The following is a 115,343-nucleotide window of genomic DNA, read 5'->3' as shown; positions in this document are numbered from 1 at the left end:
ATGCAAAAAAAGAAACGAATTTTACTAAAAATAGGTTCAAATACGCTTACCAAAGAAACCGATAATATTTCAAGAGGAAAAATAGAAGATCTTGCAAATCAAATTGCAAAATTAAAAGATACTTGCGAATTTGTTATTGTAAGTTCTGGTGCAATTGCGGTTGCAAAACAGTTTGTGAAATTAGAAAGTAAGCATGAAGAAGTATTTGTAAAACAAGCACTTGCTTCTATTGGTCAGCCACATTTAATTAGAATTTATCAAGAAATTTTTAGAGAATATGGTTTGTTAACTTCACAATGTTTGCTCTCTTATTCAGATTTTGAAAGAGATCAAAGTAAAATCAATATTGTGAACACCATAAACGTTTTGGTGCAAAATAATTATATTCCTATTATCAACGAAAATGACACAGTTGCAACTGATGAAATTCAGTTTGGTGATAACGATAAATTAGCTGCTTTAACCGCAACTTTATTAGAGGTTGATTTGTTAATTATTGCAACAAATACTTTTGGAATTTACACAAAAGAATCCATCAAAAATAACGAGCCAAAAACAATTTTAGAGGTTCATAATCTTAATGAATTATTAAACGAGGTTGTAAACTCAAAATCTACACATGGAAGCGGCGGAATGCAATCTAAAATTGAAGCTGCTGCTTTGGCTAAAAAAGCTAATATAGAAACATGGATTGTAAATGGTTTAGAAGATAATTTTATTGCAAATGCATTTAAAAATCAGGTTCCGTTTACAAAAATAAAATAATTTGAAAGTTGATGTTGGATTAATTTTCTGCATCTAAAAACGATTAATATAGTATGAAGAATTACACATCTATAAACGACATAGAACATCTTGATGATTGGATTCAAGAGGCCAAAGAAATTAAAAGAAACCCATTAAGCAATAATCATTTAGGAAAAAATAAAACCTTAGGGATGTTATTTTTTAATTCTAGTTTACGTACTCGTTTAAGCACACAAAAAGCAGCTTTAAACTTAGGCATGAATCCTATTGTTATGAATGTTTCTGGTGATGCTTGGGGAATTGAGTTTGGAGATGGAACGATTATGAATGGTACTACTGCAGAACATATTAAAGAAGCTGCACAAGTGGTTTCTCAATATTGTGATATCATTGCTGTAAGAGCTTTCCCAACCTTAACAGACAAAGAATTAGACGAATCTGAACAAGTTTTAAAATCTTTTGTTCAATTTGCTTCTGTACCAATTGTAAGTATGGAAAGTGCAACTGGACATCCTTTACAAGCTTTAACAGATGCAATTACCATTTCTGAAAATGCAACCAAAAAGAGACCAAAAGTAGTTTTATCTTGGGCGCCACATGTAAAAGCGTTGCCACATGCTGTTGCAAATAGTTTTGTGCAAGCGATGCAAAAAATGGATGTGGAGTTTGTAATTGCAAACCCTGAAGGATATAATTTAAATTCAGAAATAACAAAAAATACACCTATTTATAACAATCAAGAACAAGCTTTTAAAGATGCTGATTTTGTATACACAAAAAACTGGAGTTCTTATAATGAGTATGGAAAAATATTAAACACAGATCCTAATTGGATGATTACGAAAGAGAAAATTGGAGATGCAAAATTTATGCATTGTTTACCAGTTAGAAGAAATGTGGTGGTGGAAGATGCTGTTTTAGATTCTGATAGTTCTTTGGTTATTGAACAAGCTAATAACAGAACTTTTGCAGCACAAATTGTTTTGAAAAAAATATTAGAAAACAACTAACGTCATTGCGAGGCACGAAGCAATCTGCCTATTAAGAAAGAGATTGCTTCGTGCCTCGCAATGACTGATATACGAAAAATGGAAAAATTATCAATCATAAAAATTGGAGGAAATATTATTGAAGATGAAACTTCATTAAATGATTTTCTAAAATTATTTTCTAATTTAGAAGGCCATAAAATTTTAGTTCATGGAGGAGGAAAACGTGCAACTCATATTGCTTCAAAACTCGGAATTGAATCTAAAATGGTAAATGGCAGACGTATAACTGATGCTGAAACTTTAGAAGTAATTACCATGGTTTATGGTGGTTTAGTCAACAAAAATGTGGTGGCTAAATTACAAGCTTTAAACATTGATGCAATTGGTTTAACTGGTGCAGATATCAACAGTATTAAATCAGAAAAAAGACCTGTAAAAGAAGTCGATTTTGGTTTTGTTGGTGATGTTAAAGAAATAGCTCATAATTCTATTGATAAATTAATTAAAGCTGATTTTACACCAGTTTTTTGTGCAATAACACACAATGGAAATGGACAATTATTAAACACAAATGCGGATACAATTGCAAGTACAATTGCAGTTGGCATGAGCGAAATCTATGAAACATCCATTTATTTTTGTTTTGAATTGAATGGTGTTTTAAGAGATTTTAATGATAAAAATTCAGTGGTAAAAGTTATCAATTCTAAAACTTATCAAAAATTATTAGTGGATAAAATTATTACTGATGGAATGATTCCTAAATTAGACAATTGCTTTGATGCTTTAAACAACGGTGTATCAAGAGTAAATATTGGAAATACCTCAATGTTAACAAAAGAAAACGATAATTTTACAACTATTACATTATAAAAATGAATATCGAAAAATTAACAGAAAATGCAATTTCTCTCTTAAAAAATTTGATTGAAACGCAATCATTTTCACAAGAAGAAGAAAACACAGCAAAACTTATTGAAGGTTGGTTTATTGAAAATGAAATCCCTTTTAAAAGAACAAAAAACAATATTTGGGCAACTAATAAATATTTTGATGAAAGCAAACCAACAATGTTGCTAAACTCTCATCACGACACAGTTCACCCAAATACTGCGTATACAAACGATCCGTTAAAAGCAATTGTAGAAGATGGCAAATTATATGGTTTAGGTTCTAATGATGCTGGTGGATGTTTGGTTTCTCTAATAGCAACTTTTACTAATTTTTACGCTCAAGAAAACCTAAAATACAATTTAGTAATTGTGGCTTCTGCAGAAGAAGAAAATAGTGGCCCAAATGGATTAAATAGTATGTTGCCAATTATTCCTCATATTGATGTTGCCATTGTTGGCGAACCAACTTTAATGAATTTAGCGGTTGCAGAAAAAGGTTTGGTAGTTTTTGATGCGGTTATAGAAGGAACTCCAAGTCATGCTGCGCATCCAAATAATAACAATTCAATTTACAATTCAATTGAAGTTTTACAATGGTTTAAAGATTTCAAATTTGAGAAACCTTCTGTTGCCTTAGGTGATGTAAAAATGACAGTAACACAAATTAACGCTGGCAAACAGCACAATGTTGTGCCTGCTCATACAAATTTAGTGGTAGATGTTCGTGTAAATGATGCATATTCTAACCAAGAAATTGCAACTATTTTACAAGAACAATCTCCTTGTACAAAAATTACACCTAGAAGTTTACGATTAAACTCCTCTTCTATTTCTACAGATCACGATTTAGTAAAAGCAGGAATTGCAATGGGAAGAGAAACCTATGGTTCACCAACATTGTCAGATCAATCTGTGTTAAGTTGTCAATCTTTAAAATTAGGACCTGGAGATAGCACACGATCTCATTCTGCCAATGAATTTATTTATCTTGCAGAAATTGAAGAAGGAATTAAAATATACGTTGAATTGTTGAATCGTGTAATTGTTTAAAAAAATAATATAACTAAAAGTCATAACGAGGAAGATATGACGAAGTTATCTCACTTAAAATAAATGAGATTGCTTCATTCTTCGCAATGACAACAAAATATAAAAATTATGAAGTTGTGGGATAAAGGATTTTCAATAGACAAACAAATAGAACTTTTTACAGTTGGTAATGATAGAGAAATTGACATGCATATTGCAAAATATGATGTTCAAGCTTCTTTAGCGCATGCAATTATGCTAGAATCTATTGGTATTATTACTGCTGATGAATTAAAAGATTTAAAAAGTGGCTTAGAAGAATTAGCATCAGATATTGAAAACGGAACTTTCATTATTGAAGCATCTTTTGAAGATGTACATTCTAAAATTGAATGGGAATTAACCAATAAATTAGGAGAAGTTGGTAAGAAAATTCATACTGCTCGTTCCAGAAATGATCAAGTTTTAGTTGCTCTACAATTGTATTATAAAGAGAATTTATCAATTATAAATGATAAAACAAAAACACTTTTTGATACACTTTTAGGTTTAGCTGAAACTCACAAAGAAAGCCTTTTACCTGGTTATACACATTTACAAGTTGCAATGCCTTCATCTTTCGGATTGTGGTTTTCTGCGTATGCAGAACTGTTAATTGACGATGTGTATATGTTAAATGCTGTTGCAAAAGTGGTTGATCAAAATCCTTTAGGTTCTGCTGCGGGTTATGGAAGCTCCTTCCCTATCGACAGAGAATTAACAACCAAAGAATTAAATTTTGCTACTTTAAAATACAATGTGGTTGCTGCACAATTAAGCAGAGGAAAAAGTGAACGTTCAATCGCATCAGCTTTAGGCGGATTGTGTAACACAATGTCTCGTTTTGCAATGGATGTTTGTTTGTATATGAGTCAGAATTTTGGTTTTATTACGTTTCCAGATGAATTAACAACAGGAAGTAGCATTATGCCACACAAGAAAAATCCTGATGTTTTTGAATTAATCCGTGGAAAATGTAATAAAATTCAGGCTTTACACACAGAAATGGTCATGATTACCAATAATTTACCAACAGGTTATCACAGAGATTTTCAATTATTAAAAGAAAATATAATCAATGCTTTTGAAGATGTAAAAGATATTTTAGACATCTTTAATTATTCTATTCAGCAAGTAATTGTAAAAGATATCGATTTGAATGACGAGAAATATCAATATTTATTTACGGTTGACAGCATCAATAATTTAGTTGTTGAAGGTATGAGTTTTAGAGAAGCGTATCAAAAAATTGGTGGACAAGTACAAGCAGGAACTTACAAGCCAGATTTAGGAAAACAACATACGCATGTTGGTAGCATTCACAATCTATCTTTGGATAAAATTGCAGAGAAATATCCGAAGTAAAACGTTACTTTAAGATCAATTTTATATAATATAAATTCATTTAAGTTTGGATTCCTACCTAAACAGAAATCCAAACTTTTTTTATATCTTATTGTTAGTAAATAGAAGTTACCAATAGAAATATCAATATTTATAATCAAAATCAATCCAATTCGTTTTTAATATTTTTTAGATTGCTACAAAATAGTAATTATGATCACAAAAATTGAACACGTAAATATTACAGTTCCTGATATTGATGCAGCTGTTTCTTTCCTTCAAATTATTGCTCCAGATTTTAAAATTAAAAAAGATGAAAAACCTATAAATGATAAAAGATGGATGCATATTGGTAATGATGAATTCTACTTTGCGTTGCAAGAAGCACCTATTGCAACTCATCCAATAAAACCAAATCAAACATATATTAATTACGGATTTAATCATATTGGTTTAGTGGTAAATAATATTGATAAAATTGAAAAAAAGCTAATAAAATCTGGTTATCAAAAAGGAATTGATACTCCAAAAGAAACCTTTAGAAAAAGAATTTACTATTTTGATAACGCAGGTTTTGAGTGGGAATTGGTAGAATATTTATCAGAAAAAAATGAAGATAAGTATTTATATGAATAATTTTTTTAGATAAATTTCGCTAAAAATTGAAGCATAACTTCAAATAAACACTTTCTAATTAGATTTAGAAAATAACAATTTAATATTTGTAGTATTTATAATTTATCTCTGGATAAAATTTCAGAAATGCATTCTAAGTAAACTATTAATTATAAATTTAAAAAGCCCAAATTCATAATGAATTTGGGCTTTTTAAATTATTATGTGCTATTTTAAAAATAAAAATTCACACCAATATCGGCACTAAAAACATCTAGGACACTAACTTCTTTTAACGTAAGTGCATACCATAAATACGTTTCTACAGTTCCGAATTCCAAATAAAAATCAACTCCTTTAAAAAGTTTTGGTTTCTTAAAATCTTTATGAACTAAAGCGCCACCAAAAAGTGTAAAATGAACAGCAGTAGGCACATAATAACCATCTGGATATTTACTTGGCAAAGTTGTAAATGTATTTGTACCAATATCTAAAGTTGTTGCAAAACCAGCAATTGGTGTTATTGTTAAGTTTTTACCTATTTCTTTTCTATAAATAGGAAACGTATTTTTAATTGTAATTAAATGTATATTATCTGCTCTAGATGCAAATTTTGGCACAAATCCATATAATAATTCCGTATACAAAACCCTATTAAACAATTGATAACCAGCACCTACAGATACAAGACCAATATTTCCTGCAAATTGTGCTTTTACATAATCTGGCACATACCAAGATTTTTCTTTAACTGAAACTGCTTCTTGAGCAAAAGAATTGTTAAAAAATAACAATAATATAGGTAGTGTAAATATTTTTCTAATTTTCATCTAATTTATAATTCTATCAATTCAACACTAAAACCTTTATCCTCTACCGAAACAATATTATATGCCTTCGCTTTAACAGCAGGTGCAGTTAAATAACTGACTTCACCTTGTTCGTAATTAAAACTATGTGTATGGCCGTGAATAGACAATGGAACTTTATATTCTGACATTATAGAACGATATTTTTCTCTTAATTCATCATCAAATTGATCTCCATAAGGAGGAATATGAGTAATTACAAATACTTGATTATAACTTTCATTTCCTTTTAATTGCGATGTTAACCAATCAAAATCTAACTCCTTTTCACTTTCCCAAACGATATCATCAAAAAGTACAAACTTGTTGTTATTAAAATCAAAAGAATAATTATAATCCCCAAACATTTTTTTATAAATGATTTCTCCATTATTATTATAATCATGATTTCCAATGACAGTTAAGTAAGGTTTTTTAAGATCTTCCATCATATCATAAAAAATCTCATATTCTCTTAATAATGCTTGATCTGCAATATCACCGCCAAAGATTACAAATTTAATATCATCTCTTTTATTTATATCTTCAATTACAGTTCTTAATTGATCATAAAAAAAATGCACATCAGAAATAAAAGCGAATTTAAATTCTTTAGTATTAATTGTAATATCCTCTAATAATTTTAAGTTTTTTTCGGTAGTATTTCGTTGTCCGCTTTTTACATTTGCTTCATAAACACTAAATTCGAAAGGATGATCGCAAGCCATAAGAACAAGCGTAAAACTCAGTAATAGTATTCTAATATATTTCATTTATTGTATCTATATTTTTATAAGTTAATACAAAATTATACATTGTGTAGACGATAAAAAAACATGAACTTACATTTATACAAAAAAAAATAAATTATATATTAACTTAAATTTCATCAATCAAAAAATAATAATAAACAACTTTCAATAAATAAATGTAACTAACTAATAATCAAAATAAAGTATAAATTATAAACTCTTTTAGCTCAATTAAATACAGAAAGTAGCTGTATTTATAATATATGATTTACTAATATTAAAGAGTTAAAAAATCCAAAGAAATTTATTTTATTACTGATGTATGCCTTTTTAATATTTAAAATTTTATATTTATCTATTAATCTTAAAAAAATATTCCTTCATGTTTTGGTTTCATCCAGATTTAGAGCGATTAGAAAATCAAATTCAAGAATTAGAATATGATCCAAAATTGATTTTTTATGGTAGTTCTACATTTACTTCTTGGAAAGAATTAACGACTATTTTTAGAAAACATAATCCCGTAAACTTAGGTTTTGGAGGTTCTACTTTAGCAGCATGTGCTTGGTTCTTTGATCGTGTTTTTGAAAACATAAAAGAAATTGATGCTATTATAATCTATGCTGGAGACAACGACTTAGCTGATGGAAGACATCCAGAAGAAGTAATCTTATTTTTAGAAAATTTGTTACTAAAAATTAGAACAAAATACGGAAATATAAAATGCACCTTTATCTCTATAAAACCGAGTATTGCACGTAGTTATTTGCTAAAAAGTATTCATTATACAAATCATAAAATAAAACAATTATTATATAATGATGATGATTGTTATTTTGTAAATATTTACGATTTATTATTGGATAAAAAAGGAAATCCTGATGGTAAATATTTTGAAGAAGATGGTTTACATTTTAATTCTTTAGGTTACCAATTATTAACAAAAGCACTTAAAAAACATCCAGAAATATTTCCCAAAAAAATACTACATAAAATGTTTTAAAACAGTACCTTAAAAAAAATTGTTTTTCATGAAAAGAGAATATCATAAATGGTATAGTCAGCATCTTGAAAAAGAAATGGAACTTCTTATATTTGGCTATGCTGGCACTAAAGTATTGTTTTTTCCTCCTAGAATGGGACGCTTTTTCGATTATGAAAATTGGGAAATTATATCTGCACTAAAACAAAAAATTATAAATGGAGAATTACAGGTTTTTTGTGTAGATAGTGTAGATTTAGAATCATTTTATAATAGTTTTAAGGATCCTGGATATCGTATTTATAGACATATTCAATATGAAAATTATGTTATAGAAGAAGTATTACCACTTGCTAATTTAATAAACTCAAACAAAAATGTTGTTTCTGCAGGATGTAGTTTGGGCGCGTATCATGCTGTTAATATTGCTTTTCGTCATCCAGATTTATTTACTAAAGTTGTAGGAATGAGCGGACGTTACGATCTTACAAAATCTAGCGGCGATTTTAAAGATTTGCTAAATGGTTTTCATAATGATTTTGTGTATTTCAACATGCCAAATCAATATTTAAAAAACTTGAAAGATTCAGATTTGATTTCAGAAATAACTAAATTGGATATTATAGCAATCGGAAAAGAAGATTCTTTTTTAGAAAGTAATTTAAAACTATCTGATATTTTAAAAGAAAAAGGAGTTCCTTATAATTTATATATATGGAACGAAGAAGCTCATAGAGCTAGATATTGGAGGAAAATGGTAGAAATTTATTTTTAAGCCTATATTTTATTACTTTTTAATCTAGTTTTTATTTTTACAAATTCATACCAAATAACAGAAACAAAACCTATTCCGATACAAATTACTAACTGAGAAAAATTAAGTTTCTTAAATTCAAAGAAAGTCGTCAAACTAGGTACAAAAAGCAATAATCCTGTAATTATAATTGTAATCGAAATTATAAGTAAAACCAAGTTGTTTTTATATTTTAGGGTAGTGAAGATTGAATAATAAAAAGATCTATTTACCAGTGTTAAAAAAATATTAGCAGTAATTAATACTGTAAATACCATTGTTCTTGTTAGCGCTTCATCATACAACATATAAACTGCATATTGATAAACAAACAAAGTTCCAATTGTAATTACCAAACCTTGAATGATACTTGTAGTAAGCTCATTCCAATTAAAAAAAGTGGTGGTAAATGGTCTTGGTTTCTGAGACATTGTATTTTTTTCCATTGGCTCATTCTCAAATATGATAGAACAGGTTGGTCCCATAATTATTTCTAGAAATATAATGTGAACTGGAGAAAGTATATTTGGATAAATCCATCCTAAAGCAAGCGGAATAAAAACAGTAAGAATAATCGGGATGTGAATAGATATAACGTATTGAATGGCTTTTTTTAAGTTGGTATATATTTTTCTACCCATGGCAATTGCAGTAACCATTTTTGATAAATCATCATCCACTAATATCAAAGAAGCTGCTTGTTTCGCTATTTCAGTTCCTTTTTTTCCCATGGCAATACCAATATGAGCAGCTTTTAAAGCAGGACCATCATTTACGCCATCTCCAGTCATAGCTACAATTTGATTTTTTGCTTTTAATGCATTGATAATTCTCAATTTTGCTTCAGGAAACATTCTAGTAAAAATATTTGTGGTCATCACACTTTCTTCTAGCTCTTTTTCTGATAACTGCATCAATTCATCACCAGTAATACTATGTTCAAAACCTTTAAAAGCAACTTGCTCTGCAATAGCTGTAGTAGTTGCTGCATTATCTCCAGTTATAATTTTGACTGATATTCCTGCTTTGTAAAAGTCTTCAAATACTTTATTGATATTTTTTTTCGGAGGATCATAAAAAGCAACGATTCCTTTAAAGTTAAACTTAAATTCTTGCTGTGTTTTAGGAAAATCAGTTCCTTTAAAATCACTTTGTCCAACTCCTAAAACTCTATATCCTTGAGATGTAATCGTTTGAATTTCATTTTTAATTTTATCCTTTTCAACATTCGTTAAATTAGAAACTGCAATTAATGCTTCTGGAGCACCTTTTGTCGCAATAATTCTTTTACCTGAATTATTTTCAAAAATATGCGTCATCATAGGCGGTTTTCCACCAAGTGGATATTCGTGTATTAGCTTAAAATTAGGACGTTCATCTTGTTCTTGGAAATCTTGGTAAACTTGGTGTAATGATATTTCCATTGCATCAAACGGAATAGGTTCACTAGCCCACATTGCTAGAGTTATTAATATTTTTTCATCCTCATTAGCTTCTTTAGGAGAAACTATTCTATCAGAATTCAGCGAAAACACCTTTGCCAAACTCATTTTATTTTCAGTAATAGTTCCTGTTTTATCTGTACAAATTACAGTAGCACTTCCTAATGTTTCTACTGTTTTCATTTGCTTTACCACTATTCCCATTTTCATCAATCGCCAAGCACCAATTGCCATAAACGTAGTAAATGCTACTGGAATTTCTTCTGGTAAAATACTCATCGCTAAAGTTAAAGCTTTAAGTAGACTATCTAATAAATCGTGAGAATGAAAATAATTGATTGCCCAAACCACCAGAAAGACAATTGTTCCTGCAATAACCATTGTCTTTACAAAGTTAGTTATTTGCAATTCTAGAGGTGTTTTTTCTTCTTTTATACTCCCTAAACTTTTACCTATTTCACCTAATTTAGTTTCGTTACCAATATTAGTTATGGTAGCAATTGCTAAACCACTGGTTACAGTTGTTCCTCTAAAAATTAGATTGTCTTTTTTGTCTTTGTCTTTAAAAACTGACATAGATTCTCCTGTTAGCGTAGATTCATTGACAGAAAAATCATTAGAATGAACAATAATTCCATCTGCAGTAATTGAAGTTCCTTCTTCTACAATTAAACGATCTCCAACAACAAGATCCTCGCTTTTAATCTCTACTATCTTTCCATTTCTAATGACTTTACAATGTGGTTGAGAGAGTTTTTTTAGTTTTTGTAGTGCATTTCTACTTCTTGAATCTTGGAATAATGAAATAATAGAAACAAGAATTATGGCAGAAGCCAAAAAGATTGCATCATCAGTTCTTCCACTGATAAAATAAATAAGAGATGCTGCTAACAAAAGAAGAACCATAGGCTCTTTTGCCAATGTTTTAATAGCATCTAAGAAATTATTTTCTTTCTTATAGTCTAGACTATTTTTACCATATTTTTTTCTGGCAGCAATTACCTGATCATTATTCAATCCTTTTATATTGAAATTATTGACAGACATTATTAAATTATTTTAGACTAATAACCAGTATTTTAGAGTTGTTTTTAACTTTAATAATATGGCATTTTAATTCTGATAAAGCTCAGTAAGTATAACAAAGTTAGCTTATTTTTAATTTAGAAGCAACCTAAACTATTCTCTATTATTGTTGATTATTTCTTAAACTTCTCAATCAACAAAACATTACCGAAAATCATGGTAAAAGCATAACCAATATCTTCTATAGGAATTGTTAACAAACGAATACCAAGGTTTTCTGCGTTGTTATACCAAACAACAGGTTCGTCGATTCCAGTTCCTGTAAGAACTCCGTTGACAATAAAAAAAGGAACTAAAATGATAAGGAAAGAAATATAGAACCTTTGTAAATGTTTTATTCCAAAGAAAAAACCCATCAACAAAACAAAAACGAGAAAACTATAATTTACTAAAGTGTAAGCTTTGTCTGTATTCATAAAAATTACAGGCAATAAAATCAGTATAAAAAAAGCTGTAATCAACTTTGTTATCTTTTCTGAAATTAGCAAATTAGGTTTAAAATATTCTAAAGAATAATGAATAAAGATACTCGCATACGGAATGCAGATAAAGAACATCCACTCATCAATTGGCATTCCAAAAAGCAAGAAATTTAAGTGATAATCTGGATTAAAACCCCAAACTCCATTTGCTGTAAAAATAGCATCCCAAATTAAAAAAAAGATGGAAACGATTATTAATGAAAGAAAAACTGCTTTCCAATGTTTTATAAATCGCATTTTTTTCTCGAAAGAATATAAAAGCGGAATACTAATAGAACCAAGATTTAAAAGCAGATATAGAAACACTATATTTTTGGTTTTTTAAAGTATTTAAAAGGCACAAATAACATTCCAAAACATTCTCCTTCTTCTTTTCCTAAATGCTTATGATGAATTTTGTGTGCTTTTCTCAATCCTTTTAAATAACGATTATTTGTGTGCTTAAACCATTTAAAACGCTGATGAATTAAAACATCATGCACTAAAAAATAAGCAATTCCGTAAAACAGAATTCCGAGTCCAATAAAAAATAAATACGTATGTGATGTATATGTACCAAAGTAAAAAAGTAAAATACTTGGAGTTGCAAAAACGACAAAAAAAGCATCATTTTTTTCAAAAACTCCTTGGTATTTTGGTTGATGATGATCTTCATGCAAATACCAACCAAAACCATGCATTACAAATTTATGTGTACACCAAGTTACGCCTTCCATCAATAAAAAAACACCAAGTGTAATAAATATGTACATCATTAAATAATATTTAATTTATATTTTACGTAGCTTCTTGCTAATAGATTAATTTTCATTGGATCAGAAATTCGAATTCGAGTATCCATAATTTTTTCTGATGGAACTTTATTTAACTTCTTTAATAACCTTCTGTAATATCTGTATGCCATATAAACGCCAAACTTCGCTTCAACAGGCAATTTAAGAATTCCATTTTTATAAGCATAATCAAAATCTGCTTCAATTTCATCAATAATCAATTGCTTTGAAGTAGCATCTAATTTTCCTAAATCTACATTTGGAAAATAAGAACGATTTAACACTTCAAAATCATCTTTTAAATCGCGTAAAAAATTTACTTTTTGAAAAGCAGAACCTAAACGCATTGCAGCATCTTTTAATTCTTCAAACCTTTTATCATCACCATCAACAAAAACTTTTAAACACATTAAACCAACAACATCTGCAGAACCATAAATGTATGCGTCATATTCTTCTTTGGTTTGATATTCTGTTTTAAATAAATCGGCTTTCATGCTTTTTAAAAAAGCTTGCACCATTTCATCCGGAATTTTATATCTATTTACTGTTTGTTGAAAAGAATTTAAAATAGGATTTAAACTTATTCCATGTTCTTTTGAAAGATAATAATCTCTTTCAAAATGTTCCATTAAAAGTTCCTTATTATACTCATGAAAAGTATCTACAATTTCATCAGCAAAACGAACAAAACCATAAATATTATAAATATCCGTTCTAATTTTTGGTGACAACATATTTACCGCCAACGAAAAAGAAGTACTGTATTTTTTAGTAACCAACTTACTGCAATCATTAGAAACACTGTCAAATAATTCTTTCATATTATTGTTGATTTTTAAAAATTAATTCTGATGCAATTTTTCCTGATATCAAAGCTGGCGGAACTCCAGGACCAGGAACTGTTAATTGACCTGTAAAATACAAATTTTTTACTTTACTACTTTTTATTTTTGGTCTTAAAAAAGCAGTTTGTAAAAGTGTATTTGCCATTCCGTATGCATTTCCCTTATAAGAATTGTATTCGCTTTTAAAATCATTTACACAAAATGACTTTTTAAACAACACGTATTTTTTTACTTCTTGATTTGTTAATTTCTCAAAACGATCCATAATTTTATGGAAATATTCTTCTCTAAGTTCTTCTGTATCTTCAATTCCTGGCGCTAAAGGAATCAAGAAAAACCCAGCTTCTTTTCCTTCTGGTGCTGATGTTTTATCGGTAATTGATGTAAAATTTGCATAAAAAAGTGGATCTGTTGGCCATTGCGGATTGTCATAAATTTCTTTTGCATGTGCATCAAAATCTGTGTCAAAGAAAAGTGTGTGATGACTTACATTTTCTATTTTTTTATCAAAACCAACATAAAACAACAATGATGATGGAGCAAACGTTTTTTTATCCCAATATTTTTCTGAATATTGTTTTACATTATCATCTAATAATGTTTCTGTGTGATGATAATCTGCACCACTTAAAACCAAATTTGTTTTAATTTCTTCTCCGTTAACTTTTAAACCGATTACATTATTAGAACTATCAGTAATTATTTTTTCAACATTAGAATTTGTTTTGAACTTTACTCCTAAACTTTCTGATAAAGAAACCATTGCTTCAATAACTTTATACATTCCTCCTCTTGGATGCCAAGTTCCAAGTCCGAAATCTGCATAATTCATAAAATTATAAAAAGCTGGTGTATTATTTGGTTTTGCTCCTAAAAACAAAACAGGAAATTCTAAAATTTTGATTAATCTAGAACTTTCTATATTCTTTCTAACTTGTTTTCTTATCGTTGAAAAGAACTGAGAAACTCTAGCAATCGTTGTTGTGTTTACCAACTCTAATGGTGAAACTCCTGGTTGATACACCAAATCTTTTATGGCAGTATCGTAATTAGATTTTGCTGAATTTAAAAATTCTTTTAAATATTTTGCACTTCCTTTTTCTTCTTTTTCAAATAAATCATAAATTTCTTTTAATTCACTTGAAATTTTTACGGAATCATTTTCTCCAAAATAAACTTCATATCCAGGATTTAACTTATCCAAAATATAATAATCAGAAGGTTTTTTACCAAAATCAGCAAAAAAACGTTCAAAAACATCAGGCATCCAATACCAAGAAGGACCAATATCAAAAGTGAAACCATCTTTTTTATATTGCCTTGCTCTTCCTCCTAAAGTATCATTTTTCTCTAAGACAGTAACATCATAGCCTTCTTTTGCTAAATAGCAAGAAGCTGCTAAAGCAGAAAAACCAGAACCTATAATATGAATATTCTTCTTCATTTTTTATTTTGTTTAACAAAAGTATGAAATATTTAAACAAAAATAATACAATTATATATATAAAATTAAATTTATAAAACTTTTAACAGATCTAAAATAGAATTATATAATTGAATATTAGTATTTAATTTAAGGTGACTAACATTATTAACCTTTCTTCCTGTTGCTATAAATTTATTTTTAGAATTGCTCATTAAGTCATTAATCTCATTGAAATAATCTTCAATTTTATCATCATAAGGTTGAATTGTTAAAGACGTAATAAAGCAAATTTCTTTATTGTTTTTAAAAAAATAATTTAAATTATTTAAAGGTAAACTTTGTCCAAGATACACTGTATGAAAACCTCTAAGAACCAATTCGTAATTTAAGTACAAAAGTCCTAATTCATGAATTTCATTTTCAGGTAAAAACAATACATACATTTTATTTGTATCATTAATATTGTATTGAAGCTTTTCTGTATTTAATTGTATTTTTTGAGAAATTAAATTTGAAATAAAATGCTCATGTGCAGGTAGTAAAGTTTCTGTTTGCCATAATAAACCTATTTGATTTAAAAATGGCAAAAAGACTTCTTTAAAGATTTCTCTAAACGTTTTTTTGTGTAATAAGGTGTTGTAAGAATTATTAAAAAGAATTTTATCAAACTGAAACATTGCTATTTTAAAATTATTTATTGCTTCATCATTAGTTGCCGATTCAAAAGCTAATTCTCTAGATTTTAAAACAATATCTTCATCAGACATTTCTGCAATTTTAGAAATCTTAAAGTTATTGTTGTTTAATAATGCAATATTTAAAAGCTTCGTTAAATCGTCTGAATTGTAAAACCTTATATTTGTTTTTGTTCGTTTTGGTTCTAATAAATTATACCGCTTTTCCCAAATTCGAATTGTATGAGCTTTAATTCCAGAAATATTTTCAAGATCTTTAATAGTAAATTCCTCTTTAATTTTGTTCAATTTTATCCTTTTTGTGTTCAACAAATTTAGTAAAATTATTTTATTACAAATATATTTCAAGAAAAATGTAACATTTTATACTTTTGCGCTACTAATAGTTTAAACTAACCAACCTAATAGTGCAAAAAGATTTAGAGACTAAATTTTTATCAGACTTTGAACAAAATCAAAATATAGCTCATAAAATTTGTAGACTGTATACTACAAATAATGACGCTCATAAAGATTTATTTCAAGAAATAACCATTCAACTTTGGAAAAACTATCCGAAGTTTAGAGGAGATTCAAAATTTAGTACTTGGATGTATAGAGTTGCTTTAAATACTGCAATTTCTTTATATAGAAAATCTACAAGAACTGTAAAAACACAAGATATTAGCGATTTTTCTTATAAGATTAAAGCTACTACTTATGATGATACAGAGGAAAAACAATTAGCGTCTTTGCATAAAGCAATTCATCAATTAAATGATATTGAAAAAGCATTGATCTTTTTGTATTTAGAAGACAAACCTTATAAAGAAATTGCTGTTACTTTAGGTATTTCATCTGTAAATGCCAGAGTAAAAATGAACAGAGCAAAAGAAAAATTAAAGAATATTTTAAACCCATAAATATGGATTTATTAGATAAATATAAAGAAGCATGGACTAATCAACCAGAAGATGCTAATAAATACTCGGCTAAAGAAATTTATAATTTAGCCCACTCAAAATCATCATCTATTGTAAAATGGATTTTTATTATTGGTATTTTAGAGTTTGTACTTTGGTCTGGTTTAAACTTTTTTATGCCAGAAGATTTTTATAAAATATATAAAGATCTAAATTTAATGACTTTTATTAATATTTTTACTGTAATTCATTATTTAATTATTGCTGCTTTTCTTTCTTTATTTTACAGAAATTATAAAAGAATATCTCTTGTAGATGACACTAAAAAATTAATAAAAAGCATTTTAGGAATTAGAAAATCTGTAAAATACTATGTTGTCTATAATTTAGCAATCGTATTTTTAATTAGTATAATTGTAAATATTACAATGTTTTCTGATACCGATACTTTAATGAAAACTATGAATCCAGAAAATTTAACAATGGATATTAACCACGTTCTAACCATAACAATTATTGGTCAAGTAATTGCATTGGTTATTATATTAGTATTTCTGTGGTTGTTTTATAAACTGCTTTATGGAATATTACTTAGTAAATTATATAAAAACTACAAAGAATTAGCTAAATTAGATAATTAAAAGAATTAAAAAATATGAGCTTTTAAAAGCTCATATTTTTTAATTCTTTTAATAAAATTGTATGCATTTTATTGGTATAATCTAAATGAGTAACAATTCTTATTTTTCCTTCTCCCATAGGCGTTAGCAAAATATTTTTAGCTTCCATTTTTTTGATAAATTTTGAATCTCCAATTTTCTTATCAACATAAAAAATAACAATATTTGTTTCAATCGGTTCTACTTTTGTAACATAAGAAACAGCTGCTAATACCTCTCCAATTTCTTTTGCTTTTTTATGATCTTCTGCCAATCTTTCTACATGATTATCTAAAGCATAAATGCCAGCTGCAGCTAAAAAACCAATTTGTCTCATTCCTCCACCTAACAATTTTCTAAGTCTTAAAGCTTGTTTGATATCTTTTTTAGAACCTAATAAAAGAGAACCTATTGGCGCTCCTAACCCTTTAGATAAACAAATAGAGATTGTATCAAATAAAGCTCCATATTGTTTTGGAGTTTCATTTTTTGCAACTAAAGCATTAAATAAACGTGCGCCATCTAAATGAAAACCTAAATTATTTTTTTTAGCTACTTTCTGTATTTTTTTTATTTCTTCATAATCCCAACAAGCACCTCCGCCTTTATTTGTAGTATTTTCTATGCAAATTAATTTTGTATATGGCAAATAAATTTCGGGTTGTACAGCTGCCATTTCTTCAATTTGATTAGCCGTAAACATTCCTCTTTCACCATCTACTAACTTACAAGTAACTCCAGAATTAAAGGCTACTCCACCACTTTCATAATTATAAATATGTGCATATTTATCACAAATTACCAAATCTCCAGGCTGCGTATGCAATTTTATTGCTGTTTGATTTGCCATTGTTCCTGAAGGAAAAAACAATGCGTCTTCCATACCAAACATTGCAGCTGCTTTTTCTTGCAACTTATTTACTGTTGGATCCATTTTAAAAACATCATCGCCAACTTTGGCGTTTATCATTGCGTCCAACATTCCTTTTGTTGGTCTTGTAACTGTATCAGAAATTAGATCTATTATCATTTTTATTATTCTTTTTTGTAAACACTAATTTTACTTATTACAAGTAATTATTTTCGTAAAATTAGAGTAATTCGTATAATTTGCATCTAGTAATCATTACCAATTGGAGAACCATCTGGAATTTTTAGTGCTTCTGTTTTTTTGAAAGATGTAGGATTTTTAATAAAATCTTCAATCTTTTTAAGCATTGTAATATTATATATTTTCTGTGTTCCTTTAGATTTTTTATTTTGAATAATTGATTTTATTTCATCCAATTTAAAAAACACAATTGCATTAACTTGTTTATATTGATTTTGATTACTAGCCAAATCAAATAATTGCTGTAAAACTTGATTATTTATAACATTTTGCAACTCTTGATAATATGAATCTTTATAACTTTTTCTGATGGATTTTAAAATTAATTCATCTATTAATTCTTCTAAACCTAATTGAGTTTTATCTAAACTTTTATGCGCTATTAATCTTGATGCTCTTTGCGAATTTAATAATAAACCTAAAGTCATTTCACTTGCTGTTTCAACGGCAGAAAACGCATCAAACTCTACTCCTAACTCACTTTTAAAAGATTCACGAGTTCTACCATAACCAAAAGCTCTTGGTGGAAAAAGTGCTAATTTTTCTTTCGGAATTGCAATTTCATCAACATTAATTGTTTTTAAAACTGCTTCTAAAGCCTTTCTTTCTATTGCGCCAGAAACTCTTTTTACAACTGTTTGATTTCCGCCTTTTACAGCATAACTATATTCTAAACCGCCAATAATTTTCACAGCAGCTTCTGTTTGAAAACGATGTAAAAAGTACAACGGAACAAATACATCTTCCAACACAGAATAAGGTTCATTTGATTTGATATTATCCGTAGAAAAGTTATCAATTGCTATTTTTCTGATTTTTAATAGATTGTTTAATTCATCATAAATATTGTTTCCATTATCCCATAAATGAGCAGAAATACTTGCACTTCCTTGAGATCTTGCATCAGCATCTGACAAATATTTTAAGCCACTTTCATAGGCATTTATCAAAATTTTATTCAATTGTTCATCCTCATTTTCAGCATCTTTAAATTCCTGATAAGAATAGGCAACAATCACTTTATCCCAAGCTCCAATTTTTGTGTCATACGCATCAGAAAAATCAATTTTATCATCTTTTAAGGTAAACTTTGGATGTGGATAATCCATCACAGAACTTCTATTTACAGTACTTGCAGCAAAATTATGCGCAAATCCTAAAGTGTGTCCAATTTCGTGCGCCGATAATTGTCTAATTCTTGCCAAAGCCATTTGTAAAGCAAAATCATCATCCGTAGCATTATTTTTATAAGGTGCTTGCAAAGCTTGAGCAATTAAGAAATCTTGACGAATTCTTAAACTTCCTAAACTAACATGACCTTTTATAATTTCGCCAGTTCTTGGATCAGAAATACTTCCGCCATAACTCCAACCTCTTGTAGATCTATGTACCCATTGTACCATATTATAACGAATATCTAACGGATCTGCACCTTCTGGCAATAACTTCATTTGAAAAGCGTCTTTGTAACCAATTGCTTCAAAAGCTTGATTCCACCAACGACCACCATCTAATAATGCAGAGCGAATTGGTTCTGGAGTTCCTCTATCTAAATAATAAATAATTGGTTCTTTTGCTTCAGAAATTGCTTCATTTGGATTTTTCTTTTCCAAGCGATGTCTGTAAATAAAGCGTTTTGTAATTGACTCGTTTACAGGCGTTGCATAATCTAAATAAGACATTCCGTAACTTCCAGAACGCGTATCAAATTTTCTGGGTTTGTATTTATTATCTGGCAATTCTACAAATGAATGATGCTGATGAACTGTAACCAAACTAGCATTTGGAGTTACACTTCTTATATTATATCCTTTTGGCGAACCTTTAAAAGTTAGCATAATATCAAACTCAACATTTTTAGGAAACGCTTTTGTTCTTTCAATATTAAAGGCAGATTTGCTTTTATCTAAGCTATAATTTCCTTGATTATTTCTTGCTAATTTTGATGCAACTCCATGCGCATCTCTCATAAAAAAATCGGTTGCATCTACTAAATACATTCCTTTTTTTTCTTGCTTGATAACAAAACCGTGTAAAACCGATTTAGCAAATGCTTCTTTTACAGATTTTATTTCTTCACTATTTTTGGTAATTGCTCTATAATCTTGATTTGGCTGAATTAATAAAATCTTATTCCCCGCCTTTTTAAAATGAACTACTACTCCGTCTCCTAATTGACCTCGATCTAAACCAATATCGTTAGATCCAATTCCTTCGGATAATGAATTTACATATAGAAAATCCGCATCTAAATTTTCAATTTGAAGAAATATTTTATCAGAAATATCATCATAATAAAAAGTAAAATACCCTTCATATTTTGAAATTCCTTTTTGTAAATTTTTTCCTGTTTTTTCAGTAAAAAATTGAGAAAATCCGTTAAAAGAAATCGTAATAAATAGTAAAAAAAGTAGCTTATTTTTCATGTTTACATATTTTTTATAAAACTATAAAATAACTATCAGCTTTAAAAACTTGAAATCCTAAAAATTCATTTATTTTTGTACAACTTATGATTACACAAGACCAACTTAAAGATATTGCTACAAGAATTGAGAAACTAAAATCTTATTTAGAGATTGATAAAAAACTCATAGAAATTGCTAATGACGAAGAAAAAACGGTGAATCCTGATTTTTGGAACGACCCAAAAGCTGCAGAAGTTTTAATGAAGGAACTCCGTTTTAAGAAAAAATGGGTAGAAGATTATAGAAAAGCAATTACATTAAATGAAGATGTAAATGTTTTGTATGAATTCTACAAAGAAGGTGAAGTTGATGAAGCAGAAATTGAAGAACAATTTGAAAAAGTAAGTACTTTTTTAGAAGATATAGAATTTAAAAACATGTTGTCTGATGAAGGTGATTCTTTATCTGCAACCATTCAAATTACTGCTGGCGCAGGAGGAACAGAAAGTTGCGATTGGGTAGAAATGTTGTTTAGAATGTACACAATGTGGGCAGAAAAACAAGGTTTTAAATTAAAAACGCTCAATTATCAAGCAGGAGATACAGTTGGAATTAAAACAGTTACTGTAGAAATTGAAGGCGATTATGCTTTTGGATGGTTAAAAGGAGAAAATGGCGTTCATAGATTGGTAAGAATTTCGCCTTTTGATTCTAATGCAAAACGTCATACAACATTTGGTTCTGTGTATGTTTTTCCTGTTGCAGATGATTCTATAGAGATTGATGTAAATCCTGCAGATATAGAAATTGTTACTGCGCGTTCTAGTGGTGCTGGAGGTCAGAATGTGAATAAAGTTGAAACAAAAGTTCAATTAACGCACAAACCAACAGGAATTCAAATTCAATGTTCAAATTCACGTTCTCAACACGATAATAGAGCAACTGCAATGAAAATGTTAAAGTCTCAATTGTATGAAATTGAGTTACAAAAACAACAAGCTGCAAGAGATGATATTGAGGCAAATAAGTTAAAAAACGAATGGGGAAGTCAAATAAGAAATTATGTAATGCATCCTTATAAATTGGTAAAAGATGTAAGAACTGCACACGAAACAGGAAATGTAGATGCTGTTATGGATGGAAATATAAATCCGTTTTTAAAAGCATATTTAATGCTAAATGGGCAGAAGAAAAGCCCATCTTAATCTTCCCAAAGGAAAGAAACACTCTCATAGACAAAGCATTATGAATAACATATATTAACTAGGGTAAAATTAAAAAAAATAAAATGGACAAAACAGAAAAGTTCTCCCCTTTGGGGGAAAGGGGGCTTCAAATATACCACAATCCACGTTGTTCTAAATCTAGACAAGGTGTTGAAGTTTTAGAAAATTCTGGAAAAGAATTTAAAATTATTAAATATTTAGATGCAATTCCGTCAGAAAAAGAATTGACAGAAATTATTAAATTATTAAACATCTCTCCTATTGATTTAGTTAGAAAAAACGAAAAAATCTGGAAAGAGAATTATAAAGGAAAAGAGTTATCAGACAAAGAAATTATTTTGGCTATGATTCAAAACCCAAAGTTAATTGAGCGCCCAATTATCATCAATAATAACAAAGCAGTTATTGGTAGACCATCAGAAAATATCTTAACGATTATTTAAGTTTATTTTATCATATTTCTTTAACTTTTCTTTAACTAAGTTAGATTAAACTTAGAGGGAAATTTGTTGTCTTAAATTTAAATAAAACCAACTCGTTTTGATAAAAAAAATTACGCTTCTTTTTTGTTGCTTATTTTCGGCAACTTTGTTGTTTTCACAAAAACCAATAAAACCTAATACAGTTACTTTAAAAGGTACAGTTATAGATGCAAAAACAAATCAACCTTTAGAATACGCAACCATCGTTTTAAAAAACTTACAAACAGAAAAAGTTACAGGTGGAATTACAGATGAAAAAGGAAGTTTTTCTGTACAAACCCCAAAAGGAACTTATGATATTAGTATTGAATATATATCCTTTAAAACAAAAAGAAATCTAGCACAAGAAATTACCGAAAATAAAAACTACGGAATTATAAAATTAGAAGAAGACGAAAGCAGTTTAGATGAAATTGTAGTTATTGCAGAAAAATCTTCTGTAGATATTCGTTTAGACAAAAAAATATATAATGTTGGTAAAGACATGACCGTAAAAGGTGGTAATGCTGCTGATGTTTTAAATAATGTGCCTTCTGTTGATGTGGATGCCGAAGGAGCAATAAGCTTACGTGGAAGCGAAAATGTTCGTATTTTAATTGATGGTAAACCCTCTGCTTTAGTTGGTTTAAGTGGCGCAGATGCTTTAAAACAGTTGCCTTCTGATGCTATTGAAAGAATTGAAGTTATTACTTCGCCATCTGCAAGATATGATTCTGAAGGAACTGCAGGAATCTTAAATATTATTTTAAGAAAAGGAAATGCAACTGGCTTTAATGGTTCTGTAAGTGCTACTGTTGGTGACCCAAAAAACTACCAAACTTCTGTAAATTTAAATTTAAGATCAGAAAAAATAAATTTGTTTTCAAATTTTGGTTATAGCGATAATACAAGTCCAGGAGTTTACAACTCTAATATTACTTATTTAAAAGATGCCGTTATCGATAGTACAAGAATAGAAAATAGAGATAATAACAACAATAGAAAAAGCTTTAACGCAAACATTGGTTTAGAGTATTTTTTAAACAAAAAAAGTTCTGTTACAGGTACTATTTTTGTAAGAGATTCTGATGGTAGAGATATATCTACAAATAACATTAGTTCTTTTGATGTTTTAGGAAATAATTTAAACAACTCTACTCGTATTCAAAATGAATCAGAAATAGATAAAACACTTCAATTTTCTTTAAATTATACAAATAACTTTAATGATAAAGGCCATAAATTAACAGTTGATTTACAACACAGTACAAATAAAGAAAATCAATCTGCAATAATAACAGATGTTTATCCAGAAACAAATACTACAGACGAACTTTCTCTAGACAACTTATTACAAGCAGATTATGTTTTACCAATTGGAGAAAATTCGCAATTTGAACTTGGTTATCGAGGAAGTTTTGAAGACTTAACATCAGATTATTTAGTAAATGCACCAAATTTAGATCCAAGATATGATCCTTCTAATAATTTAGAATTCAAACAAAATGTAAACGCTTTTTATACACAATTTGGAAGTAAAATAAATAAATTTTCATATTTATTAGGTGTAAGAGCAGAAATGACAAACATTGATATCAATTTGGTGAATACAAGTGAAAGCTACACTAAAAATTATACAAACTTTTTTCCAACGGTAAACTTCGGTTATGAAATGACAGAAGATCAAAGTTTTACTTTAGGTTATAGCAGAAGGTTAAGAAGACCAAGATCTTATTATTTAAATCCTTTTGAAAGCAGAGAAAGTGAAACTGTTATTTTTAAAGGAAATGTAGATTTAGATCCAACTTATACAAACTCTTTCGATTTAGGATATTTAAATAGATGGGGTAAATTAACCTTAAATTCTTCTATTTATTATCAACATTCTACAAACGATATAGAACGAGTAAATAGCCAAGAAATTAGAATTATTAACGGTAAGGAAACAAACGTTTTAGTAAGACAACCAATTAATTTAGCATCAGAAGACAGAGCTGGTTTTGAGTTTACAGCCAACTATAATGCTAGTAATAAAGTAAAACTATCTGGTAGTTTTAACTTTTTTCAATTTGAAACAAACGGAGATTATACTTATAATGTAACAGATCCAATTACAAATGATGTAACAAATATTATTCAAAATTTTGATGCTAAAAACAATTCTTGGTTTACACGTTTTGATGCAAAAATTACACTTCCTTGGGATATTCAATCGCAAACAGGAATCTTTTACAGAGGCGCTAGAAATGAAGCACAAAGCGATGTAGATGGCATTCTTTCTGTAAATTTAGCTTTTAGTAAAGAAATATTAAATGACAAAGGAACCTTAGTTTTAAATGTTAGCGACCTTTTTAACTCAAGAAAATATAATGTTACTGGGTATGCGCCAAGTAGAGAAAATCCTACAAATATTACAGATCAAACTTTTCAAAGAAGAGTACGTCAAGTATCTTTAAACTTTTCTTACAGGTTTAATCAAAAGAAAGCTCCAGAAAAAAGAGGTTCTGGCGAAAGAGAAGAAGGTGGCGGAGATGAATTCTAGGAATAATTTGGGCGTTTTAACGGGCTTTACGCTGCAATCTTTTGTTATCACAAAAGGATTTCCACTGCAATCCCTAACGCACTCATTCAATTCCAAAAAAAATGCTCGCAAATTGCGAGCATTTTTTTATATATTTTGTTTAAAAACTACTTTCCTTCAGCAGCTTTTCTAGCTTCTTTTTTTAGTTTCATATTTTCCCAAATTGTACCACCTATCCAATAAGGAACCACAAATGTTAATAAGAAAATTAACAACCAAAAACCAGCTGTAAAAATAAACATGAATAAAACTAATCCTGAAAATTCTGAAAAATCTAACATTTGTAAGTATTTGTAAATAATTATAATCGCAAAAATAATATTTATTTTTAAATTTTACTATCAAATTTATTTATTTTTCATTTACCCTACTCAAATTATAGAAATATTAACATTTTTTGCACTTTTAAAACATAAAAAAAGTTATAATTTATAGTGCAAATATCACTTTAGTTATTTATATGTTCGCCTTTATTTTCGTAAATTTGTTTGTATAAAATTACAATCAAAATGACAAAATACAGAATTGAAAAAGACACAATGGGGCAAGTAAACGTACCTGCTGACAAATACTGGGGCGCACAAACAGAACGCTCAAGAAACAACTTTAAAATAGGTCCTGAATCTTCTATGCCAATAGAAATAATTTACGGTTTTGCGTACCTTAAAAAAGCTGCAGCATATACAAATTGCGAATTGGGTGTTTTAACATCAGAAAAAAGAGATTTAATTGCACAAGTTTGTGATGAAATTTTAGAAGGTAAATTAGATGATCAATTTCCTTTAGTAATTTGGCAAACGGGTTCTGGTACGCAATCTAACATGAATGCAAACGAAGTAATTGCAAACAGAGCACAAGAACTTGCTGGTAAAATTATTGGTGAAGGCGAAAAAGTAATTCAACCAAATGATGATGTAAATAAATCGCAATCATCTAATGATACATTTCCTACAGGAATGCACATTGCTGCTTACAAAAAAATTGTAGAAACTACAATTCCTGGTATTACACAATTAAGAGATACATTAAAAGCAAAATCAGAAGCATTTAAAGATGTTGTAAAAATTGGTAGAACGCATTTAATGGATGCTACGCCACTTACACTTGGTCAAGAATTTTCTGGTTATGTTGCACAATTAAACTTCGGTTTAAAAGCATTAAACAACACTTTAGAGCACTTATCTCAATTAGCTTTGGGTGGAACCGCAGTTGGTACTGGTATGAATACACCAGCAGGTTATGATGTTTTAGTTGCTAAATATATTGCACAATTTACAGGTTTACCTTTTGTTACTGCAGAAAATAAATTTGAAGCTTTAGCTGCACACGATGCATTAGTAGAAACGCATGGCGCTTTAAAACAAATTGCAGTTTCTTTAAATAAAATTGCAAACGATATTAGAATGATGGCTTCTGGACCAAGATCTGGAATTGGAGAAATCATAATTCCTGCAAACGAGCCAGGTTCTTCTATTATGCCAGGTAAAGTAAATCCTACACAATGTGAAGCAATGACAATGGTTGCTGCACAAGTTATTGGTAATGATGTTGCTGTTACTATTGGTGGTGCTCAAGGTCATTACGAATTAAATGTTTTTAAACCAGTAATGGCTTCAAACGTTTTACAATCTGCGCAATTAATTGGCGATGTTTGTAAATCTTTTGATGTAAATTGTGCTGCAGGTATAGAACCTAATCATGCAAGAATTACAGAATTAGTAAACAATTCTTTAATGTTAGTTACTGCATTAAATACTAAAATAGGATATTATAAAGCTGCAGAAATTGCAAATACTGCACACGCAAACGGAACAACTTTAAAAGAAGAAGCGGTACGTTTAGGCTATGTAACGCCAGAACAATATGACGAATGGGTAAAACCAGAAGAAATGATTGGAGCGTTAAAATAAAAAACATTATTTTTACAGAATCTAAAAAGCTGCATACATTATGCAGCTTTTTTTAGCTAAAAGAAGTAATCACCCTAATAGAAAATGAAGATGAATAATCACGAAGAATTTATGAGTGAGGCTGTAAAAGCAGCTTTAAAAGGAATGAGTAATAATGAAGGCGGACCTTTTGGTTGTATTGTTGTAAAAGACGGAAAAATTATTGGTAGCGGAAATAACAAAGTTACTTCTACAAACGACCCAACTGCACACGCAGAAGTTACTGCAATTAGAGATGCTTGTAAAAATTTAGAATCTTTTCAGTTAGATGGTTGTATCATTTACACTTCTTGCGAGCCTTGCCCAATGTGTTTAGGCGCAATTTACTGGGCAAGACCAGACAAAGTGTATTATGGAAGCAATCAAAAAGATGCTGCTGATATTGGTTTTGACGACGAATTTATTTATAACGAAATTCCGTTGCCTTACGAAAAAAGAAGTATTCCTTTCGAACAAATTGGTAGAGAAATTGCTTTAGAACCTTTTATAAAATGGTCTGAAAAACAAGACAAAATTGAATACTAAATTAATTGAAACCTCACAAAAGTGAGGTTTTTTTTTGCTTAAAAAAAAGGGTTTTTAATGTTTGCTTTTTTTAATAGAAATATTTATTGAAAAATGCTAACTTGGCTAACTTGTGATGTAATTCATTAAAACGACATCATTTCAGTATAACGTTGCCAAAAACTGTACTCCATCAAACTCTGAAAAATAAAATTTGAAAAAATAGTGAGATATTACGATTATTTTATAGACGGTTTAAATTTATTATTAGATTATATTATCACAAATTATCTGGTTATAATAGGTTTTATTTTGTTTGTATTAGGAATTAAACTTTTCTTAAAAATTACTGAAAGAAAAAAATTAGATTCTAATTCTGAAAATGTAATAAATGAAATAAGGACTCTTGATAATTATTGGATGTACTGTTTATTTTCAATAATCTTGGGAGCATATCTAATCATTAAAAATGTTTAGACTTTTTAAAATCTACTCAAACTTCGAAAAATAAAATTATGGAATTCTTACTCAAAATCTGAATTGAGCAAGTTTGCGGAATTGAGTAAAGTGCGAAAAATCTAAATCGCGGAATTTACACAAACTCTGAATTAAAAACTTGGTGGAAAAATCACTCAAAAGTTGAATTTTGAAAAACTGGAAAAATTAAAAATACAAAATTATGAATATAAAAAAACAGCTATTTGAGGCAACACCATTTATAAAAAATCGCTAAATTAGTACTTAAATAAAGATGGTTGCTTTTTTGTTACGTCTGATTTTCCTACGGAAAATCCTCGCACACAAAACCGCAACTTTCCATAAACAAACACGCTAGCAAACATTAAACCCAAAACTATGAAAAAAATTTACTTTTTAACAACATTATTTTTATTGACCAACATTAATCTCATTGCACAAACTATCGATGTAATAACACAATTATCAAGCCCTAATGCTATAGAAATAGACGGAGACAACCTATATATTGCTGAATTTGACGGAAATAAAATTTCTAAAATTAATATTACAAATAGTTCGCCAGTTGCCGTCGACGTAGTGACAAACTTAAATGGACCATCGGGAATAATTCTTATTGGAAATTACCTATATATTGCAGAACTTAATGGAAATAAAATTTCTAAAATTGACATTACCAATAATTCATCTACAGCTATAGATGTTGTAACTGAATTAAACCGACCTGTACAAATATTACTAAATGGAAATGATTTATATATTGCAGAACTTGGTGGAGGTAAAATTTCTAAAATTGATATTACTGACAGCTCTCCAACAGCCATTGATATTATAACAGATTTAAATAGACCACAAGGAATGATACTTAATGGAAATGACTTATATATTGCTAATTCTGGAGATCACAAAATTTCTAAAATTAACATTACAGATAGTTCTCCAACAGCTATTGATGTTATAACAGAATTGAGTTCACCAACAGGATTAGCACTCAACGAAAATGACTTATATATTGCAGAATTTAATGGAAATAAGATTTCTAGAATTAGCATTACAGAAAGCAATCCAACAATAAAAGAAATTGTAAATGAATTAATTGGACCTACTGGTTTAATAATTAATGGAAATGAAATGTATATTAATGAATTTACTGGTAATAAAATATCGAAAATTGATTTAGCCACACTCTCCATAGATAATTTTTCTTTATTTAATAATCTAAAAGCATCGCCTAACCCAACAAATAATTTTCTTCAAATTTCAGGGTTAACTAAAATAGAAAATTACAAAATTTATAATATTTTAGGAGCAGAAATAAAAAAAGGAAGTATTTATGAAAACCAAAAAATTGATGTTAAAAATCTAATAGGTGGAATTTATTTCTTGAAACTTGAAAATGGAAGTTCAATTAGATTTATAAAAGAATAAAAAACGTTTGCTAACGTGTAAACTTTATTGCTAGTTATAGCTCACTTTGGAAATTCCTTCGGAATTTCAGCATTCGTGTTTTATTTAGTAAATTCACTGTTTAATCAACGCAGCAAAGCTTATAGAACAAAGTTAGCTAATGATGTTTTAGTTTTCTAGCTATCTTGTGAAAATCAATAAAAAAACCTACTATTAAATCAACAAAATACTGACCTAAAAAGTCAGTTTTTTTTATAAAAAATCTAAAAACTGTGATATTTATACAAACAGGTTTAATTCTCATAAAAACCAGTACTTGCTCCTACCCAAGTTTTGTCTTTATTGTATTTAACACCAACCATTTCTCCTTTGGTTAATCGTATTAAATTATTTACGATTTCTGTTTTGTTAGTTTTAGAATTATGCAACATCATCATTCTAATTTCACATTTTGCAGGTTCATCCATGGTTTTTATAATTGGAGCGTACACAACTTTTTCTTGCAATAAATAGTTTGATGTATTTGTAATTTCATCAATCATTTTACGAGTTACATGAATCTGAACTCCTGCGCCTGCAAAAGAATACAATGGTTTTAAAACATAGTTTTCTAGATCTTCAGGTATTGTTTTTAAAGCATTTAAATAATACGATTTTGGCACAAATTCTCCTTTTAATAAAGGCATTGTGTATTTGCTAATTCTGTAAAACCAATTCGGATGACCAATCCATTCGATATCAACTTCATCTAAAAAATTAAACTCTCTTTTTAAATCATCTCTTTGAAATAATTCATCAAAAATAATTCTATTGTAAATTTTTAAAATTTTAATTTCTTTGCCTTCATCATCCAAATAAAAAAGTGCTTTTCCTTTTTTAATCAGCTTAGAAATACATAAAACTTTAATGTCTAATTTTGCTGCAGTTGCATAAAAATCAATTGCTGTAGCTTGTTTTTCAGGTTCAATTTCTAATAAAATTACTTGCTTTGCATTTGTATCTCCAACAATTTCTTGTCGTAGTAATTCTAGATTTTCTTGGTTTGTGATTCCGTTTACAAACTGAGAATAATTTTCTGGAATTGCATTTTTAAAATGTTTACGATACTTTCTACCTAACAATTCTTGAAAAAAATAAATAGAAGGAAAACCCTGTAATTCAATTAACTTAGGCACTAAATTCCCGTTTTCATCTTTACAAATTCCGAAATCTAATTGTAAAAATTTTGCATTGTCATCCTCATTTGGCACAATAGTATTCTTGTCAAAAAAAGCACCATTTGTTAATTCTTTAAAATTAGGTTGATTGATTACAGCCATAATTTCTGTGCAAGCATCAATTAATTTAACCTTTAAATCTTTAGGAATAAAAACAGGCGTTTCTGATACTCTAAATTTAGGAACACATTTAAATTCGTTAGTTATTTCTTGAAGAAAATTTTGATATTTTTCTTCGGTAAACTGTTCATTATAAAGACTTCTATTTTTATCGATCATCTAAAATCAAGAATGTATGGGTTGTTTAATATTACGAATTGCTGTAGTTATAAATTTTGGTAAAACAGTATTATAGGTCATAATTATTTTATCAGGATCATCAATTGTATCCATTAATTGATTATATTTTGTTTCACCAAAATTTTTAATTATTTTCTGTTTTGTTTCTTCTAAAGAAAAATAAACTTTCATACTTATTGGATCTGCTTCTGGATGAAATTGTGTACCAATAAATTCATCAGAAAAACGAACAGCCATAATTGCGCGCTCTAATTTTATATGAGTTCTTATTTTTTCTAAACTCAAAATTGATGCTCCTCGTTCTTTAAAAACTTTTAAATTTGGTTGAATCAATTGCCAATCTCTAGAATCTACAGCATAAAACGGATCGTTTAATCCGTCTAAAATTGGGTCTTTCAATCCTTTTTTAGTTTTATGAATTGGTAAAGCTCCAAATGAAGTACTTTTTCTCAATTTTATTTCTCCCAATCCAAAATAATTACACATCACTTGAAAAGAATAGCAAATAAAAAATACATGTTTTTTAGAACCCAAACTTTTAATATTATGATCCCAAAGTTGCTGCATTAAATATAAATATGGTTTTCTCCAATTTTCTTCTTCTAAAGGACTTCCTGGACCACCACTTGAAATATAAATATCAAAAGAAATATCTGGGATTTCTTGCTTCGCTCTAACATTAAAAACTGTAATATCTACTTCGCTACTAAAAAAATCAGCAATTTCTTTAATGCAACGCAAACCTTGATTTGGCTCGTCGTTATTCATATCTAAAATGGCTAATTTTAATTTTTCTCTTTTCATTTAATCAAAAAATTATAAACCTAAAATAGTTCGTTCTGTAATAAAATCTACTACTTTTTTTAAGTCTTTCGTTTCTTCAAAAACTTTAAGTTGCCTGTCTGCTCCTGTTCCGTTTTTTAATATTTCAAAAACGTATTCTACTTCTTTTCTTGAACCTAATTCATCTAAAACATCATCAACAAATTCTACAACTTCTCGCATTAAAAATTTTGTCTCCATTTCTTTTTCTAAACCAAAATCTATCATTTTTCCGTCAATCCCATAACGTCCTGCTCGCCATTTATTTTCATTAATAAGCGCTCTATGATAAATCATAAAGTTTAAATTTTGAGTTCTTAATTTATATAATTTAGCCGCTAAAGCTTGTATTAATGCAGCAATACAAACAGTTTCATCGATAGTCAATGGCACATCACAAATTCTAACTTCAATTGTTGGAAAAACAGGATGTATTCGAATATCCCACCATATTTTTTTAGGATTATCTATACATTTTGTCTTCATCAAAAGATTTACATAGTTTTCATATTGGGTGTAATTATCAAAAACACCCGGAATTCCTGTTCGTGGAAACTTATCAAAAACTTTAGATCTATACGATTTAAAACCTGTATTTCTACCTTCCCAAAAAGGTGAATTTGTAGACAACGCATATAAATGTGGTAAAAAATAACGCATGGCATTTACAATATGCATTGCCATATTTTTATCTTCAATTCCCACATGAACATGCAAACCAAAAATTAAATTAGATCTGGCTGCATCTTGTAATTCGGTTATAATTTCATCATAACGTGGATTTGGCGTAATTAACTGTGTTTCCCATTTAGAAAAAGGATGCGTACCTGCGGCTCCTATTTTAAAACCTAAATCATTAGCAAACGTAGAAATCGATTTACGTAAATGCGTAATTTGCTCACGAGCATCCTTAATATCATAACAAATATTTGTACCAACTTCCACAACAGCTTCGTGCATCTCTGCCTTAACTTGGTCATTTAAAACCTGAGATGCATTAATTACAATTTGCTGATCATGAGAAATTAATTCTCTAGTAACTGGGTCTATTACTTGATATTCTTCTTCTATACCTAATGTAAATTTCATACGTAATTGTTCATGAAAAAAGTAGTTTTTAAAAAAACTTACAAATAACGCTCTTTTATAATATTTAAGTGATGAATTTGATGCCCAGAATATAAATATCCTAAGGCTCTAACAGACATTTTGTTTCCAGAACCAACACCAATTCTTAAAAAAACTTCATCAGAAAAACTTTTAAAAAGCAAAATAGTACTTTTTCTTAAAACGGACATTTCATCTAATAAATCCTCGTAATCTCTTGTGTTAGCATTGCAATTATTTGCAAATAAATCTTGATCAAAACCTGGCAAAGAAGTTTGGTCGTTTCTAGCAAAACACAACGCTCGGTAATTAAAAACACGCTCAGTATCAATAATATGTTGTATCAATTCTTTTAATGTCCATTTACCTTCTGCGTATGCAAAATTTTGTTTTTTTGATGGAACATTTCTTAACACAGCATCAAATTCTTTTTGAGAATCAATTAAGTTTTCAATAATAGATTTATTATTATTTTCAATAAGTTGAATGTATTGTTTGTAATAAGATGCGTACTCGTTTTCTGGAATCATTTCAATAGATTTATGTATGTTTGTTACCATTAATTTAATCATTTTTTATGACAAAATTATTCACTAATATAAAAGAATTAATTCAAGTTAGAGAAGCTTCTGTACAAAAAGTTTCAGGTACAAAAATGAACATTTTACCTACTTTAAAAAATGCTTTTTTATTGATAGAAAACAATATAATTAAAGATTTTGGTTTGATGGATGAAATTCCCAATTTTTCTGCGGATGAAATCATCGATTGTGCTGGTAAAATGATTTTACCAACTTGGTGTGATTCACATACACATATTGTTTTTGCTGGCAACAGAGAACAAGAATTTGTAGACAGAATTAAAGGTTTATCTTATGAAGAAATTGCGAATAAAGGCGGTGGAATTTTAAATTCAGCTAAAAAATTACAAGCAACTTCAGAAGAAGAGTTATACCAACAATCTGCAAAAAGATTAAACGAAGTAATTGCTTTAGGAACTGGTGCTATTGAGATAAAATCTGGTTACGGATTAACTTTGGATTCAGAACTTAAAATGTTACGCGTAATTAAAAAACTCAAAGAAAATTACAACATTCCTATCAAAGCAACTTTTTTAGGAGCTCACGCAATTCCAACTGAATTTAAACATAATAAAGAAGGATATATCAATTTAATTATTGATGAAATGTTGCCAAAAATTTCATCAGAAAATTTAGCCGATTTTGTAGATGTTTTTTGTGAAGTTGGTTATTTTTCTGTGGATGATACAGATCGAATTTTATCAGCGGCAAAAAAATATAATTTAATTTCTAAAGTGCATGTAAATCAATTTAATAGTATTGGCGGAATTGCAATTTCCACAAAACACAACGCTTTATCTGTAGATCATTTAGAGGTTTTATCTGATGATGATTTAGCGCAATTAAAAGCATCAGAAACAATGCCTGTTGCCCTTCCCTCCTGTTCTTTTTTCTTGGGAATTCCGTTTACGCCAGCAAGAAAAATTATAGATGCAAATTTACCTTTGGCTTTGGCAACTGATTACAATCCTGGTTCAACGCCATCTGGAAACATGAATTTTGTTGTTGCAACTGCTTGTATAAAAATGAAAATGACACCAGAAGAAGCAATTAATGCTGCAACAATAAACAGCGCTTTTGCCATGAATCTATCCAACAAAGTTGGAAGTATTACAAAAGGAAAATTAGCAAACTTTTTCATCACCAAAGAAATACCTTCCTACGGATTTATTCCTTACAGTTTTGGGTCAAATTTAATTGATGAAGTATATATTAACGGAAACAAATTTTAATGTTTTATAAAACTATTTCACGCCTTAAATTTCTTTTAAGAGCTACAAATCAGCATGGAGTTCACTCTCCTTTTGTGTATGATTTTGTTACCAAAGGATTGTATAAAAAAGAAAATAAAGTACTTGATTTTAAAGAATATTCAGCACTTAAAAAGCTTTCTAAAAAAGAAAAAAAAGTATTCTCAAAAATTGTTTCCTATTTTAAAATTGATGAAATTTATTCTGATTTTAAAACTTTTAGTTCTAATTCTGATAATAACTTTAAAATACTATTTATCAATTTAATAGGTAAAATAAAAATATCAGAATTAAATACTTTAAACTCAAAACATATTATTGTTGTTCACGGAATTTATCAGCAAAAAGAAACAACTCTAAAATGGCGAAAAATCATCAAAAATAAAAAAGCAACAGTAAGCATTGATTTATATTATTTTGGATTAATTTTCTTTAGAAAAGAACAAGTTAAAGAACATTTTAATATAAGAGTTTAAAACTTTGTAACTTTGCTTATTCACGAACTTTGAAACTCATTTAAATGAAAATATATACAAAAACCGGCGATGCAGGAACTACAGCATTATTTGGTGGCACAAGAGTAAAAAAATATAATTTACGCATAGAAAGTTATGGTACTGTAGATGAATTAAATTCTTATGTTGGCTTAATAAAAGACCAAGAAATTAACAGTGCTATTAAAGAAACTTTGTTGATAATTCAGAATGAATTATTCACATTAGGAAGTATGTTGGCAACTCCGCCAGAAAAAGAAACATTAAAAAACGGAAAAGAGAGATTAAATATTCCTAAAGTTGATGAAAATTCTATTCTTTTTTTGGAAAATGAAATTGATAAAATGGAAACAGAACTTCCTCAAATGACTCATTTTATTTTACCTGGAGGACATCAAGCTGTGTCATTTTGTCACATTGCAAGATGTGTTTGTAGACGCGCAGAACGTTTATCTGTAGAGCTAAATGACCAAGAAACTTTAAATATTGACATTTTAAAATATTTAAACAGACTTTCTGACTTTCTTTTTGTGTTGGCACGAAAGTTGTCTAAAGACCTACTAGTAGAGGAAATTAAGTGGATTCCCGAAAAAAAATAGTGAAGTTCTTTTTTTATTATGTTATATTTCTTAAAAAAGACTTGCGTAATTGAGTAAAAAAATTATTTTTGCACAAAATTAAACAATTAAGAAATGTATTGGACATTAGAATTAGCATCTTATTTAGCAGATGCACCTTGGCCAGCAACCAAAGACGAGTTAATAGATTACGCAATTAGAACTGGATCGCCGTTAGAAGTAGTAGAAAACCTACAAGATATGGAAGATGAAGGTGATGCATACGATTCAATTGTTGAAATTTGGCCAGATTATCCTACAGAAGATGATTATCTTTGGAACGAGGATGAATACTAAATAAAATAATAAAAATATAAAAAGTCTCTAAAGAGGCTTTTTTTTTGTTTTCTTTTTGACTAGAATAAAATATTTTTTTTCGAGTTTTTAAAAACTTGATATACAGTAAAATAATAAAGCTATATTTTAGCTTATAAACCAAATAATACAATGAGCATTTTAGATTCAGTTATAAAACTTTTTGTGGGTGACAAACAACAAAAAGATTTAAAAATTTTACAACCAATAGTTGAAGCAGTAAGAAAGTTTGAAACAGAAATTTCTAAACTTTCTCACGACGAATTAAGGGCAAAAACGCAAGAATTTAAAGATAAAATTAAAGCTGCAACTAAAGAATTTGATTCTAAAATAACCACTTTAGAAGATGAAGCTAAAAATGCTGATATTGACAGACAAGAAGATATTTATTCTGAAATTGATACGTTAAAAGACGAAGCTTATAAAGTTTCTGAAGAAACCTTATTACAAATTATGCCAGAAGCATTTGCTGTAATTAAGGAAACTGAAAAACGTTTTAAAGAAAATGAAGAAATTGAAGTTACTGCAACTCCTTTTGATAGAGAATTATCTGCAGAAAGAGATAATGTTACTTTAGAAGGCGACAAAGCTTTTTGGGCAAATTCTTGGGATGCAGCAGGTAAACCTGTTACTTGGGACATGGTTCCTTATGATGTGCAATTAATTGGTGGTTCTGTTTTACACCAAGGTAAAATTGCAGAAATGATGACTGGTGAAGGAAAAACATTGGTTTCTACTTTACCCGTTTATTTAAATGCTTTAACAGGAAATGGAGTTCACCTTGTTACTGTAAATGATTATTTAGCAAAACGTGATAAAGCTTGGATGGGACCAATTTTTGAGTTTCACGGCCTTTCTACAGATTGTATTGATTATCATCAACCAAATTCTGATGCTCGTAGAAAAGCATACAATGCAGACATTACTTACGGAACAAATAACGAATTCGGTTTTGATTATTTACGTGATAATATGGCAAGTTCTAAAGACGATTTAGTACAAAGACCGCCAAACTATGCAATTATTGATGAAGTAGATTCTGTTTTAATTGATGATGCTAGAACTCCGTTAATTATTTCTGGTCCTGTTCCGCAAGGAGACAGACATGAATTTAACGATTTAAAACCTTTAGTTGCAGATTTAGTTGCCTTACAAAGCAAACACTTAATTGGTGTTTTAGCAGAAGCTAAAAAATTAATTGCAGACGGAAATACAAAAGATGGAGGTTTTCTATTGTTAAGAGTTTACAGAGGTTTACCTAAAAATAAAGCCTTAATTAAATTTTTATCACAAGAAGGTAACAAACAAATTTTACAAAAAACAGAAAATTATTACATGGCAGACAACAATAAGTTGATGCCAGAAATTGATGAAGATTTGTTATTTGTTGTTGAAGAAAAAAATAATCAAATTGATTTAACTGATAAAGGAATTGCTCTTCTATCAGAAAAAACAGAAAATGATAACTTCTTTGTTTTACCAGATATTGGTGTAAAAATTGGTCAAATTGATACTGCTGATACAACATCAGAAGAAAAAGCAGCTCAAAAAGAAGAATTATACAAAGATTTTAGCATCAAAAGTGAGCGTATTCATACAATGAATCAACTTTTAAAAGCATATACTGTTTTTGAAAAAGATGTTGAGTATGTTGTAATGGATAATAAAGTAATGATTGTTGATGAACAAACGGGACGTATCATGGATGGTCGTCGTTATTCTGATGGATTACACCAAGCAATTGAAGCGAAAGAAAATGTAAAAATTGAAGACGCAACTCAAACTTTTGCAACGGTAACTTTACAGAATTACTTTAGAATGTACAGAAAACTTTCTGGAATGACAGGAACTGCTGTTACAGAAGCTGGTGAATTATGGGAAATTTACAAATTAGATGTTGTAGAAATTCCTACAAATAAACCAATTCAAAGAGATGATAAAGAAGATTTAGTTTACAAAACTGCACGTGAAAAATACAACGCAGTTATTGAAGATATTGTAAAATTAGTTGAGCAAAACAGACCCGTTTTGGTTGGTACAACTTCTGTAGAAATATCAGAATTATTGGGTAGAATGTTACAAATGCGTAAAATTCCACATAATATTTTAAATGCAAAATTACATAAACGTGAAGCAGATGTTGTTGCAGAAGCTGGTAAACCTGGTATTGTAACGATTGCAACAAACATGGCTGGTCGTGGAACAGATATTAAGCTTACAGATGAAGTTAAAAAAGCTGGTGGTTTAGCAATTATTGGTACAGAAAGACATGATTCTAGACGTGTAGATAGACAGTTAAGAGGACGTGCAGGAAGACAAGGTGATGTTGGTTCTACTCAGTTTTATGTAGCTTTAGATGATAATTTAATGCGTTTATTTGGTTCTGACAGAATTGCCAAAATGATGGATAGAATGGGCTTAAAAGAAGGTGAAGTAATTCAGCATTCTATGATTACCAAATCTATTGAAAGAGCACAAAAGAAAGTTGAAGAAAACAACTTTGGTATTCGTAAACGTTTGTTAGAATATGATGATATCATGAACGCACAACGTTCTTTTGTTTACAAAAGAAGACGTAATGCTTTAGACGGAAAACGTTTACAAGTAGATATTGCAAACATGATTTATGATACCTGCGAATCTATCATCAACAGTAATAAACCTGTAAAAGATTTTCAAAATTTTGAATTTGAATTGATTCGTTTTTCTTCTACAACTTCTCCTTTTACAAAAGAAGAATTTGAGAAATTATCAGAAAAAGAATTAACTGATAAATTATATGATGTTGTAAGTGCACATTACAAGAGTAAAATTGAAAGAAATGCAGTTTTAGCTTTCCCTGTAATTAAAGATGTTTTTGAAAATGAAGGCGATAGATATGAAAGAATTGTAGTTCCTTTTACAGACGGAACGAAATCTTTACAAGTAGTCACCAACTTAAAAGAGGCTTATGAAAGTGAAGGAAAAAGCTTAGTTACAGATTTTGAAAAGAACATTACTTTAGCAATTATTGATGAAAACTGGAAAGATCATTTACGTCAAATGGATGAATTAAAACATTCTGTACAAAATGCATCTTATGAGCAAAAAGATCCTTTATTGGTTTACAAATTTGAAGCTTTTGAATTGTTTAAGAAAACAGTTGATGAAATTAATAAAGAGGTTTTATCATTCTTGTTTAAAGGTGAATTACCAGAACAAAATAGAGATCAAATTTCTGAAGCTAGAAGTCAAAAAAGAGAGCGTTTAAATACCAGCAAAGCTGATGTTCAAAACTCTACAGAACAAGCTATTCAAAACTCTAAAAAGCAACCACAAGAACCTGTTGAAACAATTGTAAGAGATCAACCAAAAATTGGTAGAAATGAAAAAGTTACCATTAAAAATGTAATGAGTGGCGAGCAAAAAGAGGTTAAATTTAAACAAGCTATTCCTTTAATTGAAAAAGGAGAATGGGTTTTGGTGAATAACTAAAAAGCATCCACTTTTAATAAGAAAAAAGTAAAAAAAATCTGTTTAGACATTTTCTAAACAGATTTTTGTATTTTAGTAGCATCTTTAAATTTCCTGCTATGAAAAAATTTTCCCTAATTATCTGTTTATTATTGATTTCTTCTTTTGGTTATTCTCAATCAAAAAAAATGTTGAAATTTAAAAAAGAGTATACTACTTTAGAATATTTAGTTAAAACAAAAACAGATAGTTTAAACTATCTTACCACACAGAAAATAAACAAACTATCATATAAAGCTAAAACAGAATTAAGCGAATTAGAAGAAAAATATGGTTCTAGTAATTTGAAAATTATGTTATACCATAATAAATACAATAAAGAAGTCTCTAAGGTTAATAGTAAATACGAAATAGAAATTGCAGAAACACAAGGAGAACATCAATTAGCAATGTCTAAAATTCAATTTAAATTTGAAACTGAAGTTGCTAAATTACAACTGAAATATGAAATCTATTAAACAAAAAAAATCCGTTTAGAAATTCTAAACGGATTTTTTTATTCCTAAAATTATTTTTTAATTTTTAATAAACTTTTTAGTGATTGCTGTTTTATCAGTATAAATTTTAACTAGATACAATCCTTTAGATAAATCTTCTACTTGAATGCTGTTAAAATTATTTGTAGCTTTTTTAACCATACTTCCTAACGTTGAGTAAATTTCAATTTTTGAAATATCAACAGAGTTTGATTTTATAAAAAGTGTATTCTTAACAGGATTTGGATACACAATTATTTCATCATTTAAATTAACATCAGTAGTATTTAAAGAACCACAACTATCACCAACTTTATAATTGATATATTTTGTAACTGCTAAACCACCTGCAAAAGCAAATTTACATCCATAAGAAATAGTTTCTCCTTGAGTTAAACCACCAATGGTTTTTGTAAATTTTAATCCAGAAACACTTTCCATTTGCGTTTCACCAAAAGGAGATTCTTTCCATAAATAAGCAACAACTCCTACTCTATCTGTATCTAACAACTCAAAAGTTATTTTTACGCTTGTTCCTATCGTTTCAAAAGTAGCAGTATAACCTGTAGAAAAAGAACCTTGTTGTGCATCATTTGATGTTTCTGTACATTCTTTTACTTCATTAACAGTAATATTTATACTTAGAGAAGTAGTTTGTGCAGCTTCATTATCTATAGCAATTGCTTTTATTTCATGAGCGCCAACGGTAGCATTTGTCCAATTAAAAGAAAAAGGTGCCGTGGTATCTTCACCAATTTTTGTGTTACCATCGTAAAACTCAACTTTTGTAATTGTTCCATCTAAATCTGCAGCAGAAGTTGTAATATTTATTGCTGTTCCTACAGAAAAAGAATTATTGTTTGATGGTGATGTAATTGAAATTGTAGGACTTGCATTCGCATTATCTTGAACAATAACCAACACAAAACTATTTGCAGAATAAGTGCCATCACTAACCGTTAGCTTACATTTGTAAATACCTTTTTCTAAGTTTGATATTGATGGAGATTCTAAAGTAGTATCATTAAAATTAATTATTGATGGACCATAAATTTGTTCCCATAAAAACGTAATTGTTTCATCTTCTGGATCATTACTTAAAGAACCGTCTAAAGTTGCAGTTGTTTCTGGAGAAATAACAACAACATTATTTCCTGCATTTGCAACTGGAGGCATATAATCTAAAGGAGCTGCGTATGTAAAATCCATTTTTGCTAAATTAAATTCTCCATTTACAAAAACTGCTCTTAAAATGTGTTTTCCTTTTGTAAACTCAATGTCATTTACGGTTTTAGTTTGCCAACTAGACCAATCACTTGTATAAGTCAAATTAATATCTGAGCTAATTTTTTTACCATCAATCTCAAAATAAAAAGGACCTCCTCCATTAGAATTACCAGAAGCAAAACGTACATCTACATTGTATTTACCAGAAGTTTGCACATCAATTGAATACTCTAACCATTCGCCAGCAGAAATCCAACCCACTGTATTTCCTTCTGTATTATCCATTGCAGCATCTACATATTCATCTGTTCTAAAATCACCTTCATTATTTTGAGAAACATCAACATAAGAAATATTTTGCCCAACTCCGCCTTCAAATTTATCATAATTTCCTGCTTCAATACTTCCTGGAATTGTAAAAGCTGTGTCTAAAAAAGGTACTTGTTCACCAACCTGAATTTGTACAATATTGGTTACATTAAAATTCGTATTTTCATAAACTTTTGCATACATACCATGTACACCAAGTACTAAATTTTCTGCTTTAAAATTATATGGAGCATCCGTTTTTGTACCAATTAAAGTTGTTCCATCATAAAATTCAACTTTTGTAATTCCACTTCCTGTTGTTGCTACTGATAAATTTACACTTCCATTTGCATACGCTTGATTAAAATCTGAGCTTATAACTCCATAAATTAAAACATCTTTATTCGTAATCATTTGACGCGCAGGAACTGTTAATTGAAATCCATCAGAAAAAGAAACAATAATTTCTGAATTGGTATAATTATGAGCAACATACGTAGTTTCTCCATTTTGTTTAAAAACCATTGCAATTGGATAATCTGCAGTAATCGTTGCATCTACAACTCCCAAAGCATTTGCGCTGTGCAACCAATGATATGTTTGAGCATCAGAAATACCAAACTTTAAATTTCTATCAGGATACGCATTGTAAAGATTTACAGCTTCTTGTGGATTTATCATTGATAAATATTTCCAATAGGTATCATGCCATAAATTATCATTATTTTCTTGATTTAAAACCCCTGTATTTTGAGAAATTTCATCCCATAATTTTTGTGCGTACGTTTGATTATGACCTAAATAAAAAGATCCTGCATGAATTGGGTACATTTCTATACCATAAGAAGCAGCAATATCTGAAGTCCAAAAAGTACCATTATCATAAGAATTTCCCCAAATTCTAGACACTAAACTATATTGTTGCGAACTAGAAAAATTGCGTTCATAAACATCAAACCAATATTCCTCAATGGCAGTTTGCTCTGTTGTGTAAATATAAATTCCTAAATCTCTAATTTCTTTGTTGTTTGAAATCGTTCCCCAATGAATTAAAGAAGATGCAAATTGCATACTTTCTGATGTTGATTCTTGATCATTTCCTTGTGGAAAAGAGGCAAATCCATTTGCCCAACTATGACCTGCATACGGACTAAAATTTCTTAAAAAAGGAAACGTGTCATCATTTCTGTCTGATGAAGCTGCATCTCTCACTAAAAGATTTATCATTTCTCCCCATTGATTCATCCAACCTGGTTGAAATTGCTCCATAAAAGCTGCGGCATGAATAAAATATCCCCAATGAAAATGATGATCATTTATATTAGAATCTTGTCCATGACCTGCAGGATAACCTATTAAAGTAGAATACTCAGTATTGTAATAAAAAAGAAATGCTTTTTCTCCAGATTCAAAAGACAACCAGTCTTCTAAACGTTCTTTTACAGTTGCAATCATTTTATCTCTTGCAGCAATATTGCCTGTTTGATCTGCAATTCTTGCCGTTTGAATTAAACGATTCATAACTTGCCCTTCGTTATAGGAATCTGTCCAAGTTGCTAAACCATCATTTTCAATTTGAGCAATTTTACTATCTAAAGCAGCAGCACTAAAACCTTCACTATAATTTGCTAAATATGGTAACGTTGGCAAAATACCTTTAAATGTATTTTCTACTGAAAAAGTATTTCCTTTTAACATTTTTAAAGCACCTCTTACTGAGCTATAAGTTGCCTCATTTGGCGTTGCAGAAATTGCTGATAAATTATTCCATTGATGAGGCAATAAACCCAATAACATGTCTGTTTCTGTACCTTCTTTTACATCAGTAGTAACATTAAACGTTGTTGTTACTTTAGATGATGTTTCATTATAAACCCAAGAAGTTTCTGAATTTGTAGGAAAAACATAGGCATATTTTTTAAATTCTTGTGCTGAAGTAGTTACATTTGATGTATTTTGAGGCAACATTATCATAGACCAATAATCTTTTCCGTTTAATGTTGATGTAAAAGTACTGCCAGAATTTACCCAAGAACTGCCTGAAGGCGCATAAAAAACAAAATCTGCTCCACTTGTAGCATTTTCTATAATTAGCATTTCGTTATTAATGGTTGCTGTACCAGAATTTACTTTAATTTCTACAATATCATCAGCATCCTTTTCAAAATATAAAAAAGGCATTCCAATTCCTGCTGTTGTTTTTAATTCATGATTAGCATCTTTCCAATTCATGGTTACTGTCCAATCAGAATAATCAGAAACGGTGGTTTTTGTTGTGGATAAACCAGACAGTTTTACTTCAATTGGTGCAGAATCGCCAATAACTCCAGATGGAATATAGGTTACAATTAAACCATTATTTGTGGTTTTTAAAGTCATAGGATAATTAAATAAATTATCTGCATGATCTTCTTTTAGTAATTTAGACCACCAATCATTTGTTGGTACAGGTTTTCCTGCTGCATTGCCAGTTAATTGTGGCGCACCTGATGGATACCCATTTCTACCAGCAACATCTGTTCCTGGAAAAGTTTTAGTATAACTTCCATTTCCTGCTTGAACGGTTTGTGCAAAATTGGAAAATGAAAATGTTATGAATACTAAAAAAAGTAGTTTAGTTAATTTTGTTTTATACATAAAATTTAGTTTTCTCAAATATAGAACTCATTTCATTTTCAACACGTTAAACCACTAATACATAAACCATACAAAAAAGCACTTTGTTGTTTTAATATTAAAATAATCCATACAAAAACCATACAAAGTATATTTTACATAAAATTTTGCATAAAAAAATCCGTTTAGAGATTCTAAACGGATTTTTTAATATTTTAAGTTTATCAACTTATAAAAACGAAATCTACTCGAATTTTGTATTCATTTTAAGATACTCTAAAAATTCTCTTTTCGTTTCCTTTTCTTTAAATTTACCTCCAAATTCTGCTGTTACTGTAGAACTTTCTATGTCTTTAATTCCTCTAGAATTTACACATAAATGTTTCGCATCTATAACACAAGCAACATCTTGTGTACCCAAAGCTTCTTGCATTGCTTGTACAACTTGCATGGTTAAACGCTCTTGCACTTGTGGTCTTTTAGAAAAATACTCTACAATTCTGTTCATTTTTGATAAACCAATTACTTTTCCATCAGAAATATAAGCAACATGTGCTCTACCAATAATTGGTAATAAATGATGTTCGCATGTAGAATACACAACAATGTTTTTTTCTACCAACATTTCACCATAATTGTAGTTGTTTTCAAAAGTAGAAGCTTTTGGCATGTTTTTAGGATTTAAGCCCATAAACAACTCATTAACAAATGCTTTAGCAACTCTTTTTGGAGTTCCTTGTAAACTATCATCTGTTAAATCCATTCCTAAAGTGTTTAAAATATCTTTCACACTTTCTTGGATTCTTTCTATTTTTTCTTCATCAGAAATATCAAAAGCATCTGCTCTTAAAGGAGTTTTGGCTGATGTACCAATATGGTTTTCTCCTATTTCTTCAATTCTTTCGTCATTCATTTTGCTGTTCAATTCAAACATTTCAATCAATATTAATGTGCAAATTTACGTGTTTACAACGTATTATCTTAGTTTTTATTAAAATGTTCTCGATACAAAATTTCCGAAAAAGAAATTTCACTAGAACTGACACTATCTTATTTTTAATTATAATAGTTACATGCTGTCACATCGAGTAATTTTACTTTTCGCAAAATTGTATCGAGATGTTTATTAATTTAAAAAACTAGTTCAATTTTTCTACCAATTCTGATAAACTACAATTTGTTTGCTCACCAGAAATCATATTTTTTAAAGTAAAAACATCATTTTCTACTTCAGAAACCACAAATTCTATTTCTCTATTTGTAACGTATTTCCATTGTCGTTTTTGAGCCTTATTACTTTCACCTAAATCAGGATAAAATTCTGATTTGATATTATTTTCTCGTAAACTTTTTAATGCTTTCATTTTAAGAACATCTGTAGAAGCATCAAAATTTAAGAAAATAACTTTTGGTTTTGGCAAATCAACAGATTTAAACAAACCTAGCTCTTCTAAAACTAAATAAATTCTGTCTAATCCAAAAGATATTCCAACTCCAGAAACATCTTTTAAGCCAAAGATTCCTGTTAAATCATCATATCTTCCACCTCCACCAATAGAACCCATTTTTACACCTTTTGGTGCAGAAACTTCAAAAATTGCGCCTGTATAATAATTTAAACCTCTTGCTAAAGTTACATCAACTTCTAAATTTGCAGAGGCTAAACCTAATTCTTCAATGGCATTTATTACAAAACGTAACTCTTCAACTCCATTTTTTCCTTCTTCGGATGTTTGTAACATCGATTCTAAAGAAGCTAATTTCTCTAAATTAGAACCCGTAAAATTAAATAAAGGTTGCACTTTTTCTATCGCATCTTCTGTAATTCCTTTTGATAACATTTCTTTTACAACGCCATCTTTACCAATTTTATCTAACTTATCTAAAGCAACTGTAAAATCGATTAATTTATCTTGAGCACCAATAACTTCTGCAATTCCTGATAAAATTTTTCTATTATTGATTTTAATCGTTGTTTCTGATAAACCTAATTTACCAAAAACGGAATCATATAATTGTACAAATTCTACTTCTTGCCATAAAGATTTACTACCAACAACATCTGCATCACATTGAAAAAATTCTCTAAAACGCCCTTTTTGTGGTCTATCTGCTCTCCAAACAGGTTGCACTTGATACCTTTTAAAAGGAAATGTAATTTCGTTTTGATGTTGTACAACGTATCTTGCAAAAGGTACTGTAAGGTCGTAACGAAGTGCTTTTTCGGAGATATTTTTTGCTTTTTGAATGAGTTCTTCATAAAAAGTTTTTAGAATAACATCTTTAATATAATCTTTATTTTTTTCTAAATCTTCATCATCAAAACTTAATATTAAATCAGAATTTTTGTCAAGTGATGATAATAAAATAATTAAAAGCTCATCATTTGGAAGTTGCAATGAATTATCTTTATTTGTAGATTTTAACTGTTTTTTTAAATTATTAATTTGTAGATATTCAATACTTCCACTTTTTATAGATTCTATATAATGATATAAAATAGAAGGAAAAAGAGAATTAACTTTAAAATCAATACTTGAAAAATAATCTCCAGAATTCAAAATTTTAAAAATCAAACGATCTCCTTCTTCACCATATTTTCCCATTAAAGTTGATGAGTTTTCAAAACTAGGAGTTTCAATTGGTTGAAATCCGAAAGTTTCAAAACTAGTTTTAATCGTATTCATTATATACGTACGATTTGCTACTTCTGTTGGCGAAAAATCTCTTGTTCCTTTTGGTATGCTTGGTTTCATTTTTTAATTATGAATTGAAAATTATTAATTACGAAATAAATCAATTTAACACCAATTCGTAATTCAAAATTTGTAATTGTTAATTGAGTCGGCAAATATCGTAAAAATGGCGTAAAATTACTGAGTAGAATCGGTTTTATTTATTTGCTTTAACATAAACAAAGAAGCATTTAACTCAAAACCTAATAACAAGATAATTGCATTTAACCAAACAAATAACATTAAGATCAATAAAGTACCAATTGAACCATATAATTGATTGTATTGTGCAAATTTAACAACGTAAATTCCGAATAAATAAAAGGTACATAATGATAAAATAGTGGTTAAAATTGCACCAGCAGAAAAGAATTTTATTTGCTTTACTTGTTTTGTTCCAAATCTAAATAACAAAGAAACGGTTGTAAAAATCATTATTAAAAACAATAAGTATTTACCTAAGTTAAATAGATATAAATCTTCTGTATTTAACCAACCTTTATCATTCATTTTTGTTAATGCTACTTGATATAAAATTACTAAAGTTATAGTAATAATTAAAAATAATGAGATTACTAACGAAACTGCTAAAGAAATAAAATAAGCTTTAAAAATATTACGATTATCGTTTACATGATACGAATATTCGAAACCACCAAAAATTGCATTAATTCCGTTGGTCATTAAAAAAATTGAACCTAAAAATCCAAAAGATAATAAACCTCCATATTGATTCTTTGTAATATCAATTAAAACAGAATCTACAGCTTCGAAAGTTTGAGGCGGTAAAACATCTTTAATAAAAGAGAATAAACCTTCTTGAAAACCATCAATTGGTATATACGGAATTAACGTTAAAATAAATAGCATAAACGGGAAGATTGCCATAAAAAAGCTAAAAGCAATTCCGCCAGCACGCGATGTTAAAGCGCCTCTAATAATACCAATACTGTACATTTCTAGAACATCGTACAAAGACATTCCTTCTAAACCTGGTACTTTTATTTGCTTCCCAAATTTTACCAATAAATTTACAACTGGTATTTTAGATAAGTTTTTTTCTATTTCTTTTGTCATTTTTAAAGTTGCAAACTTAAGAGTAGTTGCAAAGTTTAAAAGTTAAATTAGTTTTTTTTGATTTTATACTTCTTATAAAACTTTATAATATTCTTTTAATTTCTCTTGCTAATTTATTAAATTTAAAACTTCGTTATTCAATAACAATTCTATATGCTGATAAAAGACCTGCAATATTTTCTTTACTAAACTTAGCACCTTTTAATTTATTTTTCTCTGGATTGATATTAAAATTAAATGCGGTTCTAAAATCTGATTTTTCTAAATTCGTATTCTCAAAAATAGCTTCTCTTACATCGCAATCATCAAGAGTAGAACTTGTTAAAATAGTTTCTGTAAAATCTACTTCTTGTAAATTACATTTACTAAATTTTGTGTTCGGAATTTTTAATTGATAAAATGACGAAAAATTTAATTGACAATCTTTAAACGAAAACTGTAATAAAAAAGGATCACATTCATTAAATTTTACGCCCAATAATTTACAATTAATAAAATTTACATCTTTAAAAGCTGTATTATTTATAATCGTATTGCTAAAATTACAATCTAAAAACTCACATTCTACAAACTGAATGTTTGATGCGTGAATTCCTTCAAAATTGCAATTTATAAAAGTACAATTATCATATTCTCCTTTATTGATTTTCGTTTTTGTGAAATCAATTTTTATAAATTCTTCATTATCAAAATAATCATCCATCTTTTAGATTAGTTTATAAAATTAGAAAGTTCGTTTACTTTCAAACTATAAAATTTCAAACCTTATAAATTACAGCGCTTTTAAACTTAAATCCATATTATAAACAGAATGTGTTAACGCGCCAGATGAAATAAAATCTACATCACATTCTGCATATTTTCTAATTGTATCTTCGTTAATTCCGCCAGAAGATTCTGTTAAACAAGTATCGCCAATTAATGCAACCGCTTTTTTGGTATCTTCATAATTAAAGTTGTCAATTAAAATTCTGTAAACACCTTTATTAGATAAAATTTCTTTAATTTCTTCTAAACTTCTAGCTTCTACAATAATTTTAATATCGATATTATTATCAGCTAAATATTTCTTAGTTTTTGTAATTGCAGCAGTAATTCCGCCAGCAAAATCTATATGATTATCTTTAATCATTACCATATCATACAACGCAAAACGGTGATTTTCTCCGCCACCAATTTTTACAGCCCATTTTTCTAAAGCTCTAATTCCTGGTGTAGTTTTTCTGGTATCTAAAACTTTTGTTTTTGTTCCTTTTAACAAATCAGCAAAAAAAGCAGTTTTCGTAGCAATTGCACTCATTCTTTGCATTGCATTTAAAACCAATCGTTCTGCCATTAAAATAGATTGCGATTTACCTGAAACATGAAAAACAATATCTCCATATTTAACTTTTTGGCCATCATTTATAAATGTTTCTACTTGTAAATCTTTATCTACGTAAGAAAAAACTTGTTTTGCAAATTCTACTCCAGCTATAATTCCATCATCTTTTACCAATAATTTTGCTTTTCCTTTTGCATCCGAAGGAATACAAGAAAGTGAAGTGTGATCGCCATCACCAATATCTTCTCTAATTGCGTTTTTTATAATAAGGTCTAATTCGTTGTTAAATTGTTCTTCTGATATCATATTTTTTAATTCTGATGTAAAAATAAGAATGATTTTCAACTTTCTATAACTTCTGATGCTTTTATGTTTTAAAACTGATAAATTTGTCATAAAAACAGACACTAATTTCACCAAAACTTCTCTATACAATTCTACTAAAAAAAAAAAAGAATGACATGAAGTGACATTTTAGTTTTACTCTAACATTTTATTACTCACGAAATGTTTTATCGAGTGAAATTCTTTATTTAAGAATTTTGTATCGAGATGTTTTTTAATTCATAATTTGTAATTTTGAAAAATGAAAATTAAACTATTAGCAATAGGAAAAACGGATAACAAACAATTAATAAAATTAATTGAAGAATATCAAAATCGTTTAAAACATTATATTAAGTTTGAGTTAGAAATAATACCCGATATTAAAAATGTTAAGAATTTAAGCGAAGTTCAGCAAAAAGAAAAAGAAGGCGAACTTATTTTATCTAAACTACAAAATACCGACGAATTAATTTTGTTAGATGATAAAGGAAAACACTATACTTCTATTGAGTTTTCTAAATATTTACAGAAAAAAATGAATTCTGGACTTAAACAATTGGTTTTAGTAATTGGGGGTCCTTATGGTTTTTCTGATGCTGTTTACAATAAATCTACCGGAAAAATATCATTATCTAAAATGACTTTTTCTCATCAAATGATTCGCCTTTTTATTGTAGAACAACTCTACAGAGGTTTTACAATTTTAAAGAATGAACCTTATCATCATGAATAAAAAGATATATAATTACGTTGTGTTTTTATGCTTTAAATAATCTTGAGGAGAAAATGTTGTTATTTTTTTAAAAGCAATAAAAAACGGATTATACGATGAAAAACCAGTTTTATAAGCTAAAGATTCAAAAGTCTCAGTATTTAAAAACCCTTTTTCAATAAGAGAAATAGCATCTTGTATTCTACTATTCATTCTGTATTCTGAAAAAGAAATTTTAGAATGATATTTAAATAAATACACAATATGACTTGTTGGAACGCCTAATTTTTCGGCAATATCACTTTGAGAAGTTTTTTGATTTCGAAAAACTAATTTTTCTGTACTTAATTTATCAACTTCTATAATATAACTTTCTATATCTGTACTAATATTTTCTTGCAATTTCTGGTCTTGAGTACTTTTTATAGTGCTTGTTTCTAAAACCCAATTATTACCAGTTATCGAAATAATTTCTTTCTTTTCTGATAATAAGTCTGAAAACTTTAATAAAGTTTTATTCAATATTGGTAATCCATATAATATTTCTGGAGAAATTAAAATTTTAAAAAAAATAAATAACCAAAAGATTAATGAAAAAATAGCCATTGATTTTCCAGAAACGGCAAGTCCTTTATGAAATTCTGTATATAAAGAAATTAATACCATTAAACTATTAAGTACATTAATCACAAAAAAAATTATAGTCCAATTTTTAATTAATTTAAAATGCTCTTTGTTTAAATCATGGTTTTTTCTAAACCAAATTTTCTTACTTAATAAGTTAAAAATCAATAATAAATAAAACAGTATAAATATTGCAATAAAAAAGAAATTAGTAATAGGTCCAAAATAAAATATAAAACTATTATCTAAAGCTTCTATAGAATTAATAAAATACAGAAAAACAATAAAAATAATATGTTTTAAATCTTTTAGTTTATATCCTTTTTCTTGTAGAGTTAGATGATTATAATATAAATAAGAAGCAGGAACAATAGTTAAATATAATAATGAATATAAACCACTATCTGGCTGTAAAAATGTTTGTAAACCTAAATAATAACTACCATGTATTAAATATCGTATGGAAACAATACTAAAAATTAAAACTAAAAAAAAATTACAAAAGGGATTGGATTTATAATGCCTTAACATTAAGGCAAGTGTAATAAAACCGATTATACCAGTAAACAAGAATAAAAATGATTCTAACAAGCTCTTTTTTAATTCAAATATAATAAAATAGCTTATTTCTTTAAAATATAATTTACTGATTCTTTAAAACTCTTACTGATTTACTTAAAAATGCAACAATAAGTAAATAATAATATAATTTCATATTGATTTTTAATCTAAATTCGATTTTATAAAAGTTGCAGCTATGAATTGCAATTACTTTTAAAACTATGCATACCTGTTAATATTAAATGTTTTTTAAATAATAGTAAGAATTAATTATTTAGCTTTGGGGGAAGATAAAAATAATACTACTATATTTTAATAAAACAATATTGGCAGGTTTTTTTATGTCTTTCCAAAAAAATCTTCTACACTGATATTTCTTACTAAAAATTTCTTAACAAATAGTACTTAATATTTGCTCTATCTTTAGAATTATAATAATATAAAGTTATGCTACTGATCTAACAAAGGTTCAAAACATCAATAAATTTTTAGATTAATAGAAATATAGACAACTTAAAATTAATATTGACTAAATACTAAAAGGGTTTAGTAATGTTGGTAAACACATTACTAAACCCTTTTTTAAAACTGAAATTATTACTATATAAATTAAAAATTTTTAAATAAATAAATTCAAATTTGATTGTTCTGCTTCTTCAAGATAATTAGCAACTCCGCCAATATGAACACCTTCTAACAACTCTTCTTTATCAACTCCCATAATATCCATACTCATTTGGCAAGCAATCATATTAATACCACTTTCTTGAGCAACTTGAATCATCGTTTCTAAAGCATCTACATGCTTATCTTTCATTCGCCATTTCATCATTAAACGTCCCATTCCACCCATATTCATATTAGAAAGACTCAATTCACCTGCATGACCCGGCATCATTTTACTAAACATATTACCCATTGTATCTTTTTTTACTTTAGGTTTATTTGCATTTTTAATTACATTTAAACCCCAAAAAGTAAAAAACATTGTTACTCTTTTTCCCATACTTGCTGCTCCATTAGCAATTACAAAAGAAGCAAGTGCTTTATCTAAATCATCACTAAAAACAACAATAGTTTTATGATCTAGAGGAGCTTGTAATCCTTGAAACACTTCTTTTTTTTGCTTCTCAATTACAGCTTTAATTTCACCAGCATTATTTTCTCTAGTAACCAATTTATTACCAGTAACCTTACACCAAGATTCAACATCTCCAAAAAAACCAGGATCTGTAGCAATTACTTCCATTTGATCTCCATCAGATAGATTATCTATATTTTCTTTTAATTTTAAAATTGGACCAGGACATTGCAATCCACAAGCATCTACCTCAATCTTTTTTACAGTAATTGGAATAATTGTTTCTTCGACATTTTTAATTTTTACCTCATTTTTAAAAAAAATTGGATTAGATTGTTCTGCCATTGCTTGTTTGTACACTTTTAAACCACCAGAAAGATTGTAAACATCGTCGTAACCATGTTGACGAAGAATACGAGCAGCTACATAACCACGTAAACCTGCAGCACAGTAAATCATTACTTTTTTATCTTTAGGAATTTTATTTAAATGATTACGAATATCATCAACATTAAGATGCAACGCTCCATCAATAGAATTTAAAGCATATTCCTCTGCTGTTCTAACATCAAGAACAAAAGAATCTTTTATACTTCGTTTTTTAAATTGAAAAGGAGATAATGGTTTAAACAAACCTCTTATAATATTTTCTGCATTAAAACCTGCCTGATTTACAGGATCTTTTGCAGAACTAAATGGTGGCGCATATGCATGTTCAATTTCTTGTAAATCGTAAATTGTTCCTCCATTTTTAATTGTGGTAGCTAACAAATCTAATCGTTTATCAATACCTTTATACCCTACAATTTGACCTCCTAATAGCTTCCCATTAACAGGATCAAAACTAATTTTCATAATCATTTGCATAGCTCCTGGATAATAACCTGCATGCGAACCAGCGTTTACAATTGTACTTTCATGCTTTATTCCTAAAGCTTTTAATCCTCTGTGTGTTAAACCTGTAATACCAGCAGTTAAATCAAACACTTTTGCAATTGCAGTACCTATTGAACCTGTATATTTTCGTTTATGACCATACACCATATTATCGGCCAAAATACGACCTTGTTTATTTGCAGGGCCTGCTAAAAATGCTAAACTTGGTTTTCCTGTAATTGGATGAGGAAATTCTATAGCATCACCAACAGCATAAATATCCTTTTTTGATGTTTGTAAATATTCATCAACCCAAATTCCTCCTGCATCACCAATTTTAATTCCGGCAGTTTTGGCTAAAAAAGTATCTGGTTTTACTCCTATTGAAAGTATCACAAAATCAGCTGAGATAACTCTTTCACTAGAAAGGTGTACATCTATAAGGTCTCCATTAGGAACAAATTCTTTTACAGCATCTTCTAAAAACAAACCAACATTTTTTTCTTTAAAATGCTGATGTAATGGAGCTGCAATTTCACTATCCATCATATTCATAACCTGGCTTGCAGCTTCAACAACAGTTACTTTAACACCAATAAGATGTAAGTTTTCTGCCATTTCTAAACCAATAAATCCTGCACCAACAACAACTGCTGTTCTTGGATGCTCATCATCTACAAATGCTTTTATTTTATCTGTATCTTGCACATTACGTAGCGTAAAAATATTAGGAGAATTAATACCTGGAATTGGTGGTTTAATTGGAGAAGCTCCTGGCGATAAAATTAATTTATCATACGTTTCTGTATACGTTTCATCTGTTTCTATTTTTTTAACTGAAACACTTTTTTCATCAGAATTAATCGAAATAACCTCAGAATAAATACGAATATCTATATTAAAACGAGCATTAAAACTCTCGGGAGTTTGTACTAAAAGTTTATTTCTATCTTTAATAACACCACCAATATAATATGGTAAACCACAATTTGCATAAGAAATATGTGGCCCTTTTTCTAACATGATAATTTCTGCATTTTCATCAATTCTTCTCAAACGAGCTGCTGTAGTTGCACCACCTGCAACTCCTCCTATTATAATATACTTCATATATTTAATTTTATCATTGAGTTTTACTCAAAATTTTATACGCTATTTACGTTTGCAAATTAACAAGTTATTACAATTTATATGTGTAACTTTTATCACATATAGCTCATAAAACAAAGGTTTTGGCACCAAAAATACTTGCTACTATTAAACAATGATTTTTATCATATTTCTACTTTTTATTTGCTGATTATTAAATAGTGGATTGCATTATAAAAACAAAAAACTTATACTTTTGAAACTATACTAATTTGTGCCTTTTAACCTTTAAAAACTTTGTAACTTTGTTTTTTAAATACAATTCAAGAAAAAAACATGAAACTGGTATTTGCCACCAACAACCTAAATAAACTTGCTGAAGTTCAAAAAATGTTACCTGCTTCTATAGAATTATTGAGTTTAAAAGACATTAATTGTTTTGATGAAGTTGATGAAACTGAGCTAACTTTAGAAGGAAATGCAAAATTAAAAGCGAATTATATTACAGAAAAATTTGGTTTTAATTGTTTTGCTGATGATACAGGTCTTGAAGTAGAAAGTTTAGATGGTAAACCTGGTGTTTTTTCTGCACGTTTTGCTGGTGAACCTAGCAATTCTGAAAAAAATATGAAAAAATTATTATCAGAATTAGAACATAAAACCAATAGAAAAGCACAATTTAGAACGGCTATTTGTCTTAATATTGATAAAAATCAATTTATATTTGAAGGTATTTGTAATGGTGAAATTCTAGAAAAAAAACATGGCGAAAAAGGTTTTGGTTATGATCCTATTTTTAAACCAGAAGGATATAGCGTTTCTTTTGCAGAAATGTCATCCGAAGAAAAAAATAAAATTTCTCATAGAGGAATTGCAATACAAAAATTAGTCGCTTTTTTAAAAAAGTATAACAAATAATGTCTGTCTTGAACTCAGTCGAAACCTAAAAACATCTCGACTGCGCTCGATAAGACAAATTAAATCAATGGAAAACAAATCGTACACAAAACACTTTATTTACTTATCTGTTTTACTGGTAGTTTTGTTTTTTGTAAACGTTAGCTTAGGATCAGTTTCAATTCAGTTTAAAGATATTTTTAAAATTTTACTTGGCGGAATTCCAGAGAAAGAAAGTTGGCAAATAATCCTTTTAAACTTTAGATTACCAAAAGCAATAACAGCAGTTTTAGTAGGCTCTGGATTATCTATTTGTGGTTTGTTAATGCAAACACTTTTTAGAAACCCGTTAGCTGGTCCGTTTGTTTTAGGTATTTCTTCTGGCGCAAGTTTGGGAGTTGCTTTATTAATTTTAGGTTCATCGGTTTTTGGAGGTTTTTTATTAAACGCTTCCATTTCTAATTGGTCTTTGCCAATTGCTTCGAGTTTAGGCGCTTTTTTAGTTTTATCAGCAGTAATTATTGCTGCCAATAAAGTTAAAAATACCATGTCTATTTTAATTATCGGTTTAATGTTTGGTAGTTTAACATCTGCAATTATAAGTGTTTTAGCTTATTTTTCTGAAGCTGCTCAAATTCAGCAATATTTATTTTGGAGTTTTGGAAGTTTAGGCAATTTGAGTTGGAATGAAATTAGCATTTTTGCTATTATTTATTTGATAGGAATTACAGGAACAATATTTGTTATTAAGCCTTTAAATAGTTTTTTATTAGGCGAGAATTATGCAAAAAGTTTAGGAATTAATATTAAGAGAAGTAGAAATATTATTTTATTAATTACAAGTATATTAACTGGTGTAATTACTGCTTTTTCTGGACCAATTGCTTTTGTTGGCTTAGCTGTACCACATATTTCCAGAATGCTTTTTACAACTTCTAATCATAAAATATTAATTCCGTCTTCAGCAATTATTGGCGCAATTGTATTGTTAATTTGCGATTCTATTGCGCAATTACCAACAAGCGAATTTACACTTCCAATAAATGCAATTACATCACTTTTTGGTGCTCCAATCGTTATTTGGTTGTTAATGCGGAAAAAAAGGATATTTGTGTAAAGAAGTTTGAAAGTTTGAAAGTTTGAAAGTAAAAAAATTACATCAGTATTAACAGTTACACAATTAAACAATTACAAAATTAAACAGCAAATTAAAAATATCGTTCTAAAAACCGAAAATTTATCTATAGGTTATCAAACAAAAAAAGAGCAAACTATTATTGCTTCTAAGATTGATTTATCTATTGAAAAAGGGAAATTAGTTACCGTTTTAGGTAAAAACGGAATTGGAAAATCGACTCTGTTAAGAACAATTACCAAAGTTCAAGAACCTTTAAATGGCTCAATTTTTATCAATAATAAAAGTTTAAAAACATACAAAAATCAAGAATTAGCAACTTGTTTAAGCATGGTTTTAACAGAAAGATTGCCAGAAAGTCAATTAACAGTTTTCGAACTTGTTACTTTTGGTAGACAACCTTATACAAATTGGATTGATAAATTATCCAAAGCTGATTTAAAAAAAATAAATTGGGCAATTGATGAAACAGAAATCAATCATTTAAAAAATAAACGCTTTTACGAACTTAGTGATGGTCAATTACAAAGAGTTTTAATTGCAAGAGCTTTGGCGCAAGACACAGAAATTATCATTTTAGATGAACCAACTGCGCATTTAGATTTACATCACACAATTAAAATTTTTTCTTTGCTAAAAAATTTGGTTGAAAAAACTTCTAAAACAATTATTATGTCTTCTCACGAAGTAAATTTTTCTATCAAATTTGCAGACGAAATTATCTTATTTTCCGATGATAAAATAATGTATGGAAGTCCATCAGAATTAATAGAAAAAAATTCTTTCGATAATTTATTCCCTAAAGAAATTGTTAATTTTAACAGAAATTTACAACAATTTATCATAAACAAAAAGTAATTTTGAACAAACAGTAACTTTTTGTTACTTTTGAGTTGTAAACAAATTAAATACTTTTTAATAGATGAAAAAAATACTTTATGTTGCTAGTGCATTGGCTTTTATTGCGTGCGGTTCTAGTAAAAATGCACCAAAAGAAGATGCAAATGTAGATCAAGCTGCAAAATACGCTGCAACAATTACTGCAAAAGATTTAGGAACTCACTTATTTATTTATGCTTCTGATGAATTTGAAGGTAGAAATACTGGTGAACCTGGTCAAAAAAAGGCAGTTGAATATTTAAAAAACTATTATGTAAGTAAAGAAATCCCCGCTGCTGAAGGAAGTGATGATTATTTTCAAAAAGTACCATCAGAATGGTTAAACAAAAACTCTCGTCGTGGTAAATTTAATGATTCAGAAAATGTTGTTGCTTTTATTAAAGGAACAGAAAAACCAGATGAAATTGTAGTAATTTCTGCACATTTAGACCATGAAGGTATTAAAAATGGTAAAATTTACAACGGTGCAGATGATGATGGTTCTGGAACTGTAGCTCTTTTAGAAATTGCAGAAGCTTTTAAAATGGCTGCTGATGCTGGTAAAGGACCAAAACGTTCTATATTATTTTTACATGTTACTGGGGAAGAAAAAGGTTTATTAGGATCTAAATATTATACAGAAAACCCTTTATTTCCTATCGCAAATACAGTTTGTGATTTAAATATTGATATGGTTGGTAGAATTGACGATAGACATAAAGAAGATCCAAATTATGTATATTTAATTGGTTCTGATAAATTAAGTACAGAATTACACAACATATCTGAAGAAGTAAATAAAAAATACACAAACATTAATTTAGATTATAAATATAATGATGAAAATGATCCAAATCGTTACTATTACAGATCTGATCATTATAACTTTGCGCAATATAATGTGCCAATTATTTTCTACTTTAATGGTACACATGCAGATTATCACAAACATACAGATACACCAGACAAAATTAATTACGAATTGTTAGAAAACAGAACACGTTTGGTTTTTTATACAGCTTGGGAAGTTGCTAACAGAGAAACAAGAATTATTGCTGATAAAGCAGAAATTAAAAAGGAAGAAAAAGATAAATAATTTTTTTCATGCTTCATAACATTAAAAATCTCACCTACGTGAGGTTTTTTTTTTGCTCAAATCGATCAATTTGTTTTAAAAAAATTTTAAAACTAATATTTATTGTCAAAAAAAAACACCACAAACCACTATAAAACAACACATTACTAACAACACAAATAGCAGATAAAATTTTGTTTTGAAATGAATGAAATTGATAAATTTAAACATTGATAATAGTCATTAATCTTAAAAAAATAGAAGAATACATTTGTCTTATTAAAAACAAATAAAAAAATTAAGAATGTTACAAAACAGAAGAATTTATTTACCGCCATTAAGCTTAATAGGACCTGGAGCATTAAATGATCTTGGAGAAGAACTAAAAAGCCTTCCATACAAAAAAGCTCTTTTTGTTACTGACCAAATTTTAGTTAAAATTGGAGTAGCTCAAAAAGTAATAGAAGTAATGAAAGCTTCAAACATTGAAATTGTATTGTATGATGATGTGCAACCAAACCCAACAACTAAAAATGTAAATAAAGGTTTAAAGCTATTGCAAGAAAACAATTGTGATTTTATCTTAACATTAGGTGGTGGATCTCCACAAGATTGTGGAAAAGCAATTGGAATTTTAGCAACAAATGGAGGTAAAATAGGTGATTATGAAGGAATTAATTTATCAAAACATAAATCATTACCTATCGTAGCAATTAACACTACAGCAGGTACAGCAAGTGAAGTAACTATTAATTATGTAATTACTGATGAAAAACGCCATATTAAAATGGTTATGGTTGATAAAAATTGTTTAGTGTCAATTGCAGTAAACGATCCTAAATTAATGCTAGGAAAACCAGCTGCTTTAACTGCGGCTACAGGTATGGATGCATTAACACACGCTATAGAAACCTATGTAACAAAAGGGGCTTTTGGTTGGTCTGATGCTTTAGCTTTAGAAGCAATTAAACTAATTTCACAAAGTTTAGAAATAGCAGTTGTTGATGGTCAAAATCTTGAAGCTAGAAGTAAAATGGCTTGGGGACAATTTATTGCTGGTCAAGCATTTTCTAATGCAGGGCTTGGTTATGTGCATTCTATGGCGCATCAATTAGGTGGTATGTATGATATGCCTCATGGAGTTGCAAATGCAATTTTATTACCTCATGTAGAGCAATTTAATATTCCTGCTTGTGCTCATAAACTTAAAAAAGTTGCTAGAGCTATGGGGGTTGGTGTTTTAGAAATGAGTGATACACAAGGAGCTAATGCTGCTATTTCAGCAATTAAAGCACTTTCAAAATCGGTTGGTATTCCTTCTGGTTTAAAAGAGTTAGGCGTAAAAGAAGAAGATTTTGAAGAAATGGCTAAAAATGCGCTGGCAGATGTTTGTACTGGAGGAAATCCTAGAGAGGTAACTTTAGAAGATACAATTGCAATTTATAAAGCAGCAATGTAAATAAAAATTAAGTACTTAAAACCTCACAAAAGTGAGGTTTTTTTTGTTATAATAATAAATGAGTAAAATCAAAGTTGTAGTTTTTAATAAAAAATGATAAATTTGCTAATCAACCTATCACATATATTAGATACTTGTGCTTAAGGTAATTCAATATTAAAGTTCCCTAAAACTTAAGATAAATTATTAAACAATATTAAATTCAACAATATTTAATGGAAAAAGAAACATTAGAGCGAGAAGGGCTTCAAAAAATAAGGACAGATTTTAATTATCTGATTTCTATATTTAGAGAAATGCTTCAATCACTAGGTGAAGATAAAATGGCGGCAATGCTTCCATTTGAAAACAATCAACCTTTATTAAGTAATGAAAAGGTTTCTGATGAAAAAGTAGCACAAGCAATAGGTATTTGCTTTGAGCTTCTTAATTCGGTAGAAGAAAATGCAGCAACTCAATTTCGTAGAAAAACTGAAACTCAATTTGGTTTAGAAAATATTCGCGGATCTTGGGGAGAAACTTTAAACTTATGGAAAACATCTGGAATTGAAGAACAAGAAATAATAGCTTTATTACCTAAAATTAAGGTAATGCCTGTATTTACGGCACATCCATCAGAAGCAAAAAGATTAACAGTATTAGATATTCATAGAGAACTTTACATACTTTTAGTTAAAAATGAAAATCCTCTTTGGTCTATTTCAGAGCGCAATGTAATTAGACAAGAAATTAAAAGTTTATTAGAGCGTTGGTGGCGTACAGGAGAAATTTATTTACAAAAACCAAGATTAGACGACGAACGTAGTAATGTAATGCATTACTTTGAAAACGTACTACCGCAAGCTTTACGTTTAACAGATCAACGTTTACTTGATGCTTGGAAATATATGGGCTTTTCTCCTGAAAACCTAGAACGCCCAGAACAGTTTCCTAAAATAGAATTTGGAAGTTGGGTTGGTGGAGATAGAGACGGACATCCATACGTAACTCCAGAATTTTCTGCTTCTACGCTTAAATTACATAGAGAAGCTGCTTTAAAAATAATGAAAAAAGAATTGCTTCTTTTAGCTAAAGAACTCAGTTTTTCAGAATATTTAAATGCAATTCCTTCTGATTTTTTAACAAGTTTAAAAACAAGTGCAGAAAAATTAGGCAAAGCTGGGCAAAAAGCTTTAGATAGAAATCCATCAGAGCCTTTACGTCAATTTATTAATTTATTAATTGTACGTTTAGAAAACACGCTAAATGAATCTTTTAACCTTGATAAAGATTGTTATTTTTATAGACCAGAAAGTTTAGCGATAGAATTACAAAAACTAAGAAATCTTTTAATTAAATTAGGCGCAAATCAAATAAATTTAAAATGTTTATTTCCTGTTGAAAGATCTTTAGAATGTTTTGGTTTCCACCTTGCAAAATTAGATATTAGACAAAATAGTGAATATCATGAAAAAGCTATTACGCAAATACTTACAGCTTCTGGTTTTGCAGATGCTGATTATGCAAGTTGGACAGAAGAAAAAAGATTAGATTTTATAAATCAAGAATTATTAAGTAACAGACCCTTTTTAGTTTCTGGAACCAAATGTGGCACTGAAGCAGATAATGTTTTAGGTTATTTTAAAGAAATAAAAACATTTGTAGACTTACATGGATCTGATGGTATTGGATCTCTAATTGTAAGTATGACACGTAGTTTAAGTGATTTACTTCTGGTTTATTTATTCTTAAGAGAAGTAGGTTTAAAAGATGCTAATTTACCTGTTGTTCCGTTATTAGAAACTATTGATGATTTAATTGCCGGACCAGATATTTTAGAATCATTTTTAACGCATCCAACGGTTCAAGAAATAAGAAAAAACAAAGAAGACTTAGTACAAGAAGTAATGCTAGGTTATAGTGATAGTAACAAAGATGGTGGAATTTTAACTAGCAGATGGACAATTTATAAAGCCGAAGAAAACCTTACAGAAGTTGGTGATAAACTAGGTATTAAACTTTGCTTTTTTCACGGACGTGGAGGAACAATAAGCCGTGGAGGTGGAAAAGTTCATAGATTTTTAGAAAGTATGCCAAACGGATCTGTAAGTGGCCATATTAAAATGACAGTGCAAGGTGAAACCATTGCAGATCAATTTGCAAATCGCCTAAATGCTTGTTATAATTTAGAAATGATGATTTCTGGTACAGCTCGTCAAGCAATGATATCTAGCAACAAGGTTAAAAACCAAAAATTGTATGATATTATGGATCGTCTTGTAGAAATGTCTAGAAAAAATTACAGAAGCTTATTAGATCATCCTAATTTTATAAAATTCTATAGCGAAGCTACACCAATTGACGTATTAGAACAAAGTAAAATTGGCTCTAGACCAGCACGTAGAACAGGGCAGAGATCATTAAACGATCTTCGATCTATACCTTGGGTTTTTAGCTGGAATCAATCCAGATTTAACCTTACAGGATGGTTTGGAACTGGAGCTGCTCTTGCTGAATTTGAAGAACAATTTCCAGAAGATTTTGAGTATTTAAAAACGGTTGCAAAAGAATGGCTTTTTCTTAAATATGACCTAATTGAAATTGAAACAAATCTTTTAAATTCTGATACAGATATTATGAAATCTTTTGCTGATTTGGTGCATGATTCTGATGTTAAAACAGAACTTATGAATCTTATTTTATCTGATTATGAAAGATGTTTAAAACAGATTGAAAGTTTATTGAGTGCTTCTGCAGAAAAACGAAGAATCTCTAAATTAGAAAATAATAAACTTAGAAAAGAAGCATTAGATATTTTACACTTTATTCAAATAGAATCTCTTACAAAATGGAGACAAAATAAAGAAGGTGATCCAAAAGAAGACAGTCAATTATTATTAATGCTATTATTATTAGTAAATGCGTTATCTGGTGGTTTAAAAGGAACTGGTTAGAAGATTGATTCTTCATCGAAAAAGAATATACTTTTTCGTTAACCTTTAAAATTAGAAAACCATATCAAATTTAAAATTGATATGGTTTTTTTTTATAACTTTTATAACTACAGAAGAATCTTCTTTAGTTTTAGAAATATTATAAAACCTTACTTCCATAAATTATTTAGTCTTCAAAAATAACTAAGTAAAATACAGTTGTATTTATAACTAAAAAAATCAACTTCGCTAACGACTGAAATAAGTCATTAAAACGGACATCATATCAGCATTAAGTTAGCGAATATTACTCATCATACTCTTTCATTTCTTCATCATAAAAAGCACCAGCTTTATCCATTAAATCGGCTAATTCTGTAGCAATATCTTCTTCATTTTCTCCCGTTAAATCTTCAAACCATTCTATTTCATCATCTTTTAAATTGATAATAAAACGAGGAAATTCTGTGTGTAACACAAAAATATCATCAGGAAAATTGCTGTTATCGGCTAATAAAAATTTAGGTAAGTTCATTTTGTTTTATTTATTTTTTTGATAAAAAGTTTACATTTCGTTTGTAATTTCTTTCTCTTTAATCAACTTTAAAGTTAATGAATTAAATCTGATAAATAATAAAATAGAAGCTGTTGTTAATCCTGCTAATAAGCCTAACCAAATACCAAAACTTCCATACATTTCTTCACTTCCTAAAAAATAAGAAACAGGAAAACCAACCACCCAATAAGAAATAAAAGTTAGTATTGTAGGGACTTTAACATCTTGTAAACCACGTAAAGCACCTAAAAAAACAACTTGTATACTATCTGATATTTGAAAAAATGCAGCTGCAATCAATAAATTAGCCGCAATTGAAACGACTTCCATGTTGTCCATATAATTTGTAACATCCTTTAAATCTACATACATATGAGGCAAATTTTTATGAAATATAAAGAACAATAATGCAAAAAACATTGCTAACAATACTCCTAATAAAAAGATAGAAAATGCTATTCTACGTAGCTCTTTATAACTCTGTAATCCTTTCTGGTTTCCTACTCTAACCATAGCAGCAACACTTAATCCGGTTGCCACCATAAATGTCATAGAAGATAAGTTTAATGCTATTTGATTTGCTGCCTGTGGGTTTTTCCCCAACGTACCACTTAGCCATACTGCTGCAGTAAAAATAGCAACTTCAAAAAGCATTTGCATAGCACTTAAAGAACCTAGATTTACAATTTTTTTAATCGTTAAAATATCTAAAACAAAGAATTTTATATTTTTTACAATTTGCGCAGACCTTTTTTTATATCGTAATAATAACCATAAGTAAATAACCATTACCAATCTAGAAACTAAGGTACCATAAGCTGCACCCACAATCCCCATTTCTGGAAACCCGAATTTACCAAAAATCAGTAAATAGTTTAGCACCACATTAATAACGTTAGACAATAAAGTTGCATACATAGGATATCTTGTCATAGACATTCCATCGCTAAACTGCTTAATTGCCTGAAAAATAACTAAAGGAATTAATGAAAATGCTACCAAATCTAAATACGGAATTGCCAATTCCACAACTTCTTTTGGTTGTTTCATTAAATACATTAAAGGTTTAGAAAAGAAAACACCCAAAAAAAGTACAATACCCAAGGTTGTACATAAAAATAAACCACTTTTATAGGTAGCTCTTGCTTGTTGTAAATTATCTGATGAATCTGCTTCTGCTATTAATGGAGTTATTGCCGTAGAAAAACCAATACCAATAGACATGGCAATAAACATAAAACTATTTCCTAAAGAAACAGCAGCCAATTCTGCGGTTCCCAATTGACCAACCATAATATTATCTATAAAACTAACAAATGTATGCCCCAACATCCCTAACATTACAGGAGCAGCAAGTTTTAGATTGTATTTAAATTCTGATGTATATTGTACTATTTTCACTTTTTATAATTATTACAGTTTGCAAAAGTACAAATTTGAAATGCTAAAAGACGTCATAGACAATGTATTTTATAATCTAATAAAGAAAAATGAATTTTTATTTATTAAATTAAAGAAGATTTATTAACTTAAAAATTATATTATATTAAAATAAAAACAGCAATTAATACAAAAACAATAATTTGAATCCATTTTAGATATAATCCAATATTTTTATTTTCTTTAATTTTTTCTGATATCACTCCTGCTAAAATTGCGATTGTAGAAAATATAACTAATGAAACTAACATAAATAAAAGTCCTAATACATAAAACTGAATTACAGTGGAAATACTATCAGAAAATAAAAACCCTGGAAAAAAAGCTAAAAAGAAAATAGAAACTTTCGGATTTAAAACATTCATAATAAACCCTTGTTTAAACAGCTGTAAAGTAGTTTTCTTTTCTACATTTTCTTCTGATAAAAGAATAGAAGCATCAGATTTATAGACTTTAAAAGCTAAATATAATAAGTAAATTGCACCAAATAATTTAATCGAAAAAAATAAATTTTCTGATTCTTTTATAATTGCAGAAACTCCAAAAGCCAACAAAGTTGTGTGTACTAAACAACCAGAAATTAGACCAAACACAGTTGCCAATCCAAACTTTTTACCATTTACAATACTTTGTGTTAAAACAAAAATATTATCTGGACCTGGAGAAATTGCTAAAATAGCTGTTGCAATTGCAAAAGATAAAAGGGTTTCTGTCATATTTTAATGAGATTCTAAAACAGTTCAGAAAAACAAATTAACCATTTGTTAAAATTGCTTTGTTAATTCTTTTTACTAAACCTGGTCCTTCATAAATAAAACCTGTATAAATTTGAACTAAATCTGCACCTACTTCAATTTTTTCTAAAGCATCTTTTTCAGAATGAATACCTCCTACTCCAATTATTGGAAAAGATTTATTAGAATTATCTGCCAAATATTTAATCACTTTCGTGCTCTGATCTTTAATTGGTTGTCCACTTACGCCTCCATTACCAATTGCAGCTAAACGTTCTTTAGAAACTTTTAAATTATCTCTATTTGTTGATGTATTTGAAGCTATTACTCCGTCTATTTTAGTTTCTGCAACCAATTCTATAATTTCATCTAATTGCTGATTATTTAAATCCGGAGCAATTTTAAGCAAAATTGGTTTTAATTTTGATTGACTAGTTTTAGAAAGTTCACTATTTAATTTCTGACAAGCGGAAATCAACTCTACTAAATAGTCTTTATCATTTAATTTTGCATGACTTCCCACATTTGGGCAACTTACATTTAGCACAAAATAATCTACATAAGGATGCAAACCTTTTAAGCATTCAAGATAATCTGCTGTATAATTTTCTGGTAAAGTTTGTGTGTTTTTACCAATATTTCCACCAATAATAACCTTGCCTTTATTCTTTTTTAATTGTTGAATTGCAGTTTGTAAACCTTCGTTATTAAACCCCATTCTATTTATAATTCCTTGATCATCTTTTAAACGAAATAATCTTTTCTTCGGATTTCCTACTTGTCCTTTAGGTGTTACTGTTCCTATTTCTATAAAACCAAAACCAAAGTTTGCAAGCTCATTATATAAAACTGCATTTTTGTCAAAACCAGCAGCTAAACCAACAGGGTTCTTAAAACTTAATCCAAATAAAGTACGTTCTAATTTTTTATCATTTATTTGATATAAACTTCTAAAAATATTAGAAACAAAAGGAATCTTACATAAAAATTTTATCAAATAAAAAGTAAAATAATGTATTTTCTCTGGATCAAAAAGAAAAAAAATGGGTCTAATAATAAGTTTGTACATATTTCTTAAATATAAAAAAAGCTCCTAAAAAGGAGCTTATTAATTTATCTTAAAACAGCTTCTAAGTTCTTCTCGAAAGTTTGCTGTAATTTTTGCATTATTTTATCAATTTGCTTGTCTTCTAAAGTCTTTTTTTCATCTTGTAAAACAAAACTAACTGCATACGATTTTTTACCATCTGGCAATTTATCGCCTTCATAAACATCAAATAAATCTACTTCTTTTAATAAACTTTTTTCTGATTGAAATGCTAAATTGTAAACTTGTTTAAATTCAGTTTTACTATCAATCAATAAGGCTAAATCTCTTTTTACTGATGGAAATTTAGATAACTCTATAACTTTAGTATTTCTCTTTGTTGATAATTTTAAAACGTTTTCCCAATTAAAATCAGCAAATAAAACTTCTTGCTTAATTCCGAATTCTTTTAAAAGAGAACGTTTTACAACTCCAAAATCTACTAATTTAATTTTCCCTAAACTTAAAGTGATTCCTTCTGAAAATATATCGCTTTTAGTAGGTGTAGTTTTTAAATTATTAATACCTAATCTATTTAAAACAGCTGTAATAATTCCTTTTACATAAAAGAAATCAGAAGTTGTAGTAGTTGTTTTCCAAGATTCTTTTGTTCTGTTACCAGTTATAAAAAGAGTTAAATGCTTATCTTCTTGATATTTATCGTTATATTTATGATACGTTTTACCGAATTCATAAAATTTTAAAGAATTGTTTTTTCTGTTTAAGTTATAAGAAACAGACTCTAAACCACTAAATAATAATGATTGACGCATTACGCCTAAATCTGTACTCAAAGGATTTAACATTACAACATTAGCTTCATCATTTAAATTGTCTGATAAATCTGTATAAGATGCTTTTGTTAAAGAATTTGCCATTGTTTCATTAAATCCTAAAGAACTTAATTGATTTGCAACCACATTTTCAATCTTCGTAACTTTGTTAGAATCGAAAGAAATTGACGTGTTTAATTTATGAGAAAACTCAATATTATTATAGCCATACACACGTAAAATTTCTTCAATAATATCTGCTTCTCGCTGAACATCTGTTCTATAAGAAGGAATTGTTAATCCTAAGCCGCTTTCGGTTTCACTATTTATTTTAATTTCTAAAGAAGCTAAAATGTTTTTTATAGTATCTTTTGGTATTTCTTGACCAATTAATCTGTACGCATTTTCGTAAGAGAAAAACACTTGAAAATCTTCAACTTTTACTGGATAAAAATCAGAAACATCAGAAGCTAATTTTCCTCCTGCATATTTTTCAATTAATAACGCTGCTCTTTTTAAAGCATATTCTGTACTGCTGATGTCAATTCCGCGTTCAAAACGAAAAGAAGCATCAGTATTTAAAGCGTGTCTTTTAGCAGTTTTTCTAATCGAAACCGGATTAAAATAAGCACTTTCTAAAAATATTGATGTTGTATTTTCTGTAACACCAGAATTTAATCCGCCGAAAACACCACCAATGCAAAGAGGATTAGAATCTCCATCACAAATCATAATATCATCAGCAGAAAGTGTTCTTTCTACAGCATCTAACGTTGTAAATTTAGTTCCTTCTTCTAAGGTTTTTACAATAATTTTATTTCCTTTAACTTTCTGAGCATCAAAAGCGTGTAAAGGTTGCCCTAACTCATGCAACACATAATTTGTAATATCTACAATATTATTTTTTGGCGTAATACCAATTGCTTTAAGTCTATTTTGCATCCATTTTGGAGAATCTTTTACAGTAATATCTGTAATCGCAATTCCGCAATAACGAGGAATTAATTCTTTATCCTCAACTTCTATATCAAAACGTAACGTTCTTTCATCTACATGAAAATCACTTACAGAAGGAGAAATTAATTCTAATTTATTTCCTTTTTGAATTAAACCAGCTCTTAAATCTCTAGCAACACCAAAATGGCTCATTGCATCAGATCTATTTGGCGTTAAACCAATTTCGAAAACATAATCTGTTTCTATTTTAAAAACTTCTGCAGCAGTTGTTCCTTCTTTTATATTTTCATCTAAAACTAGAATTCCGTCATGTCCTTTTCCTAGACCCAATTCGTCTTCGGCACAAATCATTCCATGGCTTTCTTCTCCTCTAATTTTACCTTTTTTAATTTTAAAACCTTCGCCTTTTTCATCATATAAAGTTGTACCAATTGTAGCGACAGGTACTTTTTGACCAGCAGCAACATTTGGAGCTCCACAAACAATTTGTAAAGGATTACCGTCTCCTAAATCTACAGTAGTTATTTTTAATCTGTCTGCATTTGGATGCTGAATACAAGTTAAAACTTTACCTACAACAATACCTTTTAAACTTCCTTTTATAGATTCTTTAGTTTCGATTCCTTCAACTTCTAAACCTAAATCGGTTAATAACTCTCCTGTTATAGTAGGTTCCCAGTTAATTTGTAAAAATTGTTGTAACCAATTGTATGATATTTTCATCTGCTTTTTTTGAAAATTTTAATCCTGCAAATTTAAAGTTTTTTATCAACTTAATTAACACAAAACCCCATTAAAATGAATATATTCTACAGTAATTTTTAACGAATTAAAAAAAGGAACAACATTATTTTATTTATCTAAAAATCAATTATTTAAAACTAAAATTATGCAAATAAAAATGAAATTATTAAAATTACAACTAAGAATTTATAGTTATAATTTAAAATACAAGACGTAATCAGAATTAAGTATAAAGTAAAAATTAATTAGTAGCTTATACTTTTATATCCTGATAAAACTATTATTTGCTGATGAAATTATGTTTTAAATTAGACACTCTAAGTCTAAGTAAATAGTTTTTTATCAATCTTCTTAAAAAGAAAATAATATCCATTTGCCAGTAAAATACCAGTTAAAATTCCTAGAGAAATATCTAACGGATAATGTACACCTAGGTACAATCTACTATACGCAAAAAATAATGGAAAAAATAAAATAAGGTAAATGTATTTATAATTTTCTCTTAGCAAAAGAATCATAAATACCGAGAAAAATGTTGATGTTGTTGCGTGACCAGAAATAAAACTAAAACTTTGTGGATTTTTTAAATGCCTCAATAAATGATTAATTTCAGGATCATTATTTGGTCTTAATCTTTCTACAGAGTTTTTAATTAAGTTTACAAACTGATCTGAAAAAGCGACTAAAACAATAAGAGATACTATTACAAAACCTCCTTTTTTCCATCCAAAGGTTTTAAATATTAAATAGAACATAAAAAGGAACAACGGAGTCCAAGAAAATTGGTTGGTAATAATCAACCAAAATGAATCCCATTGTTCACTTCCTAAATTATTTAAGAAAATAAGTAATTCTTTGTCTTTCTGTATAAGTGAGTCTAACAAATTATTTACCAATTTCTAAGATTTCTACTTCAAAAACCAAATCGGATTTTGCTGGAAAAGGTCCATATTTCGCTTCACCAAAACCAATATAATAAGGAATAAAAAGCCTAGCTTTTTCACCTGCTCTTAAGGTAGCAACTCCTTCTTCAAAACCAGTTATCATTGGTTTATCTGCATCATTTAACTGAAACACAAATGGCTCTCCAGTTTCTTCTGTAGATTGAATTTTTGTGCCATCAGCAATATATAATGTAAAATTAGTTTTAATTGGTTTGTGATCTACAACTTTTTCTCCTTTCGGATTTTTCTTTAGCATTAAAATACGCAAACCAGATTCTGTTTTTACAGCTTTAGATTCACCCATTTCTGCTAAAAAAACTGCTTTATCTTCTAAATATCTAGAATATCTAGCTATATCTGCATCAATTTCGTTTTGTTCTCTTTCTTTTTTACTTTCTGCATATTTAATTAGCTCATCATCAAAAACTTTAGCAGCATCAAAAGATGTTGCTTTTTCTCCTAATCTAATTATTTTTACAGTAAGCATTGTGTCTGCTTGTTGTATATTATTCACAACAACCATACGTAAAGAATCGATAGCTTTTTTAAGTTTTACAGAATCTTTTATTTGCTTTTTTAAGGTATTTAATTGTAGATTATCAATAGTTGTTTTACCAAAAACAGTGTGTTTTCCGTCTAAGTGAGGTATCGCTTTATGTGTAATAAAAAACTGACTACCATTACTTTCTGGCCCACCATTTGCCATAGATAAAATTCCTGCATCATCATGAGCATGCAATAATCTACCGTCTTTATCTTTGGTAAATTCATCTCCAAATCTATAACCAGCAGTTCCAGTTCCTGTTGCTGTTGGATCTCCTCCTTGAATAATAAAGTTTTCTACAACTCTATGAAAAGTTAATCCATCAAAATATTTTTTCCCTTTAAAAGAATCAGACACTCTATTATTAGTTCCTTCTGCTAAAGAGACAAAATTAGCAACTGTCATTGGTGCATCATCTGCATATAGCTCTAGAAAAATATCGCCCTTATTAGTTTGTATTTCTGCATACAAACCATCGTTTAAGTTCTTATACTTTTCTGAGGTACAACTAGATAATAAAACAAAAGCTAAGAAAATGTAAATACCGTTTTTCATTTATTTTTTAATAATTTCTAACAATTCTATTTCAAAAATTAAAGCAGAAAAAGGCTTAATTAATTCTCCTCTTTGTTGCACTCCATAAGCTAATTCTTGTGGAATAAATACTCTATATTTTGCGCCAGTATTCATTAAAGCTAAAGCTTCGTTAAAACCAGGTATAAATTGATTTGCATTAGATTCGTAAGGTTGTTTTCTATCAACAGAGCTATCAAATACTTGATCATCTATTGTTGTTCCATGATAATGAATTTTAATTTTTGAAGTTGGTAAAACTAAATCACCTTTTCCTTCTTTTAAAACGATATATTGTAATCCACTATCAGTAGTAATTACTCCTTCTTTAGTTTTATTTACTGCTAAAAAATCTTCACCTGCTTTTTTAACATCAGCAAACTTTACCTCTGCCTCTTTAGCCGCTTTTTCTTGCATTTCTTTTTGTTTAGCAACCTGTTGTTTTTGAAAGAAATCTCTTAAAAAATTATTTAAATCTTTATCAGCAATTAATAGGTTTGTAGAATCCATTCCGTTTCTATATCCTTGCAAAAATAAATCTGTATTAGCTTCACTAAAGTTTGCTTTTACTTTTAACGCCATGTCCATACCTAAGGCATAACTTGCAGAATCAATTTCTGTTTCTAAAGATTTTACATCAGCTTTTTGACCTGTACATGAAGTCAAAGATGCTATTGCTACTACAACTACTAAACTTTTTAGTATTCTCATTTTTCTATTTATTTAATGTTTGTTAATGTTACTGTACTAATTATCGATTGATTAATTCCTATTTTATTTCCATCTCCAGTAATGCCAAAGGCGCTGTATGAAGGAAGCACAAATGTAATGGTTTCTCCTATTTTCATCAACTTTATTCCTTTTTGTAATCCAGAAATAAAATCCTCTTTATCAACTACATAACTTTTAATCCCTAAATCTTTTTTACTGTAGATTAAAGAATCACTTAAATTTCTGATCTCATATTCAAAAATTACTTCGTCTCCATTTTTAGGTGTTGGCAAATTTTCTTCTATTTTATGAATATATGTATACCAAAATCCTTGTGAAGATTGCAAATATACTTTAGTAGAATCATTTTTTATCAATTGAAGAATTTTATCATCTTCAATTTTATTTAAAGAAATTGCCTCTTTAATCGTTTCATTATATAATGTTGTTGAAGGTTTTGAATTGATAGGTTTTCTTGGTTCAATTTTAGAACAAGAAAAACAAAACATTATTAAGAAAAAAAAATAACTATTCTTCATAAGAAGTTTCTAATTCTGATTTATATTTAGGCAATAAACTTGTAAATTTTATAATGGTATTTTCCATTGAATCATTAGATTTTCCACCTGCAGCATTATCGTGTCCGCCACCATGAAAATAATTTCTTGCAAATTGATTTACAGAAAATTCACCTTTAGATCTAAAAGAAATTTTAATTATTCCTTGTTCCTCATCTTCAATAAAAATAGCAGCAAAAACTATTCCTTTTAAAGACAATGCATAATTTACAACACCTTCTGTATCTCCTTTTTGAAAATCGAAACGTTTTTTTTCTTCTGAAGTTAAAGTTATATACGCAGTATTATATGTAGGTAAAATTTGTAAATTACTTAAAGCTTTACCTAATAACAACAATCTATTATATGAATTTGCATCGTATACATTGTTATGAATTCTATCATTTTTAGCTCCCTTATCAATTAAATTGGCAATAATTCTATGCGTAGTACTCGTTGTAGATCTAAATCTAAAAGAGCCAGTATCTGTCATTATACCTGTATAAATACAAGTTGCGATATCAGCATCAATTAAAGCTAAATCTGCATTCATTTCTATAAATTGATACACCATTTGGCATGTAGAACAAATTTCAACATCAGAATACATATATTTTACATCATCTGGCTGTTGATGATGATCTATCATAGCAAAATCATTTGGATATTTTTCTAATGTTTTTTGCATATCAGAACCTACTCTATGTAACGCATTAAAATCTAACAGAAAAATAATATCAGAATTATTAATTGCTCTTTGAGACTGGGTATTTTGCCAATCAAAGCGATAAGTTGTATCTGAACTAGGTAACCAGTGTAAAAAATCTGGATATTCATTTGGCACAACAACTGTACAACTATGACCTTTTTTATCTAAATATAGTTTTAAAGCCAAAGTAGACCCCATAGCATCTCCATCAGGATTTCTATGCCCAACAATAACTATATTTTTAGGTTTTTCTAAAAACGTTTTTAATTCTTCGAATCCTTTTAAAATCATAAGGCACAAATATACAATTTAATTAAAATTTTTATGTAATTTCGCGCCGAATTTGTGAAACACCTTCACAATCATCTATTTAAAAAATAAAAGTAAAAGAATGGCAACAAATAGAACATTTACAATGCTTAAACCAGATGCTGTAGAAAACGGGCATACAGGTGCAATACTAGAAAAAATGAATGCTGCAGGATTTAGAATTGTAGCTTTAAAGAAAACTCAAATGACAAAAGCTGATGCTGAAACTTTTTATGCTGTGCATAATGAGCGTCCGTTTTTTGGAGAATTAGTTGAGTTTATGACTCGTGGACCAATCGTAGCTGCAATCTTAGAAAAAGAAAATGCTGTAGAAGATTTTAGAACTTTAATTGGTGCTACAAATCCTGCGGATGCTGCTGAAGGAACAATTAGAAAATTATACGCAACTTCTATGGGAGAAAATGCTGTACATGGTTCTGATTCTGATGAAAATGCTGCTATTGAAGGAAACTTTCACTTTTCTGGAAGAGACCAATTTTAAGGATTTTTAATTCTTAGTTTAAAATATATTTAAACTCGTAACTTAATAGTTGCGAGTTTTTTTGTGTTTAAATTGTATAAATAATAACTAATTTAACTTGCTTCTGAAAGAAAAAAGTGAAACACTTAACTTACATAGATTATTCACTTAACTTACATAGATTATTAGCCACTAAAATGAAATCATAAACGTCTTATGTTAGAAAAACTTTAGAAATTTAAACCAACATCAGTTTAGTAATTACTTCATCACCTAATTCTTCATTCATCATTTTAATAATTTTATCTTTTCCGTAACTTAATTCTTCTCTTAAAACCGATGAATTTAACTGAATAATTAATGTCTTATTCTGTAATTTTACAGAAGTTGTGTGCGTTTCAACTCCTGGCCCCATCATTTTACACCAAGTTTCTTCTACTTTAATTTTTTGCATTCCTTTACTCAAGTTATTTTCCTTGATAAAACTTTGCATTAAATCCTGAATTGAAAATGAATCGTTTTCTCTTTTTGCCATTGTTTTTGATTTGTCATTGCGAATCTAGTTTTTTCGCTAGATGTGGCAATCTTATTATATTAAACAGATTACATCGTCATTTTTCCTCGTAATGACGATTATAATTTAAAAATCTTGTAAGGTTTGTTACTCTGTTTTACAATATTTTCTGTTCTTTCTTGATGTGTATCTGTAATAAATATCTGACCAAATTCATCATTATTTACCAAATCTATCAATTGTGAAACTCTATTTTCATCCAACTTATCAAAAATATCATCAAACAATAAAATAGGAATTATTTTTGATTGTTGCTTAATAAACTCAAATTGCGCCAATTTTAAAGCAATTAAATACGATTTTTGTTGCCCTTGAGAACCAAACTTTTTTATAGGATACTCTTCAATTTCAAAGCTTAAATCGTCTCTATGAATCCCAGAAGAGGTGTATTGTAAAACCTTATCTTTTTCTAATGATTTTTGTAAATTTTCTAACATTGTAAAATCTTCTAACTGACTTTTATACTTCAAATTTACACTTTCTTTATCCCCAGAAATTACTTGATATTTTTCATTAAAAATAGGAATAAATTTTTCTAAAAATTCTTTTCTAATTTCATGAATTTTAGTTCCAAAATTAGCTAACTGCTCATTGTAAACACTTAAATTTAAAGCATCAAAAGTTCTGTTTGCAGCAAAATACTTTAACAAAGCATTTCTTTGACTAAGTACCTTATTATAAGCAATTAAATCTTGTAAATAAGTTTTATTTTGTTGAGAAATTACACCATCAATAAATTTTCTTCTTGTGTCACTTCCTTCCGTAACCAAATCTCTATCCGCAGGCGAAATAATTACTAACGGAATTTGACCAATGTGTTCAGAAAACTTATCATAATTCTTACCATTTCTTTTCAATACTTTTTTTTGTCCACGTTTTAAACTACATACAATTTTCTCTGTTCTGTCGTTTAAAATGTATTCACCTTCAATCATAAAAAAAGGTTCATTGTGTTTTATATTCTGAATTGCGACAGAATTAAAATAACTTTTTGCAAAAGACAAGTAATAAATAGCATCTAAAACATTGGTTTTACCAACACCATTATCGCCTACAAAGCAATTTATTTTCTGCTGAAAATCAAAAGATTGCGATTCGATATTCTTAAAATTGACTAAAGAAATTTTCTGTAAATACATGAATAAAAAACAAGTTTGAAAATGAATTGCAAATTATTGAAAATTTAGCGAAATAACCTCTTTTAAAATCCAATTAAAAAAACTATTTTTGTCGCCACTAATTTTTAAGTAAATATGGCAACATACAAGAAAAAAGGATTTAAAGCAAAAGATAAAAAAGAGCAAAATCAAATAGACGATGCTAAGTTCGAAACTGCTGAAGTATTTCATAGTTTAGAAGAAACTGCTACAAAATCTGAACAATGGATAGAAAAAAATAGTCAACCTTTATTTTATACTTTAATAGGTATCGTGGTTCTTTTCTTAGCTTTTTTAGGTTATAATAAATATATTATTGAGCCTAATGAATTAGAAGCTTCTAACGAATTAGCTTTTCCAAGAAAACATTTTGATGAAGCTGCAACTGCAGGTTCTGGTATAGATTCTTTACTAAATTTAGGTTTAGAAGGTGCAGATGGTAAATATGGTTTTATAGATATTGCTGATTCTTATAGCGGAACTGATGCTGGAAATTTAGCTAATTATTATGCGGGTGTTTCTTATTTACAAATGAAACAATATGATAAAGGAATTGAATATTTAAGTAAATTTAATTCTGATGATGAAATGTTAGGCCCTGTTTCTTTAGGTGCAATTGGTGACGCTTTTTCTGATATTAATCAGCCAGAAGATGCTTTAGATTATTATGAAAAAGCAGCAAATAAAAAAGCAAATGATTTTACAACTCCTCTATTTTTATACAAAGCAGCACAAACAGCAATGTCTTTAAAAGAATACAGCAAAGCTGTAGATTTGTTTACGCAGATAAAAGAAGACTACGCTAAGTCAGACCAAGGTAAAGATATTGACAAATACATAAACGCTGCTAAATACGCGGAATAGTTTTAGTAATTAGGTCGCAGTTAGCAGTTAATTGCAACTAAAAACTAGAGGCTAACAACTTAAAACTAAAAAATGGCAACAACAAATTTATCCGTTTACGATAAAGCTACAATCCCAAATGCGAATAATTTTCGATTTGGGATTGTTGTTTCTGAATGGAATCCAGAGATTACACAAAACTTAAAAAAAGGCGCAATTGAAACTCTCTTAGATTGTGGAGCAACAAACGAAAACATTATTTCTTGGGATGTTCCTGGAAGTTTTGAATTAGTGTATGGTTGTAAAAAAATGATTCAATCTCAAAAAGTAGATGCAATTATTGCTATTGGAAATGTAATTCAAGGTGAAACAAAACATTTCGATTTTGTTTGCGAAGGTGTTACACAAGGTATTGTAGATTTAAACATAAAACACGATGTTCCTGTAATTTTCTGTGTTTTAACAGACAATACAAAACAACAATCTTTAGATAGATCTGGTGGTAAATTAGGAAATAAAGGTACAGAATGTGCTGTTGCAGCTATTAAAATGGCAGCTCTTAAAAACCTAGGTAAAAAAGCAGATAGTATTGGTTTTTAAGAAAAAAATCATACTATTTTGTCAGCATTAAAAAATTTATAGAAAAGTTAAAATTACATCACCACCATTCTTGATATAATTTTTTAACTTTGAATTATAAATTTACTTAATTGCTATGAATAAAAAACTGATTTGTCTTTCTTTATTATTTCTTTTACAATTTTTAGCAACGTCTTGTGATCCTTGTAGTTGTGGACCAATTAAAACTTACGAAAGGATAAACAAAAAATTAAATATAAAATCTTGGGATACTTCTGGCTTTCAAAATAGAGAAACAACAGAACCTGTTTCTAAAAACTCTTTTGGAATATCAATTTTTATTGAATCTGAATTGAAACAAATTGCCTTTACAAAATCAAAAATAAACATAAGTTCTTTGGGCTTTTCTTCTGCTTACGCCTGTAGTTGTCCACCAGATAAATATATTAATAATACCCCTGTTATTTCTATCCAAATTTTAGCAACCAACTCTCTAAATAGTGAAGTTATTGATGTAACCGATAACTTTTCTACTTATGATAATTTTGGTAAACAAATAGCAATAAAAGAATATCTAGAAAATAAAGAAATAAGCAATAATTATGAATATTATTCTGATGATTATTTTCAACTTGATATGACAAAATCTGATAATATTCCTGATACAACGATATTTACAATTAAGATTTTTCTTCAATCAGGAGAAGAATTAATTGAGAAAACTCAAGAAATAAATTTTAAATAAAAGACATTTAGTTAAGGTTTTCAAAACCATCTAAAAACATTTAAGAATACTTTTAACATCATTCTTTGACGCATTCCTTTTAATTCTTTAAATTTGGAAGCTTAAAATTGGTATAATAATTGATTATTTTAACATCAATATTCACCAATTTATTATTTTAATTATGGGATTTTTAAAAAGAACAAACAAAAAATTTGATTATCAGCCTCGCTATTATAAAGGAGAAGGAAGCCCTTATAAAATAGAGCACAAACTTGATCAATTTAGAACTACAACCGGAAAAAACAAAGGCTTAAAATCTAAATTTTCTACAGCTTTAAACGAACTTAAAAATGCCGAAAAAGGTTCTAACAATACTGTAATTTATATTGTTTTAGTTTTAGTAATGATTTTTTTATATATCATAGATTTTGATATATCAATATTCTATTCAAAATAATGTCAGATATCATTCAACTTTTACCAGATCATGTAGCAAATCAAATCGCTGCAGGAGAAGTAGTTCAAAGACCCGCTTCTGTGGTAAAAGAATTATTAGAAAATGCTATTGATGCTGGTGCATCGAGCATTACACTTTTATTAAAAGATGCAGGAAAAACACTAATTCAAGTTATCGATAATGGTAAAGGAATGAGTGCCACAGATGCTAGAATGTGTTTTGAAAGACACGCTACATCCAAAATTCAAAAAGCAGAAGATTTATTTAATCTCTGTACAAAAGGTTTTAGAGGCGAAGCTTTAGCATCTATTGCCGCAATTGCACATGTAGAATTAAAAACAAAACAAGAAAATGAAGAACTAGGTACTTCCATCAAAATTGAAGGAAGTAAAATCGTTTCTCAAGATTTTGTTTCTACTTCAAAAGGAACAAGTATTGCTGTTAAAAATTTGTTTTACAATATTCCAGCAAGAAGAAATTTTTTAAAATCTGATACTGTAGAAACCAGACATATTATTGATGAATTTCAAAGAGTTGCTTTAGCACATCCAACAATTTCATTTTTAATGCATCATAATAACAATGAAGTTTATCATTTAAAAGGTGGCAATTTAAGAAAACGGATTGTGGCTGTTTTTGGTGCTAAAATGAATGAAAAATTAGTGCCAATTAACGAACAAACAGATATTCTTACTATTGAAGGCTTTGTAGCAAAACCAGAATTTTCTAAAAGAAAACGTGGTGAACAATTCTTTTTTGTAAATGATCGTTTTATAAAAAGTTCGTACTTAAATCATGCAGTTGTAAATGCTTTTGATGGTTTGTTAGAATATGGAGCACATCCGTCATATTTTTTATATTTAACAGTACCAGCTAGTACAATTGATATAAACATTCATCCAACAAAAACAGAAATAAAGTTTGATAATGAAAAGGCTTTATATGCAATGCTAAGAGCAACTGTAAAACACAGTTTAGGTCAATATAATGTAGCACCTGTTTTAGATTTTAACAGAGATTCTAACTTAGACACATCTTATGATTTAAATAAAAATGCTGTAAAAACTTCTGTGCCAAAAATTACTGTTGATCCAGATTTTAATCCTTTTAAAGAAACCAAAACTACTCAAAAGGAAAATCAGACTCCTTACAAAAGAGAACAAAAAACACAAAGTTGGGAGTCATTATATACTTCTACTGCTTTTTCTGATGAAGGAAATCAATCAGAATTATTTGAACATCAGCAAGAATCAAAAACACAAAAAACATTTCAAATTCAGCGAAAATATGTAATGAGTTTGATAAAATCTGGTGTAGTTTTAATTCATCAATCATTGGCTCATCAAAGAATTTTGTACGAAGAATTTTTAGAAAGTATTACTGTTAAAGAAGCCAATAGTCAGCAATTATTGTTTCCCGTAAAAATTTCATTTTCATCTGCAGAAATAGAAATGATTTATACCATTAAAAACGAATTAGAAAACGCTGGTTTTTCGTTTGATGAATTTACAAAAGACAGTGTAACTATTAAAGGAATTCCAGTTTCTGTTACAGAAAGTAAAATTACCATTATTTTAGAAGAACTTTTAAATGATATAGATTTAGAAGTGCCAGATGCTAGTTTTAGTCATTTTGATGTAATGGCAAAATCATTTGCAAAAACATTATGTATAAAAACTGGAGCACAACTTTCTGAAAAAGAACAAGAAAGCTTAGTAAATAATTTATTTTCTTGCAAAGAACCTACTGTTTCTCCTTTTGGTAAAGCAACATTTAAAACACTAACTTTAAACGAAATAGATAATCTATTTAATAGTTAAAAATGAACAATATTACAGACGCCATAAAACACCTAATAATTATAAATGTAATTGTATTTGTTGCACCACAATTGCTACAATTAGATTTTACAAATATATTGGCTTTGCATTTTCCAATGAACGAACATTTTGGGATTTGGCAATATGTAACGCACATGTTTATGCACGGAAGTTTCGCGCACATTTTATTTAATATGTATGGTTTATGGGCTTTTGGAACGCCTTTAGAAAAAATGTGGGGAAAAAAGAAATTTATTTTCTTCTATTTTTCTGCTGGTTTGGGCGCAGGAATTATTTATACTTTGGTAAACTATTATCAATTTAATAACTTGTATGAACTTTTTATAAACGCTGGCTTAAATCATTCAGAAATTTTATCCATCTTAAAAAGTGGAACCACAAATGATACTCGTGTTATAACTGCTATAACGCAAGAACAATTTAACGAAATAACCTCTTTATTCAACACACCTGCAGTTGGAGCTTCTGGCGCAATTTACGGAGTTTTAGTTGCATTTGGTTTGTACTTTAAAGACGCAAAATTAGCCTTGATATTTTTCCCTGTTCCTATTGCAGCAAAATACTTTATTCCGGTTATGATTTTAGGAGATTTATTTTTTGGAATGACAAAGTATTCTGTTGGTAATGTTGCTCATTTTGCACATATTGGTGGTGCTTTAATAGGTTTTTTAATTGCTTGGTATTGGAAAAAAAATCAATTTAAAGTATACTAATGAGTTTTATAGACAATCTTAAAAACCGCTATTCTAATGGCAATATTGTAGATAAATTAATCTATATAAATATTGCTATCTTTGTTTTAACACTTGTAATTAGTACTCTTCAAGGTTTGTATAAAGGAGATATAAATTGGCTAGTAGAATGGTTTTCTTTGGATGATGATTATAGTTCTTTATTAAAAAAACCTTGGTCTATAATTACCTACGGATTTTTACATGCAGACTTTTTACACATTTTAATGAACTTAATTGTGTTACACTTTATTGGTAATTTATTTGTAGAATATTTTACGCAAAAACAACTGCTTAGCTTTTATATTTTAGGAACTTTTTTTGGCGGACTTTTATTTATTTTTAGTCAGAATTATTTTCCTTTATTTGAAGGACAATCTTCTTTATTAGTTGGCGCTTCTGCCGGTATTTCTGCAATATTTATAGGTATTGCTACGTATATGCCAAATTATCAATTAAAATTACGTTTTATTGGCTTTGTAAAACTTTGGCATTTAGCCGCAATTTGGATTGCTTTAGATGTTATTGCGTTAGTTGGCGATAATGCTGGCGGACATTTTGCCCATTTAGGAGGAAGTCTTTTTGGTTTTTTATATGTAACTAAAGCTAGTAATAAAGAAATTAATTTATTTAACGGAATTTTATCTATCTTTAAAACTAAAAGAAAGCCATTAAAAACAGTTTATAAATCACCTAAAAAAACAACAAGTACCACAAAAAATACAGATCTTACACAACAACAGATTGATGCAATTTTAGATAAAATAAGTAAGTCTGGCTATGACACTTTAACAAAAAAAGAAAAAGAATTCTTGTTTAGGCAAGGAAAAAAATAAGATATCCCCGAGTGAAAAAATTATCCCTATTTAATAAGTTAGTTTACATTGTAAATTCACTTATTGCAACTTTACTATTGCTTTCTTTTTTGCTGCCTTATATTTCGCCAAAAACGATTCCTGTTTTTGCAATTTTAAGTTTATTTGTTCCCTTTTTAATTATTATAAATTTTGTTTTTGTTCTTTATTGGTTACTTCAATTTAAGAAACAACTTTTATTATCATTAATAATTTTAGTTATTGGTTGGCTATTTATTACGCCATTTTTTAAAATGACAGAACATAATTCTTCATTAAATGATGATGTAAAAGTGATGAGTTATAATGTTAGAATGTTTAACCATTGGCAATGGATTGATGATGAAAACATTTCTAAAAAAATAAATGCTTTTATCACAGAAAAATCACCAGATATTTTACTTTTTCAAGAATATTATAGTTTAGAAAAACAGCAATTTAACTATCCTTATAAATACATAAAAACAAAGAATAAAAAAGATAAAATAGGATTGGCAATCTACTCAAAATTCCCAATAATAAATTCTGGTTCTTTAAATTTAGAACACACTTCTAACAATATTATTTTTGCTGATGTTCTAAGAAAAAAAGACACCATTAGAGTGTATAATTTACATTTACAATCGCTAGAATTAAACACTAAAATGGAGAATTTTGGTCAAGCAAATCCAGAAAAATTAGTAGCTAGGTTAAAAGAACGTTTTAAACAACAAGCAGAGCAAACTGAAATTTTTCTAGCTCACGAAAAAGGTTTTAAAGGTAAAAAAATAGTAGCAGGCGATTTTAATAACACCTGTTATTCTTGGGTTTACAATCAAATTGCAAAAAACAAAAAAGATACTTTTGTAGAAGCAGGAATTGGTTTTGGAAAAACATATAATTATTGGTTTCCTATGAGAATCGATTTTATTTTAACTGATGAAAATGCTACTGTTAATAAATTTACTTCTTTCTCAGAAAAAAATTCTGACCACTTCCCTATTATTGCAAAAATAAACTGGTAATTACTATTTTATATTTAAAACACCAATTTCCAATTCTTTAGCATTTTCATTTTTTTGAAATAATCTTGCTGTATAATTTCCTTTTAAAGAAATTATATCACCTAAAACTTCTAACCAACTTCCTTCTCGCAAACCTAAAACCGTAGTTTTATTAAAAACATGAAACTCTTTTATTCTCGTTTCTCTTGTCTCGCCCATGTGAGTAGAATCTTTTATAGGATCTAAATAATGCGCATTTATATTAAACGGAATCATACCTAAAGTTGTAAAACTTGGCGGATATACAATTGGCATATCATTCGTATTCATCATATTAACACCACAAATATTGCTTCCGGCACTTGTTCCTAAATAAGGAGTTCCGTTTTCTAAAACTTGTTTTAAAGTAGTAATTACATCATTTTTATACAATTGATTTACCAACTCAAAAGTATTTCCTCCTCCTGTAAAAATAGCTTCAGCTTTTTGTATTGCTTCTTTCGAATTTTTAAATTCATGAATCCCTTTTACATCAATTTCTATTTTTTCAAAAGCCTTTTGAGCAATTTTTGTGTACTCGTTATAAGATATTCCACTTGGACGAGCATACGGAATAAAAAGAAGACTTTTTACATCAGCAAAAAAAACAGCTAATGTTGGCATTAAATATTCTAAATATCCACTTCCATGAATGGTTGATGTACTTGCAATCATTAATTTTTTCATACATCAAAAATAAATCTTTTTTTTAGAACTATCATTTCTTAAAATCATCATAAAATTGCATTTTTAATTTCTGTTTAACAATAAATTATAATTGTGTTAGTAGATTTTTAAGAACAACTCCGCTTTACTTTGTAACTATGAAAAATCAACTAATACCTATCTTTTTATTTTTTGTGGTAATTACTTACAGTCAAGAAAAAAGAAAAATTATTTCAGGAAAAATTATTTTAAACACAGCTATTGTTTCTGATGTACATATTATAAATAAAAACACCAAACAAGGAACTATTACCAGAGATGATAATTGGTTTGAAATACCTGTTTCTATTGGTGACAGCTTACAATTTACGCATGTAAATCTAAAAGAAAAACACATCGTTATTACCAAAGAAATCTTTAAAAATAGAACTTTAGAAGTTGAATTAGAAGAAAAAACATATTCTTTAAATGAAATTACTTTAGAAAAACCTAAAAGTATTTTTTATGAAGATCCAGAAATAATACCACCAAAAACAGTAAATGCAGAAACACTTAAATTACCTTATGCTAATACTAAAGCAAAAAAAGATCTATCTGTTTTTAAATTTAGATCTGGTGGAGTTGTAAGTTTAGATAATTTAATAAATTCTTTAAACGGAAATAACAAACGTAAAAAAGAATTAAAAAAAATTACATTAGAAGACAATGCACTAGAAAAAATTAGAAAATACTTTACAGACGATTTTTTTATAACCGATTTACAAATTAAAAAAGAACACATCAATCCTTTTTTAAATTACTGTTATAAAAAAAATATAATTACCTACTTTAATAGAAGCGAAAACATAACAGTTACTGAAATTTTGATGAATGAAAGCAAGACTTTTTCTCAAAAAATAAGTACAGATACTCTTATTGTTTCTAAAAAATAATATTTTAACAGAAGTTTAGATTTAAATTTATGATAAATAAAAATTAAAATTACTTAATTTGTAAAAAGCTAAACTTTAACTATGATAAAAAAAATACTTTTTACTTCTTTATTTTTTATCAGTTTTATAAATTCTTTTTCTCAAGAAAAAAATAAAATTATTAGCGGTAAAGTTTCCGATTCTCTTGGTATTGTTAAAAATGCAAATATCATCAACCTAAATACAAGACAAGGAACTTTTTCTAGTGATGATGGTTTGTTTAGAATTTTTGTTTCAGAAGGCGATTCTTTAAAAATTTCTTCTATTCAGCATATTCCTAAAATAATCTTTATTACTAAAAAGATTATCCAACAAAAAAATATTCAAGTTTTATTAAAATCGAATATTTACACATTAAATGAATTTGAGTTAAAAAGGCATAATTTAAGTGGCAGATTAGGCATCGATACAAAAGTAGTTCCTATTAATAAAAAAGATTCTTTACTAGGTGAAGTTATGGATTTTTCTAATATTAACTTCAAAGAAAAAGACCTTACAATTGATGCCAATACGAGAGCAAAACCACCGGTAAATGATGTAGACCCAATTAGTAGATTAGCAGGTGCTGGTGCTAAAGCTGTAATTCCTTTTAAATATTCTGAACGTTTTAAAGCTTTACGTAAAGAATTAGAATTAAAAAAAGCATTTCCAAATAAAATATTATCAGAACTTGGTGATAAATTCTTTTTTGATGAATTAAAAATTCCTGTTGAAAGATACTTTCATTTCTTAGAATATTGTAATCCTTTAGGAATAGAAAACCTGCATAAAGAAGGCAAAATATTAGAACTTATTAAAATTTTAAGAACAGAAAGTGTTCCTTACCATGAAATCATAAAGAATGATTAATTTGGCTTAATAATTGATTTTTAAAATGTATGAAATTAAACAAAACCTTTTTACTGTTATTAATTATTCCTTTACTTTCTTTTTCTGCCCACAAATATTATTTGAGCTTAACTCAAATTAATTATAAACCAGAAGCAAAATCGGTTCAAATAATTATAAATGTTTTTATGGATGATATAGAAACTGCTTTAAATAAAGATTATTCGATTGATTTAAGATTAGATACCAAAAAAGAATTAAAAGATAACGATGTTTATTTTAAAAAATATTTAAAAGAAAAATTGAAGTTTAAAATAGACGGCGTTGCTAAAGAATTCATTTTTATAGGCAAAGAATATGAAAGCGATTTAGTTTATTTTTATTTAGAAATAGAAAACATAAATGAACTTAAAACTATAGAGGTTACAAATAAATTATTAATAGAACATTTTCCTCAACAACAAAATTTAACAAAATGTAAACTTGGTAAAAAGCATAAAAGTGTGCTCTTAACCAAACAGGAAAACTCAGCAAAATTCAGTTATTAATATTCATTCAAATCAAAATCAAAATCAAACATTTATGAAAAAAATTGGAATTCTCCTTTTATCCTTCGTTTTTGTAGCAAACACATTTGCACAAAAAAGACAAGTACAACAAGGACACACAAATCAAAACAAATTTAAGCAGTTAAAAGATGAGTTTTCAACTCCTAACGATCAAAGAACTGCTTCTGGAGCTCCAGGAAAAAACTACACACAACAGAAAGTAGATTATGTAATGGATATTGTTTTAGATGATGAAAAACAAAAAATTACTGGTGCAGAAACAATTACATATCATAATAATTCTACGGATGATTTAGCCTATTTATGGTTACAATTAGATCAAAACATGAGAGCTGCAGATTCTAAATCTCCAGATATTCAAACAGATAATGTTCCTACTAAAATAAGCAAAGCAAGATTTGATAAAAATTTTTCTGATGAAACTTTTGATGGTGGTTTTAAAATTATGAGCGTAACAAATATTAATGGTAGTAATTTATCGTACACCATTAATCAAACAATGATGCGCATTAATTTACCTAAACCTTTGGTTGCTGGTGCAACTTTTAAATTTAATGTAAAGTGGTGGTACAACATCAACAATCATAGAACTGATGGAGGAAGATCTGGTTTTGAACATTTTGATGACGGAAATAACAACTATGTAATTGCGCAATTTTATCCAAGATTATGTGTATATGATAATGTAGAAGGTTGGCAAAATGACCAATTTTGGGGAAGAAGTGAGTTTGCCTTAGAATTTGGAGATTTTACGGTAAATATTACAACTCCAGAAGATCATATGTTAGGTGCAACTGGAATTTTAAAAAATGAAAGTGACGTTTTAACCAAAAAAGAACAAAAAAGATTAGCTACTGCAAGAAAAACTTTTGACAATCCTGTAGTTATTAGAACACAAGAAGAAGCAGAAAAAATTGAAAAAGGACATTCTAAAAAAACAAAAACCTGGAAATTTTTCGCAGAAAACGTGAGAGATTATGCTTTTGCAACTTCAAGAAAATTTATTTGGGATGCAATGGCAGTAGATATTAATGGCAAAACGGTTATGGCATATTCTTTATATTCTAAAGAAGCAAACCCATTATATGGCGATCATTCTACAAGAGCTGTTGCACAAACTTTAAAAACATATTCTAAATACACGTTTGATTATCCATATCATAAAGCAATTTCTGTAGACGGACAAATGGGAATGGAATATCCGCAGATTTGTTTTAATCCAGGAAGACCTGCAGCAGACGGAACATATTCTGACAGAACTAAATATAGAATGATTGGTGTTACAATTCATGAAGTTGGACATAACTTTTTTCCGATGATAGTAAATTCTGATGAAAGACAATGGACTTGGATGGACGAAGGTTTAAATTCTTATATGCAAATGTTAGCAATGATGGATTATGAAGAAGGGTATCCGTTAGGAAGAGGATTACCAAAAAATATTGTTCGTTATATGAGTGGAGATCAATCTAAAATTTCGCCAATAATGTCTAAAGGAGATAATGTACACAGTTTTGGAAACAATGCGTACGGGAAACCTGCAACTGCTTTATGGATTTTACGTGAAACAATTATGGGTAAAGAATTATTTGACCATGCATTTAGAACTTATTCTCAAAGATGGATGTTTAAACACCCATCGCCAGAAGATTTCTTTAGAACTATGGAAGATGCTTCTGGTGTAGATTTAGATTGGTTTTGGAGAGGCTGGTTTTATACTACAGATGTTACAGATATTGGTTTAAAAAATGTTAAAAAATTCTATTCAACACAAAATGATAATATTGTAGAGTTTACAGAAGATACTAGTGAAGGTTTAGGTTTTTCTAACAAACATAAAAAATACCACTACGAAATTACCTACAACAAACCTGGCGGATTAGTAATGCCAATTATTGTTGAATTTACATATAAAGATGGTACAAAAGAAAGAAAAACATATCCTGCTCAAATTTGGCGATTAAATGATAATGAAATTACAAAAGTTTTTTCTTCATCAAAAGAAATAGAAAATATTGCAATTGATCCAGATTTAGAAACTGCTGATGTTGATATTTCTAACAACAATTGGCCACAAGAAAAAGCTGATAAGTTTGATAAATTTAAAAACAAAATTAAAGGCTAAACTTTAATTAAAATTATCAAAAAGGCAATCAAATTAACGATTGCCTTTTTTTTATGATAAAGGTTTGTTAAAATTTTAACATTCTTTAACTTATTTACTGATATATTGTTAATTTAGTCGGCATGTTTAATTCAAACCAATTCAAATGAAAAAAATTTCTTTACTAGTATTTTCTTTATTCTTTGTAGTTGCAGCAAGTTTAGCGCAAGAAAAAAAAGAAGCTAAGGAAACACAACAAGGACACACAGATCAAAACAAATTCAGACAAATGAAGGATGTTTTGGCTACTCCTAACGATCAACACACAGCTTCTGGAGCTCCTGGTCATCAATATACACAACAGAAAGTTGATTATGTGATGGACATCCGTTTAGAAGAAAGTACTAACAAAATTTATGGTGATGAAAAAATTACCTATCACAATAACTCTAAAGATAATTTAGATTATTTATGGATTCAGTTAGATCAAAACATGAGAGCAGATGATTCTAAAACTCCTTTAGCTTCTTCTAATGCTGCTTCAGCTTTTTTAACGCCTGATAAATTTAAATCTTCTTTTATGAAAGAAGGTAAAGGTTTTGGTTTTAATATAGAAAAAGTAGAAAGTAATGGTAAACCATTATCTCATTTTATTAATAGCACAATGATGCGTATTAATTTACCAAAAGCATTAGCTCCTGGTGAAACTTTTAAATTTAGCATTAAATGGAACTATAAAATAAATGACATCAACAAAGATGGAGGTCGTTCTGGTTTAGAGTCTTTTCCTGATGGAAACAACAACTATACAATTGCACAATTTTTTCCAAGATTATGTGTATATGATAATGTACAAGGATGGCAAAATATGCAATTCTGGGGTAGAAGTGAATTTGCTTTAGAATTTGGAGATTATGAAGTAAACTTAACAGTACCTGCAGATCATATTGTAGACGCAACTGGTGTTTTACAAAATGAAAAAGATGTATTAACTAAAGAACAACGTAATCGTTGGGCTAAAGCTAGAAAATCTTATAAAGATCCTGTAATAATTGTAACGCAAAAAGAAGCTGAAATAGCAGAAAAAGGGCGTTCTACAAAAACTAAAACTTGGAAATTTAAAGCTGAACAAGTAAGAGATTTTGCTTTTGCAACATCAAGAAAATATATTTGGGATGCAATGGCAACTAATATTAATGGTAAAACTGTTATGGCAGTTTCTTTATACCCTAAAGAAGGGAACCCGTTATGGGAAGAGCATTCTACAAGAGCAGTTGCACATACTTTAGTTGAATATTCTAAATTAACTTTTGATTATCCTTATCCTAAAGCTATTTCTGTTCATTCTGAAAGACAAGGAATGGAATACCCAATGATTTGTTTCAATTTTGGTCGTCCTGATGAAGATGGAACATATTCTGACAGAACTAAAAAAGGAATGTTAGGAGTAATTATTCATGAAGTTGGTCACAACTTTTTCCCTATGATTGTAAATTCTGATGAAAGACAATGGACTTGGATGGATGAAGGCTTAAATTCTTTCGTAGAAATTTTAGCAGAATTAACATATGATCCAGAATTGTTTGCAACAAATCCTGCAAATGAAATTACAAGATATATGGGTGGTTCTCAAGACAACATATCGCCTATTATGTCTCAAGGAGATTACGTAAAACAATTTGGACCAAATGCTTATTCTAAACCAGCAGCAGGTTTATATATGTTACGTCAAACAATTATGGGACCAGAATTATTTGACCACGCTTTTAGAACTTATTCAAAAAGATGGATGTTTAAACACCCAACACCAGAAGATTTCTTTAGAACAATGGAAGATGCATCTAGTATGGATTTAGATTGGTTTTTTAGAGGATGGTTCTATACTACAGATGTTACAGATTTAGGTATTAAAGAAGTAAAACCTTTATATTTAACTGATAAACCAAGTGAAAGAGTTGCAAAATTAAAAGAACAATACAAACAATATTTTGAAGGTTTAGGAGATTTAGTTTATATAACTGACAAAAAAGAAGATGCAAACCCTAAAGCAATGGAAAACCATGCAGATGGTAAAGAAGTACCTTCTTTTATTTATTCTGTTGAATTTGAAAAACCAGGAGGTCTAGTTATGCCAATTATTGTTGAATTAACATACGCTGATGGTACAACAGAAAAACAAACTTTCCCAGCTCAAATTTGGATGAGAAATGATACTTCTGTAAAAAGAGTATTTGCTTCTACACAAGAAATTACAAAAATAACTGTAGATCCAGATTTAGAAACTGCAGATGTTAATACTACTAACAACAGCTGGCCTAAAAAAGAGTCTGATAAATTTGATCAATTTAAAGAAAAAGTAAAAAATTAATTCTTTTATTTTAAACCTTATAATTCTAAGAAACCTCACAAATTTGTGAGGTTTCTTTTGTTTGAATAATAATTTGAGTTATGACACAGTTGGCGTTTTGGTTAAAAAAAATAAATTAGCTAACTTGGTTTATAAATATTAAAAACGATAAATAAACTGTTATAATTGTATTTAATGGCTGACTTCTAACAGAAAACACTAATTAATATTTTAATTTTAAACCTTTTGTGTTGTTATATTTTTTAATTAATATACTTAAAAATTCAATCAGTTCGTTTTTAAAATATTTACGAAATGGAAAATAAAACATACCAATAATATTTAACATATCTGACTTACGACTTACCTTGGACAATTAAAATTTTAAATTATTCTACATTATAGATTATTTTAATTTGGCCCTTAATTTTTTTTTGTTCAACATTTATGTTGGATAATCCAAAATATCTATTTCTTACTTTTCTAATATTTATTCTGATAAATAGTTAACCTTTTATGATAATTGGACTAATTATTTAGAGTTTTAAATTATTCAAAAAAACCCATTAATTTCAATATCCATACCAATCATTTTATTATTAGGATTTATTTATTTGATATCACTTTTGCTACTTAATTAAAATAATTGATTTTTTAGTAACTGAATGAAATACCTCTAAATAAAACACCATTAATAATTTATCGCGAGTTCGAGCTTACTTACTAACCCCCCTCGGATTTTTCTATCCGATTTGTGTTTGTTAAATTAACTGCTTAAAAACATTGACTAAGCAAAAAAAAAAGCATCCATTTATTTAATAAATGGATGCTTTTTAAGTTTATAATAAGAAAATTAAGATCTCCAGAATTTTCGTTGTTCATTTAATTCCTCTTCTTCATTTTGAAGCTCTTCTAGCTCTTTTACAGATAATACTTTTAAAAAAGAAGGATGTTGTTCTATAGCGTACTCAATTTTTGTAATAATATCTGCTACTTCTTCATTTTCATAATCAATTTCTAAAGGTTCTTTAATAACCATAGTTTGTAACACATTTTTCCGTTTAATACGTAAACCTTTTTTATCAAAAGAGCGTCTAAAACCATCAATAACAATAGGTACCACAACTGGTTTAAAAGTTTTAATAATATGTGCAGTTCCTCTCCTAATTGGTTTAAAAGGAGTTGTTGTTCCCTGCGGAAAAGTAATAACCCAACCATCTTTTATTGCTTTACCAATATTAGAAATATCAGAATTTTTTACGCGTCTATTTATATCTTTACCTTTACTTCTCCAAGTTCTATCAATAGAAACAGAACCAGCATACGCAAATATTTTTGGTAGTAAACCAGCTCTCATCGTTTCACCAGCTGCAACAAAATAAACATTTAATTTAGGATCCCAAATATAACCAATATTCTTAATAGTATCATCTCTACCTTTTAAAGCTGCATTAAATACGTGAAACATGGCTGCTACATCTGCAAAATATGTTTGATGATTAGAAATAAATAGTACATTTTTATCTGGTAAGTTTCTTATTATTTCTGATCCTTCAATATGAAGATCATTAAATTTACGATATCTACCGTGAGAAACAATTCCTAAAATACGAATAAGCCATTTCTTTAAAAATAAATAATGACCAAAAGGATTCCTTTTAAATAAGGGCATTTGCAATGTTTTTATACTTGGTTAACTTAACAAAATTACAAAACTATTTAAGAACTTACTATTTTAAGAGTTCTTTAATTTCAGAAAGCATCATACCTGTTGCTCCCCAAACAATATGGTTGTTAATTTTAAAACAAGGTACTTCTATTTTTTTCATGTAAGAAGTATCTAAAATAACAGAACTTAAAGTTGCATCATCTAATAAATCACTTACCAAAGCTTCTATTTCTACAGCTACTTCATGATTTAAAATAAATTTAGGCCTTTCTGAAACAAAACCTAAAAACGGAGTTGCCAAAAAGTTACTAGGCGGAATATAAACGTCTGTTAATTCTCTAATAATTTCTACGGATGAAGGCAAAACACCAACTTCTTCTAGGGTTTCTCTTAAAGCTGTTTGCTCTAAATTTTTATCAGTTTTTTCTATTTTACCACCTGGAAAACTAATTTGTGCAGAATGTGTACCTTTATAACTGGCTCTTTGTGTTAATAAAAAACAGGTTTCATTTTCTTCATTAGGATAAAATAAAACCAAAACAGCTGCTTTTCTAGGTTTTTTCGCTGCTATTTTATCTTTATCGTATCGTAAACGTAGTTTTGGTGCCAATTTAAATTGAGCTTCTAATCCGCCTAATTCCTTTCTTTTTAACTCTTCAATTTTTTGAGTGAAGTTTTTAAAATTCATTTTGAATTATTACTTTTAACAAACTTATAATTTTCTACTACAAAACAATATTTTTTGGCAAGAATTTTGATTTATAATATGCAAATAAAATAAATGAATAAAAAATATAAAAAATTAATTTTAAGTATTGTTTTAGATGCAATTGGTTTTATTACAATTATTCCTGTTGATGTAGTTTGGGCGCCAATTTCTGGTTATATAATGTCTAAAATGTACAAAGGTAACAAAGGTAAAATTGCTGGTGTTATCAGTTTTTTAGAAGAAATTATACCAGGTATAGATGTAATTCCTACTTTTACAATTATGTGGGTTTACACCTACCTAATCAATAAAGAAGATAAAAATAATCAAGAAGAAACTATTATTGATGTTTAGTTACTTTCTTTAAACAAAAAACCTAAACCTAATCTACTTAAAAACTTTTTTTCGAAAGCCCAAAAGAATCTAAATTGCCCAAATAACCAACCTACAATTGGCAAAGTCAATTGATAAATTGGAAATATTAATAATATTCTTAATGGCCAAAAAATAAATGGTGAAACTGTTTCTAAAGATAAACCAAAGAAACTAGTAATCGGTTTTGCTACCCAAGCCGCAAAAGAGCCATTTATAGAAAAAACCAATAAAATGGCAATAATAGACCAGTTACTCTCAATATTCCAACGTTGTTTTAATTTTTCTATCAAACCTATGCTGCTTTTTTTGTTTTTTTGAACATCAACCAAAGTCCAATTAAAATTAAAGGAATACTTAAAACTTGACCTGTATTTAACAGATTAAAAAAAGCATCTTCTCTACCCTCAGTTTGTTCTACTTTTAAAAATTCAATTACAAAACGTAAAGACCATAAAACAACCATAAACAACCCAAATAAATAACCTATTTGTTGTTTTTTATCAGTTTTCCAATACAAATACCAAAGCACAAAAAATAAAGCTAAATAACTAAATGCTTCATATAATTGCGTTGGATGTCTTGCAAAATCCTCTCCGTTTGCTTTAAAAATAACACCAAAATTAGAACCTGTTTCTTTTCCATAAATTTCTGAGTTAAAGAAATTTCCCATTCTAATAAAAAATCCTGCTAAAGCAACCATAATTGCCAATCTATCTAAAATAAATAACCAAGGTTTATTTAAATGTTTTTTAGCATAAAAATACATAGTTATAATGATAGAAATTGCTGCTCCATGACTTGCAAATCCAGTAAAACCAGTAAACTTCCAAGTCCCGTTAACTTGTTTAAATGGTATAATTATTTCTAGTAAATGGTTTTGATAATAATCCCAACTATAAAAGAAAACATCGCCTAAACGCATACCTATTAACATAGAAATAAACGTATACATAAATAAAGTATCTAGCTTTTCTACAGGAATTTCATCTTTTATATATATCTTTTTCATTAGATGTAAACCCAACAAAAACGCTGTTACAAACATTAAACTGTACCAACGTACAACAAAAAACCCAAGGTCAATACCTAATGATGGATTCCATTCTATTGCTAAAAAACTCATATTTTTTATTTTATTTTTTGTCATTGCGAATGTAAAGAAGCAATATTTATTAAAAAAAATTACTTCGTTATTTTTCCTCGTAATAACCTTACTATTATTCTAATTTCTCCGGCACAGGATCATAACCACTTCCGCCCCACGGATGACAACTAAAAATTCTTTTCAAAGCTAACCATCCACCAGAAAATAAACCATGTTTTTGTAGTGCCTCTATTGTGTAATGCGAACACGTTGGACTGTATCTACAAGTTGATGGTGTATATGGTGATATTGCCGCTTGATAAAAACGAACTAATAATATAAATGGAAATGACAATATTTTTTTCATTACTAAATTTTACGATTTAAATTATGAAATTTCTACTTTTGTCTAAATGACAATTATTCTCAATAACTGATAATTCATAATTTACAATTCGTAATTACCTATTAATTAATTGAAAAGGTTGTGCCCTCTTTTCCATCTTTTAATTGAATGCCTAACGCAATTAATTCGTCTCTAATTTGGTCTGATAATGCCCAATCTTTATTTTCTCTTGCTTCTTTTCTTAACTTGATAAGTAACTCAACAACACCTTTAATTTTTTCTGAATTATCTTGAGAGTTTTCATTCATTAAACCTAAAACATCAAAAACAAAAGCATTTATTGTCGTTTTTAATTCTGATAAATCATCCGCAGTTAAACTTGCTTTTTGTTCTTTAATTTGATTGATAACTTTTACAGCATCAAACAAATGTGCAATTAACATTGGCGTATTAAAATCGTCATTCATTGCTGCATAACAAGCTGTTTTCCATTTTTGCACATCAAAAGTAGATGTTTTTGCAGCTTCTATTTTATCTAAGAAATTAATAGCTTCCATTAATTTAGCATGTCCTTTTTCTGATGCTTCTAAAGCTTCTCCAGAAAAATCTAAAATGCTTCTATAATTGGCTTGCATGTTAAAAAAACGAACTACACTTGCAGAAAATGCTTTTGGTAAAACGTTATTTTCTCCTGATAAAATTTCATTTGGTAAAATAAAATTACCTGTCGATTTAGACATTCTTTGTCCGTTTAAAGAAAGCATATTTGTATGCATCCAATAGTTTACAGGTTTTACACCAGAGCAAGTTTTAGATTGTGCAATTTCACATTCGTGATGTGGAAATTTTAAATCCATACCTCCACCATGAATATCAAAACTTTCACCTAAATATTTAGTACTCATTACAGAACATTCTAAATGCCAACCAGGAAAACCATCGCTCCAAGGAGAAGGCCAACGCATAATGTGCTTTTCATCCGCTTTTTTCCAAAGTGCAAAATCTTGTGGATTTTTCTTATCAGATTGCCCGTCTAAAGTTCTTGTATTATTTAATAAATCTTCTACTTTTCTTCCAGAGAGAATTCCATAATTTTCTTTTTTATTGTACTCATGCACATCAAAATAAACAGAACCATTTACTTCATATCCAAAACCTTTATCAATGATTTCTTTAATCATTTCTATCTGCTCAACAATATGCCCTGTTGCAGTTGGTTCTATACTTGGTGGTAAAAAATTATAGTTTTTTAACACATCATGAAAGTCTACTGTGTAACGTTGTACAACTTCCATCGGTTCAATTTGTTCTAAACGTGCTTTTAGAGCAATTTTATCTTCACCTTCATCAGCATCATTTTCTAAATGCCCAGCATCTGTAATATTACGAACATAACGCACTTTGTAGCCTAAATGTAATAGATAACGATACACAACATCAAAAAACATAAAAGTTCTTACATTTCCTAAATGTGCGTTACTATATACAGTTGGTCCACAAACGTACATACCTACATATCCGTCTGTTATGGTTTTAAAATCCTCTTTTTGTTTGCTAAGAGAATTGTATACTTTAAGTTTATTTTCTTTGTAGAGTTCCATTAAAAAAGTTACAATTTACAGCCGATAAAGATAGGCACTTTAAAAAGAATAGCGAAATGGAATTTGTTAGAAGTTTGGTAAATTTAAATGTAGGTTTTTACTTATAAAATATCTCTTATTATAGTTAATTTACTGTTTTTTCCTTCAATAATAAACGTATCATTATCAATTGTATTTACAAAACCATTAAATATTGATACTTTTTTATTCGTTGTCGTCTTTTCTGGAATAATTATATTACTTGCGCTTAATTTAAGTTTACTATTAGCAACAGATAAGTTTAGTTTTGCCTCAGAATTATCTAAAGTCAATTTAAAAGTTTCGTATTTTGGTTTTATATTTTCAATTGTTAATTCGCCAAATCTATCTATAATCTTTACATTTTCATTTACATTCATAATTTTTAAGGAAGATGAATTGTTAGATAATGTTGTATTTGTAACTGATGTAATTTTAGCATCAGTTACATTATTTAAAAACAAATTACTTTTGTTTAAATTGTTTATCAAAACTTTAGAATAATCTATAGTTAGTTTACCTCCATTTAAATTATTGGCATTAAAATTACCATAACTTACTTTACCAAAAGCTTTTGTATTTGGTAATTTCACTTTACAATGGCGTGTATTTAAATTGAAAGTTGCATTTTCTGGAACTTTAATTTCTAACCTTTTTTTTATTATTATTTTCTTTCCATTGAAAGTAATATTACCTGAATTTGAACTATGGTTTAACTTCATTTCCATAATTTGTTTCTTGGCTTTAGCTAAACTTCTTTTTATTTCTGCTTTATCAATTTTTTCATATTTAAGCTTTGCTTTTTCTAAACCTATTTTCATTTTTTCTTTAGATTCGGCAAAATTCTTTCTTAATTTTTCTTTTTCAATAGACATTTTATCTTTTAATTCTTGATATTTTTTACTTTTCTTAAAAGCTTCCCACTCTTTTTTAGATTTAATGCTAATTTTTTCAACTCCATCATTCCAATCAAATGAATATTTGCCGTTTTTTTCCATATTTTCATCTAAGTCATCCAAATCTTCTAAAATGTTTTCAAAATCGAAATCAAAATCAAAATCAAAATTAACTTCAGGTAATACGATTGAATCAAAATCTGGCATTTGAATATCAGGTAACGTAAAATCCATATCATTAAAAATTAAAAAATCATTTCTTAAATTAGAAGAATTATTTCCTAAACTAATTTTTACTTTACCACTATTACCTAAAGCTTCGAAATTTTCGTTTTTAAAATACTTTTCTGCTGCTTCTTTAGATAACCCTTCCACTTCTAAAAATGCCTGAACCTGAACTTCATTTTTTTTCCAAGTAGTTACATTAATTGCTGCATTTGATGTGTTAATTACAACCTCTACATCTTTATTTACTTTAAAATTTTCGGTAATTTTTTTATCAAACTTTTGCGCAAATGTTGTTCCTAAAAAACAGAGTGCAAAAAGTGTAATAACACTCTTATAATATTTGTGATTCATTTTGTTTTGTGTTTAAATTTTTAACTCGTTTTAATTGCTTTTGTAAGCGTTTTAACAGCTGTAAACGTAATTGCAAATTACTAATTAATGCATCTATTATTGAATCATTAACTCCATTTGTATTGAGCTCTTTGGTTAATGATTTGTATTCTTTTGTGAGTTCTCCTATTTTAAGTAAATAACCGTCAATAATTTCTTTATTTTGATCGGTCATTTCTAATTCGCTAATTTTTAAACTAATACTATTATTATAATATGTTTCTATAGTTTCAAATTCTGGCGAAATACTTCCTAAACTAATTTCCTTACTTTCATTTTTTACAGGAGCATCAATTTTTTTTGTTGGATAAAATTTAGTTGCCAAACAGATGATTAACATAACCGAAGCTACAACAGACAACCATTTAAAATTTTTCTTTTTTGATGTATGTTGATGCATTTCTTTCTCTAATAAATCTTGAAACTTACTAGAATGATTTAAGGGCAATTCTATATTTTCTGCTTTGTAATCTTTTAATAATTTTCTAATATCTTGCTGCATAACTCGTATTTTTTAACTCTTCTTTCAATAAGTTTTTACCTCTTAATAAATGTGTCCTAGAAGTATTTGATGTAATATTTAAAATTTTTGAAATTTCATTATGATCGTAACCTTCTAACAAATACAATGTTAAAACCAATCTATACTTCTCTTTTAAACCATTTATAACCTCAACAATTCTATCAATAGAAATATCACAATCAATATTCCAATCATCTTCAACAGATTTTACAATTACCTCTTCATTAATAGAAACTAGTTCTAATTTATTTTTCTTTAATTCATCAATACTTTGGTTAATAACAATTCTTTTTAACCAAGCACCAAAAGCAACTTCATTGTTATAATTATGAATATTTTTAAATGCTTTTATAAACGCATCTTGCATAACATCTTCAGCCATAAAACGGTCTTTTACATATCTAAAAGCAACTAAAAACATTGCTTTACAATACAAGTTATACAACTGCATTTGCGCTTTTGCATTGTTCTTTTTGCATTGATTAATAACTGATTGATGTATTTGTTTGGTTGATCTCATTAAAACTTTCTTACTCTATAGACGATGGATTTTTTAAAGTGTTGCAAAATTGATGAATATTTATTTCTAAATTTACAGATTAATTTTTACGAAAGGTAAAAAGGAACTAGAATACATAAAAATGAATTGGATTATATTAATTATTGCTGGTCTTTTTGAAGTTGCTTTTGCAACCTGTCTTGGTAAAGCAAAAGAAAGTACTGGTACAGAAGCAACTTACTGGTATGTTGGTTTTTTAATTTGCTTATCAATTAGTATGGTTTTACTTTTAAAAGCAACTGAAGAACTACCAATAGGAACCGCTTATGCCGTTTGGACAGGAATTGGCGCAATAGGAACAGTTTTATTAGGGATTTTTATCTTTGAAGAACCAGCTACTTTTTGGAGACTCTTTTTTATATCAACTTTAATTATATCAATTATCGGATTAAAAATTGTTTCCCATTAAAAGAAATTTCATCAGAAAAAATTATTGAAAAATTAACTAATTTCACTCCAAATTTTAGAGTTTTTAGAAACTTCTACATACGTTTTTTTAATATTCGCGTTTTCTGGTTTCGATAAGTTGGAGTCTTCTTGTAAAACAGCAATTGCAGTATTTCTAGCATTTACTAAAATTTTAGAATCCTTAACAACATCAGCAATTTTAAGGTTTAAAACACCACTTTGTTGCGTTCCCATTAAGTTTCCTGGCCCACGCAATTTTAAATCTACTTCTGCAATTTTAAATCCGTCAGAAGTTTCTACCATAGTTTTTAAACGCGTTTTTCCTTCTTCGGATAATTTATAACTAGACAATAAAATACAATAACTTTGGTCTGCGCCTCTACCAACTCTTCCTCTTAATTGATGCAATTGACTTAAACCAAAACGTTCTGAACTTTCTATAATCATTACACTTGCATTCGGCACATTTACACCTACTTCAATTACAGTTGTAGCAACCATAATTTGCGTTTCTCCATTAACAAAACGTTGCATTTCAAATTCTTTATCAGCAGGTTTCATTTTTCCATGAACAATACTAATTTGATATTTTGGCGATGGAAAATCTCTAGATACACTTTCATAACCATCCATTAAATCTTTATAATCCATTGCTTCAGATTCCTCTATTAATGGATACACAATATAAACCTGTCTGCCTTTTTCAATTTCATCTCTCATAAATTTAAAGACAGCTAATCTATTACTATCAAATCGATGTACAGTTTTAATTTCCTTTCTTCCTGGAGGTAATTCATCAATTACAGAAATATCTAAATCGCCATACACAGACATTGCCAACGTTCTTGGAATTGGCGTTGCTGTCATTACTAAAATGTGAGGAGGAAGAGAGGCCCACCCTAACCCTCCCGATGGGAGGGAATTCTTACTCTTATTTTCTTCCTCTTGTGGTACATCTTTTAATTCTTTCGAAATTTTATTTAGAACATTTTCTATGTTTCCTATAACTTCTTCATTTGTGAATCTTATCACTTTAAAACCTAAATCTTGTAAAATGTTGGTTCTTAAATCATCTGCTTCTTGTTGTTCTTTTGTATTATGATATTTTCCATCAACTTCTATTATCAAACATTTAGAAATACAGATAAAATCAACTATAAATTCATCAACTATATGTTGCCGCCTAAATTTAAATTCTAATTGTTTCGTTTTTAATTGTTCCCAAAGAATTTGTTCAGCTGGAGTCGTTTGTTGCTTTCTGTTTTTCTGCAATTCCTTCATCAATTTATAAACTGATGGACGAGCAGTTTCGTAACGATTCCGTATTTCATCTCCTTGTTGAGATGGGCTCCTTCCTCCTTTTTTCCACAATTGTGAACGTTGTTTTACCCCAAATCGATGTTGCTCATCGATAATTGCAATTCCTAAATTTTGAAATTGTACTTTATCTTCTAATAAAGCATGTGTACCAATTAAAATATGTAATGTTCCGTCTTCTAAATTTGCATGAATTTCTCTTCGCTTTTTTGCTCTTACAGATCCTGTTAATAAATCGACATTTAAATCCATGTCTTTCAACATTTCTGAAATTGCATGATAATGCTGCGTTGCCAAAATTTCTGTTGGCGCCATAATTGTTGCCTGAAATCCGTTATCAATGGCTAAAAGCATGGTTAATAGAGCAACAATGGTTTTTCCTGATCCAACGTCACCTTGTAAAAGTCGATTCATATGTGCGCCAGAACCTACATCTTTTCTAATTTCTCTAAGTACTCTTTTTTGTGCATTTGTTAAATCGAAAGGTAAATGATGCGTATAAAATTCATTAAAATAATCGCTTACATTTTCAAAAATAAATCCTTTTATTTTGGTTTTATTGATGAGTTTTTTGCGCAATAATTGTAACTGAATAAAAAATAATTCTTCAAATTTTAAACGGAATTCCGCTTTTGCTAAATTTTCTTGACTTTTAGGAAAATGTACATTTAAATAGGCATCTCTTTTGTGCATCAACTTAAAATCATCAATAATTTCTTTGGATAAACTTTCTTGAATTACATCAAAAAACTGCTGTAATAAATTCTGAATATACGTTCTAATCATTTTATTAGAAACGCCAGAGTTTGTTAATTTTTCTGTTGATGGATAAACGGGTTGCATTTTAGTTTGTAACTTTTTTTTATATTCTGTAACCAATTCCATTTCTGGATGCGGAATGCTAAAACTACCATTATAATGATTCAGTTTGCCATAAACTACATAAGGTTCGTTTGGTTTAAGCGCATCCTTAATCCATTTTTGACCTTTAAACCAAACTAATTCCATCGATCCAGTAGCATCTTGAAAAGTTGCCACCAACCTACTACCTCTTTTTTGTGCAACAGATTTAATACTCGTAATTTTACCTACAATTTGCACTTCAGATGAATTTGGTTGTAACTCTTTTATAGCATAAAAAGCAGTTTTATCAATATATCTAAAAGGAAAAAAGTTGAGTAAATCATTACATGTTTTGATACCCAATTCTGTGTACAAAAGCGCTGCTCTTTGCACACTTACTCCTTTAATATATGTAATTGGGTAATTTAAGTTCAAAATAAAAGATATGAATAACGAAAATACAGAATTATGAACTAATAAATAAATAGATTTTTACATAATATTCATAAATAGTGGCTAAAATCTAACTTTTGTATAATTAACTCACAATGAATTAGTACTTAAAGACTAATTTTTATTTAAAAATACATAAAGAGAAATCAATAAAAACCTTACTCAAAATATTGATTTCAATAAATTAAATCCTAATTTTTTATCAAATTAATAGTATCTATTAAAAAGAATAGTAATTTTTACTATTTATAAATTATTAACTTCATATTTTAATGGTCACTTTTATTAAAAATATTCTAAAATTCCCTATTCATAAGTCATATTTTGTACCTTAGCGCCCCATTCTAAAAAAATAATGAGATTACATAGAAATTTAACTTTTGCAGTTATAGACAGCATTAGAGATATATTTAATGAAGGAGTTTATGCAGACAAAGCTGTAGAAAAAGCATTAAAACGAGATAAACGTTGGGGAGCAAGAGATCGTAAGTTCGTTGCAGAAACCATCTACGACATTGTTCGTTGGAACCGTTTGTATGCAGAAATTGCAGAAGTTAAAGCGCCATATGATAGAGATAATATTTGGAGATTATTTTCTGTTTGGTGTATTTTAAGAGGAATTAAATTACCAGATTGGAATCAAATTGGTGATGTACCAGAAAGAAGAATTAAAGGTCGATTTGCTGAGTTATCTAGAACTAGAAAATACAGAGAATCTATTCCTGATTGGATGGATGAATTGTGTCTTTCTGAATTAGGCGAAGAAGTTTGGACCAAAGAAATTGCTGCATTAAATGAGCAAGCAAAAGTAATTTTAAGAACAAATACTTTAAATATTTCTAGAGAAGCGCTTCAAAAGAAATTACAAGCAGAAGATGTAATTACAGAACTTGTACCTAATCATCCAGATGCATTAGTTTTACCAGAAAGAGCAAATGTATTTAAAACAGAGGCTTTTCATAATGGTTTATTTGAAGTTCAAGATGCTTCATCGCAATTAGTTGCTGCCTATTTAGATGTAAAACCCGGTATGAAAGTAGTTGATACGTGCGCAGGTGCAGGTGGTAAAACATTGCATTTATCAGCTTTAATGGAAAACAAAGGGCAAATTATAGCTATGGATATTTACGAAAGTAAACTCCGTAAATTAAAAGTAAGAGCAAAAAGAAACAAAGCACACAATATTGATATGCGTGTAATTGATTCTACGAAGCCCATTAAAAAATTACATGGTAAGGCTGACAGAGTTTTAATTGATGCTCCTTGTTCTGGTTTGGGCGTTATCCGTAGAAATCCAGATTCTAAATGGAAATTACAACCTGAGTTTATAGAAAATATTAAAAAAGTACAACAAGATGTTTTACAACAATATTCTAAAATGGTTAAACCAGGTGGAAAAATGGTTTATGCAACTTGTTCTATTTTACCATCAGAAAATCAAGAACAAGTTAAGAATTTCTTAACATCAGAATCCGGAAAAGATTTTACATTTGTGTCCGATAAAAAAGTGTTAGCTCATATTTCTGGTTTCGACGGATTTTACATGGCACTTTTAGAAAAAAAATAAAATTATAATTTTACAATATATTTTTTCATTGCTAGAAAAAGAAAGTAACATTTTGTATAATTTAAATTAAAAAAATGATAAAAAAACTACTTCTTTTAATAGCAATAACTACTTGCTCTTTAACTTTTTCACAAGAACAATATTATTTTAATGTAGATTTAACTTTAACCGGGCTTCAGCTTAAAGATGAATTAGCTACAAAAATCATAGCAACTCATACAAGAGTACTCGATTATACGAGTAACAACGGCCCTGATGTATGGGACGCTTGTAAGGCAACAGATGAAAACACATCTAACACTGATGAAGTTGTTCTATTTTATGGTTGGGAAGAAGGTAGAGACCAAGATGACACTAACGACAGAACTCGTGATAAAGACTTACAAGATGCGGGTGGTGGAGATGCTTTTGTATGGAACAGAGAACATGTTTTCCCTAAATCTTTAGCAAACCCAGTTTTAGATACAGATATTCCTGGACCATCAACAGATGCTCATCACTTAAGAGCAGCAGATAGAATTCGTAATTCTACAAGAAATAACAGAAAATATGGAAGAGGTTCTGGAAACTCAGATTTTTCTTCAATAGATTTTTTTAATGGATTAAGTGGTCCTAACACAGCTGCATGGTATCCAGGAGATGAATGGAAAGGTGATGCTGCAAGAATGATTATGTATATGTATGTTCGTTATGGAGATGTTTGTTTACCTAGCGCTGTTGGTGTTGGTAGTAGTGAATTTACTCCAGATGATATGATTGATTTATTTTTAACATGGAATGCAGAAGATCCAGTTTCTGATATTGAAATCGCTAGAAATAATTATCATGAAGATACTAGAAATTATGCAGCACAAGGAAACAGAAATCCTTTTATAGACAACCCTTATTTAGCAACAAGAATTTGGGGAGGAACTACAGCAGAAGATAGATGGGGATTATACTCAGGTAGTGATACAGAAGCTCCTACTACTCCTACAAACGTAACACTTAGCAACATTAATTTAACTTCAATTGATATTTCTTGGACTGCATCAACAGACAACGTTCAAGTTTCTGGATATAATGTTTACGTTAATGATGTTTTAACAGCTCAAACTTCTAATACTAGCACAACAATAAATAATTTAAATACAAATACAACCTACAGTTTTACTGTCACTGCAAGAGATATTATAAATAATATTTCAGAGGCAAGTACTGCTGTAAATGGTACCACTTTGCAAGATACAGAAGCTCCTACTACTCCAACAAACATAGTTATTAGTAATACTTCTGACTCTTCTTTTAAAGTAAGTTGGTCTGCTTCTACAGATAATAATGCAGTTGCGGGATATGAGGTTTATATAGATGGAAACTTAATTGCTTCTACAACAGATCTTTTTTATACTGTTACAGGATTAAACACTTCTACCACTTATGCTGTAGAGGTTTTAGCAAAAGATATAGACAATAATAAGTCTTCTAAAAGTGCAACAGTTAATACAACAACAACAGACGGTAGCTCTAATGGTGTTACAGAATTATTTATTTCTGAATATGTAGAACCTAATACTGCTGCTGGTGGTAACAATAAAGTAATAGAAATTGTAAACTTATCGAGTGCTACAATTAGTTTAGCGGGTTACAGTATACAAAAGCAATCTAATGGAGGTTCTTGGGTAAATGATTTTAAATTAGATACTGGAGATGTAACAAGCATTATACCTAATGATGTTTTTGTAATTACGCATGCCGATGCTAGCAATGAAATTCTCTTAGCAGAAAGAGATTTAGTTGGCCCACCTAATAATGACACTAACAATTTTGGCTCACCATTTAATTTTAATGGAAATGATCCTGTTGGTTTATTTAAAAATGGTGTTTTAATTGATATTATTGGTGAAGAAGGAAATTCTAGTGACCATATTAAAGATAAAACATATAGAAGGAAAAGTAATATTTCTGTACCAAACAGCACTTTTACTTTAAGTGAATGGGATGCTTTAGATATAACCTATGATGGTATTGGGAGTCATACTTCTACTTTAAGCACACAAACCAATGTTTTTCAATCTTTTAAAATGTTTCCAAACCCAGCAAACGGAAATAATGTTTACTTTAGTGTTACAGAAGATGCAATTATAAGCGTATACAATGTTTTAGGAAAATTGATACAATCTACAGAAGTTACGAAAAGTAAAAACAATATTGATATCTCAAATTTATCTAAAGGCGTTTATTTGCTAAAAATTAACTCTGGAAAACAATTTATTACTAAAAAATTAATCAAAAATTAATCCTTAAATTTATACTTTAACATAAACGATTCATATCCTGAATCGTTTTTTTACCCATTAAAAAATGAAAAAAACATTATTCTTATTTACTTTATTTATTTCATTATTTGTTTCTGCTCAAGAACAATATTATAATGGACTCGACTGGACAAAATCTGGTCTAGACCTAAAAGATGAATTAGCAACAAAAACTATAAATGCCCACACTAATATTTTATCTTACGGTTGGGATGCTATAAAAGCAACTGATGTAAACCCTGAAAACAGTAGTGAAGTTTTATTAATTTATGGTTATTCTGCTTCAGGTACAACAGCAAGAACTAGAGGCATTAATGAGAATGGAGGTGGCTCTAATGAATGGAATAGAGAACATACATATGCTAAATCTTTAGGAAATCCAAACCTTGGCACTTCAGGCCCAGGTGCAGATACTCATCATTTAAGAGCTTCGGATGTTAGTTTTAACAGCCAAAGAGGAAGTCTTAAATTTGCTGATGGTACAGGAAATGCAGGAAGTGTTTCCGGCGGCTGGTATCCTGGTGATGAATGGAAAGGTGATATTGCAAGAATGATGATGTATATGTATATCCGCTATGGAGACAGATGTACACCTAATGGTGTTGGTATTGGTAATAATGCTAATGCAGGTGACGATATGATTGATTTATTTTTAGAATGGAATGCAGAAGATCCAGTGTCAGATTTTGAAAGGCAAAGAAATACTTACCATGATTCTAACGCTAACTTTGCTCAAGGAAATAGAAACCCATTTATAGACAATGCATATTTAGCAACTAGAATTTGGGGAGGAACACCTGCAGCTGATACTTGGGGTATTTTTACTTCTAATGATTCTGAAGCGCCAACTGCACCAACAAATGTTAGCTTAAGCAATATTACTACCTCTACAATTAATGTTTCTTGGACAGCTTCAACTGATAACGAAGAGGTTTCTAAATATGAAATTTATGCTAATGATATTTTAAAAGGAGAAACAGCTAACACCAATTACACATTAACTGACTTAAATTCTAATACACTATATGCAGTAACTGTTTTAGCAAAAGATGTTGCAAATAATGAATCTGCAAAATCTAGTGTCGTTAATGCAACAACTTTAACAGATACTACAGCACCATCTGTTCCTACAAACATTACTATAACAAACCAAACCGGAACAAGTTTTAAAGTAAACTGGTCTGCATCTACGGATGATTCAGCAGTTACTGGTTATGATATTTATGTTAATGGAACTCTTAATAGTTCTAACATTGCAAACACGAGTTATACAGTAACAGGTTTAACAATCTCTACAACATATAGCGTAACAGTTTTAGCAAAAGATAGTGCCAACAATATGTCTGCACAATCTGCTGCAATAAATGCTACAACTACAGATGGTAGTAACAATGTTGTAGAATTATTTTTCTCTGAATATGTAGAAGGAGCTCTTAATAACAAAGCCTTAGAAATTGTTAATTTAACTGACAACCCAATTGATTTATCTGAATACAGCATTAAAAAACAATCTAATGGAGCTGGTTCTTGGATAAATGAATTACCATTAAGTGGAACAATTAACGTAAATGATGTTTTTGTTGTTATCCATTTTGAAGCAGATAATGCTACCTTAGTAAATGAAGCTGATTTAGTAGCACCTGAAGGATCTAACTGGGGTGCACCAATAAACTTTAACGGAAATGACCCAGTTGGATTATTTAAAAATGGTGTTTTAATTGATATAATTGGAGAATATAATCAAACAGCTAAAAATCTTGAAAATATGACTTTAAGAAGAAAGCTAATTATAACAAAGGCAAATACTACTTTTACAATTACTGAATGGGATCAATTTGCAAGTGAAACGTATGATGGAATTGGTATTTATAACGCAGCAACTGCTAACACAAATACTTCTGACTTTGACACTTTTAAAATGTATCCAAACCCAGTTGAAAATAAATTATACTTTAATACAACTAAAGATGTAAAAGTATCTGTCTATACAGTTTTAGGTAAATTAGTACAATCATCAGAAATTACGAGTACTAAAAAAAATATTGATGTTTCTAATCTATCTTCAGGAATTTATATTATTAAGATTGATAACGGAAATCAATTCATAACTAAAAAATTAATGAAGAATTAATTTTCTTTATTAAAAATTATAAAAAGACTGCTTCGGCAGTCTTTTTTTTTTGGTGAATAACTAAAAAATTTCGATTAAATTAATCTTAAGTTTTAAATTGAAAAAAAGTAAATTTGCATTTTTAAAAACAACCCGCTAACACACAACTCAATAATGATTCATTTCTTTGGAAACAAAAGCAGTAAAGTATATGCTGTTCAAACAACAAAAGAATTAACTGCAGAAACTATTGCTAAGTTAACATGGCTTTTTGCCAATCAACCTAAAATAGAAGAAACATCAATAGATGCTTTTTTTGTTGGCCCAAGAGCAGCAATGATTACTCCTTGGAGTACCAATGCTGTAGAAATTACTCAGAATATGGGGATTTCAAACATTATTAGAATTGAAGAATTTACGACTGTTTCAGAAGATTTTTCTGATTTTGACCCAATGATTTCTGAAAAATTCAATGGTTTGCATCAAGATTCATTTACCATAGAAATTCAACCAGAAGCAATTTTAGAAATTGAAGACATTGCCGCATATAACAATCAAGAAGGATTGTCATTAAGTGATGAAGAAGTAGAATATCTAGAAGGTGTTGCTACTAAACTAGGTAGAAAATTAACAGATTCTGAAGTATTTGGTTTTAGCCAAGTAAACTCAGAACACTGTAGACATAAAATATTTGGCGGAACATTTATTATTGACGGAGAAGAACAACCTACTTCCCTATTCAATATGATTAAAGAAACCTCTAAACAATGTCCTAACGATATTGTTTCTGCATACAAAGATAACGTAGCTTTTGTAAAAGGGCCAAAAGTGGAACAGTTTGCGCCTAAAACGGCGGATAAACCAGACTTTTATCAAACACAAGATTTTGAATCTGTAATATCATTAAAAGCAGAAACCCACAATTTCCCAACAACTGTTGAGCCTTTTAATGGTGCTGCAACAGGTTCTGGAGGAGAAATTAGAGATAGATTGGCTGGTGGAAAAGGTTCTTTACCTTTAGCAGGAACAGCTGTTTATATGACTTCGTATTCTCGTTTAGAAGCGTCTATAGATGCAGTTAAGAATACAAGATATTGGGAAAATAAATTTGAAGCAAGAGATTGGTTGTACCAAACTCCTATGGATATTTTAATAAAAGCATCAAACGGAGCGTCTGATTTTGGAAATAAATTTGGACAACCTTTAATTACAGGTTCTGTTTTAACTTTTGAACACGAAGAAAATTCTTCTGTAAGCGATTCTTCTGCAAGAAAACTTGGGTACGATAAGGTTATTATGCAAGCTGGTGGAATTGGGTACGGAAAAGCAGATCAAGCATTAAAAGATACACCAAAAGAAGGCGATAAAATTGTAATTCTTGGTGGTGAAAACTACCGAATTGGAATGGGAGGAGCTGCTGTTTCTTCTGCAGATACTGGAGAATTTGCTTCAGGAATTGAATTAAACGCGGTACAACGTTCGAATCCAGAAATGCAAAAACGTGCTGCAAATGCAGTTCGTGGAATGGTAGAAAGCGATGAAAACTTTATTGTTTCTATTCACGATCATGGAGCTGGCGGACATTTAAATTGTTTATCAGAATTGGTAGAAGATACAGGTGGTAAAATAGACTTAGATGCTTTACCGGTTGGAGATCCTACGCTATCGGCTAAAGAAATTATTGGTAACGAGTCTCAAGAAAGAATGGGATTAGTAATTGCAGATAAACATTTAGAAACTTTGCATAAAATTGCAGATAGAGAACGTTCTCCTATTTACGATGTTGGTGTAGTTACTGGAGATGATCGTTTTACTTTTGAGTCTAAATCAACAGGCGTAAAACCAATGGACTTGGCCTTAGAAGACATGTTTGGTTCTTCTCCAAAAACTGTTTTAACAGACAAAACTGTCATCAGAAAATATAAAAACCCTCGTTATAAAACGAAGAATTTAGAAATCTATTTAAAACAAGTTTTACAGTTAGAAGCTGTGGCTTGTAAAGATTGGTTAACAAATAAAGTAGATCGTTGTGTTGGTGGTAAAGTAGCCAAACAACAATGTGTAGGACCATTACAAATTCCGTTGAACAACGTTGGTGTAATGGCTTTAGATTTTAAAGGAAAAGAAGGTGTTGCAACGTCAATTGGCCACTCTCCTATTTCTGCATTAATTAGTCCAGAAGCTGGTTCTAGAAATGCAATTACAGAATCTTTAACCAACATTATTTGGGCACCTTTAAAAGACAATTTAAAAAGTGTTTCATTGTCTGCAAATTGGATGTGGCCTTGTAAAAATGAAGGTGAAGACGCTCGTTTATACAAAGCTGTAAAAGCCGTTTCAGAATTTTCTATAGGTTTAGGAATCAATGTTCCTACAGGGAAAGATTCTTTATCAATGAAACAAAAATATACAGATGGAGAAGTAATTGCTCCAGGAACTGTAATTATTTCTGCAGCAGGAAACTGTAATGCGATTACTAAAGTTGTAGAACCTCTTTTACAAGTTGATGGAGGAAACATCTATTATATCAATATTTCTCAAGACGAATTTAAATTAGGTGGAAGTTCTTTTAACCAGACTTTAAATGCGATTGGAAATGAAGCTCCAGACGTTACTAATGTTAATTATGTAAAAACAGTTTTTAACACCATTCAAGATTTAATTACAGCAGATAAAATTACAGCAGGACACGATGTTGCTTCTGGTGGATTGATTACCACTTTGTTAGAAATGTGTTTTGCTGATGTTAATTTAGGAGCAGATTTTGATATTTCTTCTTTACATGAAGAAGATTCTATAAAAGTGTTATTCGCAGAGAATTCAGGAATTGTTTTTCAAGCAGATGCTTCTGTAGAAACGATTTTATCAGAAAATAATATTGAATTTTTTAATATTGGTTCTGCTAATAATTCAGGAACAGTTACTATTAAAAACAACGAAGATAATTTCTCTTTTGATGTAACCGAAATGAGGGATGTTTGGTACAGAACTTCTTTCTTGCTAGATCTAAAACAAACTGCTAATAATTTAGCTCAAGATCGTTTTGACAATTTTAAAAATCAGCCTTTAACGTACAAATTCCCTGAGAATTTTACTGGTAAATTACCTGTAATTGGTAAAGAGAAGCCAAAAGCTGCTATCATTCGTGAAAAAGGTTCTAATTCTGAACGTGAAATGGCAAATGCAATGTATTTAGCTGGTTTTGATGTTAAAGATGTACACATGACAGATTTAATTTCTGGTCGTGAAACATTAGAAGACATTCAGTTTATTGGTGCTGTTGGTGGTTTCTCTAATTCAGATGTTTTAGGTTCTGCTAAAGGTTGGGCAGGAGCATTTAAATACAACGAAAAAGCAAATACTGCTTTAAAAAACTTCTTTAAAAGAGAAGATACGTTGTCTGTTGGTATTTGTAATGGAGCACAATTATGGATGGAATTAGACCTAATAAACCCAGAACATAAAGTTCATGGAAAATTAGGTCATAATGATTCTATGAAGCACGAAAGTTCTTTTACATCGGTGAAAATCCAGGAAAACAATTCGGTAATGTTATCTAGTTTAGCAGGAACAGAATTAGGTGTTTGGATTTCTCATGGAGAAGGTAAATTTAATTTACCAGAATCTGAAGAAAACTATAATATTGTTGCCAAATATGGTTACGCAGGATACCCTAATAACCCAAATGGTTCTAATTTTAACACAGCCATGCTATGTGATCCATCTGGAAGACATTTAGTGACTATGCCGCATATTGAGCGTTCTACTTTTCAATGGAATTGGGCAAATTACCCAGCAAATAGAAAAGATGAAGTTACCCCTTGGTTAGAAGCTTTTGTAAATGCCAAAAACTGGTTGACAAAATAATTTATTAAAAAAAAGTATATCAAAAAGGGCTTTTTTAAGAGCCCTTTTTTTGGTTTTAATAAATAATAAAATAGCACTATTTAATTAGTAAAAATGAAAATTCCAGAAAAATATAAGTTTATAGTTGAATTAGGAAAAGCACTACATACTTATGGTATTCCTTCTTATAAAATTCAATCTTATTTAACAGAAGTTGCCAAAACACAAGGTATTACTGGTAGCTTTATGGATTCTCCTACTTGGATAAATTATGTTTTTTATGAAGATGAAAATTCTTATAATTATATTGAATGTATTCCTCCTGGTTCTTTAAATTTAGGAGCACTTTCTAGAATTGCAGAACTAACAAATAAGGTTATTGATTATAAAATTGATAATGAACAAATAAATGAAGAATTAAATATAATTCACGCCAAAACTAAATTAACTAACCATTATCAATTAACTTTGGCTTACGCTTTTTCTGCAGGTTCTTTTAGTATATTAATTGGTACCAATTGGATTTCATTTGCTTTTTCGTTATTATTAGGAGCATTTATTTACCTTTTGGTTTATTTATCAAGTAAATCTAAATATTTAGTAAATGTATTTGAATCTTTAAGTGCATTAATCGTTACGATTATTTGCTGCTTATTAACATTAATTTTTCCGAACTTTAATTTAGGATTAACCATTTTAGCTTCTATCATTATTTTTATTCCTGGATTAGCAATTACTACTGCTTTAGAAGAAATAACTTCTAAAAATTTAGTTTCTGGAGGTGCAAAACTTTTTGATTCAATAATATTATTATTTAAACAGTTTTTTGGAGTATTACTTGGATTAGCTTTAATGACATCTTTGATAGATATTGATTTAACATATCATGTATCTGAAATGCCAAAATGGACCATATTTTTTGCTGTTCCGGTATTATCTATTACTCTTTTACCAATATTTCAAGTGCGTAAAAAAGATATGATTTTTGGCGTATTAACTGGTGTTATTGCTTTTTTTATGACAGTTCTATTATCTGGTTACGGAGTTTTAGTTAGTACTTTTATTGGTACTTTAACAGTGGTTGGAGTTAGTCGTTTGTTTGGTTTTATTTCTAAAACTCCAAAAACAGTTTTCTTAATCCAAGGAATTGTAATGTTAGTACCAGGAAGTAAATCTTTTATGGGTTTAAGTAACTCTTTTTTTAACCCGAATACAACTACTGGTTCTGGAAATTTATTTGAACAAGTTGCTTTTATTCTTATGGGTATTATTGGCGGACTTCTTTTTGCTGGTACTTTTAGAGAAAGAAGTCCTAAAAAATATAAATTAGAAACAAAAAAATAAAGAAAATCTTATATAAAAAAAAATCAGCTTCTAGAGTTTTCTAAAAGCTGATTTTTTTTTTTGCGTTAGGGATTGCAGTGGAAATCCTTTTTGCTTTTTTAAGCAAAAAGATTGTAGCGAAAAGCCCGACCTTGGTAACGCCCAAAAAAGAAAACTATTGCACTTTTCTAATCGTAGATTCGCCAATAACAATTCCTTTTTTTAATGAAGCATCACCTTTATAAAGTACCGTTGCTTCGCCATAAGATGTTACTTTTATTTTTTTAGAAACGTTAAATGTAAAGGTTCCATCTCCATAAGCAGTTAGTTTTGTTTCTTCTGTAATTACATCCGATGCCATAACTTTACTCGCACCATAAGCTGTAATTTTCTGTTTATTAATGTTTCCATTATCCATCTTTAAAAAACTATCTCCATAAATAGAAACAGTTAATTTATCAACCTTAATTTTGTTAATCGTTACTTCTGATTTACCATAAATTAACAATTTACATTGATCTTGGTTTAAAGGCGTTTGAAATGTAATTTTCTCTTCTCCACGTAAAGAAAAAGTGTTTACATCTACATACGTAATAATTAATTTTACAACTCTACCTTTATATAATGGCACTTTCATTTCGGAATTTCTGATAACAACTTTTTTATTTTTAGTATAGGTTTTAGCCCCTTTTAAATATACTTGAAGGGTTCCTTTTTCTAATTCGTAGTTGAATTTTTCATCTGGCACGTTTATATCTTCAATAACTATGCTTGGTTCATTTCCTTTTTTAAAAACCGCTTCTATATGTGGACTTACTATAACTTTATCAAAATCTTTACTAAGTTTTATAGTTTTTTGCGCTTTTAAGTTACTATTAATCGTTATTGAAAATATAAGTAAGACAATTAATTTTAATTTCATAATTTTTATTTTAAAATTGATTTTGTTGTTGATTTTGGGTTTAAACTATTACTAAACTATACAAAAGACAATCTTACTTTAAGTTTGTGACATTTTAAAGGATAAAAATTATTTTTTCCTATTAAAGAGAACTTATATAACAATTTATTGGTACTTTTTTATCACAAATTGATGCTTTAAAATATAAAAGCTAGTAAAATTAAATTATATGATAAAAATCAATTCAACTCTATCTATTGGCTTTTGGTCTATAGCAATTTACAACAAACCTAATTAACCAAACAATTAAACTAAAAAGTATTAATATTAATGAATATTCTTTTATGTAAATTATAAAATGGAGTTTATTACATTAGATTCACATACAAAAAACCCTTTAATTGATTATTTTTATCAATTTAAAATAACGGAAAAAGATTTACCTTTTGAAACTCTTATACTGCCCGTTGGCAGCTCTAACATTGCTTATAATTTTTGTGAAGAAGATATTTTATTTACACATAAAAAAAATAAATCTTTTTATAATAAACTAACTTTAATAGGGCAATTTTATGGCAGTTATGAAATATTAATAAATAAAGTAAATTACAATGTTGGTTTTGATCTAAAACCAACATCCTTATATAAAATAATAGATAAAGATGTTTCTTTTGTAACAAATAAACAAAAGCAATTAAAAGATTTTCACTTTGAATTATATGAAAAATTAAATCCTTTATTTTTAAAATATAAAGATGATATTACCAAGCTTATAGAATCTATTAACAACGAATTTGATCAATTAACTTTATCAAAAGATAAAAATATAGAACATATAGATAAAGCTATTGCTATTATAATAAAAAATGAAGGAATTATTAAAGTTACAGATTTATTAAAAGAAGTACCTTTTAGTCAAAAATCTTTAGAAATTCAATTTAAAAAAATAATCGGTGTTACTCCAGGTAAATATATAAGACAATATCGTTTTATGAATTTAATGCGAAAATATGTATCTAAACAAATAGAGATAAGAGATTTAATTTTTCAATCTAATTATTATGATAAATCTCACTTTGAAAAAGATTTTAAACTTTTTATGAATCAAAGTTCAAAAAAGTTTTTTCACGAAGATTACCCTTTATTAAGAAAGATTCTTAAAGAGTCATAATTACGATTTTTTACAAAAATTTAATAATTTAATAACTTATCTTTACTGATGATTATTTACAGTTTTGGGGGAAACTAATAATTAATAATTTTAAAAAGAGTTGATTTTTATAATCAACTCTTTTTTTATGCCTAAAACTGTCACAATTTAATTTCATTGCTGTCTTTACATAAAATAACTTTAAATAAATACATCATGAAAAATAAAATTACATTCATCTTTTTTCTTTTTTTAGCAACAACATT

The 115,343-nt window shown here is 28.7% G+C and carries 99 protein-coding genes (1 of these 99 running past the window's edge); 52 read left to right on the top strand and 47 right to left on the bottom strand.

Annotated features, from left to right (window positions below; all coding sequences use genetic code 11):
- From proB to BLT70_RS05795, 6 genes are all read left to right on the top strand, one after another.
- Entirely contained in the window at window positions 1-765 is a 765-nt protein-coding gene (proB, locus tag BLT70_RS05820) for a glutamate 5-kinase (protein ID WP_091892544.1), read from the top strand.
- Window positions 766-818: 53 nt separating this feature from the next.
- Window positions 819-1,757, top strand: a complete 939-nt coding sequence (locus BLT70_RS05815) for an acetylornithine carbamoyltransferase (RefSeq protein ID WP_091892542.1) — start codon at window positions 819-821, stop codon at window positions 1,755-1,757.
- 78 nt (window positions 1,758-1,835) lie between these two features.
- On the top strand, window positions 1,836-2,612 hold the full coding sequence (argB, locus tag BLT70_RS05810; RefSeq protein ID WP_091892540.1) for an acetylglutamate kinase: 777 nt from the start codon (window positions 1,836-1,838) through the stop codon (window positions 2,610-2,612).
- A gap of 2 nt (window positions 2,613-2,614) precedes the next feature.
- Window positions 2,615-3,682: a M20 family metallo-hydrolase gene (locus BLT70_RS05805; protein WP_091892538.1), complete on the top strand. Its 1,068-nt coding sequence runs from the start codon at window positions 2,615-2,617 to the stop codon at window positions 3,680-3,682.
- Window positions 3,683-3,790: 108 nt separating this feature from the next.
- Window positions 3,791-5,065, top strand: coding sequence for an argininosuccinate lyase (gene argH, locus BLT70_RS05800; protein ID WP_091892536.1), 1,275 nt, complete (start codon window positions 3,791-3,793; stop codon window positions 5,063-5,065).
- A gap of 192 nt (window positions 5,066-5,257) precedes the next feature.
- The gene (locus BLT70_RS05795; RefSeq protein ID WP_197678382.1) at window positions 5,258-5,680 is read left to right on the top strand and encodes a VOC family protein; all 423 of its coding nucleotides are present in this window, start codon (window positions 5,258-5,260) and stop codon (window positions 5,678-5,680) included.
- A gap of 212 nt (window positions 5,681-5,892) precedes the next feature.
- Here the strand turns inward: BLT70_RS05795 and BLT70_RS05790 are convergent, their stop codons facing one another.
- Both BLT70_RS05790 and BLT70_RS05785 read right to left on the bottom strand, forming a co-directional pair.
- Window positions 5,893-6,489 carry a hypothetical protein gene (locus tag BLT70_RS05790; RefSeq protein ID WP_091892534.1) on the bottom strand — a complete coding sequence of 199 codons (597 nt, stop codon included), beginning with the start codon at window positions 6,487-6,489 and terminating at the stop codon, window positions 5,893-5,895.
- A gap of 5 nt (window positions 6,490-6,494) precedes the next feature.
- Window positions 6,495-7,280 (bottom strand): metallophosphoesterase, encoded by a 786-nt coding sequence (locus BLT70_RS05785; RefSeq protein WP_091892532.1) that lies wholly within the window; start codon window positions 7,278-7,280, stop codon window positions 6,495-6,497.
- Window positions 7,281-7,641: 361 nt separating this feature from the next.
- Between BLT70_RS05785 and BLT70_RS05780 the strand changes: the two genes are divergently transcribed.
- Both BLT70_RS05780 and BLT70_RS05775 read left to right on the top strand, forming a co-directional pair.
- Window positions 7,642-8,262, top strand: a complete 621-nt coding sequence (locus BLT70_RS05780) for a GDSL-type esterase/lipase family protein (RefSeq protein ID WP_091892530.1) — start codon at window positions 7,642-7,644, stop codon at window positions 8,260-8,262.
- A gap of 28 nt (window positions 8,263-8,290) precedes the next feature.
- Window positions 8,291-9,016: an esterase family protein gene (locus BLT70_RS05775; protein ID WP_091892528.1), complete on the top strand. Its 726-nt coding sequence runs from the start codon at window positions 8,291-8,293 to the stop codon at window positions 9,014-9,016.
- Window positions 9,017-9,018: 2 nt separating this feature from the next.
- Here BLT70_RS05775 and BLT70_RS05770 read toward each other — a convergent pair whose 3' ends face one another.
- The 6 genes from BLT70_RS05770 to BLT70_RS05745 form a co-directional block, all read right to left on the bottom strand.
- A complete protein-coding gene (locus BLT70_RS05770; protein WP_091892526.1) occupies window positions 9,019-11,523 on the bottom strand; it encodes a cation-translocating P-type ATPase in 2,505 nt (834 codons plus the stop codon).
- A gap of 152 nt (window positions 11,524-11,675) precedes the next feature.
- Window positions 11,676-12,350, bottom strand: a complete 675-nt coding sequence (locus tag BLT70_RS05765) for a lycopene cyclase domain-containing protein (protein WP_091892524.1) — start codon at window positions 12,348-12,350, stop codon at window positions 11,676-11,678.
- Window positions 12,350-12,799 carry a sterol desaturase family protein gene (locus tag BLT70_RS05760; RefSeq protein WP_091892522.1) on the bottom strand — a complete coding sequence of 150 codons (450 nt, stop codon included), beginning with the start codon at window positions 12,797-12,799 and terminating at the stop codon, window positions 12,350-12,352. The genes BLT70_RS05765 and BLT70_RS05760 overlap by 1 nt, the downstream gene beginning before the upstream one ends.
- A complete protein-coding gene (locus BLT70_RS05755; RefSeq protein WP_091892521.1) occupies window positions 12,799-13,641 on the bottom strand; it encodes a phytoene/squalene synthase family protein in 843 nt (280 codons plus the stop codon). The genes BLT70_RS05760 and BLT70_RS05755 overlap by 1 nt, the downstream gene beginning before the upstream one ends.
- Window position 13,642: 1 nt before the next feature.
- The gene (locus BLT70_RS05750) at window positions 13,643-15,109 is read right to left on the bottom strand and encodes an NAD(P)/FAD-dependent oxidoreductase (protein WP_091892519.1); all 1,467 of its coding nucleotides are present in this window, start codon (window positions 15,107-15,109) and stop codon (window positions 13,643-13,645) included.
- Between the two features lie 71 nt (window positions 15,110-15,180).
- Entirely contained in the window at window positions 15,181-16,074 is an 894-nt protein-coding gene (locus BLT70_RS05745; protein ID WP_172824391.1) for a MerR family transcriptional regulator, read from the bottom strand.
- Between the two features lie 119 nt (window positions 16,075-16,193).
- On the opposite strand from BLT70_RS05745, the gene BLT70_RS05740 reads away from it, so the two are divergent.
- Together BLT70_RS05740 and BLT70_RS05735 are read left to right on the top strand one after the other, a co-directional pair.
- Entirely contained in the window at window positions 16,194-16,688 is a 495-nt protein-coding gene (locus tag BLT70_RS05740; RefSeq protein ID WP_091892516.1) for an RNA polymerase sigma factor, read from the top strand.
- 2 nt (window positions 16,689-16,690) lie between these two features.
- Window positions 16,691-17,329, top strand: coding sequence for a hypothetical protein (locus BLT70_RS05735; RefSeq protein WP_091892514.1), 639 nt, complete (start codon window positions 16,691-16,693; stop codon window positions 17,327-17,329).
- Between the two features lie 22 nt (window positions 17,330-17,351).
- Here the strand turns inward: BLT70_RS05735 and BLT70_RS05730 are convergent, their stop codons facing one another.
- Together BLT70_RS05730 and BLT70_RS05725 are read right to left on the bottom strand one after the other, a co-directional pair.
- On the bottom strand, window positions 17,352-18,377 hold the full coding sequence (locus BLT70_RS05730; protein ID WP_091892512.1) for a low specificity L-threonine aldolase: 1,026 nt from the start codon (window positions 18,375-18,377) through the stop codon (window positions 17,352-17,354).
- A gap of 86 nt (window positions 18,378-18,463) precedes the next feature.
- Window positions 18,464-20,884: a zinc-dependent metalloprotease gene (locus BLT70_RS05725; protein ID WP_091892510.1), complete on the bottom strand. Its 2,421-nt coding sequence runs from the start codon at window positions 20,882-20,884 to the stop codon at window positions 18,464-18,466.
- Window positions 20,885-20,970: 86 nt separating this feature from the next.
- Here BLT70_RS05725 and prfB point away from each other — a divergent pair, with 86 nt between their 5' ends.
- The 3 genes from prfB to BLT70_RS05710 all read left to right on the top strand — a co-directional run bounded on the left by prfB (window position 20,971) and on the right by BLT70_RS05710 (window position 25,095).
- Window positions 20,971-22,071, top strand: a complete 1,101-nt coding sequence (gene prfB / locus BLT70_RS05720) for a peptide chain release factor 2 (protein WP_091892508.1) — start codon at window positions 20,971-20,973, stop codon at window positions 22,069-22,071.
- 83 nt (window positions 22,072-22,154) lie between these two features.
- Window positions 22,155-22,535, top strand: coding sequence for an arsenate reductase (glutaredoxin) (arsC, locus tag BLT70_RS05715; protein WP_091892506.1), 381 nt, complete (start codon window positions 22,155-22,157; stop codon window positions 22,533-22,535).
- 97 nt (window positions 22,536-22,632) lie between these two features.
- Window positions 22,633-25,095 carry a TonB-dependent receptor gene (locus tag BLT70_RS05710; protein WP_231962834.1) on the top strand — a complete coding sequence of 821 codons (2,463 nt, stop codon included), beginning with the start codon at window positions 22,633-22,635 and terminating at the stop codon, window positions 25,093-25,095.
- Window positions 25,096-25,241: 146 nt separating this feature from the next.
- Here the strand turns inward: BLT70_RS05710 and BLT70_RS17230 are convergent, their stop codons facing one another.
- Complete coding sequence (locus BLT70_RS17230) at window positions 25,242-25,415, bottom strand: hypothetical protein (RefSeq protein WP_036821348.1); 174 nt, start codon at window positions 25,413-25,415, stop codon at window positions 25,242-25,244.
- A gap of 228 nt (window positions 25,416-25,643) precedes the next feature.
- Between BLT70_RS17230 and fumC the strand changes: the two genes are divergently transcribed.
- The 3 genes from fumC (at window position 25,644) to BLT70_RS05690 (ending at window position 29,492) form a co-directional block, all read left to right on the top strand.
- Window positions 25,644-27,044, top strand: a complete 1,401-nt coding sequence (gene fumC, locus BLT70_RS05705) for a class II fumarate hydratase (RefSeq protein WP_091892504.1) — start codon at window positions 25,644-25,646, stop codon at window positions 27,042-27,044.
- Between the two features lie 90 nt (window positions 27,045-27,134).
- A complete protein-coding gene (locus BLT70_RS05700; RefSeq protein ID WP_091892502.1) occupies window positions 27,135-27,608 on the top strand; it encodes a nucleoside deaminase in 474 nt (157 codons plus the stop codon).
- An 834-nt stretch (window positions 27,609-28,442) separates the two neighbouring features.
- On the top strand, window positions 28,443-29,492 hold the full coding sequence (locus tag BLT70_RS05690; protein ID WP_091892499.1) for a T9SS type A sorting domain-containing protein: 1,050 nt from the start codon (window positions 28,443-28,445) through the stop codon (window positions 29,490-29,492).
- A 272-nt stretch (window positions 29,493-29,764) separates the two neighbouring features.
- Here the strand turns inward: BLT70_RS05690 and BLT70_RS05685 are convergent, their stop codons facing one another.
- Genes BLT70_RS05685 through BLT70_RS05670 form a run of 4 tightly spaced genes read right to left on the bottom strand, consistent with a single transcriptional unit; the run spans window position 29,765 to window position 33,489 of the window.
- Complete coding sequence (locus BLT70_RS05685) at window positions 29,765-30,967, bottom strand: hypothetical protein (protein ID WP_091892497.1); 1,203 nt, start codon at window positions 30,965-30,967, stop codon at window positions 29,765-29,767.
- Window positions 30,968-30,973: 6 nt separating this feature from the next.
- Window positions 30,974-31,792 (bottom strand): type 1 glutamine amidotransferase, encoded by an 819-nt coding sequence (locus tag BLT70_RS05680; RefSeq protein WP_091892495.1) that lies wholly within the window; start codon window positions 31,790-31,792, stop codon window positions 30,974-30,976.
- A gap of 12 nt (window positions 31,793-31,804) precedes the next feature.
- Complete coding sequence (locus BLT70_RS05675; protein ID WP_091892493.1) at window positions 31,805-32,899, bottom strand: carboxylate-amine ligase; 1,095 nt, start codon at window positions 32,897-32,899, stop codon at window positions 31,805-31,807.
- A gap of 38 nt (window positions 32,900-32,937) precedes the next feature.
- Window positions 32,938-33,489 (bottom strand): DinB family protein, encoded by a 552-nt coding sequence (locus BLT70_RS05670; RefSeq protein ID WP_231962832.1) that lies wholly within the window; start codon window positions 33,487-33,489, stop codon window positions 32,938-32,940.
- 5 nt (window positions 33,490-33,494) lie between these two features.
- On the opposite strand from BLT70_RS05670, the gene hutI reads away from it, so the two are divergent.
- The 6 genes from hutI to BLT70_RS05640 all read left to right on the top strand — a co-directional run bounded on the left by hutI (window position 33,495) and on the right by BLT70_RS05640 (window position 40,145).
- Window positions 33,495-34,730: an imidazolonepropionase gene (gene hutI / locus BLT70_RS05665; RefSeq protein ID WP_091892491.1), complete on the top strand. Its 1,236-nt coding sequence runs from the start codon at window positions 33,495-33,497 to the stop codon at window positions 34,728-34,730.
- The gene (locus tag BLT70_RS17320) at window positions 34,730-35,224 is read left to right on the top strand and encodes a hypothetical protein (protein WP_091892490.1); all 495 of its coding nucleotides are present in this window, start codon (window positions 34,730-34,732) and stop codon (window positions 35,222-35,224) included. The genes hutI and BLT70_RS17320 overlap by 1 nt, the downstream gene beginning before the upstream one ends.
- 44 nt (window positions 35,225-35,268) lie before the next feature.
- Entirely contained in the window at window positions 35,269-35,841 is a 573-nt protein-coding gene (locus tag BLT70_RS05655) for a cob(I)yrinic acid a,c-diamide adenosyltransferase (RefSeq protein WP_091892488.1), read from the top strand.
- 93 nt (window positions 35,842-35,934) lie between these two features.
- Entirely contained in the window at window positions 35,935-36,156 is a 222-nt protein-coding gene (locus BLT70_RS05650; protein WP_091892486.1) for a DUF2795 domain-containing protein, read from the top strand.
- Between the two features lie 150 nt (window positions 36,157-36,306).
- Complete coding sequence (gene secA / locus BLT70_RS05645; RefSeq protein ID WP_091892484.1) at window positions 36,307-39,648, top strand: preprotein translocase subunit SecA; 3,342 nt, start codon at window positions 36,307-36,309, stop codon at window positions 39,646-39,648.
- A gap of 98 nt (window positions 39,649-39,746) precedes the next feature.
- Entirely contained in the window at window positions 39,747-40,145 is a 399-nt protein-coding gene (locus BLT70_RS05640; protein WP_157691837.1) for a hypothetical protein, read from the top strand.
- A 57-nt stretch (window positions 40,146-40,202) separates the two neighbouring features.
- Here the strand turns inward: BLT70_RS05640 and BLT70_RS05635 are convergent, their stop codons facing one another.
- The 6 genes from BLT70_RS05635 to nadC form a co-directional block, all read right to left on the bottom strand.
- The gene (locus BLT70_RS05635; RefSeq protein WP_091892481.1) at window positions 40,203-44,336 is read right to left on the bottom strand and encodes a glycosyl hydrolase; all 4,134 of its coding nucleotides are present in this window, start codon (window positions 44,334-44,336) and stop codon (window positions 40,203-40,205) included.
- A gap of 223 nt (window positions 44,337-44,559) precedes the next feature.
- Complete coding sequence (gene folE / locus BLT70_RS05630; RefSeq protein WP_231962830.1) at window positions 44,560-45,228, bottom strand: GTP cyclohydrolase I FolE; 669 nt, start codon at window positions 45,226-45,228, stop codon at window positions 44,560-44,562.
- 226 nt (window positions 45,229-45,454) lie between these two features.
- Window positions 45,455-47,071, bottom strand: coding sequence for a histidine--tRNA ligase (gene hisS, locus BLT70_RS05625; protein ID WP_091892477.1), 1,617 nt, complete (start codon window positions 47,069-47,071; stop codon window positions 45,455-45,457).
- Window positions 47,072-47,188: 117 nt separating this feature from the next.
- Complete coding sequence (locus BLT70_RS05620) at window positions 47,189-48,127, bottom strand: YihY/virulence factor BrkB family protein (RefSeq protein WP_091892475.1); 939 nt, start codon at window positions 48,125-48,127, stop codon at window positions 47,189-47,191.
- Between the two features lie 133 nt (window positions 48,128-48,260).
- Window positions 48,261-48,830 carry a pentapeptide repeat-containing protein gene (locus tag BLT70_RS05615; protein WP_091892473.1) on the bottom strand — a complete coding sequence of 190 codons (570 nt, stop codon included), beginning with the start codon at window positions 48,828-48,830 and terminating at the stop codon, window positions 48,261-48,263.
- 69 nt (window positions 48,831-48,899) lie between these two features.
- The gene (nadC, locus tag BLT70_RS05610) at window positions 48,900-49,757 is read right to left on the bottom strand and encodes a carboxylating nicotinate-nucleotide diphosphorylase (protein ID WP_091897445.1); all 858 of its coding nucleotides are present in this window, start codon (window positions 49,755-49,757) and stop codon (window positions 48,900-48,902) included.
- Window positions 49,758-50,037: 280 nt separating this feature from the next.
- On the opposite strand from nadC, the gene rlmH reads away from it, so the two are divergent.
- Window positions 50,038-50,511 (top strand): 23S rRNA (pseudouridine(1915)-N(3))-methyltransferase RlmH, encoded by a 474-nt coding sequence (rlmH, locus tag BLT70_RS05605; protein ID WP_091892471.1) that lies wholly within the window; start codon window positions 50,038-50,040, stop codon window positions 50,509-50,511.
- A gap of 12 nt (window positions 50,512-50,523) precedes the next feature.
- Here rlmH and BLT70_RS05600 read toward each other — a convergent pair whose 3' ends face one another.
- Entirely contained in the window at window positions 50,524-51,645 is a 1,122-nt protein-coding gene (locus BLT70_RS05600) for an AraC family transcriptional regulator (protein WP_231962828.1), read from the bottom strand.
- 649 nt (window positions 51,646-52,294) lie between these two features.
- Window positions 52,295-54,742 carry an FAD-dependent oxidoreductase gene (locus tag BLT70_RS05595; RefSeq protein WP_091892466.1) on the bottom strand — a complete coding sequence of 816 codons (2,448 nt, stop codon included), beginning with the start codon at window positions 54,740-54,742 and terminating at the stop codon, window positions 52,295-52,297.
- A gap of 315 nt (window positions 54,743-55,057) precedes the next feature.
- On the opposite strand from BLT70_RS05595, the gene BLT70_RS05590 reads away from it, so the two are divergent.
- The 6 genes from BLT70_RS05590 to BLT70_RS05565 all read left to right on the top strand — a co-directional run bounded on the left by BLT70_RS05590 (window position 55,058) and on the right by BLT70_RS05565 (window position 63,099).
- A complete protein-coding gene (locus BLT70_RS05590) occupies window positions 55,058-55,639 on the top strand; it encodes a non-canonical purine NTP diphosphatase (RefSeq protein ID WP_091892464.1) in 582 nt (193 codons plus the stop codon).
- 67 nt (window positions 55,640-55,706) lie between these two features.
- A complete protein-coding gene (locus BLT70_RS05585; RefSeq protein WP_091892462.1) occupies window positions 55,707-56,735 on the top strand; it encodes an iron ABC transporter permease in 1,029 nt (342 codons plus the stop codon).
- 36 nt (window positions 56,736-56,771) lie between these two features.
- Complete coding sequence (locus BLT70_RS05580; protein WP_368086350.1) at window positions 56,772-57,611, top strand: ABC transporter ATP-binding protein; 840 nt, start codon at window positions 56,772-56,774, stop codon at window positions 57,609-57,611.
- A 64-nt stretch (window positions 57,612-57,675) separates the two neighbouring features.
- Complete coding sequence (locus tag BLT70_RS05575) at window positions 57,676-58,728, top strand: M28 family metallopeptidase (RefSeq protein WP_091892458.1); 1,053 nt, start codon at window positions 57,676-57,678, stop codon at window positions 58,726-58,728.
- A gap of 283 nt (window positions 58,729-59,011) precedes the next feature.
- Window positions 59,012-60,166: an iron-containing alcohol dehydrogenase gene (locus BLT70_RS05570; RefSeq protein ID WP_091892456.1), complete on the top strand. Its 1,155-nt coding sequence runs from the start codon at window positions 59,012-59,014 to the stop codon at window positions 60,164-60,166.
- A gap of 215 nt (window positions 60,167-60,381) precedes the next feature.
- The gene (locus BLT70_RS05565) at window positions 60,382-63,099 is read left to right on the top strand and encodes a phosphoenolpyruvate carboxylase (protein ID WP_091892454.1); all 2,718 of its coding nucleotides are present in this window, start codon (window positions 60,382-60,384) and stop codon (window positions 63,097-63,099) included.
- Between the two features lie 286 nt (window positions 63,100-63,385).
- Here BLT70_RS05565 and BLT70_RS05560 read toward each other — a convergent pair whose 3' ends face one another.
- From BLT70_RS05560 to BLT70_RS05515, 10 genes are all read right to left on the bottom strand, one after another.
- Window positions 63,386-63,613: a hypothetical protein gene (locus BLT70_RS05560; RefSeq protein WP_091892452.1), complete on the bottom strand. Its 228-nt coding sequence runs from the start codon at window positions 63,611-63,613 to the stop codon at window positions 63,386-63,388.
- A gap of 30 nt (window positions 63,614-63,643) precedes the next feature.
- Window positions 63,644-65,035, bottom strand: coding sequence for an MATE family efflux transporter (locus BLT70_RS05555; protein ID WP_091892450.1), 1,392 nt, complete (start codon window positions 65,033-65,035; stop codon window positions 63,644-63,646).
- 140 nt (window positions 65,036-65,175) lie between these two features.
- Complete coding sequence (locus tag BLT70_RS05550; protein ID WP_091892448.1) at window positions 65,176-65,790, bottom strand: LysE family translocator; 615 nt, start codon at window positions 65,788-65,790, stop codon at window positions 65,176-65,178.
- A gap of 37 nt (window positions 65,791-65,827) precedes the next feature.
- Window positions 65,828-66,877 carry a quinone-dependent dihydroorotate dehydrogenase gene (locus BLT70_RS05545; RefSeq protein WP_091892446.1) on the bottom strand — a complete coding sequence of 350 codons (1,050 nt, stop codon included), beginning with the start codon at window positions 66,875-66,877 and terminating at the stop codon, window positions 65,828-65,830.
- 44 nt (window positions 66,878-66,921) lie between these two features.
- Window positions 66,922-69,348, bottom strand: a complete 2,427-nt coding sequence (gene pheT / locus BLT70_RS05540; protein ID WP_091892444.1) for a phenylalanine--tRNA ligase subunit beta — start codon at window positions 69,346-69,348, stop codon at window positions 66,922-66,924.
- Window positions 69,349-69,692: 344 nt separating this feature from the next.
- A complete protein-coding gene (locus BLT70_RS05535) occupies window positions 69,693-70,253 on the bottom strand; it encodes a phosphatase PAP2 family protein (RefSeq protein WP_091897442.1) in 561 nt (186 codons plus the stop codon).
- Window position 70,254: 1 nt separating this feature from the next.
- The gene (locus tag BLT70_RS05530) at window positions 70,255-71,412 is read right to left on the bottom strand and encodes a peptidylprolyl isomerase (RefSeq protein WP_091892442.1); all 1,158 of its coding nucleotides are present in this window, start codon (window positions 71,410-71,412) and stop codon (window positions 70,255-70,257) included.
- Entirely contained in the window at window positions 71,413-72,141 is a 729-nt protein-coding gene (locus tag BLT70_RS05525; RefSeq protein WP_091892440.1) for an FKBP-type peptidyl-prolyl cis-trans isomerase, read from the bottom strand.
- An 8-nt stretch (window positions 72,142-72,149) separates the two neighbouring features.
- Window positions 72,150-72,680 carry a gliding motility-associated peptidyl-prolyl isomerase GldI gene (gldI, locus tag BLT70_RS05520; protein ID WP_091892438.1) on the bottom strand — a complete coding sequence of 177 codons (531 nt, stop codon included), beginning with the start codon at window positions 72,678-72,680 and terminating at the stop codon, window positions 72,150-72,152.
- Complete coding sequence (locus tag BLT70_RS05515; protein WP_091892436.1) at window positions 72,670-73,698, bottom strand: bifunctional oligoribonuclease/PAP phosphatase NrnA; 1,029 nt, start codon at window positions 73,696-73,698, stop codon at window positions 72,670-72,672. Before BLT70_RS05515 ends, gldI begins: the two co-directional genes overlap by 11 nt.
- Window positions 73,699-73,798: 100 nt before the next feature.
- On the opposite strand from BLT70_RS05515, the gene BLT70_RS05510 reads away from it, so the two are divergent.
- Window positions 73,799-74,218 (top strand): nucleoside-diphosphate kinase, encoded by a 420-nt coding sequence (locus BLT70_RS05510; RefSeq protein ID WP_091892434.1) that lies wholly within the window; start codon window positions 73,799-73,801, stop codon window positions 74,216-74,218.
- Window positions 74,219-74,435: 217 nt separating this feature from the next.
- On the opposite strand, the gene BLT70_RS05505 is transcribed toward BLT70_RS05510, so the two are convergent.
- Window positions 74,436-74,732, bottom strand: coding sequence for a DUF721 domain-containing protein (locus BLT70_RS05505; RefSeq protein WP_091892432.1), 297 nt, complete (start codon window positions 74,730-74,732; stop codon window positions 74,436-74,438).
- Window positions 74,733-74,830: 98 nt separating this feature from the next.
- Window positions 74,831-75,910 carry a DNA replication/repair protein RecF gene (locus BLT70_RS05500; protein ID WP_091892430.1) on the bottom strand — a complete coding sequence of 360 codons (1,080 nt, stop codon included), beginning with the start codon at window positions 75,908-75,910 and terminating at the stop codon, window positions 74,831-74,833.
- Window positions 75,911-76,024: 114 nt separating this feature from the next.
- Here BLT70_RS05500 and BLT70_RS05495 point away from each other — a divergent pair, with 114 nt between their 5' ends.
- The 8 genes from BLT70_RS05495 (at window position 76,025) to BLT70_RS05460 (ending at window position 82,964) form a co-directional block, all read left to right on the top strand.
- The gene (locus BLT70_RS05495) at window positions 76,025-76,792 is read left to right on the top strand and encodes a tol-pal system YbgF family protein (protein ID WP_091892428.1); all 768 of its coding nucleotides are present in this window, start codon (window positions 76,025-76,027) and stop codon (window positions 76,790-76,792) included.
- Window positions 76,793-76,864: 72 nt separating this feature from the next.
- The gene (gene ribH / locus BLT70_RS05490; RefSeq protein ID WP_091892427.1) at window positions 76,865-77,371 is read left to right on the top strand and encodes a 6,7-dimethyl-8-ribityllumazine synthase; all 507 of its coding nucleotides are present in this window, start codon (window positions 76,865-76,867) and stop codon (window positions 77,369-77,371) included.
- Between the two features lie 115 nt (window positions 77,372-77,486).
- Window positions 77,487-78,095 (top strand): hypothetical protein, encoded by a 609-nt coding sequence (locus tag BLT70_RS05485; protein ID WP_091892426.1) that lies wholly within the window; start codon window positions 77,487-77,489, stop codon window positions 78,093-78,095.
- A 163-nt stretch (window positions 78,096-78,258) separates the two neighbouring features.
- Entirely contained in the window at window positions 78,259-78,534 is a 276-nt protein-coding gene (locus BLT70_RS05480) for a riboflavin synthase subunit beta (RefSeq protein WP_091892424.1), read from the top strand.
- Complete coding sequence (mutL, locus tag BLT70_RS05475; protein WP_091892422.1) at window positions 78,534-80,354, top strand: DNA mismatch repair endonuclease MutL; 1,821 nt, start codon at window positions 78,534-78,536, stop codon at window positions 80,352-80,354. The genes BLT70_RS05480 and mutL overlap by 1 nt, the downstream gene beginning before the upstream one ends.
- Window positions 80,355-80,356: 2 nt before the next feature.
- The gene (locus BLT70_RS05470) at window positions 80,357-81,088 is read left to right on the top strand and encodes a rhomboid family intramembrane serine protease (protein ID WP_091892420.1); all 732 of its coding nucleotides are present in this window, start codon (window positions 80,357-80,359) and stop codon (window positions 81,086-81,088) included.
- Window positions 81,088-81,942 (top strand): rhomboid family intramembrane serine protease, encoded by an 855-nt coding sequence (locus BLT70_RS05465; RefSeq protein ID WP_091892418.1) that lies wholly within the window; start codon window positions 81,088-81,090, stop codon window positions 81,940-81,942. Before BLT70_RS05470 ends, BLT70_RS05465 begins: the two co-directional genes overlap by 1 nt.
- An 11-nt stretch (window positions 81,943-81,953) precedes the next feature.
- Window positions 81,954-82,964: an endonuclease/exonuclease/phosphatase family protein gene (locus BLT70_RS05460; RefSeq protein WP_231962826.1), complete on the top strand. Its 1,011-nt coding sequence runs from the start codon at window positions 81,954-81,956 to the stop codon at window positions 82,962-82,964.
- A gap of 3 nt (window positions 82,965-82,967) precedes the next feature.
- Here the strand turns inward: BLT70_RS05460 and pepE are convergent, their stop codons facing one another.
- On the bottom strand, window positions 82,968-83,669 hold the full coding sequence (gene pepE, locus BLT70_RS05455) for a dipeptidase PepE (RefSeq protein WP_091892416.1): 702 nt from the start codon (window positions 83,667-83,669) through the stop codon (window positions 82,968-82,970).
- A gap of 137 nt (window positions 83,670-83,806) precedes the next feature.
- Here pepE and BLT70_RS05450 point away from each other — a divergent pair, with 137 nt between their 5' ends.
- From BLT70_RS05450 to BLT70_RS05430, 5 genes are all read left to right on the top strand, one after another.
- Window positions 83,807-84,580 (top strand): hypothetical protein, encoded by a 774-nt coding sequence (locus tag BLT70_RS05450; protein ID WP_091892415.1) that lies wholly within the window; start codon window positions 83,807-83,809, stop codon window positions 84,578-84,580.
- Between the two features lie 81 nt (window positions 84,581-84,661).
- Window positions 84,662-85,468: a hypothetical protein gene (locus BLT70_RS05445; protein WP_091892413.1), complete on the top strand. Its 807-nt coding sequence runs from the start codon at window positions 84,662-84,664 to the stop codon at window positions 85,466-85,468.
- A 29-nt stretch (window positions 85,469-85,497) separates the two neighbouring features.
- Complete coding sequence (locus BLT70_RS05440; protein WP_091892411.1) at window positions 85,498-85,995, top strand: DUF6702 family protein; 498 nt, start codon at window positions 85,498-85,500, stop codon at window positions 85,993-85,995.
- Between the two features lie 34 nt (window positions 85,996-86,029).
- A complete protein-coding gene (locus BLT70_RS05435) occupies window positions 86,030-88,141 on the top strand; it encodes a M1 family metallopeptidase (RefSeq protein ID WP_091892409.1) in 2,112 nt (703 codons plus the stop codon).
- A 145-nt stretch (window positions 88,142-88,286) separates the two neighbouring features.
- Window positions 88,287-90,488 (top strand): M1 family metallopeptidase, encoded by a 2,202-nt coding sequence (locus tag BLT70_RS05430; RefSeq protein ID WP_091892407.1) that lies wholly within the window; start codon window positions 88,287-88,289, stop codon window positions 90,486-90,488.
- A gap of 832 nt (window positions 90,489-91,320) precedes the next feature.
- Here the strand turns inward: BLT70_RS05430 and BLT70_RS05425 are convergent.
- Together BLT70_RS05425 and BLT70_RS05420 are read right to left on the bottom strand one after the other, a co-directional pair.
- Window positions 91,321-92,139 (bottom strand): 1-acyl-sn-glycerol-3-phosphate acyltransferase, encoded by an 819-nt coding sequence (locus BLT70_RS05425; RefSeq protein ID WP_091892405.1) that lies wholly within the window; start codon window positions 92,137-92,139, stop codon window positions 91,321-91,323.
- A gap of 58 nt (window positions 92,140-92,197) precedes the next feature.
- On the bottom strand, window positions 92,198-92,824 hold the full coding sequence (locus tag BLT70_RS05420) for a CoA pyrophosphatase (protein ID WP_091892403.1): 627 nt from the start codon (window positions 92,822-92,824) through the stop codon (window positions 92,198-92,200).
- A gap of 93 nt (window positions 92,825-92,917) precedes the next feature.
- Here BLT70_RS05420 and BLT70_RS05415 point away from each other — a divergent pair, with 93 nt between their 5' ends.
- Entirely contained in the window at window positions 92,918-93,199 is a 282-nt protein-coding gene (locus tag BLT70_RS05415) for a hypothetical protein (protein WP_091892401.1), read from the top strand.
- Here the strand turns inward: BLT70_RS05415 and BLT70_RS05410 are convergent.
- The 7 genes from BLT70_RS05410 to BLT70_RS05380 form a co-directional block, all read right to left on the bottom strand.
- Window positions 93,196-93,507, bottom strand: coding sequence for a DUF6787 family protein (locus tag BLT70_RS05410; RefSeq protein ID WP_091897436.1), 312 nt, complete (start codon window positions 93,505-93,507; stop codon window positions 93,196-93,198). The two genes, BLT70_RS05415 and BLT70_RS05410, sit on opposite strands and share 4 nt — an antisense overlap.
- 5 nt (window positions 93,508-93,512) lie before the next feature.
- The gene (lgt, locus tag BLT70_RS05405) at window positions 93,513-94,343 is read right to left on the bottom strand and encodes a prolipoprotein diacylglyceryl transferase (protein ID WP_091897433.1); all 831 of its coding nucleotides are present in this window, start codon (window positions 94,341-94,343) and stop codon (window positions 93,513-93,515) included.
- Between the two features lie 94 nt (window positions 94,344-94,437).
- Window positions 94,438-94,671: a membrane protein insertion efficiency factor YidD gene (gene yidD / locus BLT70_RS05400; RefSeq protein WP_091892399.1), complete on the bottom strand. Its 234-nt coding sequence runs from the start codon at window positions 94,669-94,671 to the stop codon at window positions 94,438-94,440.
- Between the two features lie 101 nt (window positions 94,672-94,772).
- Window positions 94,773-96,251 (bottom strand): cysteine--tRNA ligase, encoded by a 1,479-nt coding sequence (gene cysS, locus BLT70_RS05395; RefSeq protein ID WP_091892397.1) that lies wholly within the window; start codon window positions 96,249-96,251, stop codon window positions 94,773-94,775.
- A gap of 101 nt (window positions 96,252-96,352) precedes the next feature.
- Complete coding sequence (locus tag BLT70_RS05390; RefSeq protein WP_091892395.1) at window positions 96,353-97,744, bottom strand: hypothetical protein; 1,392 nt, start codon at window positions 97,742-97,744, stop codon at window positions 96,353-96,355.
- Window positions 97,725-98,285, bottom strand: coding sequence for a hypothetical protein (locus BLT70_RS05385; RefSeq protein WP_091892393.1), 561 nt, complete (start codon window positions 98,283-98,285; stop codon window positions 97,725-97,727). Before BLT70_RS05385 ends, BLT70_RS05390 begins: the two co-directional genes overlap by 20 nt.
- Window positions 98,269-98,826: an RNA polymerase sigma factor gene (locus BLT70_RS05380; RefSeq protein WP_091892391.1), complete on the bottom strand. Its 558-nt coding sequence runs from the start codon at window positions 98,824-98,826 to the stop codon at window positions 98,269-98,271. Before BLT70_RS05380 ends, BLT70_RS05385 begins: the two co-directional genes overlap by 17 nt.
- A gap of 121 nt (window positions 98,827-98,947) precedes the next feature.
- Here BLT70_RS05380 and BLT70_RS05375 point away from each other — a divergent pair, with 121 nt between their 5' ends.
- Window positions 98,948-99,274 (top strand): multidrug efflux SMR transporter, encoded by a 327-nt coding sequence (locus tag BLT70_RS05375; RefSeq protein ID WP_091892389.1) that lies wholly within the window; start codon window positions 98,948-98,950, stop codon window positions 99,272-99,274.
- A 32-nt stretch (window positions 99,275-99,306) separates the two neighbouring features.
- On the opposite strand, the gene BLT70_RS05370 is transcribed toward BLT70_RS05375, so the two are convergent.
- A complete protein-coding gene (locus BLT70_RS05370; protein WP_091892387.1) occupies window positions 99,307-101,868 on the bottom strand; it encodes a DUF559 domain-containing protein in 2,562 nt (853 codons plus the stop codon).
- A 373-nt stretch (window positions 101,869-102,241) separates the two neighbouring features.
- Between BLT70_RS05370 and BLT70_RS05365 the strand changes: the two genes are divergently transcribed.
- From BLT70_RS05365 to BLT70_RS05345, 5 genes are all read left to right on the top strand, one after another.
- A complete protein-coding gene (locus BLT70_RS05365; protein WP_091892385.1) occupies window positions 102,242-103,453 on the top strand; it encodes an RsmB/NOP family class I SAM-dependent RNA methyltransferase in 1,212 nt (403 codons plus the stop codon).
- Between the two features lie 74 nt (window positions 103,454-103,527).
- Window positions 103,528-105,729, top strand: coding sequence for an endonuclease (locus BLT70_RS05360; protein ID WP_091892383.1), 2,202 nt, complete (start codon window positions 103,528-103,530; stop codon window positions 105,727-105,729).
- 64 nt (window positions 105,730-105,793) lie between these two features.
- A complete protein-coding gene (locus BLT70_RS05355; RefSeq protein WP_091892381.1) occupies window positions 105,794-107,878 on the top strand; it encodes an endonuclease in 2,085 nt (694 codons plus the stop codon).
- A gap of 153 nt (window positions 107,879-108,031) precedes the next feature.
- On the top strand, window positions 108,032-111,724 hold the full coding sequence (gene purL, locus BLT70_RS05350) for a phosphoribosylformylglycinamidine synthase (RefSeq protein WP_091892379.1): 3,693 nt from the start codon (window positions 108,032-108,034) through the stop codon (window positions 111,722-111,724).
- A 93-nt stretch (window positions 111,725-111,817) separates the two neighbouring features.
- Complete coding sequence (locus BLT70_RS05345; RefSeq protein ID WP_091892377.1) at window positions 111,818-113,047, top strand: threonine/serine exporter ThrE family protein; 1,230 nt, start codon at window positions 111,818-111,820, stop codon at window positions 113,045-113,047.
- Window positions 113,048-113,201: 154 nt separating this feature from the next.
- Here the strand turns inward: BLT70_RS05345 and BLT70_RS05340 are convergent, their stop codons facing one another.
- Window positions 113,202-113,948 (bottom strand): head GIN domain-containing protein, encoded by a 747-nt coding sequence (locus BLT70_RS05340; protein WP_091892375.1) that lies wholly within the window; start codon window positions 113,946-113,948, stop codon window positions 113,202-113,204.
- A 337-nt stretch (window positions 113,949-114,285) separates the two neighbouring features.
- Here BLT70_RS05340 and BLT70_RS05335 point away from each other — a divergent pair, with 337 nt between their 5' ends.
- Together BLT70_RS05335 and BLT70_RS05330 are read left to right on the top strand one after the other, a co-directional pair.
- On the top strand, window positions 114,286-115,098 hold the full coding sequence (locus BLT70_RS05335; protein WP_091892373.1) for an AraC family transcriptional regulator: 813 nt from the start codon (window positions 114,286-114,288) through the stop codon (window positions 115,096-115,098).
- 195 nt (window positions 115,099-115,293) lie between these two features.
- A protein-coding gene (locus BLT70_RS05330) for a pentapeptide repeat-containing protein (protein ID WP_091892371.1) crosses the window boundary here: on the top strand, window positions 115,294-115,343 show its start. Its footprint extends 736 nt past the window's final position; the window shows 50 of its 786 coding nt (coding positions 1-50); it begins with the start codon at window positions 115,294-115,296; its stop codon lies beyond the right edge, outside the window.

Origin of the sequence: Polaribacter sp. KT25b (assembly GCF_900105145.1) — a bacterium.
Taxonomy (GTDB): Bacteria; Bacteroidota; Bacteroidia; order Flavobacteriales; family Flavobacteriaceae; genus Polaribacter.
This window is presented reverse-complemented; position numbering and strand designations above follow the sequence as displayed.

What these genes read in the sequence shown, in the direction of transcription:
- BLT70_RS05515 (WP_091892436.1), bottom strand. Translation starts at nt 73,698, where the DNA reads ATGATTTTAAAAGGATTCGAAGAATTAAAAACGTTTTTAGAAAAACCT.
- BLT70_RS05360 (WP_091892383.1), top strand. Translation starts at nt 103,528, where the DNA reads ATGATAAAAAAACTACTTCTTTTAATAGCAATAACTACTTGCTCTTTA.
- BLT70_RS17320 (WP_091892490.1), top strand. Translation starts at nt 34,730, where the DNA reads ATGTTTTATAAAACTATTTCACGCCTTAAATTTCTTTTAAGAGCTACA.
- BLT70_RS05550 (WP_091892448.1), bottom strand. Translation starts at nt 65,790, where the DNA reads ATGACAGAAACCCTTTTATCTTTTGCAATTGCAACAGCTATTTTAGCA.
- BLT70_RS05445 (WP_091892413.1), top strand. Translation starts at nt 84,662, where the DNA reads ATGATAAAAAAAATACTTTTTACTTCTTTATTTTTTATCAGTTTTATA.
- BLT70_RS05760 (WP_091892522.1), bottom strand. Translation starts at nt 12,799, where the DNA reads ATGATGTACATATTTATTACACTTGGTGTTTTTTTATTGATGGAAGGC.
- BLT70_RS05510 (WP_091892434.1), top strand. Translation starts at nt 73,799, where the DNA reads ATGGCAACAAATAGAACATTTACAATGCTTAAACCAGATGCTGTAGAA.
- BLT70_RS05755 (WP_091892521.1), bottom strand. Translation starts at nt 13,641, where the DNA reads ATGAAAGAATTATTTGACAGTGTTTCTAATGATTGCAGTAAGTTGGTT.
- argB (WP_091892540.1), top strand. Translation starts at nt 1,836, where the DNA reads ATGGAAAAATTATCAATCATAAAAATTGGAGGAAATATTATTGAAGAT.
- BLT70_RS05335 (WP_091892373.1), top strand. Translation starts at nt 114,286, where the DNA reads ATGGAGTTTATTACATTAGATTCACATACAAAAAACCCTTTAATTGAT.
- BLT70_RS05600 (WP_231962828.1), bottom strand. Translation starts at nt 51,645, where the DNA reads ATGTTAAGGCATTATAAATCCAATCCCTTTTGTAATTTTTTTTTAGTT.
- BLT70_RS05590 (WP_091892464.1), top strand. Translation starts at nt 55,058, where the DNA reads ATGAAACTGGTATTTGCCACCAACAACCTAAATAAACTTGCTGAAGTT.
- BLT70_RS17230 (WP_036821348.1), bottom strand. Translation starts at nt 25,415, where the DNA reads ATGTTAGATTTTTCAGAATTTTCAGGATTAGTTTTATTCATGTTTATT.
- BLT70_RS05380 (WP_091892391.1), bottom strand. Translation starts at nt 98,826, where the DNA reads ATGAGATCAACCAAACAAATACATCAATCAGTTATTAATCAATGCAAA.
- BLT70_RS05685 (WP_091892497.1), bottom strand. Translation starts at nt 30,967, where the DNA reads ATGATCGATAAAAATAGAAGTCTTTATAATGAACAGTTTACCGAAGAA.
- BLT70_RS05770 (WP_091892526.1), bottom strand. Translation starts at nt 11,523, where the DNA reads ATGTCTGTCAATAATTTCAATATAAAAGGATTGAATAATGATCAGGTA.
- pepE (WP_091892416.1), bottom strand. Translation starts at nt 83,669, where the DNA reads ATGAAAAAATTAATGATTGCAAGTACATCAACCATTCATGGAAGTGGA.
- yidD (WP_091892399.1), bottom strand. Translation starts at nt 94,671, where the DNA reads ATGAAAAAAATATTGTCATTTCCATTTATATTATTAGTTCGTTTTTAT.
- BLT70_RS05775 (WP_091892528.1), top strand. Translation starts at nt 8,291, where the DNA reads ATGAAAAGAGAATATCATAAATGGTATAGTCAGCATCTTGAAAAAGAA.
- lgt (WP_091897433.1), bottom strand. Translation starts at nt 94,343, where the DNA reads ATGAGTTTTTTAGCAATAGAATGGAATCCATCATTAGGTATTGACCTT.
- BLT70_RS05545 (WP_091892446.1), bottom strand. Translation starts at nt 66,877, where the DNA reads ATGTACAAACTTATTATTAGACCCATTTTTTTTCTTTTTGATCCAGAG.
- cysS (WP_091892397.1), bottom strand. Translation starts at nt 96,251, where the DNA reads ATGGAACTCTACAAAGAAAATAAACTTAAAGTATACAATTCTCTTAGC.
- BLT70_RS05655 (WP_091892488.1), top strand. Translation starts at nt 35,269, where the DNA reads ATGAAAATATATACAAAAACCGGCGATGCAGGAACTACAGCATTATTT.
- BLT70_RS05750 (WP_091892519.1), bottom strand. Translation starts at nt 15,109, where the DNA reads ATGAAGAAGAATATTCATATTATAGGTTCTGGTTTTTCTGCTTTAGCA.
- BLT70_RS05575 (WP_091892458.1), top strand. Translation starts at nt 57,676, where the DNA reads ATGAAAAAAATACTTTATGTTGCTAGTGCATTGGCTTTTATTGCGTGC.
- proB (WP_091892544.1), top strand. Translation starts at nt 1, where the DNA reads ATGCAAAAAAAGAAACGAATTTTACTAAAAATAGGTTCAAATACGCTT.
- BLT70_RS05530 (WP_091892442.1), bottom strand. Translation starts at nt 71,412, where the DNA reads ATGAAAAACGGTATTTACATTTTCTTAGCTTTTGTTTTATTATCTAGT.
- BLT70_RS05505 (WP_091892432.1), bottom strand. Translation starts at nt 74,732, where the DNA reads ATGGCAAAAAGAGAAAACGATTCATTTTCAATTCAGGATTTAATGCAA.
- hisS (WP_091892477.1), bottom strand. Translation starts at nt 47,071, where the DNA reads ATGAAACCAAGCATACCAAAAGGAACAAGAGATTTTTCGCCAACAGAA.
- BLT70_RS05670 (WP_231962832.1), bottom strand. Translation starts at nt 33,489, where the DNA reads ATGATTAAATTAATGGTAACAAACATACATAAATCTATTGAAATGATT.
- BLT70_RS05500 (WP_091892430.1), bottom strand. Translation starts at nt 75,910, where the DNA reads ATGTATTTACAGAAAATTTCTTTAGTCAATTTTAAGAATATCGAATCG.
- BLT70_RS05355 (WP_091892381.1), top strand. Translation starts at nt 105,794, where the DNA reads ATGAAAAAAACATTATTCTTATTTACTTTATTTATTTCATTATTTGTT.
- ribH (WP_091892427.1), top strand. Translation starts at nt 76,865, where the DNA reads ATGGCAACAACAAATTTATCCGTTTACGATAAAGCTACAATCCCAAAT.
- BLT70_RS05465 (WP_091892418.1), top strand. Translation starts at nt 81,088, where the DNA reads ATGAGTTTTATAGACAATCTTAAAAACCGCTATTCTAATGGCAATATT.
- purL (WP_091892379.1), top strand. Translation starts at nt 108,032, where the DNA reads ATGATTCATTTCTTTGGAAACAAAAGCAGTAAAGTATATGCTGTTCAA.
- BLT70_RS05635 (WP_091892481.1), bottom strand. Translation starts at nt 44,336, where the DNA reads ATGTATAAAACAAAATTAACTAAACTACTTTTTTTAGTATTCATAACA.
- folE (WP_231962830.1), bottom strand. Translation starts at nt 45,228, where the DNA reads ATGAATGACGAAAGAATTGAAGAAATAGGAGAAAACCATATTGGTACA.
- argH (WP_091892536.1), top strand. Translation starts at nt 3,791, where the DNA reads ATGAAGTTGTGGGATAAAGGATTTTCAATAGACAAACAAATAGAACTT.
- BLT70_RS05345 (WP_091892377.1), top strand. Translation starts at nt 111,818, where the DNA reads ATGAAAATTCCAGAAAAATATAAGTTTATAGTTGAATTAGGAAAAGCA.
- BLT70_RS05390 (WP_091892395.1), bottom strand. Translation starts at nt 97,744, where the DNA reads ATGAATCACAAATATTATAAGAGTGTTATTACACTTTTTGCACTCTGT.
- BLT70_RS05415 (WP_091892401.1), top strand. Translation starts at nt 92,918, where the DNA reads ATGAATAAAAAATATAAAAAATTAATTTTAAGTATTGTTTTAGATGCA.
- BLT70_RS05425 (WP_091892405.1), bottom strand. Translation starts at nt 92,139, where the DNA reads ATGCCCTTATTTAAAAGGAATCCTTTTGGTCATTATTTATTTTTAAAG.
- hutI (WP_091892491.1), top strand. Translation starts at nt 33,495, where the DNA reads ATGACAAAATTATTCACTAATATAAAAGAATTAATTCAAGTTAGAGAA.
- BLT70_RS05640 (WP_157691837.1), top strand. Translation starts at nt 39,747, where the DNA reads ATGAAAAAATTTTCCCTAATTATCTGTTTATTATTGATTTCTTCTTTT.
- fumC (WP_091892504.1), top strand. Translation starts at nt 25,644, where the DNA reads ATGACAAAATACAGAATTGAAAAAGACACAATGGGGCAAGTAAACGTA.
- BLT70_RS05815 (WP_091892542.1), top strand. Translation starts at nt 819, where the DNA reads ATGAAGAATTACACATCTATAAACGACATAGAACATCTTGATGATTGG.
- BLT70_RS05365 (WP_091892385.1), top strand. Translation starts at nt 102,242, where the DNA reads ATGAGATTACATAGAAATTTAACTTTTGCAGTTATAGACAGCATTAGA.
- BLT70_RS05675 (WP_091892493.1), bottom strand. Translation starts at nt 32,899, where the DNA reads ATGAAATTTACATTAGGTATAGAAGAAGAATATCAAGTAATAGACCCA.
- BLT70_RS05495 (WP_091892428.1), top strand. Translation starts at nt 76,025, where the DNA reads ATGGCAACATACAAGAAAAAAGGATTTAAAGCAAAAGATAAAAAAGAG.
- pheT (WP_091892444.1), bottom strand. Translation starts at nt 69,348, where the DNA reads ATGAAAATATCATACAATTGGTTACAACAATTTTTACAAATTAACTGG.
- BLT70_RS05805 (WP_091892538.1), top strand. Translation starts at nt 2,615, where the DNA reads ATGAATATCGAAAAATTAACAGAAAATGCAATTTCTCTCTTAAAAAAT.
- BLT70_RS05785 (WP_091892532.1), bottom strand. Translation starts at nt 7,280, where the DNA reads ATGAAATATATTAGAATACTATTACTGAGTTTTACGCTTGTTCTTATG.
- BLT70_RS05525 (WP_091892440.1), bottom strand. Translation starts at nt 72,141, where the DNA reads ATGAGAATACTAAAAAGTTTAGTAGTTGTAGTAGCAATAGCATCTTTG.
- BLT70_RS05615 (WP_091892473.1), bottom strand. Translation starts at nt 48,830, where the DNA reads ATGGATGATTATTTTGATAATGAAGAATTTATAAAAATTGATTTCACA.
- BLT70_RS05485 (WP_091892426.1), top strand. Translation starts at nt 77,487, where the DNA reads ATGAATAAAAAACTGATTTGTCTTTCTTTATTATTTCTTTTACAATTT.
- BLT70_RS05735 (WP_091892514.1), top strand. Translation starts at nt 16,691, where the DNA reads ATGGATTTATTAGATAAATATAAAGAAGCATGGACTAATCAACCAGAA.
- BLT70_RS05470 (WP_091892420.1), top strand. Translation starts at nt 80,357, where the DNA reads ATGAACAATATTACAGACGCCATAAAACACCTAATAATTATAAATGTA.
- BLT70_RS05420 (WP_091892403.1), bottom strand. Translation starts at nt 92,824, where the DNA reads ATGAATTTTAAAAACTTCACTCAAAAAATTGAAGAGTTAAAAAGAAAG.
- nadC (WP_091897445.1), bottom strand. Translation starts at nt 49,757, where the DNA reads ATGATATCAGAAGAACAATTTAACAACGAATTAGACCTTATTATAAAA.
- BLT70_RS05450 (WP_091892415.1), top strand. Translation starts at nt 83,807, where the DNA reads ATGAAAAATCAACTAATACCTATCTTTTTATTTTTTGTGGTAATTACT.
- BLT70_RS05480 (WP_091892424.1), top strand. Translation starts at nt 78,259, where the DNA reads ATGGGATTTTTAAAAAGAACAAACAAAAAATTTGATTATCAGCCTCGC.
- prfB (WP_091892508.1), top strand. Translation starts at nt 20,971, where the DNA reads ATGATTACACAAGACCAACTTAAAGATATTGCTACAAGAATTGAGAAA.
- secA (WP_091892484.1), top strand. Translation starts at nt 36,307, where the DNA reads ATGAGCATTTTAGATTCAGTTATAAAACTTTTTGTGGGTGACAAACAA.
- mutL (WP_091892422.1), top strand. Translation starts at nt 78,534, where the DNA reads ATGTCAGATATCATTCAACTTTTACCAGATCATGTAGCAAATCAAATC.
- BLT70_RS05795 (WP_197678382.1), top strand. Translation starts at nt 5,258, where the DNA reads ATGATCACAAAAATTGAACACGTAAATATTACAGTTCCTGATATTGAT.
- BLT70_RS05725 (WP_091892510.1), bottom strand. Translation starts at nt 20,884, where the DNA reads ATGAAAAATAAGCTACTTTTTTTACTATTTATTACGATTTCTTTTAAC.
- BLT70_RS05340 (WP_091892375.1), bottom strand. Translation starts at nt 113,948, where the DNA reads ATGAAATTAAAATTAATTGTCTTACTTATATTTTCAATAACGATTAAT.
- BLT70_RS05730 (WP_091892512.1), bottom strand. Translation starts at nt 18,377, where the DNA reads ATGATAATAGATCTAATTTCTGATACAGTTACAAGACCAACAAAAGGA.
- rlmH (WP_091892471.1), top strand. Translation starts at nt 50,038, where the DNA reads ATGAAAATTAAACTATTAGCAATAGGAAAAACGGATAACAAACAATTA.
- BLT70_RS05790 (WP_091892534.1), bottom strand. Translation starts at nt 6,489, where the DNA reads ATGAAAATTAGAAAAATATTTACACTACCTATATTATTGTTATTTTTT.
- BLT70_RS05435 (WP_091892409.1), top strand. Translation starts at nt 86,030, where the DNA reads ATGAAAAAAATTGGAATTCTCCTTTTATCCTTCGTTTTTGTAGCAAAC.
- BLT70_RS05565 (WP_091892454.1), top strand. Translation starts at nt 60,382, where the DNA reads ATGGAAAAAGAAACATTAGAGCGAGAAGGGCTTCAAAAAATAAGGACA.
- BLT70_RS05620 (WP_091892475.1), bottom strand. Translation starts at nt 48,127, where the DNA reads ATGACAAAAGAAATAGAAAAAAACTTATCTAAAATACCAGTTGTAAAT.
- arsC (WP_091892506.1), top strand. Translation starts at nt 22,155, where the DNA reads ATGGACAAAACAGAAAAGTTCTCCCCTTTGGGGGAAAGGGGGCTTCAA.
- BLT70_RS05690 (WP_091892499.1), top strand. Translation starts at nt 28,443, where the DNA reads ATGAAAAAAATTTACTTTTTAACAACATTATTTTTATTGACCAACATT.
- gldI (WP_091892438.1), bottom strand. Translation starts at nt 72,680, where the DNA reads ATGAAGAATAGTTATTTTTTTTTCTTAATAATGTTTTGTTTTTCTTGT.
- BLT70_RS05680 (WP_091892495.1), bottom strand. Translation starts at nt 31,792, where the DNA reads ATGAAAAGAGAAAAATTAAAATTAGCCATTTTAGATATGAATAACGAC.
- BLT70_RS05700 (WP_091892502.1), top strand. Translation starts at nt 27,135, where the DNA reads ATGAATAATCACGAAGAATTTATGAGTGAGGCTGTAAAAGCAGCTTTA.
- BLT70_RS05375 (WP_091892389.1), top strand. Translation starts at nt 98,948, where the DNA reads ATGAATTGGATTATATTAATTATTGCTGGTCTTTTTGAAGTTGCTTTT.
- BLT70_RS05585 (WP_091892462.1), top strand. Translation starts at nt 55,707, where the DNA reads ATGGAAAACAAATCGTACACAAAACACTTTATTTACTTATCTGTTTTA.
- BLT70_RS05595 (WP_091892466.1), bottom strand. Translation starts at nt 54,742, where the DNA reads ATGAAGTATATTATAATAGGAGGAGTTGCAGGTGGTGCAACTACAGCA.
- BLT70_RS05560 (WP_091892452.1), bottom strand. Translation starts at nt 63,613, where the DNA reads ATGAACTTACCTAAATTTTTATTAGCCGATAACAGCAATTTTCCTGAT.
- BLT70_RS05570 (WP_091892456.1), top strand. Translation starts at nt 59,012, where the DNA reads ATGTTACAAAACAGAAGAATTTATTTACCGCCATTAAGCTTAATAGGA.
- BLT70_RS05650 (WP_091892486.1), top strand. Translation starts at nt 35,935, where the DNA reads ATGTATTGGACATTAGAATTAGCATCTTATTTAGCAGATGCACCTTGG.
- BLT70_RS05385 (WP_091892393.1), bottom strand. Translation starts at nt 98,285, where the DNA reads ATGCAGCAAGATATTAGAAAATTATTAAAAGATTACAAAGCAGAAAAT.
- BLT70_RS05780 (WP_091892530.1), top strand. Translation starts at nt 7,642, where the DNA reads ATGTTTTGGTTTCATCCAGATTTAGAGCGATTAGAAAATCAAATTCAA.
- BLT70_RS05430 (WP_091892407.1), top strand. Translation starts at nt 88,287, where the DNA reads ATGAAAAAAATTTCTTTACTAGTATTTTCTTTATTCTTTGTAGTTGCA.
- BLT70_RS05440 (WP_091892411.1), top strand. Translation starts at nt 85,498, where the DNA reads ATGAAATTAAACAAAACCTTTTTACTGTTATTAATTATTCCTTTACTT.